The following is a 115,343-nucleotide window of genomic DNA, read 5'->3' as shown; positions in this document are numbered from 1 at the left end:
GAGGACGGGCGGATCGTCACGGACGCGGCGATCATCGTCGCGCGCGGGGACCGGCCCCATTTCCTCAGCGCGAGCGACCTCGTCGAGGTCGAGGACGAGGACGACCTGCGGGCCCGCCCGCGGCTCGAGCAGGCGCTGACCGGCGCGATCCGGAGCGTCCTCCGCAGCGACCGGCCGAGGGTCTGCTTCGCGAGCGGCCACGGCGAGAAGTCGATCGACGTCGGCGGCGCCGACGGGCTCGCGGCGCTCAAGGACCGGCTCAACAAGAACAACTACGAGGTCGTGGAGCTCGGCGGCGGCCGCGGCGGCCACGACCACGGCGACCACGACCACGGCGACGAGCCCGGCGCCGCGCCGGAGGAGCCGGCGCCCGAGGCCGATCTCGGCCGCTGCCGCGTGCTCGTCCTCGCCGGGCCGAGCCAGCCGGTGCCCCCCGGCGACGTGGCCCGCTACCGCGCGTTCATCGAGAAGGGCGGCAGCGCGCTGCTCGCGATCGGCCCGGTGCCGGACGAGAGCGAGCAGCGGTACGTGGACCTCCGGCTCGCGGGCCTGCTCGCCGTGGCGGGCGTCGAGCTCCGGTCCGACTTCGTGTTCGAGCTCGACCCGAAGCTCCGCTCGACGCAGGGCTTCGGCGAGACCTTCTCGCCCGTCGTGAGGCCGCACCCGATCACCGAGGGGCTCGTCAAGGCAGCCGACCAGGGGCTCGGCCCGGTGCTCACGGTGGCCAGCTCGCTCGGGCCCGCGGCGAGCGGGCCCGTGGCGCCGGCGCCGCTGCTCGTCACGAGCGACAAGGCCTTCGGCATGGTCGACTTCTTCGGCTGGGCCCGCGACCCGTCCGAGCCGAAGCCGCGCGACGGCGATCACCCGGGGCCGCTCACGGTCGCCTACGCCGCGGAGCTGCCGAAGCCCGCGGGGTCCAGCGCCGCGCACGGGCCGCGCGTCGTGGTGGTCAGCTCGCCCAGCGCGCTCTACAGCGCGAACTGGCAGAGCCCCGAGCTCCGCGGGACGGCCGTGTTCGTCGAGAGCGCGCTCTCCTGGCTCGCCGCGAGCCCGCCCATGCTCGACATCCCCGACAAGCCCGCGGTCACCGCGGGCCTCCGGCTCAGCGAGGACGCGCTCGCCGGCGTCTTCCGCTACGTCGTCGTCTACATGCCGCTCGCCGCGGCCCTCCTGGGCCTCGCCGTGCACCTCTCGCGGCGCGGCTCCGAGCGCCGCCCCGGCGGCCCCGACGACAAGCGCGGCCCCGGCTCGCCGGCCGGGCGCGGCGCGCCGGGCGGGGCCGAGCGCGAAGGGGCGCCGTGATGCGGCGCCTCCGCCGGCACGCGACGACGCTGATCCTCGTCGCGCTCGCCGCCGCGGCGGCCGTCGCGCTCTTCGTGCTCGACCGGGGCGCGGTGTCGACCGACGAGGCCGAGCGCCGCAAGAAGCACCTGTTCGAGGCGTGGCGCCCCGACGAGATCACCGAGCTCACCGTGACGGTGGCGCCGCCCGGCGCGCCGCCCGCCGCGCAGCAGACCGCGCGGCTCACCCGCGGCGACGTTGACGACGCCGGCCAGCGCCCGTGGCGCGTCGAGATCGACGGCCAGCGCTACCCCGCCGACGAGCCCACGGTCGATCGGCTCCTCGGCACGCTCGAGTTCGCGACGGCGGAGCGCCGCGTCTCCGCGGAGGCGAGCGACCGCGCCGCCCTCGGCCTCACCGCGCCCCGGCTCACGATCGCGCTCGCGATGGGCCCGCGCCGCGAGCGGCTCCTGCTCGGCGGCGGCGCCCCGACGCCGCCCGGCGCGGTCTACGCCGAGGTCGCCGGCCGCGGCGTCTTCGTCATCACGAAGCAGCTCGCCGCCGCCCTCGACGTGCCGCCGGATCGCTTTCGCACCCGGAGCTTCGTCCCCTACCTCCCGTCGGAGCTCTCGGGGCTCACGCTCGAGGGCGCGGGCGGCTCGCGGCGGTTCTCGCGCGCCCCGTGGGGCGGCGGCCGCGGCGCCGGCTTCCGCTTCGCCGAGGGCTCGCCCGAGGGCAGCGGCGTCCGGGTCAGCGCGCCGGCGCTCGAGCTCGTGCTCTCGGCGCTCGGCCGCATGCAGGCCGAGGCGTTCCTCTCCGACGAGGAGGCCGAGCAGGCCGCGGCCTCCGGCGGCCCCCGGGTCACGCTGACGCTCCTGCCGAGCGATCCCTCGGCGAAGCCCGGCGTGATCGACGTCGGCGGCGCCTGCCCCGACAGGCCCGACCACGTCGTCGCGGTGCGGCGCGAGCCCACGCGCGCGGCCGCGTGCGTGCCCGCGAGCGCGCTCGATCCGCTCACCGAGGAGGCGTCGCGCTTCGTCGACCTCGCCCTCGTCGCCGCGCCGCTCGACGAGGTCGCCGAGGTGAAGCTCTCGGCCGGCGAGCCCGGCGCGCCCTCGCTGGAGCTCGCGCGCGCCGGCAGCGAGTGGCACCTGCGCGCCCCCGAGGACCGCCCCGTCCCGACCGAGACGGGCCGCGCCGTCGTGCAGGCGATCCTCGACGTGCGCGCGGCGCGCCTCCTCCCCGCGGCGGGCGACCCGAAGGCGCTCGGCCTTGAGCCGCCGCGGGCCACCCTCCGCGTCGTGTCGACGCCCGCGGCGGCCGGCGAGGGCGAGCCGCAGGAGCGGATCGAGACGCTCGAGATCGGCGCCGAGCAGGCCGGCGTGGTGCGCGTCCGGCGGCTCGAGGACGGCGCGATCGCCGAGCTCCCGGCCGCGGCCGCCGGCGCGCTCCTCCCCTCCGCGGTCTCGCTGCGCTCGATGGAGGTGTTCGATTTCGCGCCGGATCAGGTCAGCGCGTTGCGGATCGAGCGCGCCGGCCTGGTCCAGCGGCTCCGCCGGACGGGCGAGGGCGAGTGGCAGCTCGTCGACCCGACCGGCGCGGGCCTGGCCGCCGACGGCGGGCTCGCGGACGAGCTCGCCGCGCAGCTCGCCGGCCTCAAGGCCGAGCGCTGGGTCGCCTCGGACGCCGCCCAGGGCTACGGGCTCGCCGCGCCCCGGCTCGTGATCGAGGCCGAGCTCACCGCGGCGCCGGAGGACGGCGGCGCGGCGTCGCGCGCCGCGCGGGTGGAGCTCGGCGCGCACGCCGGGGCGGGCTCGTTCGCGCGCGCCGGCGGCGGCGCCGCCGTGTTCGTCGCGCCGCCGTCGCTCGAGGCCGCGGCCGGGCGCCTGCTGCTCCGCCGCGACGTCTTCCTCGTCGCGCCCGAGGATGTCGCGCGGGTGACGCTGACCCCGCGGGACGGCAAGCCGGTCGTGCTCGAGGGCTCTCCGCACGGCTTCACCGTCGCGGGGGCGGCCGATCCGGCGAGCGCCACCGCGACCGCCGCGCGCGTCCGGGACGCGCTCGCCGATCTGCGCGCCGAGGGCGCCGTGGCCCTGGGCTCGCCGGAGCGGCACCACGGCCTCGACCCGCCGCGGCTCCGGGTCGCCATCGAGCTGGCCCGGCCGCAGCCCGCGCCGGCGGGCGCAGGCGGCGCGGGCGCGCCGCGCTCGTCCGAGGGGTCGTTCACGATCGCGATCGGCGCGGGCGACGCTTTCCGCGGCACGAACGTCTTCTATGCCCGCCGCGACGGCGTGAGCGCGGTCTACGCCATCGCGCGGTCCCGGGTGAGGCCGCTGCTCGAGGCGGCGGGCGTCGCGGGCGCGGACTGAGCGGCCCTGCTCGGCGGAGCGGACTGTTTCGTACTATTTCGTTCTGGCGACCCAGCTGTGCTAGGCGACGTGGTGGACATGGCGAAGGCGGACATGGCGAAGCGGCAGCGCCCGCTGACGGTCGACATCCCCCGTCCCGGCGACGAGCAGCCGGTCTGGTCGCGGGTCGGGGTGATCGCGCTCGTGGGGTTCGTCGTGGGCGTCGCCTGGCCCAAGCTCGCCGGGGTCCGCATCGGCCCGAGCGTCCCCGGCGACCTCAAGCCGACCGCCGAGACGGCGGCCGCGGCGGCCGCGCCCCCTCCCGCGGCGGCCGCGCCCGGGACCGCGGAGCCCGAGGCCAAGCCGCCGGAGCCCGCGCAGAACCAGCAGCAGGTCGTGGTCGGCCCCGGCAGGATCACGCGCTGCTCCGACAAGAAGAACAAGAAGATCGAGGACTGCGGAGAGCTCCAGTTCGACCCGATCGCGCTGCCCCGGCTGAAGGAGCTGGCCCAGTGTCCGGCGGCGCTCGGCGCCGACGGCAAGCTCCCGATCGGCTTCGAGCTGAACTTCGAGAAAAAAGAGGTCCAGGTCGTCAAGGGGAAGAAGACGAGCCTGTCCGCCTCGACGGTCAGCGGCATTCTCCAGTGCGCCGCGCGCGAGTTCTCGAACGTCTCGCTCGAGGAGGTCCCGCACAAGTACCGCCGCTACTCCCTCGTGTACACCGCCACGTTCCACCCCCCCGGCGCGGCCGCGGAGGCCGCGAAGACGGAAGCCGGCGGCGAGGAGCAGGAGCGGGCCGCCGGCACGACCACGAGCGAGACCGCCGTGAGCGGCCTGGCCACGGTGAGCTGGGATACCGCGCTCGTCCGCGGGGCGCCCAAGGAGGGCGATGTGGTCATGCGCCTCGTGCGCGGCACGCGCGTCAAGCTCATTGGCCGGCAGAACGACTGGTACAAGGTCGAGCACCGGGGCAAGACTGGCTGGATGTACCGCGGCGCCATCGGCCTTTAGCCGTCCGGCGCGGGCGCTGCCCCGTGCGGGCGGCGTCGTCAGGCGCGGATTCCAGACCCACGACCGGGCGAGCGCGCGTCGGTTCGCGTAGAATGGCGGCGTCCGATGACGCGCAAGCTGTCGCTCCCGGTGATTTCCCTGGGCCGCCCCGATCGCGCCGCGTCCGCCGCCGCGAAGCCCACGGTCGACGCGGTGCGCGAGCGCCTCGGCGGGCGCGCGTCGAGCGAGCCCGGCGTGGGCGAGCTGGTCCTGCTGACCACCGCCGCGGGCAAGGCGCTGCCCGGGGTGGTCCTCTTCCGGCGCGGCGCCGTGGTCGATGTGTGGATCGACGCTGCCGAGGCAATAGTTTCCGTCCAGGACACAAGAAAGCGCACCGTTCCTGGGCGTTCCGCGGCCCACCGGGGGCTGGTTCGCCGGGCCCGTCCTTCGGACCTCGCGCCGTTGCGCGTCCCTTCCCCGGAGTCGCTCGTCGCCGTCGCCGCGGACGCGCGCGTCTTTGCAGCCCTGAGCGAGGGTCAACACATCCGGTTTCAGGACGGCGGCGATCTGGCCGAAGGCATACTTGTCGAGAAATGCCGCTTCGGCGGGCTGGTGCAGCGCGACGACGGGGTCATCGTCGGCGTCGGTTTCCGCCGTCTCTGGCCGGCGCAGGCCGAAGGTGCCCCGCGGAACTGACATGCTCATGCGGGCGCGCCGGCCCCTGGCGCGCCCGCGCGCAACCCACGTCCGGCTTGTACCTCCTCCGCGAACGCGATAAGAGGGGCGGCGTCATCGTAGCTCGCGCGCCGCGCGGCCAGGTTGGAGGAAACCGCCCTTGAAGCTCGCCCTCTCGTTCACGGTCGCCCTCGCGCTCGCCATGCTCGCGGGCTGTGGGGCCTCTCCCTCGGGTCTGTGCGAAGACAAGTGCGATTGCACCGGATCGTGCAGCGAGAGAGACGAGGTGGAGTGTATCGACGCCCTCGAGGACGCCGAGCGGACTTCCGAGTACGAAGGCTGCGAGGACCAGTTCGACGAGGCGATCTCCTGCATCGACGACGAGTTCGTGTGCGACGGACGTGACGTCGATATCTCCGGATGCAACCGGCCGCTGGAGAACCTCGGTCGGTGCGCCGGACCGCTCGTATCCCTCGCGGTTTACGCTCAGTTCGAGTGATCGAGCACGGGCTACGCGTGCCATGCGCGGCCCGCGTAGCCCCTTCAGCCCACCACGACGCGCCCCCCTCGCCGGCGGTGGACCGTCCTGCCGGGCGCGCCCCTGCCGGCTGAGCCGTGCGCGTCGCTCGGCATCCGTCGATGCGCCCTCGCGTCGACTGCGACGCTGCCTGTAGAGCCCCAGCGGGCAAGAGGTGTGCTGTGGAGGTCCTCTCGGAGAGAGGGAACGCCGGAGCGCCCGGCCGCGCGCCGGGGACGCGAGAGGGGCTATTCGCCGAGGTGGGTGCGGACCTTCATGAGCAGCGTATCGCTGTCAAAAGGCTTGATGAGGTAGTCGGTGCATCCGTTGGCGAAGCCGATCTTGATGCTCGTCTGATCGCTCCTCGTCGTCATCATGATGATCGGCACGGTCTTGGTCGCGTCGAACGCGCGAAGCCACCTGCAGGCCTGAAAGCCGTCCATCGCAGGCATGACGACGTCCATCAGGATGAGGTCGGGGCGCTCCGACACGGCCTTCGCGATGGCCTCCTTGCCGTTGCGCGCAATGACGATGTCGTAGTCGTCCTCACCGAGCGTCAGCTGCTGTGACAGCAGCGAGGTCAGCGAGTCGTCGACGACGAGGATCTTCTTCTTTCGAGCGGTCGCGCTGGGTTCGCTACTTGGCGCGGACGGCCGGCTCCGCGGCGCCGAGTCGGAAGCGGAGGCCGTTTCCGGAGAGCTCTTTCGCGAGGAGTCGACACGACGATCGGCCATGAGGGAGCCTCCATGAGGAGGCGCCGTTCCCTAGGGCGCCTCCGGAGTGTTCAGGTTGCAACGAGTGGTCCCCCCGTCACCTTACCAGGATCGCTACCGCACAGGAACCAAGTTCCACTGTCACCTGATGTGGCCAAACCCGCGAAAGCACTCCTGAACCGTCCGCCGGGCCTCGCGCGGCGGATGCGCGGCGCGCCAACCGTTGAGACCGCCTGGCTCCCTGAACCAAAGGCCGAGTCGTCCAGGTGTCCACGGCAACATCAACGCCGGACGGCGCAGAGGCGCACACAGGGGTGCGACGAAGGGGCAGCGAGCGCCTGCTCGCCGAGACAAGAAAGAAAGGGTAGTGCCCAGGGACGGAATCGAACCGCCCACACGAGGATTTTCAATCCTCTGCTCTACCAACTGAGCTACCTGGGCTTGCTGCGGGCCCCGCGCTTGCGCCGGGGCGTCGGTCACGGGCGGGCTACGTTACGCGGATGTGGGCGTATGTCAAGGAATTCTTTGGCCCGTCCTGCTCGTGCCCTTCGTCGGAGGCCGAGGGAGCGCCGGCAAGCTGCCGGTGCGGCGCGCGGCGCGCGGCGCGCGGCGCGCTCACCCCTCGGGGTCTTCCGCTTCCGCCGCCGAGCTCGGCGCGAGCTCCTGCGCGGGCGCGGAGCGATCGACCAGGCGGAGGGCGGCCGCGAGCCAGGAGGCGCGCAGATACGCGGCGGCCGCGAGCGCCGCGAGCTGCGCGGCGAACGCGGCGGCGACGCGCGGGCCGGTGCCGGCGCCGGCGAGGTGCACGCCCCACGCCCCGCCGGCGAGCGCCACGACGGCGAGCGCGCCCCGGGACGCGCAGGCCCAGGCGGCCGCGAGCGGCGCGGCGCGCAGCGCGTCGAGGCCCCGGGCGACGGCGGTGTAGAACCCCCGCTGCTCGGCGACGAGGGCGGCCCGCGCGAGGTCGTGGAGCAGGCCGATCGCCGCGACGTGCGCCAGCGCGACCGCGGCGACGGCCCCCGCCGCGAGGTCGCGGCTGCGCGGCACGGAGAAGAGCGCGGCGCAGAGCTTCGTCCCGGGGAGCAGGACGAGCGCGGCGGCCGTGACCTGCGCCGCGAGCGCGACGCCCCAGAGCAGCGCGAGCGGCCCGAGGGCGCGCGCGGCGCGGCCGCCCACGGCCTGCGCGGAGAGCGGCCCCGGCTGGCTGAGCGCGGCCAGGAGCAGCGCGAGCGGGACCAGCCCGAGCGCGGCGGCGAGCAGGGCGCCCCCGCCGAGCTGCGCGGCGAAGGCCCCGGCGGCGCGCGCCCCGAGGCGCGCGAGCTCGCTGAGCATGAGCCCGCCGGGATCGAACAGGATCGCGTCGCCGCGCGGGTGGTCGCCGACCACCTGGGCCGCGAAGACGGACAGCGGCGCGGCGACGACCAGCGAGGCCAGCGCCCGGTAGCCGAAGTAGAGCCCGACCGCGCCGAGCCGCTCGTGCGCGGCGGGGCGCCGCGCGGCGGGCCGGGCGGGCGGCGGATCGGCGCCTGCGGCCGCCGCCCCGCCCGGAACCGTCGCTCCCTCCTCCGCCGGCTCGCTCATGGCCCGAGGAGCGTGAGCGCGATCCCCACGGCGAAGCTCGCGCGCGCGAGCACGCTGGGCGCGAGGAGGTCCGGGTCCACCCGGAGCGCGTTGTTCGCGAGGTCCTCGTCGAGCAGCACCCGACGATCGGGGTCGATCACCACGGCGACGAGCGGCGAGGCGCCGGCGTAGGGGATCCTGGCGGCGCTCTCGTGCGCCGGCCAGGGGACCCGCTGCACGACGCCGTCCGCGCCGTGAAGGGCGACGTCGACGGGGAGCGCGAGCGGGCCGCGGCGCCGCACCACGGCGTGGCCGCGGTAGGCCGCTCTCTCGTGGCCGCCCTCGCCCGGAGCGGGCTCCGCGGCGTCGGCGGGCCACGAGTGGAACGTCGCGACCGCGTAGTCGACCCACGCGCGGTCGAAGAGCCCGGCGCGGAGCGCCTCGGCCGCCGGGTCGCCCACCTCCCGCCGCACGGCGTCGAGCAGCGCCTCGGGGCCGGGGTGACCGAACCGGTTCTCGCGCGCGTAGCGGCCCACGGCCCGTCGAACGAGGTCCTCGCCGTACACGCCGGCGAGGGTCGCGAGGAGGATCGCGGGCCTCCCGTACACGAGCCCGGCGTAGTCCGCCCCGTCGACGAAGCTCGTCGCCGGCTGCGCGACGGCGCCGCTCTGGCCCGACGCGAGCGCGTCGGCGCGGTACTGCGTCCGGAGGTCGATCTCGAGCCCCGGCAGCCGCGCCGCCGACCCGTCGCCGTAGCGCGCGCGGAGCGCGTCGATCTCGGCGTAGGTGGTGAGGCCTTCGTCGAGGAACGGGGAGCGGTGCTCGTCCGTGGCGACGAGGCCGTAGAACCACTGGTGCGCGAGCTCGTGGATCGTGACCGCCTCGACGAAGCGCACGCCCGCCGCGGGCCAGAGCCAGCTGCCGCCGGTCGTGATGAGCGTCGGGTACTCCATCCCGCCGGCCTCTTCGGCGCCCTCCGGCGGGTGCACGATCGTGAGCGTGCCGTACGGGTAGCGGCCGAACGCCGCGCCGAGGTGCGCGAGGCCGAACCGGGCCAGGTCGATCTCGAGCGCCGCCTCGCGCTCGCTCCCCTCGGGGAAGAGGCACCGGATGGCGACGCCCTCGTCGGTCGTCGCGCGCACCTCGCGGAAGCGGTCCCACGCGGCGAAGGCGAAGTCGTGTACGTCCTCCTGCACGAACCTCCGGATCGCGCGGCCGTCCCGCCGCTGCTCCTCGACGAGCCGGCCGGTGGCGCCGACCGTGAACCCCTCCGGGACGTCGACGGTCACATCGTAGGCCCCGAAGTCGGCGTAGAACTCCGAGAGCCGGTGGAAGGCGAAGTGCGCCCAGGTCCCGTCGGGCTCGAGGCGCGCGATCTTCGGGAACCACTGCCCCACCATGTGAAAGCTCCCGTAGTGGCCCGTCCTGAGCGCGAGCGACGGCAGGCGCGCGTCCCAGGCGAGATCGATCGTGATCGCATCGCCCGGAGCGACGGGCCGCGGCAGCTCGACGCGGATGTCGGTCTCGTCGTCGGGATCGCCGGGCGTCGTGGGTTTCCCCTGGGGCCAGACGTCCGCGCCGTCCATCTCGCGGACCGCGAACCGTGTCACCTGGATATGCCCGTAATCGCTGAGGATCTCGTTGCCTCGAAAGCCCCCGATGGCCGACCTCAGGAACACGGTGCGCTGGTCCTTGAAGCCGTTCAGGTAGAGGTGGACGAACAGCTCGCGCTGCGGCTCGCGCGACGCGTTCCGCCAGACCAGCGTGCCCTCGCCGCGCATCGTGTGCTGCGCCGGATCGAGGGTCGCGCGCAGCGTGTAGCTCGCGATCGGATCGGCGCGCGGCGCGAGCTCGGCGTCGGCGGGAGGCGCCGGCACCGGCGGCGGCGTCGCGCGGGCGGCGTCCGCGGCGCCGGCGTGGCCGGCGACGAGGGCGCCCGCGGCGCCGGCGGTGCCTGCGCCGGCGGCGGTCGGCGGCTGCGCCGGAGCGTCGAGCGCGATCGCGGCGAGGAGGGGCGCGCCCGCGCGGCCCGCGAGCAGCGCGAGGAGGAGACCGACAGCGGCCTGGAGAGCCGTGCGCACCGGTGCACCCTAGCGAGCCAGCGTCATCGCGGAAAGGCGCGTCGGCGGACGCGGCGGCCCGCTCGGCGCGGTTCGAGGCGAGACAGGGACCTCAGGCGACGCCGGCGCCTACACGCCGCAGACGATCCCCTCCTGCACGAGCTCGTACAGGAGCCGCAAGGCCTCGAGCGTCTGCATGCCCGACACGTCGAGGATCTCGTCGATCGAGCTGTACCCGTCGATGCACGACAGCAAGAAGCCCGCGCGGTGATCGAGGTTCAGCGAGCGGAGCTGGTCCGGCGGCACCGCGAGGCGGAGCACGCGCGAGCCGTCGCCGAGGCGCGACTGGTACATCTGGCGCAGCATCTCGACGCAGCTGTCGGCGTACTGCCGCGCCATCCAGTCCTTCGGGTTCTCCTCTAGCAGCCCCTCCGCGAGGACGAGCGCGCCGCCGAAGTCGCCCTGATCGAAGCGGTGCTGCATCTGCTCCCGCGGCCCCGGCGCGCTCATCTGGGGCTCGGTCGTCCGGGAATGAACCCCCTTGTCCACCCGCGCGATCACCGCCGGCGCGCGATCCGTCTCGGTCCGGCGCGGCGGGCGCGCCCCGCCCTGCGCGTCGCCGGAGACCCGGTACGAGGTGGAGCCGGCGAGCGCGCCCGTCCCGCCGCGGAAGGCGGGCTCGTCGTCCTCCACGATCAGGCCGTAGCGGAGCGTGCCGGGCGGCGGCGTGACCGGCTGCTCGTCCGCGGCGGGGATCGGCTCCTCGAAGCCGAGATCGAGCCGGAAATCGATGCCCAGCGGGCCGCCCTCGTCCGAGCCGTACCCGCGGCCCCGCGCGCTCGATGGGAGGTGGACGTCGCGCGCGTCGACCGGAGGGCCGCCGAAGACGTCGATCTCGCCGAAGCTGTGCGGGTACGGCTGGCTCGGCTCGCGCAGGAGATCGTCGTCGAGGTCCCGCCCGAACTCGTGGTCGCCCTCGAGCGACCCGAAGCCCATCCGGCCGCCGGGCCGCGACGGGACCCCGGGCTCGTCGCACTCCAGCCCGAGCCGCCCGGCCTCCAGGCCGGGCGCGCCGTGCCTGCTCGAGAAGCTGCTGCCGGGCGGCGGCTCCCAGGGGATCGTCCTGCGCGGCGGCACCGGCGGGTACTCCTCCGGCGGGGGCTCGGGCGGGCGCGGCCGCTGCGCGGTGATCTCGGAGCTCGAATGAGAGCGGCGGGTCATCATCTTTGCCACGTACTCGCTGACCGGGATCGGCGGCGGAAGGGTGATCTTGCCCTCGGAGTCCGGCGGCAGGGGCGAGCCGGAGGGCGGGGTCGCCCCCAGCCGGGACGAGCCCGGCTCCCCGCGCGCGAGCGCGGTGAGCGCGAGGATCTCCTCCGAGGCGACCGGCTGGGTGTCCTCGAGCTCGTCCACCTCATCGTGCCCCCAGGAGGAGTCCAGGGTCTTGGAGTCAGGCGGCACCGACCGCATCGTCTTCCCTCATCGCGGCCACCGTTCACCCCTGTGGCCTGGCTACGACACCCTTGAACATCCGGTGGGTGCGCGAGAGCGCCTCCATCTGCTCCTTGACCGCGGCCGCGTCGCGCCGGCCGATGGCCTGGCGCGAGCGGTCGACGATCCCGCGCGCCTTGCCGATGGCGTCGCGGCCGAAATCGCTGGACGCCACGATCTGCTCGACCTGCGGGAACATCCGCTCGATCTCGGCGATGAGCTTCTCGGCCTCCTGCCGGACGCCCTCGAACTGGTCGCTCGCGCGGCGATCGACGAGGTACTCCTTCGCGGCCTCCATCATCTCGCCGACCTCCTCCTTCGTGAGGCCGCTCGACGCGGTGACCTGGATCGACTGCTGCTGGCCGGTCTCGAGATCCTTCGCGCTCACGGAGACGATGCCGTCGCTGTTGATCTCGAACGTCACCTCGATCTCGACCTGGCCCTTCGGGGCGCGGCGCAGGCCCGTGAGGATGAACTCGCCGAGCAGCTCGTTGTCCGTCGCCTTCTGGTGCTCGCCCTGCATGACCAGGATCTTCACCGCGGTCTGGTTGTCGCGGCTCGTCGTGAAGATCTTCGACCGGCTCGTGGGGACGGTCGTGTTCTGGGGGATGAGCTCCTCGAAGTTCGACCCGAAGGTCATGATGCCGAGCGCGTGCGGCGTGACGTCGAGCAGGATCATCTGCTTCGTCTCGTCCACGAGGGCGGCGCCCTGCACCGCCGCGCCGAGCGCGACCACCTCGTCGGGGTGCACCCCCTTGCACGGCTCGCGCTCGAAGAAGTCGCGCACGGCCTCCTGCACCCGCGGCATGCGCGTCATGCCGCCGACGAGCACGACGTCCTCGATCTCGTCGCGATCGAGCCGCGCGTCCTCGAGCGTCTGGCTGCAGATCTCGATGCACCGCTCGACGAGGTCCTCGCACAGGTCCTGGAGCATGGCCCGCGAGAGCGTGCGCTGGAGGTGGAGCGCCTCGTTCCGCGCGCTCGAGATGATGAACGGCAGGTTGATCTCGGTCTCGAGCACGCTGGACAGCTCGCACTTCGCCTTCTCGGCCGCGTCCTTGAGCCGCTGGAGCGCCATCCTGTCCTGCCGCAGGTCGACGTCGTGCTGCTCCTTGAAGCCCTGCACGAGCCAGTCGATGACCCGCGCGTCGAAATCCTCGCCGCCGAGGAACGTGTCGCCCGCGGTGGCGATGACCTTGAAGACGCCGCCCGCGCCGATCTCGAGCACGGAGATGTCGAACGTGCCGCCGCCGAGGTCGAAGACGGCGATCGTCTTCTCGACGTTCTTGCCGAACCCGTACGCGAGCGCCGCCGCCGTCGGCTCGTTGACGATGCGGATGACGTCGAGCCCCGCGATCTGACCCGCGTCCTTCGTCGCCTGCCGCTGGTTGTCGTTGAAGTAGGCGGGGACGGTGATCACCGCCTTCGAGACCGGCTCGTTGAGGTAGTCCTCGGCGAACAGCTTCATCTCCTGGAGGACCATCGCGCTGATCTCGGGGACCGAGTACGTCTTGTCGCGCAGCTGGATGCGGACGTCGCCGTGCGGGCCCTCGACGATCTTGTACGAGGCTGTCAGGATCGCGTTCTTCACCTGCGGGGACGACCACTTCCGACCGATCAGCCGCTTCGCGGCGTAGACCGTGTTCTCGGCGTTGGTGATCGCCTGCCGCTTCGCGATGTGCCCGCAGAGCCGCTTGCCGGCCTCGGTGATCGCGACCATGGACGGCGTCGTCTTGTACCCACCGCGATTCGGGATGACGGTCGGGACGCCCTCCTCGACGATGGCAACGCACGAGTTCGTGGTGCCAAGGTCAATGCCGATGACACGCTCCATCGATGCCGCTGCTCCTCTTGTGATCTTCGGCTTGTGATCTTCGGCCCGAACGGCCGCCGAGGTCACGATGCTAGACCGTTTCGCGGTGCCGAGCGGGCCAATCGTGCGCGGCCCGCTCCGGAAGGCGCCGCCGCCGGCCCGACCCGGCTGCGCCCCGCGGCGCTAGACTTGCTTCCCGTGCCTCTTGGCCTGGTCGCGCGTCTGGGCGATGAGGCCGCGCAGCCTGGCGTCGCTCCCCGCGAGCTCGGCAGCTCGGTCGAACTCGCCGTTCGCGCTCTTCGTGAGCCCCGCGGCCGCGTACGAGAGCGCGAGCGTCAGCCGGTATTCCACCGAGGAGGGCACGAGCTCCACCGCCCGACGCGCGAACTCCACCGCCCGACGCGTGTTCTCCCCGGCCTGGAGCGTCGCATAGGCGACCCGCTCGTGCGCGCTGGCGTCGTCGGGGCGACCGTTGCACACCTTCGCATAGCTCAGCGCCGCCTCGACCCAGCGCCCGTTCTGTGCCTCGTACTGGGCCTGCTTGAGGTAACCGTCCGCCAGCGCCACCGCCGCGAGGCGCTGCACGTCGGCCGACGCCTTCTGGAGCGCGGCGTCCTCTGGCGCGAGCGACGCGGCGATCCGGTACGCGTTGGCCGCGCTCGCGTAGTCGTTCCGCTCGAGCGCGCCCCGGGCCGCCTCGGAGTACCGCGCGATCTGGTTGCGGACGGCCTCGTTCCGGGCGGAATCGTAGCGCGCCTTGAGCACCTCGACCGCCCGCATCGACTCGGGCGAGCGTACGCCGCCCGCGGGCCTCGACACCGCCGCCCCCGCGACAGGCGCCGTCGCCACCGACGCGGCCGGCGCCGTCGCCACCGACGCGGCCGGCGCCGTCGCCACCGACGCGGCCGGCGCCGTCGCCGCCGCCGCAGACGCCGCAGCGGGCGCGCCCGCCGGACCGCGCCGCAGGCCTCCAGTGAGCTTGCGCGCGAACATCTCGCGCCGATCCTTCGCGCTGGGGGCGGACGCGACGGGCATGGTCGCCGCCGCGCTCCGCGCCGGCGCGCCCCCCGGGTCCGGCGCGATCGCCGCCGCGCTCCGCGCCGGCTTACCCGCGCCGTCCGGCGAGCTCGCCTCAGGGGACGGCTGCGCCGGCGCCGCTGCCCGGGCGAACGCCGCGGCGGGGGCCTGCTCCGCGGGGGTCCGCTCGGAGGAGTAACGCCCGGGCGACCCGACCACGTCGCGCGGATCGGCGAACGCGGCGCGCACCGAGGCGTCGACGGCGGTGGTGATCGTGGCGATGTCGCGGGGCGTCTGCTCGATCAGCGCCGCCATCGCCCGGTTCTTGTGGGTCTGCTCGAGGTACGCGTCGTACTCGGCGCGCCGCTGCTTCGACGTCAGCGTGTCGTGCGCCAGCGTGATGCGCGTGAAGATGGCCTCGATCTTCTGCTTGTACGAGCCTAGCTGCTTGCGGAAGTAGGTGTCCGGATGGAACTCCGGCGCGAGCTGGTAATAGGCGCTCTTGATCTGCTTCTTGTCCGCCTGATCCGCGACGCCGAGCAGCGCGTAATAGCTGAGATCCTCGAGCCGGTAGTAGAGGTCGAGGATCCGCCGCTTCCGGTCCGGGGCGAGCTCGACCGGCTCGTCGAGCTCGGCAGGATCGTAGAGCGGCGGGGACTCCGCCTGCTGGAGCGCGTCGCGGCCGAGCGGGAAGGGCTCGCCGCCGGACGCCATCGGCCGCTCCGTGTCCACCCCGCGCCGCGCAGCGTCGGCCACGCCCCGCTGCGGAGGCGGGCCCGAGGGCTCGCCGTCCAGGAGGATCGCGCCGAACTCGCGCAGGCGGCGCAGCGCCTCGACGGTGTCGCCGTGCGACATGCCCGTGATCAAGGACAGATCCCGATCGGTCAGGACGCCGTCGATCCGGGACAGGAGGAACGCGTCCGCGGGTTTCAGCGGGAGCGATTTGACATCGTACCCGGGTTTCGGCCTTGGCACACGGAGCGTCATCGCGTCGGGCAGCGGCCCCCTCCGGCCGAGTCTAGCGAGGAACGCTCGCCCGTCGCAATTGGAGACCACGGCGGTCGCGCGCTTCAGCGCGGGTTTTCCTGGGCGCCCTTCAGAGCCTCGGTAATAACGTGATCCTGGATCGAGATCGCCCGCTCCAGCAGGCCGACCGCGCGCGCGCGGGCCTGCGCCGCCGCCTCGCGATCCCCCTTCTCGTCGAGCGCCTTCGCGCGGCGCTCCTCGACCACGCCCGCGACCTCGTAGAGGTGGCCCTCGTAATGAGAGGGCGCCGGCGCCAGCTTGAGGCCCGCGTCGACGTCGCGCGCCGCGGCGTCGAAGTCGCCGGCCTCGCTCCGGAGCTCCGCCAGCCGGGCGTAGGTGTCCGCGGTCACCTCGGCGGCCTCCGGCGGCGCGCCGGGCGGCCTCGGCGCGGCGATGAGCCCCTCGAGGGCGCGGATCGCAGCGACGGGATCGCCCGCGCCGAGCGACACGTCGGCGGCGTGGTGCGCCGCGCGCGCCCTGGACAGGAAGGCGAGGAGCGTGGGATCGACGATCTGCGCCGGGGCGCACGCGCACGCCGGATCGCCCGGGGCCGCGCCGGCGCGCGCCGGCTCGTCGTCTCGGGCGCACCCGAGGTGCGCCGCCGTGAGGAGCCCCAGGAAGGCGGCGAGGAGGCGCGCGCTCCACATCAGCGCACTCCCCACGCCGCATAGCGGTTCTGGCGCAGATCCGACGCGCGCGCGGCGGCGATGCGATCGATCCGCTCGGTCTGGCCGCCCTCCCTCGGAAACGGCGCGGCCGGATCGAAGAGCGCGGTGGTCGATCGCGCCTCGATGAGCGGGAGCCGAGGCGCGGCCGCCCCGACCGGCGCGGCCGCCGCCCCGGGCGCGCGCGCGACCGAGGCGCGCTCTTCCCGGAGCTGGCCGAAGATCAGCGCGGCGGCGGCCGCCGCCGCGGCGAGGGTCGAGAGCGCCGCCATCGTGACCGGCGCGATGCGCCGGGCGCGCGGCGCGGGCGCGGTGCGGAGGGCCCCCTCGACGAGCGCGCGGTTCCGGAGCTCCGCGAGGGGCGCCGGGCGCCACGCGGCCCGGAGCGCGGCGGCGAGCTCCGCGAGCTCGTCGCGCGCGCCGGGCGAGGCGAGCTCGCCGGAGCTGCCGCCCCGCCCGGACCCGGCCCCGCCGGCGGCGCCGGGATCGAGCGCCTCGCGCAGGCGCTCGGCGGCGCGCAGCTCGGCCTTGGTCGGCGGCGCGCCCTCGTCGCCGAGCGCGCGCGCGAGCAGCGCTTCGTGGTCCGCCCGGTCGAGCCCTCCGGGCCGGGCCGCGGCCCGGAGGGCCGCCGCGAGCGGGACCTCGCCGCGATCGAGCGCCTCCGCGAGCTCCCGCGCGGCGCGGCGCTCGCCCTCGGACGCGGGCGCGAGCGGCTCCGCCTCGGGCGCGCGCGGCGCCGCCCCGGGCGCGACGAGCGCGAGCCGACGGCCGCGATCCGGGCCGCCGCGGCGCTCCACGGGCCCGTCTCCGGTCGGCGGGGGGCGCGGATCCGAGGGCCGCCGCGGCTTCATCGCGCCCCTTCCTTAAGCTCCGCGCGCGGCGCGGCAACCCCCGCGGCGAGCACCTTCTTCAGCGCGGTCATGGCGCGGTGCAGGACGACGTCGAACGTGGCCACGCTGACGCCGAGCGCGAGGGCCACCTCGTCGCGGGGCCGCTCCTCGAGCACCCGGAGCCGGATCGCCTCGGCGTAGCGCGGGTTGAGGCGCGCGAGCGCGTCCTCGACCCGCGCCCGCGCGTCGGCGAGGTCGCGCTTCTCGCAGAGCTCGACCTCGCCGCGGGCGGTGAGATCGGTCTCGGCGGCGTCGATCTCGCGCTGCAGATCCTCCGGCTCGAAGAGCGCCTCGCGGCGGCGCGCGCGGAGCATGTCGAGCGCGATGCGCAGCGCGATCACGCGGAGCCAAGGGTAGATGCCGCAGCTCTGCCATTGGAACTGGGAGAACCGCTCGACCACGCGCGCGTACGTCTCGGCCAGCGCGTCTTGCGCGGCCGCGTCGGAGCCGAGGCGGGGCAGGAGCACCGCGCGGTAGAGCGAGGGACCGTACTTGCGGAGCAGCTGGCCGAGCGCGGCGCGATCGCCCTGCGCCGCGCGCTCGCACTGCAGGCGCTCCGCCTCGAGATCGGGCCTCGCTGCTGCCGCCGCGGTCACGACGGCGACGATACCCGGACGTGGCGCGGTCCGCACCGGTGTCCACCTTGCGCCCGCGGCGGGGCGGCGCGCCCCCCGGCCGTGGAGGAACGCGGGCGCGCCGCCCGGCCGGCGCCCCGCGCCGCCGCGCGGGCGCCACGCGGCGGCGGGGGCCGAGCGCGGGAGGGGTGCCGCATTCACACCTCGACAACGGCCCAAAGCCGTGGACCTTACGGCCCGAAGACTCCACATTGTGCCGGCCTCGGCGCGGAGCGCTCGATCGTGCCGGCCTTGGCGCGGAGCGTCCGCCGTGAAAGGAGCCCTCGTGACCCTCGATACAACGTTCAGGTCTCGCGCACGCCTCCGGGTCGGGCGGCGGGTCGGGACCGGCCTGTGACGGCGGGGCCGTCCGGCGAGCGGCGGCGCTCGCTGAACTGCGCGCGCTGCGGCGCCCTCAACGGGAGCGACTTCAGCCGCTGCATCCGCTGCGGCGCGCCGCTGCTCGCGCCCGCCGTCCACGCCCCGCCGGCGCGGGGGCTCCTCGACGGGCGGAGCCTGCTGGCGACAAAGATCCTCGGCGCGCTCACGTCGTTCGTCTTCGTCGGGCAGCTCGTCGCCGCGCATTCCCGGGATCTCGGCCTGCTCTCGGCGTGGGACGCGTCGAACTATCTCCGCTTCGGCGCGCTCCTCATCGTGCCCGGCGCCCCGTTCGAGCCGTTCCGCCTGCTCTCCGCGGTGTTCGTCCACATGGGCGTCCTCCACTTCGGCATGAACATGATGACGCTCGTCATGCTCGCCCGCGCCGCGGAGCCCGCCGTCGGCTCGGCGCGGTTCGCGATCGCCTACGTGCTCACGGGCCTGGTCGGCTTCGCCGCGAGCGCAGCCTGGAACGTCTTCGTGCAGCCCGAGGTCGTGTGCACGGCGGGCGCGAGCGGCGCGGTGTTCGGCGTGATGGGCCTCTTGCTCGGCTGGCTGCTCCGCCGCCGCGACCCGCGCTGGAAGGACCTCGCGCTCCAGGCCGTGTTCTACATCGTCCTCTTCGGCTTCGTCGTGAACGCGTCGAACACGGGCATCCGCATCAACAACGCGGCGCACATCGGGGGCCTGGTCAGCGGCGCGCTGCTCGGGCTGAGCTACGCGGGCCCGGCGCGGCGGAGGCTCGAGGGCGTGATGAACGTCGGCGCGCTCGCCGGCGTGCTCGCCTGCGTCGCCGCGCTCGGGCTCGCCCAGCGCTCGCCGCTCTGGCGTGCCGCGGCGTCGATCGACGGGCTCTCGCGGCTCGAGGCGCTAGGGCGCGAGGGGCGCGACGCGCCCGGGGGCGCCGCCGCGGGGAGCGCTCCGGGCCCCGCGGCCGGCGGGGCCGCCCGCGCCGGGCGCCCCTGACGAGGCGTGACGCTGATTGCCGCGCCCTGCCCGACCGTCTAAGCGCCATCGTCGCATTCACGTGGGGGCGGGCGGGACCGTCCGTTCCCTCTCAGGAGACGTCATGGTCCGAACCTCATCGCGCATCGCCTCGTGCGTGCTCGCCGCGTCCCTCCTCTGCGGCTGCCATGTCACCATCCAGAGCGGCAGCAAGCCGGCAGAGACGTCGCCGCCGCCCCCCCCTCCCCCCGCCAAGACGGCCTCCCGGTCGCGCAAGCCGGCCAAGCCCGATCCGGAGCCGGCGCGCCGCAAGACCGCGAAGTGGCGCCTGCCCACGCAAGGCGCCCCGCGCATCACCGCCCCGATCGCGTTCGGCAACGGGGAGGGCGGCGCCTTCCGGGGGCTCGCGTACGTGATCCCCGAGAACAGCCAGAAGCTCCCGAGCTTCGACGGGCTCGTGCCGTTCGCGGTGCTGTACACCGACAAGTTCGAGGTGAAGTCGCAGGACTTCTCCGGCGGCTTCCCGGGCGCGCTCGCGCAGAACGAGTGGTTCGCGATCCGCTTCGAGGGCGAGTTCAAGGCGCCCGAGGAGGGCGTGTACCAGCTCCGGCTCACCTCGGACGACGGCGCGATCCTCTACATCGACGACAAGCGCGTGCTCGCGAACGACGGGGTCCACAGCGCGAAGACCACGGACGGCGAGGCGCGGCTCACCGAGGGGACGCACCGGCTGCGGCTCGACTACTTCCAGGCGCAGCGGGGCCAGGTCGCGCTCATGCTGCAGGTGGGCCAGAAGGACAAGCTCGAGCCGCTCGTCGGGGTCCGATGACGCTGGGCCGCGCCGGGCCGGCCTGCCGGAGCCCGGCTGGGCCGCCCTGACGCGTGCCCGCGCACGCCCCGGCGCCCTCGATCCCCTTTTCGTGTATCGTCGCCGCCGCCCATGGCGTCGGTGAACCCACTGTCGCGCGAGCTCGTCTTCAAGATCGTCTATTACGGGCCCGGCCTGGGCGGCAAGACGACCACCCTGGAGTACCTGCACGCCACGGCGAAGCCCGAGTACCGCGGCAAGCTCGTCTCGCTCGCGACCCCGGTCGACCGGACGCTCTACTTCGACTTCCTGCCGGTCCGGCTCCCCCAGCTGCGCGGGATGAACGTGCGGCTCCAGCTCTTCACGGTGCCCGGGCAGGTCTACTTCAACGCGACCCGCAAGCTGGTGCTCACGGGCGCCGACGGCATCGTGTTCGTCAGCGACTCGCAGGCCGTCCGCGCCGACGCGAACGTGGAGAGTCTGGAGAACCTGCGCGAGAACCTGGCCGAGCAGGGGCGGGAGCTGCAGCATGTCCCGCTCGTCTTCCAGCACAACAAGCGCGATCTGCCGGACCTCCTCCCCCTGGAGGAGCTCGACGCGATGTTGAACCCGTTCCGCGCCGTCTCGCTGGCCACCTCGGCGAAGACGGGGCTCGGGCTCTACGAGGGGCTCGAGGAGATCAGCGCCACGGTGCTGCGCGCCTTCGAGAGCCGCCTGCCCGACGCGATGGGGAGCGGGCTCGGCGGGTTCGACGCGATCGAGGGCGGGCTCGTCACCGCCCTGCGCGACGCGTCGCCGCCGCCGTCGGCGCCGCTCGACGCGGTGATCTCGCGGCTCGCTCCGCCCAGCAGGCCGTGGTCGACGATGCCCCCGAACTCGACGATCGGCGACCCGAGCGAGGGCGAGGCCGCGCCCGGCGCGGCCGCCCCGCCGAGCGCCGGCGCCGCGCCGCGCAGCGCGGGCGTCAGGGATCCGGTGAGCCGCGGGATACCGTCGTCGCTGCGGCTCGCCGCCCGGCGGCTCGCCGCGTCGGCGGAGGCGCCGGCGACGGCCCGCGCGGACGGCCCGTCCGCGGCGACGAGGCACCTCGCCCAGCCGGGCCTCTCGTTCGTCGCGCTGTGGCCGACCGCCGAGCGCGAGGCGGTCGCGGAGATCGAGGCGGCCATCGCCGCCGAGCGGTACGCGGTGGCGCTCGAGCGCTGCGGCGCGCTCGTCTCGGGGATCCTCGCCAAGGCGGCGGAGCTCGCGGGCGCGACCGACGCGCCGCGCGACCCGGCGACGGTGCCGGCGCTGCTCGGCCTGGACGGGCGCCGCTACCTCGGCTTCCGCGCCGCGGTGCGGAGGGCGCACGCCGGCGGCGAGGTCACCGAGCGCGACGCGCTCAAGGCGTTCGCGTTCGTGATCGAGGCGCGGCTCGCAGAGAGCGCGATCTGACGCGGCAGCGGCGCGCGGGCGGCCCCGCCGCCGTCACAGCCGATCGAGCGAGGCGACGCCGGAGTAGCGGCGCATCGACACGCTCATGAGCAGCGCGATCGCGACCATCACCGTGGTCACGCTCGAGCCGCCGTACGAAAACAGGGGCAGCCCGACGCCGACGACCGGCACCACGCCCGAGGTCATGCCGATGTTGATGATCGCGTGCCAGAAGATGATCGCCGCGCAGCCGACGCCGAGCACCGCGCCGAAGCGGTCCTTCGCCATCGACGCGATGCGGATCCCCCACACGACCAGGAACGCGTAGAGGCACACGAGCACCACGCCCCCGACGAACCCCCACTCCTCTGCGAAGACCGGGAACGGGAAGTCGGAGAACTGATCCGGCAGGAAGAGGAACTGGTTCTGGGTGCCCCGGAGGTACCCGTTGCCGAACAGCCCGCCGTTGCCGATCGCGACCCGCGAGTGGTGGGCGTGCCAGCCGCGGTGCAGGAGGTCCTCCTCGGGGTGGAGGAACACGAGGACGCGGGCACGCTGGTAGTCGAGCAGCACGTACTCCCAGACGATCGGGAGCGCCACGAGGATGGACACGACGAACAGCGCGGCGCTCCGCCACCGCACGCGCGTGAGCGCCGCGATCGTCAGGAAGACGAACACGAGGATGAGCGCCGTCCCGAGATCGGGCTGCTTCAGCACGAGCAGCGCCGGGACCGCGGTCAGCGCCGCCGGGATCGCCAGATCGCGCAGGGTGCGTCCCTCGTTGCGCGGGTCGTCGTGCAGGAACTTCGCCAGCGCGATGACCAGGAACACCTTCATGAACTCGCTGGGCTGGAAGCGGAACGCGCCGAACTCGATCCACCGCGCGGAGCCGCGCACGTCGCGCGCGAGCACGAACACGAGCGCCAGCGAGAAGACGCCGAACGTGTAGAGCACGTAGCCGAGGCGCTCCAGGTGCCGGTAGTCGATCGCGATCAGGACGCCGCCGATGATGCCGCCCATGAACAGCCAGTAGACCTGGCTGATGTAGAGCTCCGCGCGCGCCCCGGAGTAGACGCTCGTGGCGCTGTAGAGGTTGACGACGCCGAGCACCGCGATGGAGACCGCGGCGATGAAGAGCGGCCAGTCGAAGTGGTCGCGATCGCGAGAGGAGAGAGAGTCGCCCCGGATCATGGCGTGCGCCCCGACGCGGCGGGCGCGCGGCCCGCGCTGCTCTTGCCCGCGCGCGGCCCCTCGTTCGGGCCGCCGCGCCGCTCCTTCGCAAGCTCCTGGTACGCGCGGACGACCTCGAAGGCGACCGGCGCCGCGTGCTTGCCGCCCGTGCCGCCGTGCTCGACCAGAACGACCACGGCCACCTCGGGCGCGCGCGCCGGCGCGTAGCCGGCGAACCAGGCGTGCTCGCGGTTGAAATACCAGACCCGCTCGGCCTCGACGCCGCGCGTGAGCCGGTGCGAGACCTGCGCGGTCCCGGTCTTGCCTGCCATCTCGACGCCGGCGACGCGCGCCTTGAAGGCCGTGCCGCCCTCCTCGTTCACGCCGGCGACCATCGCCCGGTGCACGAGGGTGAGGTTCTCCGGCCGGATGTCGATCTGGCGGCGCACGCGCGGCGTGAACTCCTGCACGACCGTGCCGGCGCTCGTCTCGACGGCGCGCACGATCTGCGGCTGGTAGAGCGTGCCGCCGTTCGCGAGCGCCGCGTACGCGAGCGCGAGCTGGAGCACGGTGACCGTCGTCGCGCCCTGGCCGATCGCCGCGTTCAGGCCGAACCCGAGGCGGAACTGGCCCTTGTTCCGGAGCGTCATCCACGCCCGGGTCGGCATCCTGCCGCCCGCCTCGGCGTTGATGCCGAGCCCCGTCCGCGCGCCGAGCCCGTAGCGCTGGCCCATCTCGGCGATGACGTCCATGCCGACGCCGTACTCCGCGGCGAGCTTGTAGAAGTAGACGTTGCACGACTCGGCGATCGCCTTCTGCATCGCGACCGGCCCGTGCACGTGCGTGCACCGGAAGGTGCGCTTGCCGAACGTCAGCGCGCCCCGGCACCGCGTCGACTGCCGGGGATCGATGAGCCCCTTCTCGAGCGCCGCCAGCGCGGTGAACGGCTTGAAGGTAGAGCCGGGCGGGTACGCGCCGGAGAGCGTCTTGTCGAGGGCGGGCTTCAGCGGATCGGAGTAGAGCCGCCGGAAGGCGTCGCGGATGACCTGCTTGCCCGAGCCGCCCGAGAGCGCGTTCGGGTTGTAGCCGGGCTTCGAGTAGAGCCCGAGGATCCTCCCGGTGCGCACGTCGACGACCGCGACGCCGCCGGCGAGCTCCCCGCGCATCGCCTTGTCGATCGCCTTCTGGATGTCTGCGTCGAGCGTCAGCCGGAGGTCGCGCCCGGGGATGGGATCGACCCGCCGCGGCTCCTCGATGATGCCGTCGCCGCCCGTCCGGCGCCGCCCCTTGGCGTCGACGAGCACCTTCTCCCAGCCGCGCGTGCCGCGGAGGTAGCTCTCCCAGGCGCGCTCGATCCCGGTGACGCCGATGCGGTCGCCCTCGATGTAGCCGACGCTCCGGAGCGACGCGAGCCGCTCGGCGTCCACCTCGGCCATGTAGCCGAGCACGTGCGAGCCGACCTCCTCGTAGGGGTAGTAGCGCACCGGGACCGGCACCACGTCGACCCCCGGCAGCTCGGCGTCGTGCGTGGCCAGGGTCGCCACGGCGTCGCGCGAGATGTCCTCCTTCAGCAGGATCTGCTGGTTCTTGCGCGGGCCGTCGTCGGCGCGGATCGAGGTGATGAGCGCCTCGAGCCGCGCCCGCTCCTCGATGCCGACGCCGAGGTACTCGACGACCTTCGGCCAGGTCGTCTCCATGTCGAGGCGCCGCGGAACGACGTACACGTTGTACGCGGGCCGGCTCGCAGCGAGCACCTTGCCGTTCTTGTCCCGGATGATGCCGCGCGTGGTCGCGAGCGTCACCCGCCGCACGATGTTCTCGCGGGCGATCGCCTTGTTCTCGTCGACCTCGAGGATCTGGAGGTAGAAGAGGCGCCCGACGAGCACCATGAAGCCGACGACCATGCCGAGCGCGATCCACCGGAAGCGCCGGCGGAACTCGCTCACGTCGGAGCGCTGGACGAGGAGGCTCACCGCGGGCTCTCCCCCGGCCGCGGGACGTTGATCGTCGCCTGGTGCACGCGCTCGGCCAGCCGGAAGACGAACGGCGCGAAGAGCGCGGTCGAGACCGCGTGCGGCGCGACGAGCAAGGCGAGCGCGCGGGGGCGCGCCGCGTCGCCCCCGAAGATGGCGGTGAGGATCACGATGAGCACCCCCTCGACGAGGCCGAAGACGAAGGCCAGGGCGATCTTCGTGAGCAGCGTCTGCGCGGCGAGCCGCACGCCGGCCGCCCGCGACACGACGAAGGTCGCCACGGTGATGAAGGTGAACAGACCGACGGGCGCGCCGGTGAAGAGATCGAGCAGGTAGCCGAGCAGGAACGCGAGCGCCGCGCCGCGCGCGATCGAGTACTCGTGCACCCCCATGAACACGACGAGCGGCAGAAGCAGGCTCGGCGTCGAGCCCGGGATGTTCAGCTTGCCGATGAGCCGGAAGAGGTTCGACTGAACGATCAGCAGGGCGGCCCCCATCGCCAGGAACGCGGAGTTTCTCATCGCGTCACCTCCGCTGCGCCTGCGGCGGGGCCTCCTCCGGAGGCGTCGTCGTCACGATGAGCACCTCCTCCAGCCGGGAGAAATCGACGGCCGGGGCGACGTAGACCTGCTGGTAGATGCCGAAATCGCGGCGGATCACCTGCGTGACGGTCCCGACCGGGATCCCCTTCGGGAAGCGCCGGCCGACGCCGCTCGTCACGAGGAGATCGCCGACCTCGATCTCGTCGGTGCGCTGCACGTACTCCACGCTGCAGGAGTACTTGCTCTCGTCGCCGGTGCCGCGGACGAAGCCGCGCGCGCCGGTGCGCTCGACGACCACGTCGACGCCGCTGCCCCCGTCGACGACGAGCCGCACGTCGACGGTGTCGCCGGCGCTCTTCAGCGTCGTGCCGACCACGCCGTCCGCGGACAGGACCGGCAGGTTGGAGCCGATGTCCCGCGCCTCGCGATCGAGCGTGACCCGCACCACGCGGAAGAAATCGTTGGTGCTCTTGCCGACGACCTGGGCGCTCACCACGTCGGTGCGGAGGCTCTGGCGCAGATCGAGCAGCCGGCGCAGGCGCCGGTTCTCCTCCTCGAGCGCCTCAAGCTTCCGCACCCGCTCGCGGAGGCGGGCGATCTGCGAGGCCTGCCTGGCGTTGTCCTCCTTGACGTCGACCAGGTAGATGTAGTCGCCCCAGAGGTTCGAGATGCCGCGCGCCAGGGTCGCGGCCGCGTACTGGATCGGCGCCGCGATGCTGATGATGATCCGGTCGGCCCCCGTGTTCTGCTTGGGGTCGCGCATGCTCGCGCGCAGGAACCAGAACGGCACCGCGAGCGCCAGCAGCACGATCACGAAGTCGCGGTAGCGTTTCAGGTTCACCGTGGCTCCCGGACCCAGGTAGTACGGGGCGCCCCGCGAGGCCACCCCTGTCGTCGCCGCGCGCGGCGCGCGCCGCCTCGGGGCGCGCGCCGCAAGAGAGCCCCGCCGGCAAGCTCACGGGCAGGGCGTGAAACCAACCTTCAGCTGATCGTGACCTCTTTCAACAGCTCGAGGTGATCCAGCGCTTTGCCGCTGCCGAGCACCACGGCGCTGATGGGGTCGTCGCACACCATCACGGGCAGCCCCGTCTCCTCGCGGAGGAGCACGTCGAGGTTCTTGAGGAGCGAGCCGCCGCCGGTGAGCACGATGCCCTTGTCGACGATGTCGGCCGCGAGCTCCGGCGGCGTGCGCTCCAGCGCGATGAGCACGGCGTCCACGATGGCGTTCGTCGGCTCGCTCAGCGAGTCGCGGATCTCGTCGGAGTTGACGACGACCGTCTTGGGGATGCCCGCGACCATGTCGCGCCCCTTGACCTCCATCGTGAGCTGCTGCTCGAGCGGGTACGCGTTGCCGATCGTGATCTTGATGCGCTCCGCGGTCTGCTCGCCGATGGCCATGTTGTACTTGCGCTTCATGTAGGCCATGATCGACTCGTCCATCTTGTCGCCGCCGACGCGCACGCTCTGCGAGTAGACGATGCCGGCGAGGGAGATGACGGCGACCTCGGTCGTGCCGCCGCCGATGTCGACGACCATGTTGCCGCTCGGCTCGGTGATCGGCAGCCCGGCGCCGATCGCCGCCGCCATCGGCTCCTCGATCAGGAAGACCTCGCGCGCGCCCGCGCCCTCGGCGCTCTCCTTCACCGCGCGCTTCTCGACCTCGGTGATGCCGAACGGGACGCAGATGATGATGCGCGGCTTGACCAGCGTGCGGCGGTTGTGCGCGCGCGCGATGAAATACCGGAGCATCGCCTCGGTGATCTCGAAGTCGGCGATGACGCCGTCGCGCAGCGGCCGCACCGCCTGGATGTTGCCGGGGGTGCGACCGAGCATCTCCTTCGCCTCGCGGCCGACGGCGAGCACCTTCTTGCCGCCGCGAGCATCGCGCTGGACGGCGACCACCGAGGGCTCGCAGGACACGATCCCCTTGCCCTTCACGTAGATGAGGGTGGTGGCGGTGCCGAGGTCGATCGCGAGATCGTTCGAGAACAGGCCGTAGAGCCAGTCGAAGATCATCGCTTCGCCCTAACAATGGACAAGGTTAAGCCGAGCACCGCGAGGGCGCAGAGCCTGACCCGAGGCCCGCATGCGCGGGCCCCGGGCGGCAACGGCCAGCTGCGCAGCGTGCAGCCTGGCCTAGCCCTTCGAGATCTTGCCTTCTTTGTGCTCGGTGTGCTTGCGCTCGGTCGGGCAGAACTTCTTGATGACGAACTTGTCCGTCATCGTCCGCTTGTTCTTCGTCGTGTGGTAGTTCGCGCGGCCGCAGTTGCCGCACGTCAGCTTGATGATGTCGCGCATCGGAGGTCTCCGAAGACAGGGCCGACCTGTTTCACAGGCGGCCCTGGTTGAACCTAGGCACGGGCAGCACGGGAGCGCTGACACCGCAACCGGCAGGGCACCAGGGGTGCGTGAGCGGGGTCAGCGACGCCCGACCGCCCGTCTGGAGGGCGCCTACCCTACGGGAAACGGTGCAGTTGTCAACCGGGAGAGCTCATTCGTCGTCCCAGTCGTCCCCACTGCGGCCGCGATCCCAGTTCTTGTTGTTGGCGCGACGGCCGCCACCGCCGCCGCCGCCGCCACCGCCGCCTCCGGGAGGACCGTCGCCGTCGTGACCGCCGCGCCGCCGGCGATCGTCGAACGTCTTGCGCGCGGGCGGCGGAGGCCCGCCGCCGAAGCCGCCACCACCGCCACCGCCGCCGCCGCCGCCGCCGAAGCCGCCGCCGCCGAAGCCGCCACCACCGCCGCCGAAGCCGCCGCCGCCGCCGCCGAAGCCGCCGGGGCGCTCCTCGCGCGCGGGCCGCTCGCCCTTCGGGTGAGCGAGGTTGACGACGAGCCGCCGGCCGCGGACGTCCACGCCGCGCAGCGCATCGATCGCAGCGCGCGCCGCCTCGGCGCTGGCCATCGTCACGAAGCCGAACCCGCGCTTGCGACCGTCGGGATCCATGGGCAGGTGGACCCGCACCACCGGCCCCGCGCCCGTCGAGCCGATCAGCCCCTCGACCTCCTCGACGCTCGCGTCATAGGGGAGATTGCCGACGTAGAGGGTCCGATCGGGCGCCGCGGCCGGGCCGCCGCCCATACCGCCGCCACCACCGCCTGGGCCAGCACCGGGGCCGCCGCCGGGGCCGCCCATCGGGCGCCCCTCGCGGCGCGGCGGCTCGGCCTGGAAGGGGCGGACCGAGATGGACTTGCCGCCCTGAAAGGACCCGTCGAGCGACTCGCGCGCGGCGTTGGCTTCGCCGGTCGTCGAGAGCGTGACGAAGCCGAACCCGCGCGGACGACCTGTCGCGCGATCTTTCGGAAGACTGACCTCGACGACGTTGCCGCCGGTGGCCTCGAAGAGCTGCCGCAAAACGTCTTCGGTGATGGAGTCGGGCAAGCCCGCCACGAACAACTTACGCGAATCTTCAGCCATTGTAGAAAAACCTGGGGTTGGCCCCTGCGTTCCCTCTTATTTGGTCCACTCGCTCCGTGATCGATGTCGATGATGCGGAGCCTTTCGCGAGCGCGCCTCGATCGACCCCCCCTTTCGGCGGAAGGGGCAACCGAGCTCAATCGAGCGAAGGTCGGCGGGCCGACCCTCTGGTGCAAACTCCACCCCACGATATCTAGCGCCCCAGGCGCGTCAAGGGACCCGCCACGGGCGAGCGAGCCAAAAGAGGCCCGTACGAGCCGTCCTGACCCCCCGACGCGAAACGCGCAGCTCCGGCGGACCTGGAAGGCCGCTTCGCCCGCGCTCCGTCAGAGGCAGGCGGCGCCGGCGCAGGCAGGCGGCGCCGGACCGGCGTCAGGAAGCGCAGCGCCCGGGAGGCCGCCGCGTCCGGCGCCGGCCGGATCACGAGGGCATCGCGCGGCGCGGATCTGTCCGATACGACGCGGAGACGGTGCGCAAGCCCCCGGAAATACCGAGGATCCACGCGGGCGCCGCGCCGGCCCGCCCGGACGATTACCGGCCCGCCCGAGCGCGGGAGGAACGGGGCTCCTCGGTTTCATCGCCCTCGTCGTCTTCGTCGTCGTCGGACGCGTCGTCGTCCGCGACGCGCGGAGCGCCGTCGAGCGGGCCCACCCCGGCGCTCGACGGCTCGCCGCGCGCCGCCATGCGCAGGAAGTAAAGGCCCAGCGCGAACAGACCGAAGCACGCCCACTGCGCGGGGGTGAGGCCGCCGTAGCGCGGATCGCCGCCGACGAGCGTCCCCTCCCGCTCGCGCAGGAAGTCGAGGCCGAACCGCACCGGCGCATACGCGGTGCACATGACCCCGGTGTAGAACCCGAGCGGGCGATGAGGGTTCCGGCGCCAGAGCACCGCGAACGCGATCGCGAGCGGGATCGTGAGCACGCACTCGTAGAGGCCGAGATCGAACCGGCCGACGATACCGTTCCCGAGCGGGTACTTGACCGCGTACCACGCGTCGGAGAGGCGGCCCGGATGATCGTGGACCGACGCGCAGCCGGCGCGCCCGAAGACCCACGCGAGCGGAAACGCGCTGTTGACCACCTCGCAGTAGGGCAGGATCCTCTCGCGGCGGTAAAAGCGCCACGAGGCGGCGCCGAGCAGCGCGCCGGTGAAGCCGCCGAAGCTCGACAGGCCGTCCCAGAGCGCGAAGAGGTAGAGAGGATCGCGGGCGACGCGCTGCGGGTGGTAGAAGATCGCGTCGAAGACGTGGCCACCGATGAAGCCGGCCGCCACGACCCAGAAGATGAACTCGCTCATCTTCTTCTCGTCCAGCTTCCGCTCGCGCGCGTGCCGCGTGGCGACCACGGCGCCGATGTAGACGCCGAGCGCCACCAGCGTGCCGAACGGCTTGATCGAGGGCGGCTTCGCCGGATCGATCAGCTGGCCCACGAGCGGGATGTGCTCGAGGAACGAGAGCGGGATCTCGGGGAGCTCGATGTAAGGGATCAGAGGGCCGGACACGCCGCTCCCCTAGCGCAGCGGCGATGCGAAAGCCATCCAACGTCAACGACATCACCGTGACGCCGGGCGACGGAGCGCTCGCCCCTGATGCTCGCCCCTGATGGCCGAGGGCCGATGGACGGCGGCCGGCGGCGCGCACTCCGCGGCGCGGGCGGACAGGAAGCGCGGCGCGGGCGGACAGGGGGCCCGAGGGCCGCCCGCGCCCGGACGGCCGCGGCCTTCGCGGGGAGGCCCCGCGACGTCGCGCCGGCGTCACCAAGAGGTCGCCATTCGCCGGCGAGAGGCGTAGATCTGCCGCATGAGCCGCTCCCCCGTGCGCGTCGCCACGCTGACGCTCAGTGACACCCGCACCCTCGACGACGACGAGGGCGGACATCTCCTCGGCGAGCTCCTCAAGAACGCCGGCTTCACCGTGACGTCACACGCCGTCGTGCGCGAGGAGCCCGAGCTCCTGCGCGCGGCGATCGAGCAGATCGCGGGCGCGGGCTCCGCCGACGCGATCGTCACGACGGGCGGGACCGGGATCGCGCCGCGCGACAGGACCGTCGAGGCGCTCGCGCCGCTCTTCGAGAAGACGCTCGACGGCTTCGGCGAGGCGTTCCGGCGGCTGAGCTGGGACGCCATCGGGCCGAACGCGATCCTCTCGCGCGCCGCCGCGGGCGTCGTGCGCGGGCTCGTGGTGATCGCGCTGCCCGGCAGCCCGAAGGCGGTGGAGCTCGCCGTCACGCAGCTCATCGGCCCCGTCCTCGCGCACGCGGTCGCGCTCGCGTCCGGCAAGGGAGGCCACCACCACCGGCACGCGCAGCCGGCGAAGGACGGCGCGCGCGACGAGGGGCAGCGCGGATGATCCCCTTCGAAGAAGCGCTCGCGCGGCTGCTCTCGGCCGCGGTCCCGGTCGGCCCGGAGCGGGTGTCGCTCGACGACGCGGCCGGGCGCGTGCTCGCCGAGGACGTCGCCGCGGCCGACGCGATGCCCGCGTTCGATTACAGCTCGATGGACGGCTACGCGGTCGCCTCGGGCGAGCTCGCGGGCAGCGGGCCCTGGACGCTCCCCGTGCGCGGCGAGAGCGCGGCGGGCCGCCCGCTGCCGACGCTCACGCCGGGCGCCGCGTGCCGGATCTTCACCGGCGCGCGGCTGCCGCCCGGCTCCGACGCGATCGTGCCGCAGGAGGACGCGGCGCGGAGCGGCGACGAGATCACCCTGAACGAGGCGCCGCGCGCCGGCGCCTGGGTGCGGCGCCGGGGCGCGGATCTCGCGGAGGGCGCCGTCGCCCTGCGGAGGGGCGCGCGCCTCACGCCGGGGAAGGTGGCGCTCGCGGCGGCGCTCGACCGCCCGAGCGTCCTCGTCGCGCGCCGCCCGGTGGTCACGGTGCTGTGCTCCGGCGACGAGCTGCGCGGGCCCGGCTCGCCCGGCCCCGCCGGCACCGTCGCGGAGTCGAACAGCTACTTCATCGCCGCGACCGCGCGCGCCGCGGGCGCCGCGGTCCGCGTCGCGCCGTTCGTCCCCGACGACGCGGCCCGCGCCGCCGAGGCCGTCTCCACGGCGCTGCGCGGCTCGGATCTGGTGGTGACCGTCGGGGGCGTGAGCGTCGGCGACCACGACGTGGTCCGCCCCGCCCTCGAGGCCGCGGGCGTGACGCTCGACTTCTGGCGCGTCGCCATCAAGCCGGGCAAGCCGCTCGCCGTGGGGCGCGCCGAGCTCTCGCGCGGCGGCGCCGTGCACGTGATCGGGCTGCCGGGCAACCCGGCCTCCGCCTCGCTCACGTTCGTCCTCTTCGGCGTGCCGCTCATGCGCGCGCTGCAGGGCGACGCCGCGCCGCTGCCGCCGCGCGTGCTCGTCCGCGCGGCCGGCGCGCTGCGGCGCCAGACCGGGCGCGCCGAGTTCCTCCGCGCGCGCCTCGAGATCTCGAGCGGCGAGCTCGTCGCGCGCATCGCCGCGAACCAGGCCTCGGGCGCGGTCACGAGCTTCGCCGAGGCCGAGGCGCTCGTCTTCGTCCCGGCCGATCGGGAGCGCATCGACGACGGCGATCGCTTCGAGGCCATCCGCCTCGCCGAGATCTGACCGCGCGCCGGGCGCGCCTTGACCCTCGCGCGCCCGCGCGCCGGGCGCGCCTTGACCCTCGCGCGGGGGCGCCCGAAGATGGCCGAAACATGCTCATCCTCGGGATCAACGCCTATCACGGCGACGCGTCGGCCGCGCTGCTCGTCGACGGACAGCTCGTCGCCGCGGCGGAGGAGGAGCGGTTCAGCAGGATCAAGCACTGCGCCGGCTTCCCGCGGCTCGCGGTCGAGTACTGCCTCGGCGCCGCCGGCGCGCGGGTCGAGGACATCGATCACATCGCGATCGGGCGCGACACGCGCGCGCACCTCGGCGACAAGCTCCTCTACGCGCTGACGCGGCGCTCGCCGGCGGGGCTCCTCAAGGGCGCGCTCGGCGCGAGCGCCCCGAAGGTGCACCTCGGCGCCGCGCTCGGCGTCGACCCGAAGCGCATCCGCGCCGAGTCGCACAACGTCGAGCACCACCGCGCGCACCTCGCCTCCGCGTTCTTCCCCTCGGGCTACGACGAGGCGGCGGTCGTCTCGATCGACGGCTTCGGCGACTTCGTGAGCACGATGTGGGCGCGCGGCCGCGGGAGCAAGCTGGAGATCCTCCGGCGCGTCGCCTTCCCCCACTCGCTCGGGCTGTTCTACTCGGCCATGACGCAGTACCTCGGCTTCCCCAAGTTCGGCGACGAGTACAAGGTCATGGGGCTGGCGGCCTACGGCCAGCCCGAGCTGCTCGACAAGCTCCGGCAGGTGGTGCGCGTCAAGGACGGGGCCTTCGAGCTCGGGCTCGAGTACTTCCAGCACCACACGAAGGGCATCTCCATGACCTGGGAGGGCGAGCCCCGCTACGGCACCATCCACTCCGAGCGCCTCGTCGAGCTGCTCGGCCCCGCGCGCAGCCCGAAGAGCCGGATGGAGGACCGCTTCAAGGCGGTCGCCGCCTCGGCGCAGGCGGCGTTCGAGGAGGTCTACTTCGAGCTGCTCGCGACCGCGAAGCACCTCACCGGCTCGCCGCGCCTCGCCCTCGCGGGCGGCTGCGCGTACAACAGCGTGGCCGCCGGGAAGATCCGGCCGAAGGGGCTGTTCGAGGACGTCTTCGTCCAGCCCGCGGCCGGCGACGCGGGCACGGCGCTCGGGGCGGCGCTCTACGTCCACCACCACAAGCTCGGCAACCCGCGCGCCTTCCACCAGACCCACAGCTACTTCGGCCCGGCGTTCTCGCAGGACGCCATCGACGAGCTGCTCCGGAAGGAGCAGGTCGCGTTCGAGACGCTCCCCGACGAGGACCTCATCCCGCGCGTCGCCAGGGCGATCAGCGAGGGCAAGGTGGTCGGCTGGTTCCAGGGCCGGATGGAGTACGGCCCCCGCGCGCTCGGCAACCGCAGCATCCTCTGCGACCCGCGGCGGCCGGACATGAAGGACGCCATGAACGAGCGGATCAAGCGCCGCGAGATCTTCCGCCCGTTCGCGCCGGCGCTCCCGCTCGAGCGCGTGGGCGACTACTTCGAGCAGACCTCGCCGGACCCGTTCATGGTCATGGTCTACAAGGTCAAGCCGGAGCGCCGCGACGAGATCCCCGCCGTGACCCACGTCGACGGCACGGGCCGCCCCCAGACGGTCACCGCCAAGGACAACCCGCGCTACCACGCGCTCCTCCTCGAGTTCGGCCGGCTGACCGGCACGCCGGTCCTCCTGAACACCTCGTTCAACGCGAGCGAGCCGGTCGTTTGCACCCCCAAGGAGGCGCTCGACTGCTTCCTCCGGACGAAGATGGACGTGCTCGTCCTCGAGCACGCCTACGTCGAGCGCGCGCAGACCCCCTAGCCGCGCTGCACAGCCCGGCGGCCCGCCAAAAGCGCGCAGGAAGCGGCCTGGAAATCTCAGGCGAAAGTTCCTGGTTGACGTGGAGCGTGGGGACGGCAAATGGGCGTCTCCGGCATGTGGAAGAACGGGACGGCGGGCGCGATGCCCACCTCGACGGAATGCCGGAGCAGGCGGCTCCAGCGACCGGAGGTGCTTGGACGCCCAGCCTCGATCATGATGCCGGCCCGCCGCGCAGCGCGCGCGCGGACCGGGTACCCCACGGGCCCACGGCGCAGCACGCGCTCGCGGCCCCTCCTGCGTAAGGGTCCGCGCCGCGGCGGCCCAGGCGGTCAAAGAGGATGGATGCGAATCGGATGAAGCTCGTACTCGAAGACGGCACGACCATGACGGGCCGGTGCTTCGGCGCCCCGCGCGCGGTGAGCGGCGAGGTCGTGTTCAACACCGGCATGACGGGGTACGTCGAGACGCTCACGGATCCCTCGTACAGAGGCCAGATCCTGACGATGACGTACCCGCTCGTGGGCAGCTACGGCGTGCCCGCGCCGCGGCAGGCAGGCAGCGTCGACGGGCCCTACGAGGCCGACCGCATCCAGGTGCAGGGGCTCGTCGTCCAGAACTACATCGAGCGCTACAGCCACCACGCCGCGGTCCGCTCGCTCGGCGCCTGGCTCGCGAGCGAGGGCATCCCGGCGATCACCGGGATCGACACGCGCACGCTGACGCGGCGGCTCCGGGAGGTCGGCACCATGAAGGGCTGGCTGTTCCCGGCCGAGATGGACCTGGATCGGGTGAAGCGCTCGGCCGAGGCCGTGGACATGCGCGAGGAGGTGTTCCGCCTCGTGTCGCCCCGCGAGCCGATCACGTACGAGGGCGGCCCCCTGAAGGTGCTCCTCATCGACGCGGGCGCGAAGGACAACATCGTCCGCTCGCTCCTCCGGCGCGGGGTCACCGTCGTCCGAGCGCCCTACCACGCGCCCATCGCCGAGCTCGCCGAGGCCGCGGACGGCGTCCTCATCGGCAACGGCCCCGGCGACCCGAAGGACCTCGGCCAGCTGGTCGCCGCGGTGCGCGGCCTGCTCGGCACGTACACGAAGCCGATCTTCGGGATCTGTCTCGGCAACCAGATCCTCGCGCTCGCCGCCGGCGGCGACACCTTCAAGCTGCCGTACGGCCACCGCGGCGTGAACCAGCCGGTGCAGGACCTCCTGAGCCGCCGCTGCTACGTCACGAGCCAGAACCACGGCTACGCGGTGAAGCACGAGTCGCTCCCCGCCGAGTGGGAGCCCTGGTTCGTCAACATCAACGACGGCACGAACGAGGGCATCCGCTCGCGGCTGCGCCCGTTCTTCAGCGTCCAGTTCCACCCCGAAGCGACGCCCGGGCCCGAGGACGCCGGCTACCTGTTCGACGACTTCCTCCGCCTCTGCGGCGCGATGAAGGGGTCGGCCGATTCGCGACTCAAATCCGCAGGGACCGCCGGCGCGGATCCCCGCCCCACCTCCACCGCAGGAAGGAGCTGAGCCATGTACGGCGCCTATCTCCCCAAGAAACCCCGGCGCGTGCTCGTGCTCGGCTCCGGCGCGCTCCAGATCGGTCAGGCCGGCGAGTTCGACTACTCGGGATCGCAGGCGATCAAGGCCCTCAAGGAAGAGGGGATCGCCACCGTCCTCGTGAACCCCAACATCGCCACCATCCAGACGAGCGAGGGGCTCGCCGACCGCATCCACCTCTGCGCGGTCACCCCGGAGTTCGTCGAGCGGATCATCGTCAAGGAGGAGGTCGACGCGATCGCCCTCTCCTTCGGCGGGCAGACCGCGCTCAACTGTGGGCTCGAGCTCCACGACGCCGGGATCCTCGACAAGTACGGCGTGCGGGTGCTCGGCACGCCGATCAAGGCCATCCGCGACACCGAGGATCGGCGGCTCTTCATCGATCGCCTCGACGAGATCGGCGTGAAGACGGCCCGGAGCCGCGCCTGCCGCACGCCGGCCGAGGCCATGGCCGCGGCGCGCGAGATCGGGTTCCCCGTGATGCTCCGCGGCGGCTACGCGCTCGGCGGCAAGGGCAGCGGCATCGTCGAGAGCGAGCGCGACCTCGACGACGCCGTGCGGCGCGGCTTCGCCGGCGGCGTGCCCCAGGTGCTCGTCGAGGAGTGCCTCCGCGGCTGGAAGGAGATCGAGTACGAGGTCGTCCGGGACGGTCGCGACAACTGCATCACCGTCTGCAACATGGAGAACCTCGATCCGATGGGGATCCATACCGGGGAGTCGATCGTCGTCGCCCCGTCGCAGACGCTGAACGACGAGGAGTACCAGCTCCTCCGCTCGGTCGCGCTGAAGACGATCCGCCACCTCGGCATCGTGGGCGAGTGCAACATCCAGTACGCGCTCGACCCGAACAGGGTCGATTACCGGGTCATCGAGGTGAACGCGCGCCTCTCCCGGTCGAGCGCGCTCGCCAGCAAGGCGACGGGCTACCCGCTCGCGTACGTAGCGGCGAAGATCGCCGTCGGCTACACGATGCCGGAGATCGCCAACGCGATCACCCGCAGGACGACCGCGTTCTTCGAGCCGGCGCTCGACTACCTCGTCTGCAAGGTCCCGCGCTGGGACCTCGGCAAGTTCCGCGGCGCCTCGATGCGGATCGGCAGCGAGATGAAGAGCGTCGGCGAGGTCATGGCCATCGGCAGGACGTTCCCCGAGGTCATCCAGAAGGCGCTCCGGATGCTCGACATCGGGGTGAAGGGGCTCGACCCGGACGCGTTCACCTTCAAGGACCTGCCCGACGAGCTGAAGAACGCCACGCCGCTCCGGATCTTCGCCGTCGCCCGCGCGCTGCAGGAGGGGATGTCGGTCGACGAGATCCACGATCTCACCAAGATCGACCGGTGGTTTTTGCACCAGATCGAGCCGATCGTGCGGATGCACCGGGACCTCAAGACGCTCCGGGTGGCCGCCCCGGCGCAGGCCGACAAGCCCGCGGCGGCGCAGGAGCCCGCGCTCGACGAGGCGACGCTCCGGGAGGCCAAGCTGCTCGGCTTCAGCGATCGGATGATCGGCACGCTGACGGGCGCGCCGCGGGGCTCGCTCCGGGAGCTCAGGAAGCGGCACGGGATCGTGCCGCACCTCGCGCAGATCGACACGCTCGCGGCCGAGTTCCCCGCGGAGACGAACTACCTCTATTCGAGCTACCACGCGTCGGCCACGGACGTCGCGCCGTCCTGGCGGAAGAAGATCATGGTGCTCGGGTCCGGCGCCTACCGCATCGGCTCGAGCGTCGAGTTCGACTGGTGCTGCGTCAACGCGATCCGCGCGGCCTCGGAGCTCGGCTACGAGACCATGATGCTGAACTACAACCCGGAGACGGTCAGCACCGATTACGACACGTGCGACAAGCTGGTCTTCGACGAGATCAGCCTCGAGACGGTGCTTGACATCTACGAGCGGGAGCAGCCGTACGGCATCGTGGTCAGCATGGGCGGGCAGGTCCCGAACAACCTGGCGCTCCGGCTGCACCAGGCCGGGGCGCGCATCCTCGGCACGAGCGCGGGGAGCATCGACGCGGCCGAGGACCGGAAGAAGTTCAGCGATCTGCTCGACCGGCTGGAGATCGATCAGCCGCGCTGGGCGCACGTCGTCGACGCGGCCGAGGCGGGCGAGATCGTGAACAAGCTCGGCGGCTTCCCCGTCCTCGTGCGCCCGAGCTACGTGCTGAGCGGCGCGGCCATGAGCGTGGCGCACGAGCCCAACGAGCTCGATCGCATCCTCGCCAGGGCCAAGGCGGTGTCCCCGGCCTACCCCGTGGTCGTCTCGAAGTTCGAGACCCACGCCCGCGAGGTCGAGATCGACGCGGTCGCCGACCGTGGGGAGATCGTCCTCTGGGCGATCAGCGAGCACGTCGAGAACGCTGGCGTCCACAGCGGCGACGCGACGCTCGTCCTGCCCCCGCAGTCGCTCTACATCGCGACGATCCGCAGGATCAAGCAGATCGCCCAGCAGCTGGCGCGGTCGCTCTCGATCACCGGGCCGTTCAACATGCAGTTCTTGGCCAAGCACAACACGGTGAAGGTCATCGAGTGCAACCTGCGCGCGTCGCGGAGCTTCCCGTTCGTGTCCAAGGTGACGGGGAACAACTTCGTCCGGGAGGCGATGCGCCGGATGCTCGGCGTGTCGCAGCCGGTCGAGAACCGCGGGCTCGATCTCGATTACGTCGGCGTGAAGGCGCCGATGTTCTCGTTCTCGCGCCTCGTGGGGGCCGACCCGATGCTCGGCGTGGAGATGGCGAGCACCGGCGAGGTCGGCTGCTTCGGGGACGACGTGCACGAGGCGCTGCTGCACGCGCTGCTCGCGACCGGGTTCCGGTTCCCGAAGAAGGGCGTCCTCCTGTCGCTCGGGCCGCTCGAGGACAAGTACTGGTTCGCGGACGAGGCGCGCATCATCGCCGAGCACCTGAAGCTGCCCATCTACGCGACGCCGGGCACGGCCGAGGCGCTCCGGGCGCTCGGGCTCGAGTGCACGAGCCTCGCGAAGCAGCTGGAGGAGGGGGAGACGGCGATGAGCGCGATCGAGCAGGGGAAGGTGGATCTCGTGATCAACATCCCCCGCGAGTACGACCAGCTCGGGCGTCCGGACGGGTACCTGATCCGGCGGCGGGCGGTCGACGCGAACATCCCGCTCATCACCGATCTCCAGCTCGCGCGGGCGGTCATCGAGGCGATGCGCGCGAAGCGGATCGAGGATCTGCGGACGCTCGCCTACGACGAGTACATCGCGCGGAGCCCGGTGGCGCTGCGCTGACGGGCAGGCCCGCGCGCCCTCGGAGGGGGCGCGCGGGCACGTCCCCTTTCCGAAGCACCACGAGACGGCTGCCGCGGCTCATCGAGCTCACCACTTCGGGAGCTACGCGAGCCAGCTGCGTTGAGCGAGCTTATCGCCCTCGCGGACTCGAATGCGAGGGGCTCACCCTCAGTCGTTCGTGACGATGAACCAGCCGTTCACCATGCTGCCGGCGGTCGTCGAGCTCGCTCCCTGGATCGCGCTGCCCCCCTCATTGCGGAGGCACATGCCGACATTCCAGTTGCCCTCTGTCAACGAGGTCGTGCCAGAGACAGAGTAGGTGGTGCGCGTCGGCGTGAAATAGTGGTTCGCAAAGGCGCCTCCGAAGAAGTTGACGAGATCGCCCCCGACGCCCGCCTCGTCGACCGGCTGGTAACAGAGGCCGACCACGGCGAGGAGCGGTGCGCTGGACGGCGCCAGACCGAGGACCGCAGAGGCCGATCCGGTCACGCGCTTTCTTCCGGTGATGCCCACCGACCCCGGAGGACCGACGAAGACGTATTCGGGGCTGTTGCCAGAAAAAGAGGTGGCAATATTGCCCGCAATCGCGATCGTCGCGAGCACCCCCGACGGGCCGACCGGCCCCTGAGGGCCCTCGGGACCTGGCGGCCCAGGAGGACCCGGGGGACCCTCAGGGCCCACCTCGCCAGGCAGCCCCTGAGGCCCCTGAGGCCCCTGAGGCCCCTCGGGCCCAGGAGGACCCGGAGGACCCTCAGGACCCACCTCGCCAGGCAGCCCCTGAGGCCCCTCCGGCCCAGGAGGACCCTGCGGCCCCGCGACCCCGGTCGGGTTCCCGACCCAGTTGCCGTTCTCGTCGATGACGACCTTGTCGCCGATCTTCACCAGCTTCGGCGTGATCTCACCAACGGCGTTGTTCGCGACCATCGCGTACGGAACGCTCCCGATCGCCGCGCGAGGCTCCATCTCCGGATCGTTCGCGACCTTGATTCCAAGGTAACGGACCGAGCCGTTGAAGACCTTCGCGGCCTGCTCCTCCGTGAAGTCGAGCACCGTTGAGAAATATCCGTCGTCGAACGAGATCGAGATCGTCTCGCTCCAGAGCGGCGCCTCGCCATCCTCGGGCGCCTCGGCGGCGTACACCGAGAACGTCACCTGGAGCGCGTCGTTGACCGGCTCTCCGTTCGCCGTGAAGAGCCGACCCTGGTGCGTGATCTGCGTCGGCACCGCGGCAGACGCGCCGCGCACGAGACCGACCGAGGCGGCGAGGAGGACACAGATCGCGAGGACACGCCGTCCCATCCCGTTCATGGCAAGCTCCCATTCGCCCCGACCAGCCCGCCCTGCATGCGGTAGCTCGGCGAGGTCGTCTTTCCCTGATTCTGCGTCGGCTGACCGAGGGTGAAGACCATGCGGTAGCTCGGGCTGCTCACGACCTCGCCCGCGCTGACCACATCGCTCGCGGCGACACCCCGGTCCGCAACCTCAGCCTTACCCCCCTCCCCGCCCCCGCCATTCGACGCCACCGAAGGGCCAGCCCCCGCACCGCCAGCACCACCGACCCCGCCACCGCCCGACCCGGCCCCGGTCACCGTCACCTCGTCACCGGCGCAGCTGCAGCCAGGAGACACGACGAGCGATGCAATAAACAGGCCAAACCAGGTAAAAAATTGCGGTCGCGCCATCAACGTGTTCCCCTCTGCTTCTGGGGCTTACGATCGGGAACAACAAGGTACGCGCGCCGCCACCAAGGTTCAATCGAATCCCGAACCCGCGTGAAGCATCGCCGCTTTACGTCGCGGTCGACGGGAGGCGCAACGAGCACGACAGCACGCCGGAACGCTCACGCCTCAAGAAGATGTCCAAGCGAGGTGCGTTACGAGAAACATCCGCTCTCCGGTGGAATGCTCTCGCTGCCTCTCTCCACCTCTGCGCCTGCGCGCGGCGTGGAGCCGGTCCAGCCATGAGCGCCAGAGCCGCCCATCGGTGTTCATCGACGCGTCCGCCGCCCTAATTGCTGAGCACGCTGATCGCCGTCGCGCTCGCCGAGGCGGTCGACTCGCGCATCGACCCGCGCTGGACTCGAGGGCTCGCCGGCGCCCTGCTCATCGTCATGGGCGCCATCGACCTGCGCGGCGCGATCCGCCCGGCCGCGGGAGAGCCCGCGCCGACGCGGCGATGCCGCGCCGCTACAGCGCGCGACCGGGCGGGCCCACGCCGCCGATCCCGTCGACCGCGTCCGCCGGCGGGCCCGGCGCCCCGCCGGCGGCGGCGCGCAGCTCCTCCGAGACCGCCGCGGGGTTGAACGTCACGAACCACCGGAGCGACCACCAGAGCAGGTTGAACCAGGCCGGCGCAGGCAGCCGGCGCGTCACGCCGACCTCGGCGATCCCGGCCGCCGCGAAGAAGACCGGCAAGAGGGTGCCGAGATCCGCGCGGTAGTCCATCGCCTCGCGCACGTCCGCGTTGATCCCGGCGACGGCGTGCGCGACGGCGCGCGCGACGCGCGTCGGGCCAGGGTGGCCCTCGGGCCGCGGGGCGGCGAGCGGGCGGCCGTCGTCGTCGCGCGCCGCGCCGACCAGCTCGGCGAGCCGGGCGCGCAGCCGCTCCGCGTCGAGGCCGCCGTCGAGGCGCTCGACGATCACCGAGCCCGTGATCGGTCGGACCTTCACGACCTCGCAGCCGGGATCGGCCGCGAGCTGCTCCGCGACGCGCTCGCACGCGCGACGATGGCCGGCCAGCGCCGGGGCGCGCAGGCGGACGCGCCGCTCCAGGGCGTGGACCAGGAGCACCGGCGGCAGCCTCATGACGACGGCTCCCCGTGGAGCTCGGAGGCGCCGTTGCTCCGGCGCGCGGCGCGCGCGCCCCGCTCCGCGCCGCCGGCCTTGTGCCGCACGCGCTCCGCGATCTCGGCCCAGAGATCCTCGGCGTGCTCCCGCTGGCGCTCGACCAAGGCGAGGCCGAGCCGGCCCAGGTGGAGCCCGAGCGCCGCGATCTCGACGACCACCGGCCGGAGGTGCTGCTTCTTGCCCATCAGGAGGACGGCGCTGCCGACCCCGAGGGCGAACGACGGTGGATGAAACCTCATGATGCCGTATCCCCCTTCCGCGAACAGGCGGCGCGCGCGGCGCGCGCACCGTCGTCCGAGGGCTCGACGTTGACGAGGCCGACGGTGTCGACCGGGTGGACGATGACGATCTCGCGGCCGGCGCCGGCGGCGCGCCCCAGGGAGCCGCGCGAGAGCGAGGGCAGCGCGCCCGCGAGCACCGCGAGCGCGAGCTCGCCGGCGCGGAGGCGCCGCGCCCCGAGAAGGCGGCCGAGGGAGCGGGAGCCGAGCGCGAGCGCCTGGAGCGCCGAGGTCGCGGCGAGCGCGCGCGCGACGTGCGGGTTGTCCCGGCGCGCGAGGGGCCCCGGAGCGCCCTCCGCGGCGCCGGCGCGGCAGGCGAGGATGTGGAGCAGCTGCGCGGTCACGAGCGCGGTGAACGCCCTCGACCCCGCGGTCGCGCGGCCGCCGAGCGCGTACGCCGCGAGCGAGGCCCCGGACATCATGGCCGCGTCGACCCCCAGCGCGCGGAGGTCGCGGCGGCCGAGCAGCGGCGCGGCCGGGTCGCGCGGGGGGCGCCGCATGACGCCGGGCTCGGCCGGCTCCAGCGCGAGGGCGAGCGCGGGCGCGATGTCGGTGAGCAGGTTGATCCAGAGGAGCTGAAGCGGCGTGAGCGGCGAGGCGCCGGCCAGGGCGCCGGCCAGCATCGCGAGCACCTCGCTCGCGTTCGTGGCGACGAAGTACGCGATCGCGCGGCGGACGTTGTCGTGCAGCCGCCGGCCCTCGCAGACCGCCTCGGCGAGGCTCGGCAGGTCGTCCTCGGCGAGGACCACGTCGGCCACCGCCCGCGCGATGTCCGTGCCGCGCTTGCCCATGGCCACGCCGACGTCCGCGGCCTTGAGCGCGGGGCCGTCGTTCACGCCGTCGCCCGTCATGGCGACGATCGCGCCGCGCTGCTGGAGCGCCCGCACGATGTCGAGCTTCGCCTCGGGCGTGACCCGGCTGTGCACGGCGTCGGCGGGGATGCCGAGCGCGGCGCCGATCGCGCGCGCGGTCCGCTCCTGATCGCCCGTGAGCATCAGGGTGCGGATGCCCGCGCCGGAGAGGGTCGCGAGCGCCTCCCGCGCGCCTTCGCGCGCCGGGTCGCGGAGCCCGACGAGGCCGGCGAGCTCGAGCGGGGCGTCGTCGTCCGGCCGGCCGTCCCGCCGCCACGCGAGGGCGAGCACGCGCAGGCCGCGCGAGGCCATCGCGTCGTTCTGCCGGAGCACCTCGTCGCGGCTTGCGCCGCGCGGGGCGTCGCAGCGCGCGACCACCTGCTCGGGCGCGCCCTTCACGAGCTCGATCTGCCCGAGCTCCGGGTGATCGTGGACCGTCACCATGAACGCGCGCTCGGCGGAGCGGCGCTCCTCGCTCACGCGCCGCGCCGCGAGGCGCCGCGCCGACACGGGATAGCCGGCCGCGAGCGCGAACTCGACGAGCGCGCGCTCCGTGCCGCTGCCCTGGACGACCTTGCCCACGTCGCTCAGCTCGACGTCGGCGTTGAGCGCGGCGATGCGCGCGAGCGCGTGCACGCGCGGGGCGCTCACGGCGACCTCGCGCCCGTCCTCGCCGACGAGCGCGATCTCGCGCGGCGGCCCCGCGCCGCCGCGATCGCCGCCGCCGCGCTCGTCGCGCGCGGCGCGGGCGACCCGCAGGACGCCCTCGCCGGGGAGGAAGATCTCCGCGACCCGCATGCGGTTCTCGGTGAGCGTGCCGGTCTTGTCGGCGCAGACGACGCTCACCGCGCCGAGCGTCTCGGCCGCGGCGAGGCGGCGGATGACGATGCCGCGGCCGCGCAGGCGGCGGCTCGCCAGCGCGAGCGCGGTGGTGCCCACGGCAGGGAACCCCTCGGGGATGGCGGCGACGCCGAGGGCGACGGCGCTCCGCGCGAGCGCGCGGAGCGGCCGCCGCCGCGCGAGGCCGACGACCACCACCGCCGACGAGCTCGCGAGCGCGAAGGCCGCGAGGCGCCGGCCGATCCAGGCGAGCTCCCGCTCGATCGGCGGGGCGCGCTCGCCCTCGCGGGAGAGCGCGCGCTGGATGTCCCCGAGCGCGGTCCGCCCGCCCGTCGCGACGACCACCGCCGCGCCCTCGCCCGAGGCGACCGTGGTGCCCGCGTACACCATGCCGCGGCGCTCGGCGAGCGGCGCGCCGGCGTCGACCTTCGCGGCGCCCTTCTCGACGGGCTCGCTCTCGCCGGTCAGCGTGCTCTCGTCGACGGCGAGGTCGCCCGCGGCGACGACGACGCGCGCGTCCGCCGCGACCGGCTCGCCCGCGCGGAGCGCGAGCACGTCGCCGGGCACGATCTCCGACGCGGCGAGCCGCAGCTCGCGCCCGTCGCGCACGGCGCGCGCCCACCCGACCCGGAGCGCGCCCCAGGCGTGCAGGAGCTCCTCGGCGCGCGACTCGGTGTACGTGCCGATCGCCGCGTTCGCGCCGACGACGACGAGGACGGCGCCCGCGTCGACCAGATCGCCGAGCGCGAGCGAGAGGCCCGCCGCGCCGAGGAGCAGCGCGGTGGGCACGGTGAAGAGCTGCGCGGCGAGGATCTCGAGCGACGAGCGGCTCGCGACGCCGGCGAGCTCGTTGGGGCCGACCTCGCGGAGGCGGCGCAGCGCCTCGGCGGCGGTGAGGCCCGCGGCCGGGTCGACGCCGAGCGCGCGGGCGACCTCGCTCGCGTCCTCCGCGTGGGCCCGGTCGACGGCGGCGGCGCGCCCGTACAGATCACGCTCGACGGCCGGCGCGCGCTCGCCCCGCGCGGCCCCCGGCGCCCCGCCGCCGCGCTCGCGCTCGGCCGCGCCCTCGCGGCGCAGGCGGCGGCACGCGCCGCGGACGAGCGCGCCCACGCCCTCGGCCAGGGCCAGCGCGGCGCGCCGCGCGGACGGCGGCGGCGGGGCGCCGGGCACGGCGTGGGCGGCGAGCACGACGGCGGCCAGATGGGCCGCGTCCTCCCGCACGCGCACGAGCACCCGCCCGGTCCGCGCGCTCGCCCGCGCGGACGCGACGCCGGGGACCGCGGCGAGGTCGCGCTCGATGCGCGCGGCGCGCGCACCATCGCCGAAGAGGCCGGCCACCTCCGCGCGCAGCCGCGCGATCCCGGCGCGCCCGTGCAGATCGCGCCCAGGCGAGCGGCGGAGCCGCCGCGCGCTGGCGCCGCCGCGGCTCCTCCCCGCGCCGGCGAGACCGATCCAGCCCGTCCCCGAACGCCCCATGATCCTCCGCGCTGGGCTCTGGGCCTTTTCAAAGGTCGAGCCAGCGCCGGTGTGCGGGCGGGCCACATCGCTCGGCCGGGCCGGCGCGGCGGCCCCGAGCCCGGCGAGGCGCCGCCGAGGTGGTCGGCTTGTTGCGGTCAGGGCGCGGGGTTAGCGGGCCTGGCCGGGGTCGGGTCGCTCCCGGCCTACGTGGCCTCCAAGCACGGCCTGGTCGGGCTCAGCCGCGTTCCTCCTCTCCGACCGCGCGACGTACATCAACGGGCGCGCGATGGCCGTGGACGGCGGGTGGACCGCCTGGAGATCGATCGTCGAGGCGGCCCGCTCCCGCCTCCGCTCACCCCCGCGCCGCGATCGAGGCGAGGACGGTCTGCAGCGCGCTCGGCTCGATCGGCTTGACGAGGTGCATGGCGAAGCCGGCCTCCTGGGCCCGGCGTCGATCTTCCTCCCGGCCATAGCCGGTCAGCGCGATCATGAGCGAGGGGGAGGTGCCCGGGCTCCCCATCAGGGCGCGCGCCACGCCGTACCCATCCATCCCGCCGGGGAGGCCGATGTCGCACAGGACGACCTCCGGCAGGAACGCGCGGGCCGCATCGACGCCGGCGGGCCCGGACAGGGCCACCTCGACCCGGTGGCCCTCCATGGCGAGCAGCGCTTGCAAGGTCTCCGCGGCGTCGACGTTGTCCTCGATGATCAGGATGCGCAGCGATCGCGCCGCGAGGTCCGAGGCCGGCGCGGCGCCCCCGGAGGGCAGCGCGACCTCGCGCGAGAGCGGCAGGCGGAGGACCACCTCCGTCCCGCGGCCGATCCCCGCGCTCTCGGCCGAGACCGCGCCGCCGTGCAGCTCGACGAGCCCCTTGACCAGCGCGAGGCCCAGCCCGAGCCCGCCCCGGCTGCGGTCCAGGCTGCAGTCGGCCTGGCTGAACGGCTCGAAGGCGCGCGCCAGCATCGCCACATCCATGCCGATGCCGGTGTCGCGGACGCGGATCGCGGCCGAGCTCTCCGGCGCCGCCGACAGGGCGACCGTCACCCGTCCGCCGGCCTCGGTGAACTTGCTCGCGTTGTGCAGCACGTTGCCGATGGCCTGCGACAGGCGGGTCGGGTCGCCGTGGATCCACAGCGGCTCGGCCGGGATCTCCAGCGCGAGCTCGAGGCCGCTCGCCTCCAGCGTGCTGCGGCAGTCCTCGGCGGTCTGCCGGAGCAGGTGCGCGAGGTCGCAGCGCTGCTTGCGCAGCTCGATCCGGCCGCGGGCCACGCGCGAGACGTCGAGGAGATCGTCGACCAGCCGGGCCATGTGCGAGACCTGCCGCTCGAGCACGCCGCACGCCCACGCGGTCGACGGCTGCTGGGGCCCGGACCGCCGCAGGAGCTCGGCGGCGTTGCGCAGGGGCCCGAGCGGGTTGCGCAGCTCGTGGGCGAGCATCGCCAGGAACTGGTTCTTGCGCTGGTCCGCTTCCCTCAGCGTGGCCTCGGCGCACTTCCGATCGTGGATGTCCGTGCAGGTGCCATACCACTTCACGATCTCGCCCGACGGCCCATGCACGGGCACCGCGCGGCCCAGGTACCAGCGGTGCTCGCGGGCAGCGAGGACCCAGAAGCGGTATTCGAGCTCGTACGGCTCGCCGGACAGGACCGAACGGCGCCAGCTGTCCGTGCACCTCGGGCGATCGTCCGGGTGCACGAAGGAGATCCAGCTGTCGCCGGTCACCTCGCCCTCGCTCAGGCCGCAGATCTCGTACCACCTGCGGTTGTAGTAATCGACGCTGCCGTCCGGGCGCGCCGTCCAGGCGATCTGCGGCATGGCGTCGGCGAGCGTCCGGAACTTCGCCTCGCTCTTCCGGAGCATGTCGTCGACCAGCTTCCTCTCGGTGATGTCGTGGGCGATGCTGATGACGAGCCGCCTGCCTGCCGCGTCCTTGCCCAGCGGCGCCCCGCGGAAGAGCCACGTGCGCTGCTCGCCGTGCGCCGTGGTGATCGCGGCCTCGAGCTCGCCGGTGGAGCCGGCATCCAGCGCGTACAGGGCCTTGACCCTGGAGCGGACGGCGTCCTTCTGCGCCGGATGCGCCCTGTCGATCCACGCCTCGATGGTGGGGATCTCCTGGCTGGCGTAGCCGGCGATGTCGGTCCAGGCGGGGTTGACGCTGACGACCTGGCCGTCGTCGGCGTGAATCATGATGGGAAACGGGATCGCCATCACGGCGCGACGGAATCGCTCCTCGCTCTCCTGGAGCAGGAGCTCGGCCTGCTTGCGCTCGGTGATGTCGATGACCGAGCCGACGTAGCCGAGGAACTCGCCGTCCGGGCCGAGCCGCGGCGAGCCCGACGCGATGCACCAGCGGTACTCGCCGTCGCGCCGGCGCAGGCGGTAATCCAGCCGGAAGGGCTCGCGCCGCGCCTCGGCCCGCCGGAAGACCTCCATCGTGGCCTGGCGATCCTCGGGGTGGATCGCGTCGAGCCAGCCGAAGCCGAGGTAGGTCGCTGCGCCCTGATCCGTGAACTCGGACCACCACCGGTTGCCGTAAGTGGCGCGGCCGTCGGAGTCCGTGATCCAGATCATCACGGGCGATCGATCGGCCATGTTGCGGAAGCGCTCCTCGCTCTCCCGGAGGGCCAGCTCCGAGAGCTTCCGGGGAGTGATGTCCCCGACCACGCCCACCATCCGCAGCGGGCGACCGCCGTGATCCCGCTGCACCAGCGCGCGGCTGTAAACCCAGCGCACGCGCCCGTCGGCATGGAGGAAGCGGAACTCGACGGAGTAGTCCGTCTCGCCGCGAAACGCGCTCTCGACGCGCCCCCAGACCGCGTTCCGGTCGTCGGGGTGGAGGCGCCGCGCGAAATCGTCCACGGTGCCGCCGAACTCTGCCTCGTCGGCGCCCGCGCACTCGAGCGCCTCCTCCGACCAGAAGAGGCGCCCGCTCGGCACATCCCACTCCCAGATGCCGAGATGGCCGCCCGCGAGGGCCAGCCGCAGGCGCTCATCGCTCTCGCGCAGGCGCTCCTCGCCGGCCTGAGCCAGGAGGGCCGCCCTGGGATGCAGCTCGGCCTCGCTCGGGCCGCGCGGCGCGCCCTCTCCTCGCGCCCGCTCGTCGATGTCGGTCGCCGTGCCGAGCCAGCGGCCCGCCCGGCCGCCCGCATCCTCGATGATGGGCTCGGCTCGACCGCGGAACCAGCGGTAGGCGCCGTCATGCCGCCGCAGGCGGACCTCCAGCTCGAGGGCCGCGCCCCGCTCGACGGCCGTCCGCCACGCCGCGATGCAGCGCACCGCATCCTCCGGATGGATGACGGCGGCCAGACCGAGGCGCATCACCTGGTCCGCGGCCGGGCCGGTGTACTCGCGAAAGCGGCCGTTGACGTAATCGCACGAGCCATCGCTGCCGGCGACCCAGACCAGCTGCGGGATGCTGTCGGCGAGCAGACGGAACTGCGGATCCACCCGGCGCGGCTCGGCCCCCCGCGGCTCGGCCCCCCTCGGCTCGGCCCTGCGACCCTGCTTCGTGGAGATCACACTCATTCGATTCGCGTCGCGCGAGTCCGCCCGGCGTGACGGGCGAGACGCCGTGGACGCTTTGTCTGCGCTCAGCTCCTTCCGCAAGGGCCGGAGGCGCACCGCTGATGCGGAGTTGCCGGCATGCCATCCGGAGAGAGCTCAACGCAAAGGCGCAAAAGAACAGATATTATATATTTTTCGTCTTTGCGCCTTTGCGCCTTTGCGCCTTTGCGCCTTTGCATCGAACTTTCTCTTCGCTCGCGAGGCAGATCCGTGGCGGGATTTCTGACGCACGGAACTAGCCGCGTCCGAACCGCTCCACGAACTGCCGGTGCGCCTCGAGCTCGGGCGCGTCTCCGCTCCAGAGCTCCTTTTCGCGGTAGCCGGTCGCCACGGACAGCACCTCGATCCGCCGCCCCTCGGCCCTGAACCGCACCCGCCACGAGGTCACGGCGAGCCGCATCGCGTCCCCGTCGGCGCGGATCCTCCGGTAAGGGTGCGGCTGCGGGCCGAGCGCGAGCGCGCGGTCCACCCGCTCGCGCAGCGCGACCCCGTGCGTCGCGTCGAGCCAGGCGGCCTGCTCGGCCGCGCGCTCGCCCCAGACCACCTCGAAGCCCGGCTCCGGATCCGCCGGCGCCTCGCCCGGCGCGAGCGGCGCGACCCAGCCGGTGCGCGCGTGCGGGTAGGCGTCGGCGTAGGGCACGTACGGCTTCAGATCGAGCACCGGGGTGCCGTCGATCATGTCCACGCCGCTCACGCGCAAGGTGAGGCCGTCCACCCCGAGGAGCTTGACCACGCTGAGGCCGATCGGGTTCGGGCGGTGCGGCGAGCGCGTCGACAGCACGCCGCGCCGCTTGCCGGCGCTCCGCGGCGGCAGGACCTTCGGGCGCCAGCCCTCGTTGAGGTGGAACCAGAAGACCACCCAGAGGTAGTCCCACCCCTCGATGTCGCAGAGCGCGTGCTCCAGGCCGCGGCCGGGCACGAGCTCGATCGTGCCCTCCGCCCCGGCCGCGGCGTGCGGCTGCCGCGGCGCGCTCACGCGGTCGGGGAACGGGGTGCGCACCACGCCGATGGGCGTGAACGTGACGGGCTTCAGCATCGCGCCGGAGCCTAGGGGATCGACGGGGTGGATGCGATCGGCGCCGTCGGTGGGCTCGACGTGATCGGGGCGCTCGGCGCGACCGGCGTGCTCGACGCGCTCGGCGCCGGCGGCCCGATCGCCGCCGCCGGCGTCACCGGAGCGGCACCTCGACGATCAGGGCCGCCGGGCCCTCGAACGCCGCCCGGCCGCGCTCGATCGGCGACCGCTGCGCCGCGCCGCCGAACCGCGGCTCCTCGCTGAACGCGAGCACCCGCGCCTCCGGGCGGCCGAGGTCCAGGGCGAGCGCGCCGCGGAGCGCGACGAGCGCGACCACCGCGGTCTCGCCGCCGCGGCGCTCGATCCGGACCGCGTCCGGGGAGAGCGCCTCGGCCGAGAACGCGTCGCGCGCGCGGCTCCGCAGCGCGGGGTGCGACGCGCGCAGGCCGAGGAGCTCGCGGTACCAGGCGAGCACGCCGGCGTGCTCCGGCCGCTGCCGCTCGCTCCAGTCGAGCTTCGAGCGCTGGAACGTCCGCGGATCCTGCGGATCCGGCACCTCCGCGCCGCCGAACGACGTGAAGTACTGGAACTCGCGCCGGCGGCCCTCGGTGACGAGCCGGCCGAGCTCGTCGTGGTGATCGGTGAAGTACTGGAACGGCGTCCGCGCGTTCCACTCCTGGCCCATGAACAGGAGCGGCGTGTACGGCGTGAGCAGGAGCAGCGCCGACATCGTCCGGAAGGCCGCCGGGCTCACCTTGTCCCCGAGCCGGTCGCCGAGCGCGCGGTTGCCGATCTGATCGTGGTTCTGGATGCAGTGCACGAACCGCGGCGGCGGCACCGGCTCGGCGGGCGTCCCGCGCGGCTTGCCCGAGTGCTTCGAGACCTGCCCCTCGTAGAGCCACCCCTTGCGGATCGTCGCGGCGATGTCCTCGGCCGTGCCCCGGTGATCCTCGAAGTAACCGTCGCGATCCCCGGCGAAGAGCACGCGGAGCTCGTGGTGGAAGTCGTCGGCCCACACGCCGTCGAGGCCGTAACCGCCCTGCTCGACGGGCGTCACGAGGCGCGCGTCGTTCATGCTGTCCTCGGCGATCACCACGACGCGCCGCCCCTCGCCGGCCGCCCGCGCGCGCTCGGCGATCTCCCGGAGGATGTGGGGCTCGGTGTCGTCGAGGATCGCGTGCGTCGCGTCGAGGCGGAGGCCGTCGATGTGGAAGTCGCGGATCCACATCTCGGCGTTCGCGATGGCGAGCGCGCGCACCTGCTCGGCGCCCTCGCCGTCGTAGTTCACCGCGTCGCCCCAGGGCGTCATGTGGCGATGGGTGAAGTAGCGCTTCGCGTAGGCGCGGAGGTAGTTCCCGTCGGGGCCGAAGTGGTTGTAGACGCAGTCGAGGATCACCCCGAGCCCGGCCGCGTGGGCCGCGTCGACCAGGCGGCGGAGGCCCTCCGGGCCGCCGTAGGCCGCGGCCGGGGCGAAGAGATCGACCCCGTCGTACCCCCACCCGCGCTCGCCCGGGAAGCTCGCGACAGGCATGAGCTCGATGGCGGTGATCCCGAGCTCCCGCAGGTCGGCGAGCCGCCCGATGAGCGCGTCGAACGTGCCCTCCGGCGTCGCCGTGCCGACGTGCACCTCGTAGAGGACGAGCTCCTCGAGCGCGACGCCCTTCCACCCCGCGTCGGTCCACGCGAACGAGGGGTCGTCGACCGCCGACGGGCCGTGCACGCCGAACGGCTGCGCGCGCGAGTAGGGGTCCGGGAACGGCCCCTCCCCGTCGATCCGCACCTTGTAGAGCGCGCCCGCCCCGAGGCCCGGCGCCGTCGCCTCGAAGTAGCCGCCGCCGGCGGGGGTCGCGGGCAGCGCGCCCGTGATCTCCTCGCCGTCCTCGGCGTAGGTGACGATCTCGATCCGATCGTGGTCGGGCGCCCAGACCCGGAAGCGGACCGCGCCGCCCTCGAGCCATGCGCCCATCGTGCGAATCGCCTTCATGTCACTGACCTCGCTGGGTCGCCCGCACGAGCAGGGCGACGGGAAAATCGGAGAGCACGCGGTCGAGCGGGAGCACCGCGCCGTCCTTGGGCTCGGACGTCGCGACGGCATCGCGCGGCAAGGAAGCGGAAGGCGACGCCTCGATCTCGGCGCCGGTGAAGAGATCCGTGTAGAGGCCGGGCTCCACGTCGACGAAGGTCCCCGCCCACGCCTTCCCCGTCGGCGGGGCGCAGGCGCCGCCGAGCAGCCGCGCGCTGAACCGGGGCGCGATCACGACGGCCGAGCGCCCGTCCTTCGGGTCGCGACGCGCGAAGGCGACGACGTGCGTCTCGCGCTCGCCGATCACGGCGCGCGGGGCGTAGGCCCCGTCGGCGCCGAAGAGCGCCGGGTGCCGCCGGCGCAGCTCGAGCGCCACGTGCGTGACGAAGAGCTTGATGCGGCCGTCGCGCGCCGCGGCGCAGAGCTCGCGCGCGAGCGCGAGGTCGCCGCCGTTCCACCGCGCGCGGATCTCCGCGAGCGCCTCCTCGCGCGACGCGTAGTCGACCGCGCGGCGGTTGTCGGGGTCGACCAGGCTGAAGTCCCACACCTCGTTGCCCTGGTAGATGTCCGGCACGCCCGGCGCCGTGAGCTTCAGGAGCGTCTGCGAGAGCGAGCCCCACATGCCGTGGTAGGCGACCACGCGCGCGAGCGGCAGGAGCGCGCCCAGGACGTCCGCGGACGCGATCGCCTTGCGCACGAACGCCTCGACGGCGGCGTCGTACTCGGGCTGCGCGTCGATCCAGGACGTGTTGACCTTCGCCTCCTTCGTGGCCTTGCGCATGTAGTCCACGAGGCGATCCGTGTAGGCCGAGAGCGCGTCGCCCTCGGGCGCCCGCGGGCCGCTGGAGGCGCCGAGCAGCGGCTCGATCGGCAGGCTCCCGAGGAGCGTCTGGTAGAAGAGGTACTCCTCGTTGCTGTCCGGCGCGAGGCGGCCCTCGATCTCGGCCTTGAGCGGCGCCGCGGCGGCGGCCGCGCGGTGGAGCGTCTCCTCCCACGCCGACGGGATCTCCGAGAGCACGCTGATCCGCGCGCGCACGTCCTCGCTCCGCTTCGTGTCGTGCGTCGACGTCGCGAGCATCGAATAGGGCCACGTCTTCTGCCGCTGCACGTTGGCGCGGTGGAACGCGAGCACGCTCGCGCCGTAGCGCTCGGGCTCGCCGCCGACCTCGTTGAGCGACACGAGCCGGTTGTAGATGTAGAACGACGTGTCCTCGAGCCCCTTGGCCATCACCGGGCCGGTGAGCTGCTGGAACTTCATCACGAACTCGCAGAAGGGGCGCCGGTCCCCGTCGCGGGACAGATCCGGGTCGAGCATCAGGACCGAGCGGAGGAACGTGAAGATCGTCGCCTCCATCGTCGGGTTGCGCCGGCGCGCGAGGGCGACCGCGCGGCCGATCGCGACCCGGTCGTGATCGGAGATCGTCGGCGTCCGCTCGTTCACGTACGTGCGGTAGACCGGGAAGCACGCGATCACCTCGCGAAGGGCGTCGTTGAGCGAGCCCAGGGTGAAGTCGCGGAAGCGGCGGTCGCGCTCGGTGAGCCGGTTCAGCGCGTGCGTGAGCACGTTGAGCTCGCTCGCCAGCGCCGTCCGCAGGATCACCTTCTTCTTCTCGTAGACGAGCGTGTCGAACTCCAGCTGATCGCCGATGAACCGCTCGTAGATCGCGGTCATCGACGCCTCGCTCGAGGAGTCGACGAAGAGCTCGCCCACCGCCGCCGTGAAGTCGTAGCCGCTCGTCCCGTGGATGGGCCACGCCTCGGGCAGCGTCTCGCCGCGGGCGAGGATCTTCTCGACGACGACGTACATCGGCCGCTCGATCGACGGGCCGCGCGCGCCGTGCGCCGCCGCGACGCCCACGCGCTCCTCGATGGCCGCGCGGATCGCCGGCTCCAGCTTGGCGAAGCGGGCGGCGGCCGGCGGCCTCCGGCGCCCTTCGTCGAGGCTGCGCGGCTCCGGCTCGCCCGCGGCCTCGGCGAGGAAGCGGCGGCGGCAGCGCTCGACCAGGTAGCCCCGCTGCAGGTCCTCGAAGTAGCCGATGGGGTCCCAGAGGCCGTCGGGGTGATCGATGCGCAGGCCCGTGACCTGGCCGCGCTCGCAGAGCTCGAAGACGAGCCGGTGCGCCTCGGTGAAGACCGGCCGGTGCTCCATCCTGATCGCCGCGAGCTCGTTGATGTCGAAGAACCGGCGGTAATTGATCTCCTCGGCGGCGGTGCGCCAGAAGCTCAGCCGGTAGGCCTGCTCCTCGAGCAGCGCCTCGAGCGCGTCGAAGCTCCGCGGATCGCCCGCCTTGCCGTTGATGCGCTCGACGCCCTCCGCCACCGCCGCCGCGACCTCGGGCGAGTCCGCGACGAGCGTCGCGAGCCGCCGCTTGAGGACCTGCTTCTCGCGCCGCCGCTCGATCACCTTGGCCCGCTGCGTCTCCGTCCGCGGCGGCAGGTTGCGGAGCCCGGTCAGGATGCTCTGCAGCTCGAGGAGCGCGTCGTGCTCCTCGCCGAGCGCGGCGGCCAGGTTGGGCACGAGCGGCCCGATGACCATCCCGTACGTCCGCGGGTTCACCGGGAAGACGTGATCGAAGTACCGGAGGACGCACGCGCCGTTCTCGAACTCGATCTTGAGCTCGCCGCGCTCGAGCAAGGGCCCGTAGTGGTCGCCCAGCACGGGGAGCAGCACCTTCTGCTTGAGCTCCGTCTTGAGCGGCGCCCAGTCGATGTCGAAGAACGGCGCGTAGAGCGAGCTCGGGCCGTTCTCGAGGACGTCGTTCCACCAGGCGTTGTCGGACGTGCCGACGCCCATGTGGTTGGGCACGAAGTCGAGCACGAGGCCCATGCCGTGCGCCGCGAGCTCGCCCGTGAGCCGGTCGAGGTCGTCGCGGCCGCCGATCGCGGGGTTCAGCGCGTTGTGATCGACGAGGTCGTAGCCGTGCAGGCTCTCCGGGCGCGCCTTGAAGAAGGGCGACGAGTAGAGATCGCTGACGCCGAGCGCGTCGAGGTAGGCGACCACGCGCCGCGCCTGCTCGAAGGTGAAGTCCTTGTTGAGCTGCACGCGGTACGTGGCGCGCGGCAGCCGCGGCGCCACGCCGTCGCACGCCGCCTCGACGAGCCGCGCCGCCTCTCGTGCGGCGCCGTCTGCTTGGCTGCTCATCTTCTGTTCGTCCGACGCTTCCGTCATTCGTCGTGTGCCTCCGGCGCAGAATCTACTTCGAACAAGGCTTCGTGCAGGCAGCGATCTGCCACGGTCGCCGCGCGATCCCGCGGCGCCGGATCGGCCGATGAAGGAATAACCTGAGGCTCATAGGGAATCGCAGCAGAGGCGCGCCCGTAGCCGCCCGGACCTGCGCTGAGCCCAAAGCACCATTCCCTGGCGCGCCGTCGCGGCACCCGGGCGGCGGCGCCCGCGCCGGGCCGTCCTCGATCTCGATTCGCGTCCGCTCCTCTGCGTCATGACAGGTCTTCACTCCGGTGTGCCGGCGCGGAGCGCTCCGGCCGATGTGTGGCTTTTCGTCTCAGTGACGTTTTGCCTCAATGGACGCCCTCACCGGCCACCGCAGCGCCGCGCCGAGCGGCAATCGAGGGCGCGCGAGCATGGCGCGCCCTGCGCGAGCGCGCCATGCTCGCGCGAATGGGACAACAGCGTGGCGCGCCGAGCTGGCAGGAGATCCGGCACATGGCGCGCGAGCGGTTCGGCGTGAAGACCTTCCGGCCGGGCCAGCGTGAGCTCATCGAGGCGGTGCTCGCCGGGCGAGACGCCCTGGGGCTGCTGCCGACGGGGGCGGGCAAATCGCTCTGCTATCAGCTGCCGGCGCTCCTCCTGCCGCGCCCGGCCGTGGTCGTCTCGCCGCTCATCTCGCTGATGCAGGATCAGCAGGAGAAGCTGGCGCAGGTGGATATCCCTGCTGCAAAGCTCAACTCCACGCTGACCACGGCCGAGGAGCGGGAGGCCGCCCAGGGGATCCAGAGCGGCGACCTCCCGCTCGTCTACGTGACGCCGGAGCGGCTCGAGAACCCGGAGTACATCGACCTGCTCCGGCGCTCGGGCGTGTCGCTCTTCGTGGTCGACGAGGCGCACTGCGTCTCGCAGTGGGGCCACGACTTCCGGCCTGCGTACCTCGGGCTCCGCGACGCGATCGCCGCGCTCGGGCGGCCGCCGGTGCTGGCCCTCACGGCGACGGCGACGCCCGAGGTGGCGAGCGACATCGTGGAGCAGCTCGACATGCGCGCCGCGGCGGTCGTGAACACCGGCATCGACCGCCCGCAGCTGTCGCTCGAGGTGATCCGCACGCCGAACGAGGAGAAGAAGCGCGAGCGGCTCCTGCGCGTCCTCGAGGAGGAGCGCGGCGTCGGGATCGCGTACACGGCGACGGTCCGGACCGCGAACGATCTCCACCGGTGGCTCGCGGATCAAGGGATCTCGGTGGGCCGCTATCACGGGCAGATGCGCCCGAGGGAGCGGGAGGAGGCCCAGCAGCGGTTCATGAGCGACGAGTACCGCCTCATCGTCGCCACGAAGGCGTTCGGCCTCGGCATCGACAAGCCCGATATCCGCTACGTCGTCCACTACCACTTCCCCGACTCGCTGGAGAGCTATTATCAGGAGGCCGGGCGCGCCGGGCGCGACGGCCGCCCGGCCCGCGGCGTCCTGCTGTACCGCGTGGAGGACCGGCGAATCCAGGCGTTCTTCCTCGGGGGCAAGTACCCGCGCTCCGACGAGAGCTACCGAGTCTACGAGACCCTCGGTCGCCTCGAGGCGCAGCGGGCCGAGGGCAAGAGGCGGGCGGGGGTGCCGGTGAAGGCGCTGGCGGAGGTCGCCGACCTGCCGGAGCGCAAGGTGAAGGTCGTGGTGGCGCTGCTCGAGGCCGCCGGCATCGTCGACCGGAGCCGCGGCGTGCGCCGGCTGCGCGACTTCGCCGACGAGGCGGAGCTCGACGCGTTCCTCAAGGCCTATGAGGAGCGGCGCGCGGGCGACCGCGAGCGGCTCGAGGCGGTGATGCGCTACGCCGAGAGCCCGGCGTGCCGGATGGCGGCCCTGAAGACGTATTTCGAGGAGCCCGGCGAGGCCGCGGCCGGAGAGGGCGCGCCCGACTGCGGCCGCTGCGACAACTGCCGGCACACGGCCGACTCGAACCGCGCCGTGGTCGACCGCCTGACGGCCTCCGCGACGCCCTGAGCCCTCCGCCGCCGCGGCGCTCCTCGCGGCGCCGCGCGCGGGCCCTCGCCTCCGCTCTCCCCTCCTCGCAGATGCGGTGACGGGCCGCTCGGCGCCCCGGCGCCGGCGCCCGCGACTTCCGTGTCGAGAAGTTTCCTGGTTCGGTGCCCGGCCGCGCCCCCTCGCCCGGTGAGAGGCCGAAGGCGCTAGGCGAGCTGCGATATGTTCGCATATGGCGCCGCCCGTGCGGGCGGCGCCATACAGACAGCGCTCGTACTACAGAATCAGGAGATGCATTGATGACCAGCTCTTGGCGATTCGTCGCGCACTCAGACGCACGGCGCAGGGCCCTTCAGTACGCGAAACAGGCCGCGTCCGCGGACTGCTCGGTCCTCATCGTCGGGCCGACCGGAGCGGGGAAGGACATCCTCGCGCGCGACATCCACCATCACAGCAGGCGCTCGAAGCACCGGCTCATCACGGTCAACTGCGCAGCGCTGACGCAGACGCTCTTCGAGAGCGAGCTGTTCGGCCACGTGCGCGGCGCCTACACGGGGGCGACGGCCTCCAAGCGCGGCGTCGTGGAGCTCGCCTCCGGGGGCAGCCTGTTCCTCGACGAGATCGGCGAGCTGCCGACGGAGGCGCAGGCGAAGCTCCTCCGCTTCCTCGCGGACGGCTCGTTCTGGCCCGTGGGCGGCTGCGAGGAGAAGAGCGTGGACGTCCGCATCCTCGCCGCCACGAACCGCGATCTCGCCGCCGGGCTCGACACGACGTTCCGGTCCGACCTGTTCTTCCGGCTCAGCGTGTTCACGATCGTCGTGCCGCCGCCGAGCAGGGACGACTTGCGCGGCCTCACGCGGGTGCTCGCCGTGGAGCTGAGCGAGCGCTACCGCACGACCGCCTCCGCGCGCGAGGTGAGCGCCCTGGGCGAGCTCGCGAGCAGCGGTGTTTACAGGGGCAATGTCCGCGAGCTCCGCAACGCCGTCGAGCGGTACTTCCTCGTGCGAGACCCGGAGCGGAGCGTCGAGGAGAACTGGCGGGCCGCGTGCGCGCTCGACCTCCTGGCCCAGCAGAGCGAGCTCGCAGACGATGCCGCCGCGGCCCCGCAGATTCAACCGCAAGAGATCGAGAAGCTCGACGATCTCCTGTTCTTGAAGTGCGCGCGGGAGACGGGGAGCGCGCGCGAGCTGTCGCGCAGGATGAACCGCTCGTTACCGTACGTTTACAGCCGCCTGGCAAAGCTCGGCATCAAGCCGAAGGACCTCCAGAGCGCCGAGAGCCTCGAGCGCACCTCGGCGAAGATCCGCGCTTCGCTCGCCCCCTATCGCTCCACGTTTCTGCGTCTTCTTAAAGAGTTCTAACAAAACGATCGCGCTCGCTCGATGCCACCCGCCGGAATGCCCGCACGGCTCGCTGGTACAGCCTTTGCCGTAGGGACGAAAACGACGAACAGGACGGCGAACGTCCCAACCGAAGGATGGAGGAGCGCATGCTGACTCTGGGCCTCGCCGGAGGCTTGGATCCCGTCTACGACTGCCGTTACGACGCGCCGCAATACTTCACGTACGACGCGGCGGCCGTGCTGGTCGAGGACGGGCAGGTGGTGGCCGCGATCGAGGAAGAGCGGCTGAACCGCGTCCGCCGGACGAACAAGTTCCCGTTCGACGCGCTGCGGGCCTGCCTGCGGCAGCGGGGCGTCTCCCTCCAGGACGTGGACCGGATCGCGTATTACTCGAGCGAGGAGACGGCCAATTTCCTCGTCGGGCGCCTGCGCGCGGCGTTCCCCGAGCTCGCCGGCGTCCCCGACGCGCGCGGCCTGCTCCAGGCGGCCATCCAGCGAGAGATGAAGTGCGCGATCGATCCGGAGCGGATCGTCTTCGTGCCGCACAGGCTGACGCACGCGGTGAGCGCGGCGGCGATGTCGGGCTTCGAGCGGTCGCTCGTCTACGTCATCGACAACGAGGGCGGGGTCTTCACCGGGACATCGACCCGCGGCGCCCGATCGTGCCTCACGGAGCTCGCGGCCTTCCCGCCGCAGAAGTCGCTCGGCGAGCTGTGCCACCGCACGATCCGAGCGCTCGGGTACAGCCCCTTCGAGGAGGCCGAGGCGATGGAGCTCGCCCCGCACGGCGACCCGGCCGTGCACCGCGCCGCGATGCGCGAGGTGTACAGGCTCCTGCCGGACGGCGACTACGACCTCGCGTTCCAGCACCTCGCGGCCGTGGTCTCGAAGGCGCCGGGCAGGCTGCGCGGCGAGCCGGTCGAGCAGGCGCACAAGGACGTGATCGCCGCGCTCGAAGAGGCGATCTCCGAGATCGTGCTCCACGTGCTGCGCCACCACCGCACCGCGAGCGGCGTCCGGCGGCTGTGCCTGGCCGGAGGGGGCGCGCAGATCTGCGCCGTCAACTCCCGGGTCCTCGCGAGCGGCCTGTTCGACGAGGTGTTCGTCCAGCCCGCCGCGCACGACGCCGGCTGCGCCCTCGGGGCCGCGCTCTACGCGGCCGACGCGGCGCCGCGCGGCGCCGCGCTCGATCACGTGGCCTGGGGGACGGACCTCGGCACCGCCGACGCGGTGCTCCCCGCGCTGCGCCGCTGGGGCGCCTTCGTGACGGCGGAGCGCAGCGCCGCGCCGGCCCGCGAGGCCGCCGCGCTCATCGAGGGCGGCGCCGCCGTCGGGTGGGCGAACGGCCGCTCGGAGATGGGGCTCATGGCGCTCGGGCGCCGCGTGATCGCCGCGGATCCGCGGGACGAGCGGCGGCGGGCCGCGCTGAACGAGATGAAGCGGCGCGCGCCGCACCGGCCGATCTCGGTCGCGATGCTCGCCGAGGACGCGGCCGAGTGCCTGATGCTGCCGTGCCCGGCCGAGCAGCTGCGCTGGAAGAGCTTCGCCCTCCGCGTCCGGCGCGAGCGCAAGGCGGCGCTCGCCGCGGCGCTGCACGCGGACGGCACGGTCCGCGCGCAGGTGGTGCCCGAGGAGGCGGATCCCCGGCTGTTCGCGCTGCTCGGCGCGTTCAAGGAGCGCTCCGGGGTCGGCGCGCTGCTCGTGACGTCGCTCGACGATGGGGCGGAGCCGCCGGCCGAGACGGTCGACGACGTTGTCGCGCTGCTCCTCACGAGCGGCCTGGAGGCCGCCTTCGTGGACGACGTGCTCGTCCGCAAGAAGAGCGCGTCGGTCGAGGACAGGCTCCGCATGGCCGTGGCGCTCCCGCGCTCGACCCAGGTGGTCCGCACGCACGGGTGGCACGACGGCGCGCGCCCGGGGGACGCGTGGGAGCTGCGGACGAGCTACGATCGCGGGCTCCGCCGCAAGATCTCCGGAGCTGCGTACGACGTGCTGGCGAAGGCCGACGGGAGCCGGCCCGTCGCGGCGCTGCACGGCGGCGCGGGGGCCGAGGTCATGCGCGAGCTCTGGGCCCTCTGGACAGAGCGGCTCATCCAGCTCGCGCCGGCCGAGCGCGCGTGAGGCGCACATGAAGCGCACGCGTGAGGCGCGCGCGCCGGGCCGGGATCGCGGAGTTGAAACACGACGGATGCAAGGAGAAGAGCGGTGAGCTCGGATGACATGACCATGGGCGCCGGGCGCAGGGCGCGCCCGCGGATCGACCTCGAGCGGCAAACGGAGCTCGCGGAGGAGGCGCTGAAGAAGGCGCTCGCCGAGCGGGATCTGCCGGCCTTCTACCGGGTGTTCCGGTCGACGGATCTGCCGTTCTTGGGGCTCGTCTACGAGGGGGACGCCCCGGGCCTGTTCCGCGCGTGCGCGCACGTGCTGCACCGGCTCGGGGGCGTCTCCCCGGCGGTCGCGCTCGCGGTGGAGAACCACTTTTACGTGAGCTCCGCGATAGCCACCTTCCCCATCGGCGACGACGAGCGGCTCGACGCGCGGCGGCGCGCGCTGCTCGCCGAGATCGTCGAGAAGCGCCGGCTCGTCGCCAACACGAACTCGCGGGTGCACGGAGACCGCGTGGGCGCGGTGGGGACGCGGGCCCGGAAGGTCGCCGGCGGATACGTGGTGAGCGGCGCCGCGTCGTACACGTCGCTCGCGACCGAGGGGGATCTTCTCATCTTCACGACCGCGCTCGAGGAGGGCTTCCCCGCGGTCCTGATGACGCGGCCGCGCGGCAACGCGGCGGTGGAGATCGGCCCTTACCTGTTCCCGGACGCGATGATCGACTCCGATACGCGCCGGATCGTCTTCCACGACCTCTTCGTGCCAGAGGAGGACTTCCTGCTCGGCGGCCAGGCGCCGGAGGTGATTCAGCTCCTCCTGTTCGAGATGGTCTGGCACCAGGCGCTGATTCCATCGCTGTACCTCGGCGCCGCGGCCCGGGCGATCGAGGAGTCGCGCCGGTTCCTCCGGACAGTCCGCGCCCGGGAGGGCGGGCCGCTCGCCGAGCTGGACGGCATGGTCGTCGACGTCGGGCGCCTCGTGATCCGCTACCGCGCCGCGTGCGCGGCGGTCCGCGAGGCGGGCGAGGCGATGGGCGCGATCCGCGGCGCGCGGGACCGCGCCGAGCGGCTCCCGCGGCTCTACGAGCTCGCCGGGGCGGCGAAGTACGTCGGGACGAGGTGCGCCGAGGAGATCGTCGCGGCGGCGCGCGGCATCGTCGGCGCGCGCGCGTACGCCGGCGACAGCGTCCTCGAGCGGCTGAGCAAGGAGGTCGTCTTCGGCCCGCTCGGACCGGAGGTGAACGCCGTCACCGAGCGCGCCCACGGGCGGCGCGCGCTCGGAGAGGGCGAGTTCGACGGCGCGGCGTCGTCGCCGTGGCTCGATGGCGCGATGAGCGCGAGCGGCAAGGAGGAAACATGCTGACGCTGGGGCTCTCTGGCGGGCTGAGCTTCGCCCACGAGGAGATGTACGACATCCCGCAGAGCTTCACGCACGACGGCGCGGCCGTGCTCGTGGAGGGCGGAGAGATCGTCGCGGGGATCGAGGAGGAGCGGCTCAACCGCATCAAGCACTCCAACAAGTTCCCGATCGAGGCGATCCGCTTCTGCCTCGCCCGGCGCGGCGTCGACATCGACCGGGTGGACCGGATCGCGTTCTACGCGAGCGAGGAGTACTGCAACGCGCTCCTCGGGCGGGTGCGCCTCCTGACCGGCGGCGCGCTGCCGCGCATCGACGCGCGCACGCTGCTCGCGGCGAAGCTGGGCCAGGGGTTCGGGCGCCCGATCGACCGGGACAAGATCGTCTTCGTCCCGCACCACCAGGCGCACGCGGCGAGCACCTACCTCCTGTCGGGCTTCGACGACAGCCTGATCGTGGCGATCGACGGATCGGGAGACTTCCTGTCCGGGCTCGTGGCCGTGGGCTCGGGCGACCGGATCGACGTGCTGTCGACGATGCCGGAGTCGAAGTCGCTCGGGAACTTCTACGTCGCGGTCATCAACCTCCTCGGTTACGGCGTGTTCGACGAGTACAAGGTGATGGGCCTCGCGCCGTACGGCGATCCCGCGCGGTACCGCGCGCAGATGAGCGCGCTCTACACGCTCTTGCCGGGCGGCGATTACGAGGTGTACCGCGACCGCGTGGGCGCGCTCGCGCAGGTGATCGAGGTGCGCCGCAAGGGCGGCCCGTTCACGCAGCAGCACCGCGACGTCGCGGCGTCGCTCCAGGAGGCGCTGGAGGCGATCGCGCTGCACGTGCTCCGCCACCAGCGCGAGGCGACGGGCAAGACGCGTCTCTGCCTGGCCGGCGGCGTCGCGCACAACTGCACGATGAACGGGAAGATCCTGTATTCGGGCCTGTTCGAGCGCGTCTTCGTGCAGCCGGCGGCGCACGACGCGGGCTGCGCGCTCGGGGCCGCGCTGTACACGAACCTCGCCGCGGGCGCCCTCACGTCGCGGCGGCGGCTCGAGCACGTGTTCTGGGGCAGCGACGTCGGCGGAGAGGCGGAGATCGGGCGCGAGCTCGCCGGGTGGTCCCGCTTCGTCCGGAGCGAGCGCGTCGCGGACCTGCCGGGGCGCGTCGCCGACGTCATCGCGGCCGGGGCCGCCGTGGGCTGGGCGCAGGGCGGGTCCGAGTTCGGGCCCCGGGCGCTCGGACACCGCAGCATCCTGGCCGACCCGAGGCCGGCCGCGAACAAGGACCTCGTGAACGCGATGGTCAAGAAGCGCGAGGCCTACCGCCCGTTCGCGCCCGCCGTGCTCGCGGAGGACGCGCGCGAGTTCTTCGAGCTCCCGCCCGGAGATGGCGAGTTCCCCTTCATGATCTTCGTGCTCAAGGTCCGGGAGGACAAGCGGAGCGTCCTCGGGGCGACGACGCACGTGGACGGCACGGCCCGCGTCCAGACGGTGTCGCAGCGGTCGAACCCGCGGTTTTACGCCCTCCTCAAGGCGTTCAAGGACCGGACCGGCGTGCCGGTGCTGCTCAACACCTCGTTCAACAACAACGTGGAGCCGATCGTCGACTCCGCGCACGACGTGGTGACGAGCTTCTTGACGACCGGGCTCCATTACCTCGCGATCGGCGACTACTTCGTCGAGAAGCGGCCGTGGACGTGGGAGGACCTCGCGACGCTCGCGCTCGAGATCCCGAGGCACGTCCGCGTGGACCAGATCCGCAGGTTCGTCGCGATGGATCGCGCGGCCTCGGTCTTCGAGCTGCGCAACACGTACGACGCCGGCGCGCGGGTGAGCGTGTCGCCCGACGTGGGCGAGGCGCTGATGCGCGCGGACGGCGCGCGCTCGATCGGCGAGCTGCTCGCGGAGGCCGGCGCCGGCGAGCCCGCGCGCATGCAGAAGGCGGTCCTGGAGCTCGAGGGGCTCTGGTCGCAGCGGCTCGTGTCGCTCCGCCCGCGAGAGGCCTAGTTCGTGAGTGCCTGTCCAGCGCCCCGAGGGTGGTAAAGCCTGCATGCTTCATCAAGAACAACTCCTGACGCGGGCCGCCACGCTCGTCAGCATGCTCCGCGAGACGCCGGTCGTGCGGCTCGACCACGAGCGCCTCGAGCTCTTCGTCAAGCTCGAGTACTGCAACGCGGTCGGGAGCATCAAGGATCGCCCCGCGCTCTGGATCCTGAAGTCGGCGATCGATCGCGGCGAGATCGACCCGCGGACGACGGTGGTGGAGTCGTCGTCCGGCAACTTCGCCATCGCGCTCGCCGCGTACGCGCAGCTCCTCGGGCTCGACTACATCCCCGTGATCGATCCCCACATCTCCGCGGTGAACGAGCACGTGCTCCGCTCGCTCTGCGCGCGGGTCGAGAAGGTCGAGGAGCGGGACGACACGGGGGGGTTCCTCAAGACGAGGCTCGCCCGCGTGCAGTCGCTCTGCGCCTCGCTCCCGCGGGCGTACTGGCCCAACCAGTACAAGAACCCCGACGGGATGATGGCCCATTTCCACACGACGGGCCGGGAGATCTGCGAGGCGTTCACGGAGCTCGATTTCGTGTTCGTCGCCGTGAGCTCGGCGGGGACGATCGCCGGGCTGTCGCGGCGGCTGAAGGAGCACTTCCGCGGGGTGAAGATCGTCGCGGTGGACGCGGAAGGGTCGGTGATCTTCGGCGGCCCGCCGCGGCCGCGCCGTATCCCGGGGATCGGCGCGGGGGTCGTGCCCGACCTCCTGCGAGAGGCGCTGATCGACGACGTCGTGATCGTCCCAGAGGTGGAGTCGATCGACGCGTGCCGGACGATCCTCGACCGCCACCGGCTGCTCGTCGGCGGCTCGACGGGGACGGTCTACGCGGCGATCCAGCGCTATTTCGGCCGGGCGACCGGCCTCACGAGGCCGAGGGTCCTGTTCCTCTGCGCGGACCGCGGCGTGCCTTATCTCGACACCGTCTACAACCCTGCGTGGGCGTCGCGATACGCCGAGGGATGATCGATGCGCTTTGGTGTGGTCTCTGGCAATGTCATCCGTCGCCTCATCGAGGAGAGCCCCGAGGAGTGCGTCGAGGCGGTCGAGGGCGCGTACCTCGCCGGCCACCGCGGTGAGGTGGTCTGTCCGAACAGCTATTTCCTTCGCTTCCCCGACCGGCCGGACGCGCGGATCATCGCGCTCCCGGCCCACCTCGGCGGCGGAGAGCCCGTGTCGGGGATCAAGTGGATCGCCAGCTATCCGGCGAACATCCGGCAGGGCATCCCCCGGGCGTCGGCGGTGATCGTCCTGAACCGCGCGGACAACGGGTATCCGTTCGCGTGCCTCGAGGGCTCGATCATCTCGGCGGCGCGCACCGCGGCGTCCGCGGTCTCCGCGGCGGCGGCGCTGTCCGGGGGGCGGCGCGCGCGCGCGCTCGGCATCGTCGGGACGGGGCTCATCGCCCGGTACGTGGTCTCGTTCCTGTCGCGCCTCGGCTGGGAGATCCCCGAGGTGCTCCTGTTCGACACGAACCCCGCCGAGCCCGAGCGGTTCCGCGCGACCGCCTTCGACCCGGAAGATCGCCGCGAGATCCGCGTCGCGAAGGACCTGGAGACCGTGGTGCGGCGGAGCGATCTCCTCGTCTTCACGACCTCGGCGGCGACGCCGCACGTCCACGACGGGGGCTGGTTCTCCCACAACCCGGTCGTGCTGCACCTGTCGCTGCGCGACCTGTCGCCGAGCATCGTCCTCTCCTCGTTCAACGTGGTCGACAGCGTCGAGCACGTGCTGAGCGCCGGCACCTCGCTCCACCTCGCAGAGCAGGAGTCCGGCCGGCGCGACTTCGTCACGGGGACGATCGCCGAGGTGCTCCTCGGGCGGTGCGCGGCGCCGCGGACGAGGCCGATCGTGTTCTCGCCGTTCGGGATGGGGATCCTCGATCTCGCGGTGGCGCGGTGGGCCTACGCGCGCGCCGAGGCCGCGGGCGACGTGACGTGGATCGACGACTTCTTCGACATGACGCGCTGACGCCGGGCGGGCTTCGCAGAGGGCGAGAGAGCGCGGGAGCTTTTCGATGAGCGGTGTTTTGCTGGGTGATCTGGATCGCTGCGCGACCCTGGTTGATCTCCTTCGGCTGCGCGCCGAGGCCCAGGGCGATGCCCTGGTCTTCCGGTTCCTGACGACCGGAGACGTGGACGGCGGCTCCGAGGAGTGGACGTACCGCGATCTCCACGTCCGCGCGATGGGCATCGCGGCGTCGCTCCAGGCCGCCGGGGGCGCCGGAGAGCGCGCGCTGCTCCTCTATGCGCCGGGGCTCGATTTCATCGCGGCGTTCATGGGCTGCGTCTACGCCGGCGTCATCGCCGTCCCCACGTACCCGCCGAACCCCGCGCAGATGGATCGCACCCTGCCGCGGCTCCGCGCCATCGCCCGCGACGCGGGCGCGAGGTTCGTCCTCTCGACCGCGATGATCGCCTCCATGGCGGAGGCCCTCGGGCAGCAGGCGCCGGAGCTCGGACAGCTCCGCTGGATCGCCACCGACGCGCTCGAGCCCGGCGCGGCCTCGGCGTGGCGGCCGCCGGCGATCTCCGGGGAGACGCTCGCATTTCTCCAGTACACGTCCGGCTCCACCGGGCACCCCAAGGGCGTGATGGTGAGCCACGCGAACGTGATGGCCAACGAGCGCGCCATCCTCGCCGGCTTCGAGCACGACGCGGGCTCGTCGGGCGTCGGGTGGCTGCCGCTCTTCCACGACATGGGGCTGATCGGCAAGGTGCTGCAGCCGATCTTCGTCGGCTTCCCGTGCACGCTGATGTCGCCGCTCGCGTTCCTGGAGCGGCCGATGCGGTGGCTCAAGGCGATCTCGCGCTTCCGCGCCACGACGAGCGGCGGGCCGAACTTCGCCTACGACCTCTGCGCGCGTAAGGCGACGCCCGAGGATCTGGCGGCGCTCGACCTCCGCTCCTGGACGGTGGCGTTCAACGGCGCGGAGCCGGTCCGCGCCGAGACCCTGGACCGGTTCGCGGCCACGTTCGCCCCCTGCGGCTTCCGCCGGGAGGCGTTCTACCCGTGCTACGGGCTCGCCGAGGCGACGCTGTTCGTCTCGGGGGGCCTCCGCGCCGCGCCGCCCGCGTGCGTGAGCGTCGACGCCGGCGCGCTCGCGCGCGGGGTCTCGCTCGAGGTGGACCCGGCGTCGGCGGGCGCGGGCGCGCGGCGGCTCGTGTCGTCGGGGGCGCCCCGGGCGCGCGTGGCCGTCGTGTCGCCGGAGGGCGGCGAGCGCCTCGCGGACGGGCAGATCGGCGAGATCTGGGTCGCCGGCCCGAGCGTCGCCGGCGGGTACTGGGGCCGCGCCGAGGAGACGGCGCGCACGTTCGGCGCGCGCCTCGCGGGCGACGGCGCGACGCCGTACCTGCGCACCGGGGATCTCGGCTTCCTCTCGGGCGGAGAGCTGTTCGTCACCGGGCGCATCAAGGACCTCATCGTCATCCGCGGGCGGAACCTGTACCCCGACGACATCGAGCGCACGGTGGAGGCCGCGCACCCGCGCGTTCGACCCGGCTGCTGCGCGGCGTTCTCGATCGAGGTCGGCGGCGAGGAGCGGCTCGGGATCGCGGCCGAGATCGACGCGCGGGGCGGGGGCGAGCCGCCGCCCGACGCGGTGGAGGCGGTGCGGTCCGCGGTCGCCAGGGAGCACGACGTGCAGCCGCACGCGGTGCTGCTGCTCCGGCCGCGCACGATCCCGAAGACGTCGAGCGGCAAGATCCAGCGGCACGCGTGCGCCCAGGGGTTCCGCGACGGGACGCTCGAGGCGCTCGTCGCGTCGCTGTCCCCGGCGGCGCCGGCCGGCGCGGCGGCGGAGCCGGCGCGGCCGGCGGCCGATCCGGCGCGGATGCTGCGGCTCGCGCTGCGCGCAGTGCCCGCCGCGGGGAGGGCGGCCCTGCTCGTCGAGGCGGCGCGCGAGGAGCTCGCCCGGCTCGCGCGGGTGGACGCCGGGAGCATCGCCCCGACCTCGAAGCTCATGGCGCTCGGGCTCGACTCGCTGGCGAGCATCGAGCTGCAGGCGCGCTTCGAGGAGCTGCTCGGCGTCCCGGTGCCGGCGCAGCTGCTCTGGCAGGCGGCCACGGTCGAGGATCTCGCGGGGGCGCTCGCGGGGGCGCTCGAGGCGCCGGCGCGGGCGGAGGCGCCCGCCGCGCCGCCCACGGCGGCGGGGGAGCCGGTCGAGCTCTCGTCCCACCAGCTCCGCCTCTGGTTCTTCTGCAAATTCGCGCCGGAGAGCCCGATCTATCACGTGGTGTTCGGCGCGCGGATCGTCGGCGCGCTCGACGAGGCGAAGCTCGAGGAGAGCCTCGCGGCCGTGGTCCGCCGGCACCCGGCGCTGCGCACGGTGTTCCGCGAGATCGCCGGGGAGCCGCGGCAGATCGTGCTCCCGGAGGCGGCGGTCCCCCTCGCCCGCGCGCGCGTCGAGGCGGCGGAGGCCGAGGAGCGCGAGGAGCGCCTGCGCGCGCTGGCCGCCGAATGGGGGCAGCGGCCGTTCGCGCTCGACGAGGGGCCGCTGCTCCGCGTGTGCCTGGTCTCGCTCGGCGAGCGCCACCACGTCCTCCTCTTCGCGCAGCACCACCTCGTGACCGACGGCCGATCGATCGAGGTGCTCGTGCGCGACCTCGCGGCGGCCTACGCGGCGCGCGCGGCCGGCCGCGCCGGAGCGGCGCTGGGGCCGGCCCCCGGGTACGACGGCTATGCGCGCGCGCAGCGGGCCGCGCTCGCGCGCATGGACGCGGAGCGGGCGTACTGGAAGGCGCAACTCGAGGGGCTGCCGCGGCTCGACCTCGGCGCCGAGCGGCGGCGCCCGGCGGCGTCGCCCTTCGCCGGCGGGACGGTGCGGTTCTCGCTGCCCGCGCCGCACGTCGAGGCGGCGCTCGCCGCCGCGCGGGCGGAGAACGCGACGCTCTTCGTCGCCCTCGCCGCCGTGTACGCGGCGCTGCTCCACCGCACGACCGGGCAGGAGGACCTCGGGATCGGCGTCGTCGTCGCCAACCGGAGCCGCCCGGAGCACCAGGAGATCGTCGGCTTCTTCGCGAACACGGTCGTCCTGCGCGTCGATCTCTCCGGCAGGCCGACGTACCGCGAGCTCGTCCGCCGCGTGCGCCGGACCATGGCCGAGGCGATGGAGCACGCCGAGCTGCCGTTCGACGAGGTCGCGCGCGCCGCCGGCGCCGGGCGCCCGGGCGAGCGGGACGCGCTGGTCCAGGCGAGCTTCGTGCTGGAGAGCGTCTCGGAGCCGCCCGCGGGCGCCGAGGGGGCGCTGTGGCGGCCCGTGCTCTGGTCCCCGGACGGGGCCGTGGAGGGCACCGCGAAGTTCGACCTGGGGCTCAGCGTGGCCCGCCAGGGCGGCGAGCTCGCGGCCGCGCTCGAGTACCGCGAGGACCGCTTCGCGCGCGACGAGGTCGAGCGAATGGCCGGCCACCTGGCGGTGCTCCTCCGCTCCGCCGCCGAGGATCCGGACCGGCCGGTCGACGAGCTCGCGCTGCTCCCGCCGGACGAGGAGCGCGCCCTGATCGCGGGCTGCAACGACACCGCGGCGCCCGTCCCGGAAGGCGTCTGCTTCCACGACCTCTTCCGGCAGCAGGCCGCGCGGACGCCCGACCGGATCGCCGCCGCCTGCGGCGACCTCCGGCTCTCCTACGCGGAGCTCGACCGCCTCTCCGATCAGGTCGCGCGCGCGCTCACGGCGCGCGGCGTCGGCCCGGATCGCCTGGTCGCCCTGCTGACGCGGCGCGACCTCGATTTCATGGTGCTCGCGCTCGGGGCCTTCAAGGCGGCGGGCGCGTACGTGCCGCTCGACCCGGCGCACCCGGTGCGGCGCAACGCCGACATCCTCACGCGCGCGGGCGGCCCTCCCCTCCTCGTGGGCGACGCGATCCCGCTCGCGCTGCGCGACGAGATCGTCGCCGCGTGCGCCGCCGCGCCGGAGGCGCTCTCGGCGGGCGAGCTGCTCGCCGAAGGCGCGGCCGCGCCCGGCGCCGCGCCTGCCCGCGCGCGGCCGGAGCACCTCGCCTACGTCATCTTCACGTCGGGATCGACCGGCGCGCCCAAGGGGGCGATGGTCGAGCACCGGGGGATGCTGAACCACCTCTTCGCGAAGGTGCGCTCCCTCGGGCTCGGGCCGTCGGACGTCGTCGCGCAGACCGCGCCGGTCAGCTTCGACATCTCGGTGTGGCAGCTGCTCTGCGCCCTGCTCGCGGGCGGGACGTGCCAGCTGGTGCCGGACGAGATCGCGACCGACCCGGCGCGGCTCCTCGAGGCGGTGGGCGACCTCGGCATCACCGTCCTGGAGATCGTGCCGTCGCTCCTGCGCGGGGCGCTCGACGAGCTGGAGTCGCGCCCGAGCTTCCGGCCGCGCCTCGACGGCCTGCGGTGGCTCGTCCTCACCGGCGAGGCGCTCCCGCCCGATCTCGCGCGGCGGTGGCTCGCGCTCTACCCGCGGATCCCGCTGATGAACGCCTACGGCCCGACCGAGTGCTCGGACGACGTCGCCCAGCACGTCCTCGTCGAGCCCCCGCCCGAGGACGCGGCGTACGTGCCGATCGGCCGCCCGATCCAGAACACGCAGCTCTACGTGCTCGATCGGCGGCGGCGGCCCGTGCCGCTCGGCGTCGCCGGCGAGCTGTACGTCGGCGGCGACGGCGTCGGCCGGGGCTACCTCCACGACCCCGAGCGCACCGCGGCGGCGTTCCTGCCGGATCCGTTCGCGCCCGGCGCGGGCGCGCGCCTGTACCGGACCGGCGACCTGGTGCGGCGCCTGCCGGGCGGCGAGCTCGTGTTCCTCGGGCGGATCGACCACCAGATCAAGCTCCGCGGCTTCCGCATCGAGCTCGGCGAGATCGAGGCGGCGATCGCGCGGTGCGCGGGGGTCCGCGATGTCGTCGTTGTCGCCCGCGAGGACGCGCCGGGCGATCCGCGGCTCGTCGCGTACGTGGTCCCGGAGGCCCCGTCCTTCGAGCCCGGCGCCCTCAAGGAGCAGCTCTCGTCGCGCCTGCCGGCGTACATGATCCCGGCGGCGATCGTCCCGCTCGACGCGCTCCCGCTGAGCGCGAACGGCAAGGTCGACCGCAAGGCGCTGCCCGCACCCGCGTGGGGCGCCGCGGGGGAGCTCGCGGCGCGGACGGCGCCGCGCACCGGCCTCGAGCAGGCGATCGCCGAGGTGTGGCGCGCCGTCCTCGGGGTCGAGCGCGTCGGCGCGCACGACGACTTCTTCGCGATCGGCGGGCACTCGCTCTCGGCCACCCGCGCGGCGGCCCGCCTGCGCGACGTGCTCGGCGTCGACGTCGCCGTCCGGTGGATCTTCGAGGCGCCGACCGTCGCCCGGCTCGCCGCGCTCGTCGAGCGGCAGGCCCGGGGGGGCGCGCGCCCTGCGCCCCGGCCGCTCTCGCCGGCGCCGCGCGAGGGCGAGGCGCCGCTCTCGTTCGCGCAGCAGCGGCTCTGGTTCCTCGATCAGCTCGAGCCGGCGAGCGCCACGTACAACATGCCCGCGGCGCTCCGCCTGCGCGGCGCGCTCGACCCCCAGGCGCTCGGCCGCGCGATCGCGGAGGTGGTCCGGCGGCACGAGGTCCTGCGCGCCGCGCTGCACGCCGTCGACGGCCGCCCGGTCCAGCGCTTCCACGGCGCGCCGGAGGCGTGGCCCCTCCCCCTCGTCGACCTCTCGGGGCTCCCCGCGCCCGAGCGGGAGGCGTCCGCGCGGCGCCGCGCGTCGGAGGAGGCCGCGCGGCCGTTCGATCTCTCGCAGGGGCCGCTCCTGCGCGCGTCGCTCTTCCGGCTCGCGCCCGACGACCACGTGCTGCTCGTCACGCTCCACCACATCGCCTCGGACGGGTGGTCGCTCGGCGTGCTCGCGGACGAGCTCACCGCGGCCTACGAGGCGTTCGCGCGCAAGGAGGAGCCGCGGCTCCGCCCGCTGCCGATCCAGTACGCCGACTACGCCGCCTGGCAGCGGCAGGAGCTCACCCAGGACGTGCTGGAGGCCGAGCGGGAGGTCTGGCGCCGCCGGCTCGACGGCGCGCCGCCGCTGGAGTTGCCCACCGACCGCCCCCGCCCCGCCGCGCGCTCGTCCCGCGGACGCACGCACAGGTTCGAGCTGCCGCGCGACCTCACCGCCGCGCTCCGGCGCCGGAGCCAGGAGCTCGGGGCCACGCTGTTCATGACGCTCCTCGCCGCCTTCGAGGCGCTGCTCCACCGCTACAGCGGCCAGGAGGACTTCTGCGTCGGCACGCCGGTGGCGGGCCGCGGGCGGACCGAGCTCGAGCCGCTCATCGGGCTGTTCGTCAACACGCTCGTCCTGCGCGCGCGGCTCGACGGCGACCCGAGCTTCGAGGAGCTCGTCCGCCGCGTGAAGGCGGACGCGCTCGAGGCGTACGCCCACCAGGATCTCCCCTTCGAGATCGTCGTCGACGCGCTCGCCGTCGAGCGGGATCTCAGCCGGAACCCGCTGTTCCAGGTGATGTTCGCGCTGCAGAACGTCCCCCCGCCCGCGCTCGCGCTGCCGGGCGTCGAGGTGTCGCCGGTCGAGCTCGACGTCGAGCAGGCGCGGTTCGACCTGACGCTCTTCCTCACCGAGTCCGGCGACGTCATCGAGGGCGCCCTCGAGTTCGATCTCGACCTGTTCGACCCCGCGACCGTCGCGCGGCTCGCGGGGCACTACGAGACGATCCTGCGCGCCACCGCCGAGGCGCCGTCGGCGCGCGTTGGCGAGCTCCCGCTCCTCACGCCGGCCGAGCGGAACGAGGTGCTCGTCTCGTGGAACGCCACGAGCGCGCCGCCGCCGCCCGCCGCGTGCCTGCACGAGCTCTTCGACGCGCAGGCCGAGCGGTCGCCCGACGCCGTGGCCGTGGTCTCCGACGACGGCGAGCTCACGTACGGCGAGCTCCGCCGCCGCGCCGACGCGCTCGCGCGCCGCCTGCGCGCGCTCGGCGTGCGGCCCGAGGTCCGCGTGGGCCTGTGCGTGCGGCGGACGCTCGACATGGTCGTGGCCCTCTGGGCCATCTTCAAGGCCGGCGGCGTCCACGTGCCGCTCGACCCGGGTTACCCGCGCCAGCGGCTCGCGGTCATCCTGGAGGACGCGGCGGCGCACCTGCTCGTGACCGAGCGCGCGCTCTCGGGGCTCGTGCCGGCGGGGTCGTCCGAGGTCCTGCTGCTCGACAAGATCGCCGCCGGCGCAGGGGACGAGGCCGGCGCCCTGATCGACGCCGGGCGGCCGGAGCAGGCGGCGTACCTCATCTACACCTCCGGCTCGACCGGCCGGCCCAAGGCCGTCGTGATCGAGCACCGCCAAGCCGTCGCGCTCGCGTGGTGGGCGCGGCGGGCGTTCTCGGACGAGGAGCTCGCCGGCGTGCTCGCGTCCACGTCCACGTGCTTCGACCTCTCGGTCTTCGAGCTCATCGTGCCGCTCTGCTGGGGCGGCAAGGTCGTCCTCGCCGACAGCGCGCTCGAGCTGCCCGCGCTCCAGCACGGCCGCGAGGTCACGCTCCTCAACACGGTGCCGTCCGCGGCGGCGGCGCTCCTCGCGGCCTCCGGCATCCCCGCGTCCGTGCGGACCGTGTGCCTCGCCGGCGAGCCGCTCCGCGCCTCGCTCGCGCGCGACGTGCTCGCGCTGCCGCACGTCGAGCGGCTCCTCAACCTCTACGGACCCAGCGAGACCACCACGTACTCGACCGGCGCGACCGTGACCGCCGAGGCGCGCCCGACGATCGGCCGGCCGATCGACCACACCCAGGTCTACGTGCTCGACGCTCGGAGGCAGCCGGTGCCCGTCGGCGTCGCCGGGGAGATCTACATCGCCGGCGCCGGCGTCGCGCGCGGCTACCTCGGGCGCGACGAGCTCACGGCCGAGCGGTTCGTCCCCTGCCCGCTCGACGAGGCCCGCGGCGCGCGCATGTACCGCACCGGCGACCGCGCGCGCTGGCTCGCGAGCGGCGAGCTCGAGTACCTCGGCCGTCTGGATCACCAGGTGAAGATCCGCGGCTTCCGCATCGAGCCGGCGGAGACCGAGGCTGCGCTCGCCGCGCACCCGGACGTCCGCGAGGCGCTCGTGCTCGCGCGGGACGACGGCCCCTCCGGCCGCTGGCTCGTCGCCTACGTCCTCGCCCGGCGGCCGATCGACGCGGAGGCGCTGCGGGCGTTCGTCGCCGAGCGGCTCCCGGAGCCGTTCGTCCCGTCCGCCTTCGTCGAGCTCGACGCCTGGCCGCTCAACGCCAACGGCAAGGTCGACCGCAAGGCGCTCCCGGCGCCCAGCCGGCCCGGCCCCGCGGCCCCGGCGCAGCGCGCGCCGGCGACGCCGACCGAGCAGGCCCTCGCCGGCGTGTGGAGCGAGGTCCTCGGCAGAGACGGCATCGGGACGACCGACGATTTCTTCGCGCTCGGCGGCCACTCGCTCCTCGCCGTCCAGGTCGTCGCGCGCGCGCGGCGCCTGTTCGGCGTCGACCTCCCGCTGCGCGCCGCCTTCGACGCGCCGACGATCGCCGCCCTCGCCGAGCGCGTCGATCGGGCGAAGCAGGACGGGCGCCGCGCCGCGCCCCGGCCGCTCTGCCCGGCGCACCGGGGCGCGGACGCGCCGCTCTCCCACGCCCAGCAGCGCCTCTGGTTCGTCGAGGAGCTCCAGCCGGGCACGGCGGTCTACAACATGCCGATCGGGGTCCTACTCCGCGGCCCGCTCGATCGCGCCGCGCTCGAGCGGAGCCTCGAGCAGCTCGTCGCGCGGCACGAGGTGCTGCGCACCCGGTTCGAGGTGCGCGGCGGCCAGCCGCTCCAGGTCGTGCTCCCCGAGGCGCGGATCGAGCTGCAGCACGTCGACCTGTCCCGCGTCCCCCGGCAGGATCGCGATCGGGCCGCGCGGCGCGCGGCGGAGGAGGAGGCGCGCCGGCCGTTCGATCTCGCCTCGGGCCCGCCGATCCGCGCGGCGCTGATCCGCCTCGCCGACGAGGAGCACGTCCTCCTCGTCACCGCGCACCACATCGCCTGCGACGGCGGCTCGATCCCCGTCCTGTTCCGCGACCTGTCCGCCTTCTACGAGGCGGCGCGCGCGGGCCGCGCGCCGGATCTGCCGCCGCTCCCCATGCAGTACGCCGACGTCGCGATCTGGCAGCGCGCCCAGGCCGACGCGTGGCGCGGCCAGCTCGAGTACTGGAAGCGCGCGCTGGCCGACCTCGAGCCGCTGGAGCTGCCCACCGACCGGCCGCGCGGCGGCGCCCTCTCCCACCGCGGCGACACCGTCCCCGTGCGCCTGCCCGCGCCGCTCGTCGAGGCGCTCCGCGCGCTCGGCCGGCGCGAGGGGGCGACCATGTTCATGGTGCTCCTCGCCGGCTACGTCGCCCTCCTGCACCGGTACACGGGCCGCGCCGGCGTGGCCGTCGGCTCGCCGACCGGCGGCCGCACGCAGGTCGAGATGGAGCCGCTCATCGGCTTCTTCGTGAACATGCTCGTCCTGCGCGTGCGCGTCGACGACGACCCCACCTTCGCCGAGCTCGTGCGGCGGGTCCGGCAGGTGACGCTCGAGGCCCAGGAGCACCAGGACGTCCCGTTCGAGCAGGTGGTGGACGCGCTCCAGGTGAAGCGCGACCTCGGCCGCACGCCGCTCTTCCAGGCCGCCTTCGCGTTCCAGGGCGCGCCGGAGCGGCCGCGGGCGCTCGGAGGGCTCGAGGCCTCGCCGTTCGAGGTCGACACCGCGACCGCGAAGTTCGACCTCCTGCTCGCGCTGGAGGAGGGCGAAAAGGACATCTCCGGCGGGATCGAGTTCAGCGCCGAGCTGTTCGACCGGTCCACGATCGAGCGCTGGCGAGGCCACCTCGAGACCCTGCTCGCGGCGAGCGCCGCGCACCCCGAGCTGCGCGTCAGCGACCTGCCGCTGCTCGGGCGCGAGGAGCGCGATCTCGTCGTGCGAACGTTCAGCGACGGCGGCTCGGCGCAGCCCGCCCCTCAGGCCGCGTGCGCGCACCGCCTGTTCGAGGCGCAGGCCAGCGCGGCCCCCGAGCGGACGGCGCTCCTCTTCGAGGGCGCGCCGGTGAGCTACGGCGAGCTGAACCGCCGGGCCAACCAGCTCGCGCACCACCTCCGCGCCCGCGGCGTCCGGCGCGGCGCGCTGGTCGGCGTGTGCATGCCGCGCTCGCCCAACATGATCGTGGCGCTCCTCGCGGTGCTGAAGGCCGGCGGCGCGTACGTGCCGCTCGACCCGACCTACCCGCGCGACCGGCTCGCCCTCATGATCGAGGACGCGCGCCCCGCGCTGCTCATCGCCCAGCCGGAGCTCCTCGAGGCGCTGCCCGCGGCGCTCCCGCCGGTCGTGCGGCTCGGCGAGAGCGAGCCCGCCTTCCCGCACGAGCGGGCCGACGATCCCGACGCCGGCGCGCTCCCCGAGGACCTCGCCTACGTCATCTACACCTCCGGCTCGACGGGGCGCCCCAAGGGCGTCCTCATCGAGCACCGCTCGCTCTCCGCCTTCGCCGAGGCGCAGCGCAAGCAGCTCGGCGTCGAGCCGGGGACGCGCGTCCTCCAGTTCACCCGGCTCAGCTTCGACGTCTCCGTGATGGAGATCTTCGTCCCGCTCTCCGCCGGCGGCGTCGTCTGCCTCGCGCGCGCCGAGGCGCTCATGCCCGGGCCCGGGCTCATCGATCTCCTGCGGCAGGAGCGCATCCAGATCGCGATGCTGACGCCCTCGGCGCTCATGGCGGTCGGCTTCGACACGCTCCCCGACCTGCGCGTCCTGTGCGTGGCGGGCGAGGTGTGCCCGGTGGAGCTGCCGCGGCGGTGGGCGCGGGGCCGGCGGTTCCTCAACGGCTACGGCCCCACCGAGGCCACGGTGCTCGCGACGTCGGCCGAGTACACCGCCGACGTCGCGCGGCCCACGATCGGCCGCCCGCTGCCGAACACGCAGGTCTACGTGCTCGACGGCCGCGGCCAGCCGGCGCCCGTCGGCATCCCCGGCGAGCTCCACATCGGCGGCGTCGGCCTCGCGCGCGGCTACCTGAACCGCGACGACCTGACCGCCGCCCGCTTCGTGCGCGCGGCGTTCCCCGAGGCCGGGGGCGCGCGGCTCTACCGCACGGGCGACCTCGTGCGGTGGCTGCCGAACGGCGAGATCGACTTCCTCGGCCGGCTCGACGAGCAGGTCAAGATCCGCGGCTTCCGGATCGAGCTCGGCGAGATCGAGGCCGTGCTCGCGTCCCACCCGGACGTGGCCGAGGCGGCGGTGGTCACCCGGGAGCACGCGCCCGGCGACGTGCGGCTCGCGGGCTTCTTCATCCCGCGCGGCGGGCGCGCCGACGCCGACGCGCTGCGCCGGTACCTCGCCGCTCGGCTGCCCGACTACATGGTCCCGCCGGCGCTCGTGCCGGTAGAGCGGTGGCCGCAGACGCCGAGCGGCAAGATCGATCGCCGCGCGCTCGCCGCGTCCGCGCCCGCGGCGCTCGCGGCGCTCGCGGAGGGCGCGCGCGTCCCGCCGCGGACCCGGCTCGAGCTCGAGCTCTGCGCGCTGTTCGAGGAGCTCCTCGGCGCGCCCGGCGTCGGCGTGACCGACGACTTCTTCTCGCTCGGCGGGCACTCGCTGCTCGCCGTGCGGCTCATGACCGAGATCCGCGGCCGCTTCGGCCGCGATCTGCCGCTCACCAGCCTGTTCCGCGCGCCGACGGTCGAGGGCCTCGCGGCGCTCCTGCGCGACGGGGGCGGCGCCCCGCGGGGCCGCGCCTCGGTCGTGGTCCCGCTCCACACGCGGGGCGCGCGCCCGCCGCTCTTCTTCGTGCACCCCGTGGGCGGCAACGTCCTCTGCTACGCCGACCTCGCGGCCGCGCTCGGGGACGATCGCCCCTTCTACGGCATCCAGTCGTACGGGCTGGAGACCCCCCCGCGGCCGCTCGGCAGCGTCGGCGAGATGGCCGAGGCGTACTGCGAGGAGCTCCGCCGCGTCCAGCCCGAGGGGCCGTACCTCCTCGGCGGCTGGTCGATGGGCGGCGTCGTGGCCTTCGAGATGGCCCGCGTCCTCGAGCGCGGCGGGCGCCGCGTGGCCGCCGTCGTCCTCCTCGACGCGTACCTGCCGCCGTTCGACGAGCCCGGCGACGAGCTCCCGCCGATCGCTCAATTCGCCGCGGATCTCGCGGGGATCTCGGGCGCGTCGGCCGCCGCGGCGCTCGCCGAGCTGGGCGGCGGCGCGCCCCACGCCGCGTGGCTGCTCGAGCGCGCGCAGGAGCTCGGCGCCCTGCCCCGCGGCACCACGCTCGCCGAGCTCGAGGCGCTGCTCGACGTCTTCCAGCGGAACGCGGCGCTGCTCGCGCGCTACGCCCCCGGCGGGGTGTCGGCCCGGGTGGAGCTCTTCCGCGCCGAGGCCTCGCCGCGCCGCGACCCGCGGCCCGCCTGGTCCAGGTGGGCCCCCGGCCTGAGGGGCCACGTCGCGGCCGGCGACCACTACACGCTGCTCCGCAAGCCGCACGTCGGCGCGCTCGCCGAGCGCCTCCGGGCGGCGCTGCTCGAGGCCGACGCCGGCGCGACCAGCGAGGGCGCCGCCCGGCCGCCCGGGTGATCGGCGCTCGCGCCGCCGCGCTTCACCGCCCTGCCGCGCCCGTCGCCGGCAAGGGCCTTTGACCGACTCGTCTCGAATCCATCAACCGAATCGAAGAGGACCATCATGCCCAACATCGCCGTGCTCACCAACGACCTTCAGTACGAGTTCATCGACAAGATGCCTGGAGGTCGCGAGCTCCTCTCCCGGGTGGCGCCGCAATTCAACATGTTCCTCGGCGCCATCCGCGCCCTGGGGCACGTCGTCGTCCACCTCCAGCTCATCAACGATCCGAACGATCCGCAGATCCAGCGGCGCTTCCGCGGCAAGGAGATCCCCGCGATCAAGGGGACGCCGAACGCCGAGCTGATCAAGGACTTCGTCCATCCGTCCGACCTCGTGATGGTCAAGGGCCGCGACAGCGGCTTCTACGAGACGCCCCTCGACGACAAGCTGAAGGAGCTCGGCGTCAAGACGGTGCTCGTCACGGGCATCCAGACCCAGATCTGCGTGCAGACCACGGCGGCGGACGCGTTCTTCCGCGGGTACAAGGTGTGGGTCCCGGAGGACTGCGTGTTCTCGCTCAAGGAGGAGGACAAGAAGCGCTCCCTCGAGTGGATGGCGTCGTACTGCGCCGCGATCGCGCCCGGCGCGGAGATCATCAAGCGCCTGCGCCAGAGCGACGACCTGCCGAGCCGGGAAGAGCTGCTCGGCTGACGGCGCGCGACGGGGCCGAGGGGCGGGCGGCCTCGTCTCTTTTACGCACGTTTACGCACCCCCACCGCACACCTGCGGAATCAACGCTGGAGCCTCACATGACGAAAGAACACGCGAGAGAGAACGAAGAGGTCGTCCTCGACCACGGGACCGGCGCACGCCTGAGCCGGGAGCTCGTCGAGCGGATCGCCGCGACGCTCGGCGACACGTACATCGGCGCGATGGAGGACAGCGCGATCCTCGACGTGCCCGCGGGCCGGATCGCCATGACCACGGACTCGTTCGTGGTCACGCCGCTGTTCTTCGGCAACGGCGATATCGGCAAGGTCGCCGTCTGCGGCACGGTCAACGATCTCGCGGTCAGCGGCGCGAGGCCGCTCTACCTGACCCTGGGCCTCATCATCGAGACCGGCTTCCCGATCGCCTCGCTGATCCGCGCCCTCGCGTCGGCGCGCGACGCGGCGAGGGAGGCCGGCGTGAAGATCGTCGCCGGCGACACGAAGGTCGTCGGCAAGGGCGAGGCCGACCGGCTCTTCATGAACACGACCGGCGTCGGCGTCTTCGAGCGCCCGCCGCTCGTGAGCCGCGCCGTGCGGCCCGGCAACAAGATCATCGTGAGCGGGCAGCTCGGCAACCACTCGATCCACCTGCTCTCGGTGCGCGAGGGGCTCGGCTTCGAGAAGCGGGTGCAGAGCGACTGCGCGCCGCTGAACGGGCTCATCGACGCCGTCCTCCGGGGCGTGCCCCAGGGCGCCGTCACGGCGATCCGCGACGTGACCCGCGGCGGCCTGTGCGCCGTCCTGCACGAGTTCGCCCGCGCCTCGGGCGCGGAGCTCTCGTTCGCGCGCGCGGCGCTGCCCGTGCTGCCGGAGGCCGTCATGGCCGCGGACATGCTCGGCATCAACCTCATCCACCTCGCCAACGAGGGGTGCCTCTGCCTCTTCGTGGAGGCGGACAAGGCGGGTGACGTGCTCGGGATCCTCCGCGCGCACCCGTACGGCCGCAACGCGGCGGTCATCGGAGAGGTCAAGAGCGCCCCGGCGCCGGCCGTCTCCATGATCGAGCCCGATGGGACCCAAACCCTGCTCGAGGAGCTCTATGGAGCCGAACTCCCGCGACTCTGCTGAGCCGCAGCCGGCGCTCGTGACCCGCCGCTTCCGGGTCTCGGGCATCGTCCAGGGCGTCGGCTTCCGGCCGTTCGTGCACCGGCTCGCGCGCGCCGTCGGCGCGCGCGGCTGGGTCCTCAACGACTCTCAGGGCGTGCAGCTCGAGCTGCAGGCCCAAGACGCGGAGATCCAGGCGTTCCTGCGCGCCCTCGTCGAGTCGCCGCCGCCGCTCGCGCGGATCACGGCCGTCCGCGAGGAGGCGCTGGCCGAGCCCGCCCCGCGGTACGACGACTTCCAGATCCGCGGCAGCGTCGATCTGCGCTACACGGACACGCTCATCCCGCCCGACTCGGACGTCTGCGCCGACTGCCTGCGGGAGCTGCGCGACCCCGCGGACCGCCGGTATCGCTACCCGTTCATCAACTGCACCCACTGCGGGCCGCGCTACTCGATCATCTGCGACATGCCGTACGACCGGTCGCAGACCACGATGCGCAGCTTCCCGATGTGCCCCGCCTGCGCCCGGGAGTACGAGGACATCGAGGATCGGCGCTACCACGCCCAGCCGAACGCGTGCCCCGCGTGCGGCCCCCGGCTCACGCTCACCGATCGGCTCGGCGCCCCGATCGCCGCCGAGGATCCGGTCCGCTTCACGATCGCCCGGCTGCGCGAGGGCGCGCTCTTCGCGGTCAAGAGCCTCGGCGGGTTCCACCTCGTCGCGGACGCGCGCAACGAGGCGGCCGTGCGGGAGCTGCGCCGGCGCAAGCGCCGCGACGCCAAGCCGTTCGCGATCATGGTGGCCGACGCCGAGGCGGCGAGCCGCTATGTCGTGCTCAGCCCGCCCGAGCGGGCGCTGCTCGAGAGCCGGCAGCGCCCGATCGTGCTCCTGCGCCGGCGGCCCGGCTCCCTCCCCGACGCGGTCGCCCCCAGGAACCCGAGCTTCGGCGTCATGCTCCCCTCGACGCCGCTGCACTACCTCCTGCTCGAGGACCCGGCGCTCGACGTCCTCGTCATGACGAGCGGCAACCTGTCCGGGCACCCGATCGCGTTCGACAACGACACGGCGCTCGCGCAGCTGCGCGACATCGCGGACTACTTCGTCCTGCACGACCGCGACATCCGCACCCGCGTCGACGACTCGGTCGTCCGGCTCACCGAGGCGGAGGGCCTCGACGGCCCGCTGCTCTCCTTCATCCGGCGCTCGCGCGGCTACGCCCCGTACCCGATCCACCTGTCCCAGGGCGTCGGCGCCGTCGTCGCCCTCGGCGGCGAGCTCAAGACCACGGTCGCCGTCGGCAAGGACAACCAGGTCTTCATCAGTCAGCATATCGGCGATCTGAAGAACGACTCGACGTTCGGCGCCCACGTCGACTGCTCGTCGCACGTCCAGCGGCTCCTGTCCGTGCAGGCGGACACGGTCGCCTGCGACATGCACCCGGCGTTCCGCTCCACCCGGGCGGCGAAGGACCGGAGCGGCATGCAGGTCGCGTCGGTGCAGCACCACCACGCCCACATGGCGGCGTGCATGGCGGAGAACGGGCTGAACGAGCGGGTGATCGGCGTCATCTTCGACGGGTCGGGCTACGGCCTCGACAACACGATCTGGGGCGGCGAGTTCCTGGTCGGCGACTACCGCGATTTCGTGCGCGCCGGGCACCTCCGGCCGATGTATCTCCTCGGCGGCGACAAGGCGGTCAAGGAGCCCATCCGCGTCGCCATCTCGCTGCTCGTGGAGACGTTCGGGGACGAGCTCGGCGGGCTCCGCGTCCCCGCGCTCGCGGACATCGCCGAGGAGCGCCGCGACGTCTTCGTGAAGATGGCGCAGCGGCGGCTGAACGCGACCGCAACGACGAGCATGGGCCGGCTGTTCGACGGCGTCTCGTCGCTGCTCCGCGTCTGCCACGAGGTCGAGTACGAGGCGCAGGCCGCCATCGAGCTGGAGGCGCTGCTCGAGCGGGACTTCGGGACCGCGCCCCCGCTCGAGTACGGGATCGAGGAGCGGGACGGCCGGCTCGTGGTCGACTACCGGCCGCTCGTACGGGATCTTTTGCGCGCGATCGAGGAGCCGGGCGCCACGCCTGCGCACCTCAGCCGCCGGTTCCACTCGACGGTTGTGGATGTGATCGCTAACGTGTGCCTGCGCTTGGCCGCACGGTACGACGTGCGCCGCGTGGTCATGAGCGGCGGGGTCTTCATGAACGAGTTCGTCGTGATCAACGCGCTCCGCCGCCTTTCGCGGGAGGGGCTCGCGCCGCACTGCCACCGGCTGGTCCCGCCGAACGACGGCGGCATCTCGCTCGGGCAGATCCTCGTCGCGGCCGCCCGCGCGCGCGACGCCGCGCCGGCGCGGGGAGAGCGCCCCGCCACCCCCGATCGTCCATGAAGCTCGTCGCCTTCATCGCCGGCTACTCCCGGCGGATCCTCGTCCTCGCGGTCATCGCGGGGGTGCTCTGCGGCGCCTGCAACACGGCGCTGCTCGTGCTGATCAACCGGGCGCTCCAGGGCGAGCGCGGCGCGGTGATGTGGGGCTTCGCCGCCGTGTGCCTCTTGCTCCCGTTCGCCCGGTACCACTCGGAGATCCTGCTCACGCGCCTCAGCCAGGGGGCGCTCTTCGACCTCCGGGTGAAGATCTGCCGCAAGATCCTCGGCGCCCCGCTCCGCCAGCTCGAGGAGATCGGCCCGCCGCGGGTGCTCACGGTGCTCACGGACGACGTCCCGGTGATCACCGCGGCGCTGCAGCACATCCCGATCATCTGCATCAACCTGGTCGTCGTCGTCGGCGGCCTCCTCTACATGGGGTGGCTGTCGCCGATGATGCTGGCCTCGGTGATCGCGCTCATCGTCCTCGGCGTCGTCGGGTACCAGCTCCCGATGAGCCGGGCGACGCGCCACTTCCGCCGCGCGCGCGAGGCGACCGACGAGCTGATGAAGACGTTCCGCGCGCTCACGCGCGGCGTGAAGGAGCTGAAGCTCCACGCGCGGCGCCGCGAGGCGTTCCTCGCGACGTCGCTCGACGAGGAGGCGGGGGCGGTCCATGCGAGCAACCTGCGCGGCATGGTCGCGCTCACCGCCGCGAACGGGTGGGGCCAGGGGATGGTGTTCGCCATCGTCGGCGTGACGCTCTTCGTCCTGCCGCTCTTCCAGGTGGCGAGCGCGGAGACGCTCGTCGGATATGCGATCATCCTCCTCTACCTGATGACGCCGATGCAGGTCCTCATCGGCTCGCTCCCGGCGCTGAGCCGCGCGGGCATCGCCGTGCAGAAGGTCGAGGATCTCGGCGCGGGCCTCGCGGTCGACGCGGGCGAGGCCGAGGCGCCGGCCCCGCTCCCCGAGAAGTGGAAGCGGCTGGAGCTCGCCGGGGTCACCCACGCCTACCGGTCCGAGGGCAAGGACGACACCTTCACGCTCGGCCCCATCCACCTCACCGTGCGGCGCGGCGAGCTGATCTTCCTCGTCGGCGGCAATGGCAGCGGCAAGACGACCCTGGCGAAGCTGATCACCGGCCTGTACACGCCCGAGGCGGGCGAGATCCGGCTCGACGGCGAGGCGATCACGGACGAGAACCGGCAGGCCTACCGGCAGCTCTTCTCGGTGGTGTTCTTCGATTTCTACCTGTTCGAGCGCCTGATCGGGCTCGACTCTCCGGAGCTCACCCGGCGCGCGCGGGGGTATCTCTCTCGCCTGCAGCTCGATCACAAGGTGTCTGTCGAGGGGGGCGCGCTCTCGACGACATCGCTGTCGCAGGGGCAGAGAAAGCGCCTCGCGCTGCTCACGGCGTACCTCGAGGACCGGCCGGTCTACCTGTTCGACGAGTGGGCGGCGGACCAGGATCCGGTGTTCAAGGACGTCTTTTACCGCCAGATCCTCGCGGAGCTCCGGTCGAGCGGCAAGACGATCATCGTCATCAGCCACGATGAGAAGTATTTCGGGCTGGCGGATCGCGTGATCAAGATGGACTTCGGCCAGCTCGTGGGCGAGGCGCCGGCGGCGCGTTCGGACGAGACGCGCGCCAGCGCATGAGATAAAACCCGCCGTGTTCGTCGCGGGGCGGCGAGCCGACGGGAGGTGTCATGGAACCGCTGGTCCTGTATCTTGGTACGAAGACGTACTCGACATGGTCGCTCCGCGCCTGGCTCGCGCTGAAGCACACGGGCGCACCGTTCTCGGAGGAGGTCATCGCGCTTTACCAGCCGGGCTCGCGCGAGGCGCTCCTCCGGCGCTCGCCGTCGGGGCGCGTCCCGGCGCTGCGGCACGGCGATCTCGTCCTCTGGGACTCCCTCGCGATCTGCGAGTACGTCGCCGAGCTCTTCCCCGAGGCGCGGCTCTGGCCGGCCGATCGCGCGGCGCGCGCGCTGGCCCGGTCGGTGTCGAGCGAGATGCACTCCGGGTTCGTGGCGCTGCGCAGCGCCATGTCCATGGACCTGCGCCGGGAGATCGCCCCGATCGCGCACGACGCGGCGGCGGACGCCGACATCAGCCGCGTGACGTCGATCTGGAACGAGTGCCGGGGGGCGCACCGCGACAAGGGTGAATATCTGTTCGGGCATTTCACGATCGCCGACGCCATGTTCGCGCCGGTGGTCACGCGGTTCCGCACGTACGCGGTCCCGCTCACGGGCGCCGCGGCGGAGTACGCCGAGACGATGTGGCGGCACCCGGGGCTCGCGGAGTGGGTGGCCGCCGCGCAGGCGGAGTCGCTGACGGGGTAGCGTCTCGCCGGCCGACGAGTGGACAGCGCTACTTGCGGAGCTCTTCGATGGCCGCGGCGAGCTCCGCGGGGGGCAGATCGTCGGCGGCGCGCCAGGGCGGCATGCGCAGCGGCGAGGTCGCGGGCTCCTGCAAACGAAGGATGGCCGCGTCCTTCGTCTCCCGCGACATGCCGTCCAGGTTCTTCACGTTGAAGTTGGCGCGGCTCAGCGCCGGGTTCACGCGACCATCGTGGCAGCGCGAGCAGAGCTGCGTGAGCACGGCGCGCCCGCTCGCCCCCGGCGGCGGCACCAGGCCCAGCTTCACCTTCGCGTCTGCGGAGAAGAGGTCGCGCGCGTCGAGCAGGGATTGTCGCGGGGCCGCGCCCGTCACAACGTCGAGGTAAGACCGGGTCCGCTCCGCGCGGAGCGCGGGATCCGTCACGTCCACGAGCGGGTAAGGCACCGAGATCGAATCGCCCGCCAGCGACACGGCGAACTGCTTCTCCCAGGTCGGGCTCGACGAGCCGGCCTTGATCTCGGCCTCGATGCGCGGGTCGAACGCGTTCGGCTGCGCCGACTGCCCCTCGGCGACGAGCAACGCCTCGAGGTGCGCGCCGCTGCCCTCGTCGATGGCATTCTGGATGGTCGCGATGGGGATGCCACCGTACTGCGCGTCGTGCGCGTGGGCTTCCACGAACTGCGCCGTGAGCACCCGATCGGACTCCGTGCGCTGCACGAAGCGCTGCGGGAACCAGTGCATCCAGGGGAACTCCAGCTCCTGCATGCGCAAGATCTTCTTCGTGCCGTGGCCGTCGGGCTGGTGGCACGAGCGACAGTCGAACGACGTATTCTCGACGTCCTCCTCGCTGTAAACGCTGAACGCGGTCCAGCCGTGCTCTACCTCTTCGGTGAGCAGGCTCGCGAGATCGCAGCCGCCGTCGTAGTCACACTGCCGCTCGAACGTGAACAGGTAGAAGTTGTAGTCGCCGGTCGAAACATCGCGGCTCGCGATCTCGACGAAGGGCTCGCCGCGGACGAAGCCGATCGCGGTCATTTCAGCCGGCTTCTCGCGCATCTCGGACACGCGCGGAAAGATGATGATGCGCGGATTGACGGCCGAGACGGCCCTCTTCACGAGCGAGGTGGAGTTGCCGGTGAGCGCGAAGGCGCGATTTTCGTCGAGCTTCGCGACCCTGAGCAAGCTGGCGAAGTCGGTGATGTTCGGCCGCGGCGTGGCGCACACCGCCCGGAAGAAGCTGTCGCCGCGCGGCGTGGCGCAGAACGCGCGGTACTGCGCCTCGCGCGTGGGCAGCATCCACAGCTCCGGGTCGGGGGCGCTCACGGGCGGCAGCGTGTCCCAGTCGATCGTCGCCTGGTCCGTGGCGAGCTCCTCGCCGATGTCGCCGACGACACACGCGGTCAGCAGCAGCGAAGCCAGGCACAGGCTCGGAAGGTGCTTCATGACGGCCTCCTGCGGCGGGCGCCGAACGTCATCAAACCGGCCGCGAGCGCGAAGGCCAGGAGCGGCGCGCGGCCATCGGAAGGCCCGCCCGTCGCGCTGCAGCCCAGGCCCAAGAAGCCGCCGGCCTCGCTCGGCGCCGGCGGGTCCTCGCTCGGCCCCGCGTCGACGGTGCCGTCCAGCTGCAGCACGTAGGCGATGAGCTGCCCGAGCTCGGCTTCGCTGAGCCCGCTGATGAAGGCGTGGCGATCCTCGGGGTTGGCCGTGACGAGGACGTCGCGCAGCGTCGGCGCGGAGCCGTCGTGCAAGTACGGCGCCGACTCCCACACGCCGTTCAGCGTCGGCGTGTCGATGCCGAGCAGCGGCTCACCCGCGCGCATCCCGGAAGACGGCTTCACGGTGCCCACGTCGTGCAGCTTGCCGCGCGCGCTGTCGGTCCCGTCGGGACCCGTGTGGCAGAAGTCGCAGCCCAGGCGCTTGAAGATGGCGCGCCCCGCGACGCCGTCCTCGGTGAGCGAGCCGTCGGGGTTGCGAAAGGGGCTCGGGCGGTACGTGTCGAGCGAGCCGAGGAACGCCGCCAGCGCGTCGAGCTCGGGGCTCAGGCCGGCCTTCTTGTCCCCGCGCGGCGTACCGACGGTCCCCACGGCGAGCTGCTCGGCGGTCAGGAAGCCCTTTCCGCCGAACAGGTGGCGGATGTTGTCGTCCGAGTCCTGGATCTCGTCGAAGCTGCCGCTCCAGTTCACGTTGCCGTGGCCCGAGCCGCGCCGCCCCAGCAGCGAGACGGTGTTGCGAAGCCCCTCCCCCGCGCTGCCGAAGTCCCAGACTCGCCCGTCCTCCGCGCCGTCGAAGTGACACGACGCGCAGCTGATGTAGCCCTGATCGCTCATGCGAATGTCGGCCGAGTTGAAGAACAGCTGCTTGCCGCGCAAGACCTGCGGGTCGAGCTTCTCCGCGGCGACGGTCGGGATCTCGGCCAGCTTCTTGGTGATGAGGTCGTGCGAGCTGACGATATCGGCGACGTCGTAGACCGTCACCGTGCGGCTGAGCGACGCGTGCACGAACAGCTTGTCGGTCTCGGTCAGCGCCAGGCCCCGCGGAGCGAAGCCCGTCTCTTTCAGCGCGGTCACGAACTCGCCCGTGTAGGCGTCGCGGACCTCCACCAGGGCCGAGCCGGCCACGCTGACGAACGCATAGTCGCCGAGCGGCGTGAACACGACCTGGTTGGGCAGGTTGCGATCGTCCAGATCGATGCGCCGCGCCACGTCCTCGACGCCCTCCGCGAGGTTCAGCAGCGCCACGAGCGGCCGCACCGTGTTGTCGTCGGTGAGATCGAGCTGATCGCGAAAAGGACCACGAAAGATGTTGTCCTTCTTGCCCGGCACCCACGCGAACGCGCCGTCGGGCGAGAGCCCCACCGAGAACAGGTAGTTCGGCAGGCCGCGCCCTTGTTGATCCGTGTCCTCCGTCGTGGTGTCCGCCGCGAGCGCGAAGCGCGTGCTCACCTGGAAGGTCGCCGCGTCGATGCGCGCCACCTCGCCGTGGCTGTCCTCGGAGATGAAGCGCGTGACGTAGATCTGCGAGCCGTCGTGCGACACCGAGACGCCCCGCGGCGTGCCGCCGAGCGCGAGCTCGGCCACGACGGCGCCGCTCGCCACGTCCAGCTTCAGCACCTTGCCGACCGCCATCAGCGTCACGTACGCGGCGTCCCCGATCGGGCTCATCGCGAGGCCCATCGGCTGCGACGCGTACGGCAGCGTGATCTCGCGCTCCACCGAGAGCGACGCGGTGTCGATGATGGAGACCGCGTGCGCGTCCCGGTGCAGCACCCACAGCTTGCCTTGCGCGGTGAGCGCGAGCCCGACCGGGCCGCGCGCCACCGGCACCTCCGCGAGCTTGGTCAGCGCGCTCGCGTCGAGCACGCTCACGCTGTCGTTCTCGTAATTGGCCGTGTAGACCTTCCCGCTCGGCGGGTCGTAGACGAGATCGGTCGAGCCTGCCGCGCTGCCCGGGACGAGCGGCCGGTGCGCCGTGTGCACGAACGAGACGCTGGTGAACCCGACATCGTCTTTGACCGTCGCCAGCACCGGATAATGGCCGGGAGCGGCGTAGGTGTGCACCTGCTGCACGTCGTCGACCGTGAACTCGGTGCGCGTCTCGTCTCCCATGTCCCAGCGCACCTGCACTGGGCCGACCGCGTCGGCGATCGTCAGATCGAAGGTGACGGCCTCGCCGGCGAGCGAGGGCGCGCGCTCGGCGACGCTGGCCGTGATGGCCAGCGCCTCGGCCGGCCAGGCCGCGACCGAGCAGATGCCTCCGAGCAGGCCGAGGAGCTTCGGGAGCGAGCGCATGACTCAGGGACCGGTCGTGAACGTCGACTTGAACTCGGCCGCGATCCCGTTCCCGACGAGATCTCTCATGCCGCCCTTCGGCAGGACGATCTCGTAAGTCGTGTTCGGCATCAGGTCCTCGTCGGGGTCGAAGTTGACGATGCCCATGTACAGGCCGAACTTGCCCTTCACCTGCTGCCCGCCGACCGGCCGGACGATGAAGCTGCCGTGGTGAACCGTGGCGATCTCGACGTTGTCGGTGAGGCTGAGGCCGATGCGCGACTTCCTGGACAGGCCCGTCGCGCCGTTCTTCGGCAGCACCGTGTCGACCGTCGGGGGCGTGGTGTCCGGCTCGGTGGAGTGCGCGGCGATGACCATACCGCGGTAGGGCAGCTCGTCGTCGGCCAGCACCAGCAGGCTGCCGACCGGGATCGAGAACTGATCGTCCCCGTTCGTGAACTCGAGCCGGCCCCAGACGCGGCTCTCGATCGACATCTGCTTGACGTTGCGCACGTCGATCTTGGAGACGCCGGCATCCGGCCGCAGGTGACCCAGGAACATATAGCCGTCGGAGAAGCTCATGTACTCGGACCCGGCGGGGTAGCCCTTGGCCCTGAACGCCGAGTCGGGCAGCGTGGCGAGGGGTGCATTGGCCGCGCCGATGTCGGTGGGATCGGTCAGCACGTCCCACACGCGCAGCGGCGACTGCACGTAGATGTGCTTGCCGTACAGGCCGCAGATGTAGCTCTTGCTCGGGGCGATGAAGTCGAGCGCGACCGGGTTCATCGGATCGCTGATGTCCATCGTCGCGATGCCGCCGTTGTCCTTCGGCGTCGTGATGACGAGCGTATTGCCCACGGCCCACAGCGGACCGGCGCTCACGCCGCCGAACTGTGAGATCGGGATCTTCCTAACGAACTTCACGTCCTCGGGATCCGCGGCGTCCAGGATGTGCAGACCCGTGTTGGTGCCGCCGACGTAGATGACGCTGCCCTGCCAGTACATGCCCCAGACGGCGTCGGTGAAGTCTCCGTAGTTGATGCCCTCGAGCTTGACGAGCTTCACGTGACGAGGCGCGCGGGCGTCGGTGACGTCCCAGATATCGACGCCCGTGCCCGAGGTGGTGACCTGGTAGAATTTGTCACCATAGCGGCCGAGCGACGTCTGGTGCGACTCCGCCTCGCCGACGCCCTTGGGCCCTCCCCTGGGATCGAAGCCAGGGCTCAGCATGCGCGAGAGCAACTTCGGATTGGCCGGATCGGCGATGTCGTAGAAGACGATCTCGGCGTTGCCGGCGCCTTGAACGTAGCCGTTGATGACGATCGGCTGGTTCTGGTGGTGGCCCGCCTCGACCGTCGGCGAGATCAGGCCGTCTCGCCATTTGTCGCGCGGCAGATTGACCTTGTTCGCCGGCATCGGGACGTTCGGTAGCTTGCCTTCCGGGGCGGTGATCATGTCCGGCTCGATGCCGTCCGGGCCGCCGCCGGTACCAGCCGCCGTGGTGCCTCCACCCGAGCCGCTCGTGGAGCTGCTGCTCGTGGAGCTGCCGCTCGTGGAGCTGCTGCTCGTGGCTCCCACCGTGGACATCGGCGCCCCGCCGCCAGCGCCCGTCACCACGGAGGTGGTGTCGCCGGTGCCGCCGCCGTCTCCTTCCGGCGTCGGGCCGAGGTCGGCGCCGCCGGAGCACGCCGCGAGCAGGGCGGCGAACGAAGGAAAGCCGAGCCAACGCATTCGTATCGTCTTCGAACGCATCCCTATCCTCTTCTGTAGGCGTAAGTAATGATGGATGGCCAGCCTGCGAAAGCTTGGCGCCGGCGGTATCCACCGCTGTCGCAGCGGACACGCCGGGCCCGCGGACACGCGAGGCGACCCGTTGAGAGCCAATGTTAACGTTAACATGGCCGATGTCAACCGCGAACGCTTGTTCTACGTTTCAAGGAGAAAATTATTGTTAACGTTAACATTCACGCACAGCAGCGCGCCCTCGCGCCGCGAGGGATGCCATGCACCTCATCGCGTTCGCCATGCCTTCCTTCGGGCTGGCGCGCGTCGCCAGACGCAGACGACGGAGTCCAACGTTGGCAGGCGTGCTCGCGGGTTGGCGTGGGCGGGGCGTGGCGCGGGGGGGCGCGGCGCGCCCGGCACCCGGTCGTCGAAGGTCGCCCCGGCGGCCGCATGACAGGGCCGCGCGGGGCGCGGGGGCGTGCTGGCCAGTCGGCTACGTCCGCGCCTTCACGCGCTTGACCTTCTTCTTCTCCTTGCGCTCCAGGAGCCGCAGCACCGCCACGGACCTGTCGACGAGCAGGTAGCGCTCGCCCCCTGCCCTCGCCGGCACCGTGCGCGCCGGCTCCTCGGCGGTGCGGGTGTCGACGAGCACCTCCCACCGCTCGCCGAACTCGATCGCGGGCAGCACGAACTCCAGCGGCGAGTGGTTCGCGTTGATGAGCACGAGCAGCGTGTCGCCCGTGATCGGCTCGCCGCGCGGGCCGCACGACCAGAGGGCGTCGCCGCCGAGCAGGTAGCCGATCGCGCGCGCGTTCGGGTGGGTCCAGTCCTCCGGCGTCATCTCGGCGCCGTCGGGGCGGAACCACACGATGTCCTTGAGCCCGCTCCCGTGCACGTAGCCGCCCGAGAAGAACGTCCGCCGGCGCAGCACCGGCTGGCTGCGCCGGAGGGCGATCAGCCGGCAGGTGAACTCGAAGAGCTGCCGCCGCCGCTCGTCGAGATCCCAGTCGTGCCACGAGAGCTCGTTGTCCTGGCAGTAGGCGTTGTTGTTGCCGAGCTGCGTCCTGCCGATCTCGTCGCCGGCGTTGATCATCGGCACCCCCTGCGACAGGAGCAGCGTCGCGAGGAGGTTGCGCTTCTGGCGCTCGCGCAGCTCGACGACCGCCGGGTCGCTCGAGGGGCCCTCGACCCCGTGGTTGTAGCTGTGGTTGTTGTTCGTGCCGTCCCGGTTGCCCTCGCCGTTCGCCTCGTTGTGCTTCTCGTTGTACGAGACGAGATCGTTCAGCGTGAAGCCGTCGTGCGCCGTCACGAAGTTGACGCTCGCGTACGGCCGGCGCCCGCTCGACGCGTACAGGTCGCTCGACCCGGTGAGCCGGTAGCCGAGGTCGGCCGCGAGCAGATCCCCCTTCCAGAAGCGGCGGACCGAGTCGCGGTAGCGATCGTTCCACTCCGTCCAGAGGACGGGGAAATTGGCGACCTGATACCCGCCCTCGCCCACGTCCCACGGCTCGGCGATGAGCTTGACCCGCGAGAGGACCGGGTCCTGGTGGATGATGTCGAAGAACGAGCTCAGGCGGTCGAAGTCGTGGTGGCCGCGGGCCAGGGCCGACGCGAGGTCGAAGCGGAAGCCGTCGACGTGCATCTCGGTCACCCAGTACCGCAGGCTGTCCATCACCAGCTTCAGCGTCTGGTAGTGGCGCGTGTTCACCGTGTTCCCGCAGCCCGTGAAGTCCATGTAGTAGCGCGGGTTGTGCGGCACGAGCCGGTAGTAGGCCCAGTTGTCGATCCCCTTCAGGGAGAGCGTCGGGCCGAGGTGGTTGCCCTCGGCGGTGTGGTTGTAGACGACGTCGAGGATCACCTCGATGCCGGCGGCGTGGAGCGCCTTCACCATCGCCTTGAACTCGGCCACCTGCTGGCCGAGCCGCCCGCTCGACGAGTAGCGGCCCGCGGGCGCGAAGTACGAGAGCGTGTTGTAGCCCCAGTAGTTGATGTGCCCGCGCTCCCAGATCTCGCGCTCGCTCGCCATCTCGTGCACGGGGAGCAGCTCGAGCGCGGTGACGCCGAGCTTCTTGAAGTGGGCGATCGACGCCTCGGAGGCGAGCCCCGCGTAGGTGCCGCGCAGGTGCGCGGGGACGCCGGGGTGCCGCTGGGTGAACCCCTTGACGTGCACCTCGTAGATGATCGTGTCCTGCCAGCGGGTCGCCGGCGGCCGGTCGCCGTCCCACGCGAAGCGGTGGTCGACGACCACGGACTTCGGCGCGCCCCAGGCGCTGTCGCGGTGGCAGATCTCGTGGTCGTCGAGCGCGGTCGGCGGCGGCGGCGGCGTCGACGCGCCCTGCTTCACGCGCGGCTCGGCGGCGCGGCGATCGCTCGCCTTGCCCGCGCGACCGCCCTCGCCCTTGTCGGCCGCCGCGCCGTCGCGCCCCGCCTCCTTGGGCCGGCCGGCGCCGCCGCCGTCGCCGCGCTCGGGGGGCCCGCCGCGGTCGTAGGCGTAGAGCGGCGCCTTCCAGTTCGGCTCGCCGGAGAGCGCGTACGCGTACGGATCGACGAGGAGCTTCGCCGGGTTGAAGCGTTGCCCGGAGCGCGGATCGTACGGCCCGTGCACCCGGTAGCCGTAGAGCTGGCCGGGCTTGAGCCCCGGCACGTACCCGTGGAAGACGTGGGCCGTTCGCTCGGGGAGCTCGATGCGCTCGCGCTCCACGACGTCGTCGACGGCCTCGAAGAGGCAGAGCTCGACCTTCGTGGCGGACTGAGAGAACAGCGTGAAGTTGACCCCCTCGCCGTCATAGACGGCGCCGAGGGGGGTCGGCGTGCCGGGCCATATGCGTCTGGTCATCGGAAAAACCTGTGGAGCCGCCCTATTCGCGAAATCGGCGCCGCTGTCGAGACACAAGCGCGGCCGGCTCGATTTTTCGCCCCCGGAGCCCGGATCGCCCGCCGGGATCAGGCGCCGCCCGCCGCCGGGATCGGGCGCCGCCTGCGCGCCTGCCCGGTCCCGCGCCGACGCGCGCAGGCAGGGCGATGACGCGGCGGCGCCGGGGCGGCCCGACGAGCAGATGGAGCATCGCCAAGCGCGCGAGCCGGGATAGACTCCGCCCCGAACGCCTGGAGCCAAGCGAAAAACGCCCATGTCTTCCCCCTCTGCCGAAAATCAGTCCCAGGGCTCGTCCCAGAGCTCGCCTCCTCCGTCCGGCGCGCGCCGTCGCATCTCCGGCGTGACGGTGCCGCTGTTCTCGCTCCGCAGCGATCGCTCGTGGGGCATCGGCGAGATCGGAGATCTCCCCGAGTTCGCCGCGTGGATGCGCGGCGCGGGGCTCCGCCTCGTGCAGCTCCTGCCGCTCGGCGAGGTGTCGGGCGGCGAGACGTCGCCGTACATGGCGCTCTCCGCGTTCGGCATCGACCCGATGTACATCTCGCTCTCGGCCGTGCCCGAGCTCCCGGCGGAGCTCTACGGCGAGGCGCTCGGCGACGACATGGCGGCGCTCGATCGCGCGAAGCAGAGCGCGCGCGTCGACTACGATCTCGTGCGCCGCGTGAAGGGGCGGGCGCTGCGCTTCGCCTTCGACAGGTTCGAGCGGGAGCACCACGCGAAGCAGACGCCGCGCGCGGCCGAGCTGGCCGAGTTCGTGAAGCGGCAGTCGGACTGGCTGCCCGACTACGCGCAGTTCCGCGCGTTCAAGGACGGCTTCGGCGGCGTCGCGTGGTGGGACTGGCCCGAGGAGATCCGCGAGCGGAGGCCGGAGGCGCTCGAGAGGCTGCGGCAGGAGCGCGCGCGGGACATCCTCTACTACGAGTACGTCCAGTGGCTCGCGCACGCGCAGTGGGAGGCGGCGCGCGCGGATCTCCGGGAGAAGGGGGTCGAGATCATGGGCGACCTCCCGTTCATGGTGTCGCGCGACAGCGCCGACGTGTGGGCGCACCAGGGCGAGTTCCGGCACGACATGTCGGTCGGCGCCCCGCCCGATCAGTTCGACACGGAGGGGCAGAACTGGGGGCTCCCGCCGTACTACTGGGCCCGGATGCGCGAGAACGGCTTCGCGTGGCTCAGGCGGCGCTGCCGCTACACCGGGCTGCTCTGCGACCGGTTCCGGATCGATCACCTGGTCGGCTTCTACCGGACGTACATCTTCCCGGAGCGCAAGAGCCAGGGGCAGGGCGGCGAGCGGCCCAGGGCGACGTTCGATCCGGCGGAGGAGCCGGAGCAGCGCGAGCACGGCGAGCGCGTGGTGCGGGCGATGATCGAGGGGGCGGCGGAGACCGGGGCGCAGCTCGTGGCGGAGGATCTCGGCGCGGTGCCGCCGTGGGTGCGGGCGTCGCTGACGGCGCTCGGGGTGCCCGGGTACAAGGTGCTGATCTGGGAGAAGGACGACGTGGTGTTCCGCAATCCGGCGGAATACCCGCCGCTGTCGGTCGCGTGCTTCGGGACGCACGACACCGACTCGGTGGTGGCGTGGTGGGAGTCGCGGGACGACCGGGAGCGCGCGGGGGTGCTCGATCTGCCGCAGCTCGCGCCGCGGCGGCACGAGTTCGGGCGGGAGTTCACGAAGGAGACGCACCGGGCGCTGCTCGACCTGATCCACGGGTCGAAGAGCGAGCTCGTGCTGCTGCTCGTGCAGGACGTGCTCGCGACGCGGGACCGGATCAACACGCCGGGGACCGTGGGGCCGGAGAACTGGTCGCTGCGGCTTCCGGCGCCGCCGGCGGAGATGGACCGGGATCCCGAGGTGCGGGGGGCGCTCGAGCGGGTGCGGGAGAGCGTCCAGGCGAGCGGGCGCGGCTAGGTAGCGCCGGGGCCGGGTGAGCTGAAACGCCCGGCCCGAGGGGGGTGAGCTCGTGGGGGCGCGGTGCGGGGGCCCCGCCGAACTCGCCTGAGATGTGAGCCATCCGGCAAGCCGGATGGCTCACATCTCAGGCTCAAACATCGGCCCATCCCCCGCACCGCGCCCCCACGAGCTCACCCCCCTCGGGCCTACCGATGTGCAGAGGGGTGGCGGACATCGGGCCCCTCGAGAGCACAGCCCCTCGGCCGTCGCGCGGAGCGATCGCGGACTTGCTTGACAGGCAACCGGTTGGTTGCATATTGACAGGCAACCGATTGGTTGCATGATGGGGCCGGTGAGCGGCTCGATGGACAAGGTCTTCAAGGCGCTCGCGGATCGGAGCCGCAGGAAGCTGCTCGATCGGCTGCACGCCGAGAACGGGCAGACGCTGGGGCAGCTCTGCGAAGGGCTGGACATGACACGGCAGGCGGTCAGCAAACACCTGGCCGTGCTCGAGGACGCGAACCTCGTCGTCGTCGTCTGGCAGGGGCGGGAGAAGCTCCACTACCTGAACCCGGCGCCGATCGGCGAGATCTACGAGCGATGGATAGGCAAATACGAGCGCCAGCGCGTGCGGGCGCTCGACGCGCTCAAGCGCGCGCTGGAGGGAGAGAGCAACGATGAGTAAGCCCGAGTTCGTCTACGTCACGTACATCGCCTCGACCCTGGACAAGGTGTGGGAGGCGCTGACCACCGGAGAGTTCACCCGGCAATACTGGGGCGGCAGGACCATCCAGTCCGAGTGGAAGCCCGGGTCCGCCGTGAAGCACGTCAAGGAAGACGGCTCCTCCGACTGGGAAGGCGAGGTCCTCAAGGCCGAGCCGCCGAAGGTCCTCTCCTACACATGGAGCAACGCGCACGGGGAACGCTCGTCGCGCGTCACCTTCGAGCTCGCCCAGTTCGGCGCGCACGTGAAGCTCACCCTCACCCACGACCAGTTCGAGGAGAACAGCAAGGTGCTCCCCGCCATCAGCAACGGCTGGCCCGCGATCCTCTCGAGCATGAAGAGCCTCCTCGAGACCGGGAAGGCCCTCTACCCAGAGTGGCGGTGACCCCACCGGCATGTGGCCGCACTGCAAATCCATCGACCCGCTGGAAACGCCGGTCCGCCCCGCGCGCCGGCGGTTGGGGAGCCCACGCGGCCTGACTCGCTGCGTCGTGGTGGCATGATTCACGAGGTCGTGAAGTACATACCGGCGAAACATTCCGGAAAACTGCCTCCTCTTACCTTCGCCGTCGAGGAGGCCACCAGTGAACGAAATCAACGCCTCGGACACCACCTGGCTCCTGGTCTCGTCGGCAATGGTCCTGCTGATGACGCCAGCGCTGGCCCTGTTTTACGGGGGCATGGTCCGAACCAAGAACACGCTCAGCACCTTCATGCATAGTTTCTTCGCCATGGGCATCGTGACCGTGGCGTGGGTGACCATCGGGTATTCGATGGCGTTCGCCGAATCCAAGGGCGGGCTGATTGGCGGCCTCGATCACGCGTTCCTGAACGGCGTCGGCACCGAGCCGCGCGCCGGGATGACCGTGCCTCACCTCCTGTTCATGGCGTTCCAGATGATGTTCGCCATCATCACGCCGGCGCTGATCTCGGGCGCCTATGCCGAGCGCATCAAGTTCTCGTCGTATGTGGTGTTCACGCTGCTCTGGTCGCTCGCGGTCTACAGCCCCATCTGCCACTGGGTCTGGAACCCGGGCGGCTGGCTCCTCGCGCGCGGCGCGCTCGACTTCGCCGGCGGCACCGTGGTGCACCTCGCCTCGGGCGCGAGCGCGCTCGTGATGGCGATCGTGATCGGCAAGCGCAAGGGGTACCCGACGCGCAAGATCGTGCCGCACAACCTCACGATGACGCTGCTCGGCGCCGGCCTGCTGTGGTTCGGCTGGTTCGGCTTCAACGGCGGCTCCTCGCTGGCCGCGAACGGGCTCGCCTCCGTCGCGTTCGTGAACACGCACATCGCGGCCGCCATCGGCGCGCTCGCCTGGGCGCTCATCGAGGCCGTGCGCTTCGGCAAGCCGTCGCTCCTCGGCGTGGCGTCGGGCCTCGTGGCGGGCCTCGTCGCCATCACGCCGGCCGCGGGCTTCGTCGGGCCGATGGCGTCCGTCGCGATCGGGCTCGCGGCGGGCGCGGTGTGCTACGGCGCGGTGATGCTGAAGGGCAAGCTGGGCTATGACGACAGCCTGGACGCGTTCGGCATCCACGGCGTGGGCGGCCTGCTCGGCGCCCTGCTCACCGGCGTGTTCGCCTCGAAGGTGTGGAACTCGGCCGGCCAGGACGGCCTCATCAAGGGCAACTCGGCGCTGCTCACCGAGCAGGCGATCGCCGCCGTGGTCGCGGCCGCCTACGCGGCGCTGGTCACCTTCGTGCTCGTGAAGGGCATCAACGCGGTGATGGGCTTCCGGGTCGATACCGAGACGGAAGACGAGGGCCTCGACGGCGTCCTCCATGGCGAGGAGGCCTACGCGCTCGGCGAGGGCAGCGCTCACGCCGTCGAGTCGATCCCCCCGACCTCCTCCGCGCCCGCCCCGTCGCCGGTCCTGGCGCGCGAAGGCGCCTGATCCAGCGCAGCGGACGCGCCCGCGAGGGCCGCCTGGCACCTGCCGGGCGGCCTTCGCCGCTTTGTCCCCCCGCCCCTCGCCAACGGCGGCGCTAGTCGCCGGAAGCGCGAGCCGCCCGGCGCGCCGCCTCAGCTCGCGGCGCGCAGCCACTGCCGCGAGAGCTCGAGCACGCGCGCGTTCTCGGGGATCTCCCCGAGGAAGCTCCGGCGGTGCGCGGCGGGCAGCCGCTCTGCCCGCGCGCGCAGCCGCTCGCCCACGCCGGCGACCACCGCGCACGCGGCCTCCCGCTCGCCCGCCGCGTGGAGCGCCTCCGCGTGGACGAGGTGCGCGAACGTGCCCTTGTAGCCGGGCGCGCCCCAGCGATCGTGCGCCGACACCACCTCCGTCGCCGTGGCGAGCGCGTCCTCGACGCGGCCCGCGGCGAGCTGGATCGAGGAGAGCAGCGCCCGCGCGCCCGCCTGCTCCAGCGGCAGGAACGCGAGCAGATCGATCGCCGTCAGCGCCTCGCGCTCCGCCGCCTCGAGATCGCCCTCGCGGCGGAGCAGGCTCGCGAGCGCCCAGCGCGCGAACCCCTGCTGCAGCGGGTTGCGCCGCTCCAGCCCCATCCCCAGCATCGCCCCCGTCTCGGCCCGCGCCCCGTCGAGCGCGCCGCGATCGATCAGCATCTCGATGCGCAGGAACGTCCGCAGCCACGACACCGGGCCGAGCTCCTCGCCCGCGGACATCGTCTCGAACAGCTCGCGCTCCGCCCGGTGGAGATCGCCGAGCAGCCGGGCGTTCATCCCGATCGCCACCTGCGACACGATCGACCCGCGCCAGTAGCCCGCCTGCACGAAGCTCGCGCGCGCCGCCTCGGCCTGGCACAGCCCCGCCCACAGATCCCCGTCCCGCCACGCCTCGTGGAACGCCTGCGCGATCTGCAGCCACCCGCGCGCCACGGGCTCGCGATCGGCGACCGGCTCCGCCACCGCGCGCACCCGCCGCGTCAGCGCCTCGGCGAGCCGGAACTCGCCCAGCTGGGCCGCGTAGTAGCTCCCCACCCCGAGCGCGAACGCCGCCACCCCCGTCGCCTCCGGCGCGAGCTCCACCGCCTGCAGCGCGCGCACCGTCGCCGTGAACTCGTCCATCCGACCGAGGTGGATGTCCGCGGTGATCTTCGCCGGCACCGTCCGCACCCACGGCATGCTCCCGGGCGTCAGGAAGCGCTGCGCCTGCTCGAGGTAGAGCAGCGCGTAGTCCCACTCGCTGCGCCACGCGTGCACCTCCGAGAGCACGCCGAGCAGGCTCAGCTGCACCGCGTCCGGCACGCCGCACTCGAGCCCGCGCCGGGCGCGCGCGATCGCCGCGTCCGCGTCGCTCCCCCGCAGCGCCTGCTCGGCCGCGCGCAGGTAGAAGCTCCCCGCGCGCAAGAGGTCGAGCCCCCGCTCGTAGTGCTCGGCGAGCGTCGTCGGCTCGCCCGCGCCGTTCTGCTCCAGGAACGCCGCGGCGAGCCGGTGCCCGAGGACGCGATCGGTGTCCGTGAGCATCTCGTAGGCCCCCTCCCGCAGGAGCGCGTGCCGGAACATGAACTCCTCGTCCCCGGGAAACCGGCTCTCCGCGCGGCGGACGAGCACCTCCCCGTCGCAGAGCTCCGAGAGCACGTCGTGCGGAGCGGCCCACGGCTCCGCGCTCCCGAGCAGCGCCTCGACGCCGCCCCGCCAGAAGACGTCGCCGAAGACGCTCGCCGCGCGCAGCACCTTGCGCGCCTCGCCGTCGAGCGCGGCGAGCCGCGCCTGGACCATCGCCAGCACCGTCTCCGGCAGCGCGTCGCCCTTGCCCTCGGCCACGGCCCGGATCAGCTCCTCCAGGTAGAACGCGTGGCCGTCCGCGTGCGCCACGAGGCGCGCCACCGTCGCCGCGTCCAGGTCCTCGCCGAGCGCGTGGCGCACCAGGCGCTCGCACGCCTTCTTCGGCAGCTTCGCGAGGTGGATCACGCTGAGCGCGCGCCCGCTCCAGAGCGACGGGAACAGCTCGTGGACCTCGGGGCGCGCCAGCCCGAGCACCATGAACGGCTGCTCGCCGAGCGCGCCGAGCACCGCGTCGACGAAGCGCACGGTCGGCAGATCGCCCCAGTGCAGGTCCTCGAGCACGAGCAGGACGGGGTGCGCCGACGTCTCGGCGGTGAGGAAGTCCTCCCACGCGCGGCGCATCTGCTTGCTCATGGTCTCCGCGTCGTCGCGGGCCGCCCGCAGGAGCGCGCCCTCGGCGCCCGGGAACGGGACGCCGGCGATCTCCCCGAGGAACACGGCCACGCGCTCGCGGTCGGGGCCGGGGACGTGCCGCGCGACCCGCGCGAGGATCTTCTGCTGGCGGGCAGCGGCCGCCTCGCCGCCATGGATGCCGCACGCGCCGCGGATCGCCTGCCCGAGCAGGCCGAACGCCGAGCCCACGCGCAGCGCGTCGCCGCAGCCGGTCCAGATCTCGACCGGGCCGCCCTCGGCGCGGAGCGCGCGCGTGAACTCGTGGGCGATCCGGGACTTGCCGATGCCGGGGGGCGCCGTCACGAGCACGGCGCGGGCGACCGGCATCTCGACGCACTCGGCGAAGATCGTCTGCAGCGTGAGCAGCTCGCGATCCCGGCCGACGCACGCGCTCGCCCTGCCGAGCAGCGTCTGCCCGCCGCCGCCCGCGCGGTCGCGCTCGCCGTGGAGCTCCCGCCGCTCGCCCTCGCCCGACACCTCGAACCGCGCGCCGAGGAGCCGGGCCGTCACGTCGTCGATCGCGATCGGCGGCGCGCGCGTGTCGGGGTGCCGCTGGGCCGCCCGCCGCGCCGCGCAGGCGCCGAGCAGCCGCGCGGCCCGGTCGATCGCCTCCCCCATCGGCAGCTGCCGCGCCATGTGCGCCCGGCCCGTGGAGAGCGCCATCGGCCGGGTCGGGGCGAGCTTCCGCAGCGCCAGCGCGCAGCGCGCCGCGTGCGCCGCCTGATCGGTCGCGTCCCGGCTCGCGACGATGGCGATCACCGCGGAGCCGTCGGCGAGCGCCTCCATGTGCCCGCCGTGCGCCACCACGACCTGCCGCAGCTGCGCGTCCACGGTCACCTGCAGCGTCTGATCGGGCGGCGTTGTGTCGGCCTCGGGCAGCGCGGGCTCCTTCCCCACGAGCAGCACGGAGAGCAGCCGCAGCTCGCTCGAGGTGAGCGCCTCGGGGCGCTCCGACGCGGCCCCGCGCGGAGGCCCGCAGCCGGCGGACCGCAGGGTGCTCAGGATCACGGCGACGGTCGCCCCGTCGCTGAGGCGCTCTTCCGGCTCCTTCGCGAGCATCAGGTGGATCACCGCGTCGAGCTGCGGGGGGACCTCGGGGCGGAGCGAGCGGACCGAGGGGACCTCGCCGAACAGGATCTTCGCGAGGATCGCGGGGATGTTCTCGCCGACGAACACGGGGCTGCCCGTGAGGCACTCGAAGAGCACGCAGCCGAGGGCGAACACGTCGGCGCGCGGCGTGAGCGCGTTGTACCCGACGCGCGCCTGCTCCGGGGCCATGTAGGCCGGCGTCCCGAGGGCGACCCCCGTCAGGGTCATCGGCGTCGCGTCGAGCCGGCGCGCGATCCCGAAGTCGAGGATCTTCACCTGGTCTATCTGCCCGTCGACGAGGAACAGGTTGCTCGGCTTGAGATCGCGGTGGACGACGTCGTGGGCGTGCGCGGCCGCGAGCGCCTCGCCGGCCTTTACCCCGAGCGTCAGCGTCTCTTCGACGCTGAGCCGGCCGCGCAGGAGGCGCCGCGCGAGATCCTCGCCTTCGAGCCACTCCATGGCGAGATAGGACCTGCCCGACGAGGCCCTCCCGTGGGCCACGTGCCGCACGATGCCCGGGTGGGAGAGCTCCGACAGGAGCCTTGCCTCCCGCTCGAACCGCGCCTCGTGCGCGCCCTCGCCGAGCACCACCTTGAGGGCGACCGTCTCGCCGGTCGCCCGATCGCGGGCCCGGAACACCTCCCCCATGCCGCCGGAGCCAGCGAGCGTGAGGAGCTCGAACCGCTGCCCGACGACGTCGCCGACACGCATGAAAGAAGTATTGCCCGGTCGCCGATGCGCTGTCCAGCGCGCGAGAAGGAGAGTCGGCTCCTCGCGTGGTTCGCGTGGTTCGCGTGGTTCGCGCGGCTCGCGTGGCTATGCTTGCGATCCTCGTATGATTTCTCGCTCTACGTCTCTCGTGCTCGACAATCACGCTGGCAGCCGACATGCACGTTCATGACGTGCTTATGTCCAGGCGTGTCCACGCCGAGCCGCGCGCGAGCGTGGGAGTCCACAGCGCTGCGCGCGCGCTCAGCGCGGGCCGCGGAGGGTCACTCCGATCCTCGGCGACGGCCCGGATCCGGCCGCGCGCCGCGCGGCGGCGCCTCGTCATTACGTCTCGTGCGGAGCGCGCGGAGCTCCTCGGACGCGAGGCCCTCGAGCGCGGACGACAGCGACTGATGCGTGGACAGATCGCCGAGATCGATATCGAGGGCGACCAGGCTCATCGCGATCTCCGGGCGCACGCCGACCAGGATCACACGGGCGCCGAGCAGGGCAGCCGCGCGGTGGATCTGCTCCAGCGCGTGGGCGGCCGGGGCGTCGAGGCGCGGGACGCCGGTGATGTCGAGCAGCACGCAGCGCGCCCGGTGCCGGTTCACGCCCTCGACCACGCGCTCGAGCACCTCCCGGGCGCGGCCGGTGTCGAGCTCGCCGATGAGCGGGACGAGCAGCACGCCGCGCAGGAGCGGGATGAGCGGGCAGCCGAGCTCGCGCACGGCCGCCGAGAGCGCGCGCTCGCGCAGATAGGCCTCCTCCAGGCTCGCGTGCTGATCCGAGAGCGACTGCATCAGCGCGTCGCGCTCGAGGGCGGCGCTGAGGAGCGCGCCCCAGATCGCGACGGTGCCCTCGTCGCCGGCGCTCTCGATCGAGCCCGGGCCGACGATCGCGAGGACCCCCCAGTCGCGGTGGAGCGTGCGAATCGGCAGGAGGGTCACCATGAATGGCCCGCCGGCGGTCGAGGGCGGCAGCAGCTCGGCGGGCGGGAAGGCCTCTCGCGCGTAGACGTCGCCGAGGGCGGGAGTCGGGGTGCCATCGCGGCTGTAGGCGCCGGTGACGACGAGGCGCTCGCGGGTCATCGGGTCTTCCCAGAGCCCGAGGCACCCCCAGACCGCGGTGGTCGAGTCGAGCCACGAGAGCGAGCGGGACTCTTCCTGGGTGCCGCCGAGCAGCGCGAGGCTCACCTCGTGATCGGACCGCACGACCACGCCGAGCTCCTCGACGAACTGCCGCTCGGCGTCGATCCGGGCCAGGGTGAGCGAGAGGCGCAGTCGCTCCAGGAACTCCTCGACGCGGGCCTCGGCCGACTCCGCAGCTTCGGTGGTCCGCCCCGCGCGCGGGCGGCGGTGCCGGCCGAGGAGGCGGGCGATCCCCATCAGGCTCTCCACGTCGGGCGTGAGGCGGACGGCCTGCTGGCAGGCCTCGTCGATCGCGTCCGACGGAGGGGGGCTCGTGCCCTCGAGCGCCGCGAGGTGCCCCTCGATCACCGCGGCGACGCCGGGCCACACGGCGGCGGGCGGCGTATCGGACGGGAGCGGATGGCCGATGAGCAGCTCGACCATCTGCCGGGCGAGGACGCCGCCGGCGACCTCGTCGGGCGCGCCGCCCCGCCGGTGCAGGAAGCCCTGGAGCATGTTGCACCCGCAGGTCCGCCGCGGGACGAACGAGGTCGGCGCGAGCACGCGCCCGGGCGGGACGGCCTCGCCGGCGAGCTGCGCCAGCACGAGATCGCACGCGATCTTCCCGAGGCCGTCGAACCGCTGGCGCACGGTGGTCAGGGGCGGGGTGGACCACTGGGCCTCGGTGATGTCGTCGAAGCCGACGATCGCGAGATCGTCGGGGATGCGGCACCCCGCGGCCTGGAGGACGGACATCATGCCGAGCGCGTTCTTGTCCGTGGCGACGACCGCGGCGGTGAATTCGCCCCGGCGCGCGAGGATGGCCTCTGCGGCCCTGGCGCCGCCGGATTGCCAGTTGTTCTCGGCCTCGAAGACGAGCCCGGGGTCGAAGGGGATCCCGCTCTCGGCGAGCGTCTCCTTGTAGCTCTCGAAGCGCTCGCGGATGTCGTCCTGGTCCATGAAGCCGACGTAGGCGATGCGCCGGTGCCCGTGCTCGACGAGGTGGCGCACCGCGGCGTGCATGCCCTTGCGGTTGTCCGGCATCACGGTCGGGCAGCCCGCCTCCGGGGCGCAGGTGCTGATCGTGGCGAGCGGGACGCGCGTCGCCGCGAGCCGCTCGATGCCGTCGGTGGCGAGCACGACGATCCACCCATCCACCTGGTCCCGGGCGAGCGAGGGAGCCTGGATGAAGTCGGGGGTGCCGCATATCACCACGACGCGGTGGCCGCGCTGCTGCGCTGCTTGGTGGACGCCTTTGAGGATGGCGCTGAAGTAGAAGCCGTCGAGGAATGGCGTGAGGACGCCGATGGTGGTCGGGCGGGAGGGCATGGGGGGTGCGGACGCGCCTGGCGTCCGCATCGTCGCGGTCCGGGCGTGGGCCTCGTCGGTGCTCATCCTACCGGACATCGCACCACCGGAGGAACGCCCGCGGCGGCGAGATCGCCTCGCGCGCCGAGCGCAAATCGTGCTCCCCGCCCGCGGCGCGAAGCGCGCAGCGCCGCGCGGAACCGCCGGGGCACTCGCCGCCTCGCCGGCGTCGGCGCGCGGCCCGCGAGCCTTCCCCATCCGAGTCTCCTCGTGTACACGCGATGGAAGCGAACCAGCATCGGCGCCCGTAAATCCTGTGTGACTTGTGATCCACCCGCGTGTACACAGGCCCCCTACAATTTGGCGACTGAGCTAACATTTCTCTCCGTGATGACGCGCCGCACCCCACGAAATCGCCCCCTCCCCCGCCGCGAGCCCGGTCCGCCGGCGCGAAGGGGGCGGCGGTGAGCGATCCGGCCGTACGTACGCTGATGTCGGTCCTCGGCGCCTGCGTCGCGCTCGCCCCGGCCGGGGCGCGGGCCGAGGAGTGCGACCGCGGGGCCGCCGACGTGTCGTGGGTGCGCCTCGCGGGCGCGGAGGCGCAGTGCCCCACCGCGGCCCAGTTCCGCGCCGAGATCTCGCGGCGGCTCGGGCGCGATCTCGTCACCACGGGCAAGGTCGCCTCGATCGAGGCCGTGGTGCAGGGGCAGCCCGGCGCCTGGTCGGCCACGATCCGGACCCAGCTGTGCGACGGCGCCCCGCCGACCGTCCGCGAGTTCTCCGACCACGGCCAGAGCTGCGGCGGGATCGTGGCCGCGGCGGCGGTGCACATCATGCTCACCACCGATCCCGAGGCCGCCCTCTCCCCCCCGGCCGAGGCCCCCCGCCGCCGGCCGCCGCGCCAGCGCCGCCGCCGGCCGCCGCGCCAGCGCCGCCGCCTCCGCCGGCCGCCGTGCGGCCGCCGAGCGCGCCGGCCGCCACGCGGTCGCCGGAGCCGCCGTTCCCCTGGCCGGCCGAGACCCGGGCCGCGCCGCCGCCGGCCGAAGATCCGCCGTCCGCCGGGCTCTCGGTCGCCTGGCGCGGGTTCGCCTCGGTGGGCCTGGTCCCCTCGCCCGGCGCCGGCGTCGCCCTCTCGGGCGAGTGGGCGGTCCTGCCGCGGTGGAGCCTCGAGACCGGGGCCCTCTGGCTCCCGGAGCAGCACGCGACCCAGCGGACGTTCGCCTTCGGCCTCACGGCGGGCTGGCTCGGCGGCTGCCTGGAGGCGGTCCGGAGCCGATCGCTCGCCCTCGGGCTCTGCGGCCGCGTGGTGGCGGGCGCCATCTACGCGGTCGTCTACGGGGACGAGCAGATCACCCCGACGATCCTGCCGACCGACGTCGGCTCGCGGGCCTGGGTCAGCCTCGGGGCCGGCACCCGGCTCGGCGTCCGCATCGTCGGGCCGCTCCGGCTCGAGACCGGGATCGATCTCTTCGTTCCAATGACGCGGTACAGCTTCCAGCTGCAGGACGGGCAGCCGGCGGGCTTCGAGCAGCCCGCCGTCGGGGGCGCGGCGTTCGCGGGGATCGGGGTCACGTTTTGATGAAGGATCCCACGGCTGGCGGCATTCACCGGACCGTGGAGCAAGCCTTACGAGCAGAGGTCCTGGGCGGCGCCAAGCCGTCGCCGCGGAGCCTCGTCGCCCTACACGCCGAGCACGGCGGATTCGTCTGGGCCACCCTGCAGCGGTTCGGCATCCAGCATCCGGATCTGGAAGATGCCTTCCAGGACGTCTTCATCGTCGTCCAGCGGCGGCTCCCGTCCTTCGACTGGGCCTGCCCCATCACGACCTGGCTCTTCGCCATCTGCCGCCGCGTCGCCGCGTCGCACCGCCGCCGCGCGCACACGCGGCGGGAGCGCCTCGGCGAGGTGGTGGACGACGTGCCGGACTCCGCGCGCGGCCCCGAAGAGATCACCTCCCAACATCAGGCGAGATTGCAGCTCGATGGCATCCTCGAGGCCATGGATCTCGACCGAAGAGCCGTGTTCGTCATGTTCGAGATCGAAGAGATGCCCTGCAACGAGATCGCGAGCCTGGTCGGCGTTCCGGTCGGCACCGTATACTCGCGCCTCCACGCGGCACGAAAAGAGTTCGCGACGCTGTTGAAGAAGAGCGAGGCCGAGCGCGCCCGCAGGGGGGTCCAATGAGCGATCCGAAGCGATGGAAGCAGGAAGGTGGCGGCGCCCCGCTGGGAGCCCGTGAGCTCCTCCTCGCCGCCTCGCGCCCGCGCCCGATGACCTCCGCCGAGCTCGCGCGCACCGCGGCCCGCGTGGCGCCGCTCGCGACGAGCGCGGGCGCCGGGGCGACGGTGCCGATGTGGATCAAGGGGATCTTCCTCGCGGTGGGCCTCGGCGCCGGCGGTGCCGGGCTCTACGCCTCCCTCGACGACGGCCGGAGCGCCGCCGCGCCGGTCGCGCCGCTGACCGACCTGCCGCTGGAGCAGCTGTTCTCGAGCGCGCGGGGCGGCCTGCCCACCGCCGCGCCGCCGCCCGCGCCCGAGCCGGCGCCCGCCCCCGCGCCGGCGGCGGAGCCGGCGCCCGTCGCCCGCCGGGAGGCGCCGCGGAACACCCGGCCGGCCGCGCCGGCGCCCGACGCGATCGCCGCGGCGGACAACGACGACCTGGTCCGGGAGTCGAACCTCGTCGACCAGTCGCGGGCCGCGCTCGCGCAGGACCCGGCGGCCGCCCTCGCCGCGCTGGCCCGGCACGAGGCCGATTTCCCCAGGGGGCGGCTCGCGGAGGAGCGGGAGTTCATCGCGATCCGCGCCCTGATGCGCCTCGGGCGCGCCGACGAGGCGCGGGCGCGCGCGGCGGCGTTCATGGCGCGCTACCCGTCCAGCTCCTTCGCCGAGCCGGTGCGCCGGATCGTCAGCGCGGCGCCGTGACGGGCCGAGGGCCGCGAGGCCGCGGCGCCATGGCGGGCTGAGAAGAGCGAAGCGCCCCTCACGATTTCGTGAAGGGCCACCGAGCTCGGCAGCATTCACGGGGCATGCGGCGATCGTCGACGAGGTTGGGCCGGCGCGCCGGGCCTGGCGGCCAGGTTGGCCCACCCGGGGCGGCCGTCGTCCGCCCGGCGGCCTCCGCGCCCCCGCCCGCCGCGTGCACGGCCGACGCCGCCGTCGTCGACCGTGAAGCTGAACCCCGCCGACGACGGCCATGGCGGCGAGATCCGTACACCGCCCCATGAACGTGGGCGATCGCGGGACAGGCATCTTCCTGGACGCGGAGCTCTTCCCTATCGACGACCGCGGCTCGGGCAGCGAGGGTCGCGCGCTACTACGGCTTCACGTACGAGCTCCCTACGACGTTCGAGCACATGAGCGGCGATCCACTCGTCTACGCGAGCGATGATGGTCTGTTCATCGACGGCCGACAGGGGCCGCGCGCGCCGCGCCTGGCATGTCACGAACACGACATCGGATAAGGCTTGATCGGGACGTAAATACCACTAATATTCAGCCCGCGTTCACGGGCAGCCGCTCCGGGAGATGACGGCGTCTTTTCGCCTCATCGCAGAGCCGTAGGCTCGACGCTATCCATGCACGTCGTGCCCCGCTCGGGCGCGCGCTCGATTCGTGTCTTCGCAGGCCGACGCGCGCGCTCGCCCGCGGTCGTCGGGCTCCGTCCGCACGTTCATCCATCACCCGGGAGCGCGCGCGCTGCAGCGCGGGCTCCATCGTTTGTCGTCGTCGTTCTCAGGAGGTTTCATGTTCTCTAAGCCGTCGAGTTCGAGCAGTCCGGTGCGCTCTCACGTTGGCTCTGCCCCCGCCGGAGCGCTCCGGCGGGCGCGGCGCGCCGCGCTGGTCTCGCTCGCGATGCTGCCGGTCTCCTGCGCGGATCTCTCGCCGACGGGCGGCGTTCCGGCCGATCTCGCGGAGGGCGACACTGCGTCCGCCGCACAGGAGCTCTCCCTGGCGTTCCCGATCGAGGGGCGCAAGTCGCTCGTCGTCACGAACGCCGATATCCTCAGCGCGTTCACGCTGAAGGACGTGCTCCAGCAGCTCATCGATCAGGCGGGCGTCAGCCTGACGCCCCTCCAGCTGTTCCAGCAGCTCATGGACACGAACCGGAAGGCCGCGGACGGGCTCGGGCTCGGCCCGAACTGCGATGACGTGGTGATCTCCGGCTCGGACGGGTCCATCAACGGCTGGCCGATCGACTGCCCCCGCGCCGTGGGCTTCGAGGCCGACCGGGATCCCTTCGCCGACGAGACCGCCGACAACGCGTACGTCGCCACGACCCTGTCGAACCGCTTCGACCTCGCCCCGCCGGACGGCGCCAACTGCGGTGAGTACCGCGTGATCTTCGCGAGGCGCTCGGGCATGACCCCGGGGGCGTTCCAGCTGCGCAACTTCATCATCTTCGAGGCCCGGCTGCCCAACCCGACGCCGAGCCTGGGCCGGGAGGGCTGCCGCCCGATCGTCGATTTCTGGTACGGCCTGTCCGACCCGTCGAAGAGCCTCGCGACCCGGAAGGACGCGCTGCACGACTTCTACTTCGACGGGCTGCCCGGGTTCGAGCCCGTCATCCACATCGATCACTACGGTCAGAACACAGGGCCGTTCGGCGGCCAGATCCGGACCAACGAGTTCCTCTTCGCCCCCGAGGTCGTCGGGGATCCGCCCGTGCCCTTCACGACGTGGAACCTGCGGGAGTTCAGGCTCCTGCACAGCGGCTCCGGGACGAGCGCCACGCTGGTCGCGACCCCGTCGTTCGTGAAGGACACCCCGGCCGCGCCGCTCTTCGATCCCGCGTCGACCGACGCGCGCGCCGTCACCTTCCAGAGCACGTCGTTCCCGAGCCTGGTGGAGCGGCTCGCCGCGGCGGACGACATCAACCGCTTCGCGTTCGAGCCGGGCTACCCGACGACCATGAACGCCGGGGAGAGCCAGATGATCGGGCTCCAGAACAACTACTTCGCCACGTTCGGCAGCGGGACCTCGGCGCTCAGGACCAGCATCCAGAACAAGCTCACCGCGATGGGCAGCACGCTCACGCCGGACCAGATCGTCGGGCGCGCGTTCTCGCTGTCGTGCAGCGGGTGCCATGAGCCCATCGGCGACGCCACGGGCTCGCCCACCGTCGATCTGGATCTCGGCACGACGGCGACGCTGGCCAAGGCGAGCCCGTTCGTCCAGACGACCGAGCAGCTGGAGAGCGACCCCATCGAGGGCGGGCAGCGCTTCCACATCGCGGAGGCGCTCACCGACGTGTTCATCCCGTTCCGGAAGAACGTGATGGCGGACTTCCTCCTCAACAACCCGATCCTCGGGTTCGAGAAGCCGGGCGCGTGGACGTCGACGCAGGCCCTGCTGTCGGTCCACACGGGCCGCGCGGTGGAGGGCATCTCCTCGCTCCAGGTCCTGACGCCGGGCAGCTTCCACGCGATCGTCAGCCCGAACTTCAGCACGGCGGGGCTCACGATCGGCAACAAGATCACGGTCGACCTCTTCGTGTCCCCCGCGCAGCCGAACCCGAGCTGGGTCGGGAACCTCGAGGTGCTGATCTCGATCCCGTCGGCCGGCATCAACAACCAGTGGGCGGGCAACGTCGCGCTCACGCCGCTCACGCGGGGGTCGTTCCAGACGATCCAGTTCGCCTCGCTGTCGACGGCGACAAAGAACGCGCTGAGCGCAACGCCGGCGCCCACCGACGTGAAGCTGCAGTTCAACTTCAACGTGACCAGCGACTCGGGGCCGTACTACCTGGATAACGTCAGGTTCGAGAACTAACGGGAGCGCGCGCTCGCGAGAGCGAGCGCACGTTCAGGAAGAGGCGCCGGCGCTCTCCCCCCCGGTCGGCGTCCTCTTCTTTTTTTGTTTCGCGCCTCGGACATCGACCCTCCCCACGCGCGCCCGCGCCCGGCCATGCCGCGAGGCGCTCGCTCACCAAGGAAGCTTCGCGCAGGATTTCGCTTCCCGGTGAACAGGGCCGGCCAGATCCGTGCTCTCTGCCGATCGGATGAAGGATAGCCGCGGTCGCCACATCCAGGGATCAGGTGGCATGATCGACGACCGGGACGGCGCGGCAGGCCAAAGCAGAAGCGGTGCCAAGGCCCGATGGGGCGCCGTGCAGGTGCATGTAGGCGCCAGGGAACGCCATGACAGCCACCGTTTCCGCAGGCTCACGCGCAGGAGGGCCGCAGCAGCGATCCGTCGGGCACAATCCGTCAAGACGGACAAATCATCCGTTATAGTAGACAAGCGCCGTGGGCTTTGTTATGACGCGCTCATGTCAGGCATTGCCATCATCACTGGAAGTGTTTCCGCCCGTTCGAAGACCGCCGCGCTGGCCGCCCGGATCGCGGCGCGGCTCGGGCGCGAGGGGTTCCGCGTCACCACCGTCAACGTCCGCGATCTCCCCGCCGAGGACGTCCTCTTCGGCCGCGTCGATTCGCCCGCCGTCGCGGACGCGGCGAGGATCGTCGCCGAGGCGTCCGGGGTCGTCATCGCGACGCCCATTTACAAGGCCTCGTACACGGGCGCGCTCAAGGCGTTCCTCGACCTCCTGCCGCAGTTCGGGCTCGCGGGGAAGGCCGTGCTGCCGCTCGCCACGGGGGGGACGCTCGCGCACGTGCTCGCCATCGATTACGGGCTGCGCCCGGTCCTCCAGTCGCTCGGCGCTCGGCACGTGCTCCCCGGGCTCTTCCTCCTCGACAAGGCGCTCCGGCTCGGCGAGGACGGGGCGCTCGAGATCGATGACGAGCTCGGAAGCAAGCTGGAAGAGGTCGTGAGGCCCTTCATCGACAGCGTGCTCCGCGAAGGCCTCCCGCTCCCGGCGCGCGACGTGGCCGCCTGAGGTCCGGCCGGGGAGGAGGGCGGCGCGCGGCGCCCTCCGGTTCGATCGCACGGAATCGCAAGACACCTGCCAACAATTCCCGGTGCTTCGAGGTAAACCATGCGCTTGCTCACCCTCCCCACCCCGGAATCGACCACGGCCCCGACCGAGCGCGCCACGGCGCTCGCCTTCGAGGATCGCCGATCGCACCAGCTGCTCCAGCGCGTGAAGCAGGCGGCCGCGGGCGACGCGGCCGTGCTCCTCGCCGGCGAGACCGGGACGGGAAAGGAGATCCTCGCGCGCTACGTGCACGAGCTCGGCGCGCGCCGCAGCCGGCCGTTCATCGCCGTGAGCTGCGCGGCGCTGTCGCCCGCGCTCGCGGAGAGCGCGATCTTCGGCGTCGAGCAAGGGAGCGGCGCGAGAGGCCCCGCCCCGAAGCGCAGCCTCGTCGAGGCCGCCGAGGGCGGCACGCTCTACCTCGACGAGATCGGGTATCTGCCGCTCGGCGCGCAGGCCGGGCTGCTGCGCTTGGTGCAGGATCGCGAGGTCGTCCGGCTCGGCGCGCGGCAGCCGGCGCCCGCCGACGTGCGCGTCATCGCCGCAACGAGCGTCCCGCTCGAGGACATGGTCGCCGTCGGCAGGTTCCGTGAGGACCTGCTCTCCCGGTGGAGCGGCGCGGCGATCGCGGTCCCGGCCCTGCGCGAGCGGCCGGGCGACATCCTCCCGCTCGCCCGGCATTTCGTCGCCGTGTACGGGCGCCGCCTCGGCCCCGCGCCGTGCGTGCTCGCGTCGTCGGCGATGGAGCGCCTGCTCGCGCACCCGTGGCCGGGCAACATCCGCGAGCTGGAGCACGTCATTCAAAAGGCGCTCCTCGTCTGCCGCGCCGGCCGCGTGACAGGCAACGATCTGCGGCTCGCGAGCCTCCCCCCGAAGGCACCTCCGCCCGCGCTCCCCGGCGTATCGAGCGGAGTCGACGCCTGGATGGCCACGCTCGAGAGCGCCATCACCGCCCTGTTCGAGGGCGACCTTCCCAACGTGCACGAGCGCGTCGAGGAGATCGTGATCCGCGCCGCCTACCGCCGCTGCGAGCGCAACCTGGGGCACACGGCGAACCGGCTCGGCGTCAGCCGCGACCTCGTGCGCGCGCGCCTGCTGCAATCCGGCGAGCTCGCGGCGCCCCCCGCGTCGGAGTCCCCGGCCACGCCGTCGAGGGCCGGGGAGGCGCGCGCGGCGGTGCGAGAGCTCCTGGCCCCCGAGCCCTGACCGCGCGCCGCGCGCGCGCACGGTCGGCGCCGCCCGGAGCAGCCCGGCGGCGCGCGCGACGCGGCGCTCTGGCCGGCTCAGCTCTGCGACCGCTGGGGGAGGATGTCGTTGGCGATCACCTCGCCGAACGGCCCCGTGAGGTTGGTGCGGACGTCAGGCCCCTTCCGCGCGATGGAGAGCCGCGGGAAGAGCAGCTCGGCGACGCGATAGGCCTCCTCGAGGTGCGGATAGCCCGACAGGATGAAGGTGTCGATCCCGAGCTCGGCGTACTCCCGCATGCGGAGCGCGACCGTCTCCGGGTCGCCCACGAGCGCGGTGCCGGCGCCGCCGCGCACGAGCCCGACCCCGGCCCAGAGGTTCGGGCTGATCTCGAGCGCCTCGCGCCGCCCGTCGTGCAGCGCCGCCATGCGCCGCTGGCCCTCGGAGTCGAAGCGCGCGAACGCCTGCTGCGCCGCGGCGATGGCGCGGTCGTCGAGGTGCCGGATGAGATCGTTCGCCGCGGCCCACGCGGCCTCGGCCGTCTCGCGCACGATGACGTGCAGGCGGATCCCGAAGCGCACCTCGCGCCCCTCCGCGGCCGCGCGGCGGCGCACGTCCGCGATCTTCTCGGCCACGGCGGCCGGGGGCTCGCCCCAGGTCAGGTAGACGTCGTGGTGGCGCGCGGCCAGCGCGTGCCCCGCGGGCGACGATCCGCCGATGTAAAGCGGCGGGTGCGGCGCCTGGATCGGAGGATACAGCAGCTTCGCCCCCTTGACGCGCAGGTGCTTGCCCTCGAAGTCGACCGTCTCGCCGGCCATGACGCGGCGCCAGATGGTGAGGAACTCGTCGGTCACGGCATACCGCTCGTCGTGTCCGAGGAAGACGCCGTCGCCCTCGGCCTCCGCGGGATCGCCGCCGGTCACCACGTTGAGGATCAGGCGGCCGTCGGAGAGCCGGTCGACCGTGGACGCCATGCGGGCAGCCCACGTGGGCGAGACGATGCCCGGCCGCAGCGCGACGAGGAACCGCAGCCGCTGCGTGAGCGGGATCATCGCCGACGCGACCGCCCACGCATCCTCGCAAGACCTCCCGGTGGGGAGCAGCACGCCGTAATAGCCGAGGTCGTCGGCGGCCTGCGCGATCTGGCGAAGATAGGAGAGCGAGACGGGGCGCGCCCCCTCGGCGGTGCCGAGATAGCGGCCATCGCCGTGCGTCGGGAGAAACCAGAAGATGTTCATGAAATCGTGGGCTCCTCGCCCGTGGATCACCGGGCCGGCGGCCCGCGGGCACGTTTCGCGCCGCAGCCGCGATGTCATGGGATTCCGGCCGAGCGCCGGCCGCCGTCCGGGGGCGCCTGCGCGCACCGCGCCCCTGCCGCTGCTGCTGGAGCAGCAGTTGCTGCTGGAGCAGCAGCGCGCGCGCAGCGCCTGCTGCTGGAGCAGCAACGCCGGACAGGCTTCATGGCGCAACGACCGAGTCCGGGCGGGCTTCACGGTGGCACGGCTCGTGCCTAGTTGTAAGGCCATTTCCGACTTTAGCCAGTGATGTGCCCATGGCGCGCGACGTCGCGACATCGCATGTCCACTGAGGCCGAGGCATGCAGGGCGAAGTGGCTCACGCAAGCAATGGACAGGCGCCTCCGGCGCCGGGCGGCGCGCTCGAGGTCGCCGACGATCTCGCGCGCGCCTTCGCCGAGACGGCCGTCGAGCGGGACAAGCGCGGCGGGACGCCCAAGGAGGAGCGCGATCGGCTGCGGCGGAGCGGGCTCTTGTCGCTCTCGGTGCTGGCGTCCCTGGGCGGCTGGGGAGCGCCCTGGACCGTCGTGCTCGAGGCGGTCCGGCGCATCGCCCGCGCCGACAGCGCGGTCGCTCATGTGTTCGGCTTTCATCACCTGATGCTCGCGACGCTGCGGCTGTTCGGGAGCGCGGACCAGGCGAGCCGGCTCCAGGCCGCGACCGTCGCGGAGCGCTGGTTCTGGGGAAACGCGCTGAACCCGCTCGACACGCGCGCGCGCCTCGTGCGCCGCGGCGACGGCCTCGCCGTGCGCGGCGCGAAGAGCTTCTGCTCCGGGGCGAGCGACTCGGACATGCTCATCGTGTCGGCGCTCGACGACGCGACATCCAAGCTCGTCGTCGCCGCCATCCCCACCCGTCGGCCGGGGATCCGGGTGCTCGACGACTGGGACAACATGGGACAGCGGCAGACCGACAGCGGCACCGTCGAGCTCGACGACGTCGAGGTGCGGGCGGACGAGCTGCTCACGACGCCGGGGCCGCTCGGCTCGCCGTTCGCCTCGCTGCGCCCCTGCCTCGCCCAGCTCGTGCTCGTGAACGTGTACCTCGGCCTCGCCGAAGGGGCCTTCGAGGAGGCGCGGCGGTACACGAGCACGCGGCGGCGCCCGTGGATCGCCGCCAAGGGGACGCCCGCGACCGAGGACCCGTACGTCCTCCTCCGGTACGGCGACCTGTGGCTCGCCCTCGAGGGGGCGCGGCTGCTCGCCGATCGCGCCGCGGCGGCGTTCCAGGCGGCGTGGGAGCAAGGGGATCGGTTGAGCCCCGAGCAGCGCGGCGGGTGCGCGATCGCCGTCGCCGCGGCGAAGGTGGCGACCTCGCGCGCGGGGCTCGAGATCACGAACGGCATGTTCGAGGTGATGGGGGCGAGCGCGACGGCCGCCAGCGCCGGGATGGACCGGTTCTGGCGGAACCTGCGCACCCACACGCTGCACGACCCGGTCGATTACAAGTCGCGCGAGCTCGGCGCCTATGCGCTGAACGGCGCGATCCCGGAGCCGAGCTTCTACTCGTAAGGGAGCGCGACACGACCGGTCCGGGCAGCGAGCCCTCCCGGGATGGCGACGTCGGTGCGCGGCGCGCGCGCCGCGGGGCGCGGCCGGGGCCGGCGCTCGCCGGACCGGATCTTGGCAAGAGCGATCGGCGCGCGTGCGCCGCCATGAGGAGAGAGAGAGATGGCGAGACGAGATGATGCAGCGATCCGCGAGCGCGTGGGGGCGATCGTCGCCGCCGTGATCGCGCCGAACGCGGAGCGGATCGATCGCGAGGGGATCTTCCCGCGCGAGAACCTCGACGCGCTCGCGCGCGAGGGGTGGAATGGGGTGCTCCTGCCCGAGGAGCTCGGCGGCCTCGGGCTGGGCCATACGGCGTTCGCCATCGCGGCCGAGGAGATCGGGCGCGCCTGCGCGTCGACCGCCCTCGTCTACGTCATGCACATCGGCGCGGCGCAGACGATCGCGCTCTACGGCAACGACGACCAGAAGGAGCGGTGGCTCAAGCCCGCCCGGCAAGGGCTCGTCGGCACCTACTCGACGAGCGAGAAGGCGTCGGGCGGCCACTGGTGGTTCAACTTCAGCGAGGCGGCGCGCGACGGGACCGATTACCTGATCTCCGCCGAGAAGTCGTTCACGACCAGCGCCGGGAAGGCCGACTATTACGTCCTCCAGACGCGCACGCCGGGCGCGAAGGGGCCGACCGACATCACCTTCTTCATCGTCGACGGGAAGCGGCCCGGCATCGAGGCGGGCCGCTGGGACGCCCTCGGGGTGCACGGCAACCACAGCGGGCCGCTCCGCTACACG

Annotated in this window: 71 protein-coding genes and 1 tRNA gene (2 of these 72 running past the window's edge); 39 read left to right on the top strand and 33 right to left on the bottom strand. The window is 72.9% G+C overall.

Translation table 11 applies throughout. From position 1 onward, the window contains the following. The 5 genes from NQZ70_RS15120 to NQZ70_RS15100 form a co-directional block, all read left to right on the top strand. Positions 1-1,302, top strand: the 3' portion of a protein-coding gene (locus NQZ70_RS15120; RefSeq protein ID WP_129574836.1) for a GldG family protein. 420 nt of this gene lie to the left of the window's left edge; 1,302 of the gene's 1,722 nt are visible here — the last part of the coding sequence; its start codon lies beyond the left edge, outside the window; its stop codon occupies positions 1,300-1,302. Continuing rightward, the gene (locus NQZ70_RS15115) at positions 1,302-3,650 is read left to right on the top strand and encodes a DUF4340 domain-containing protein (protein WP_129574835.1); all 2,349 of its coding nucleotides are present in this window, start codon (positions 1,302-1,304) and stop codon (positions 3,648-3,650) included. Before NQZ70_RS15120 ends, NQZ70_RS15115 begins: the two co-directional genes overlap by 1 nt. Before the next feature lie 78 nt (positions 3,651-3,728). Then, positions 3,729-4,640, top strand: a complete 912-nt coding sequence (locus NQZ70_RS15110) for an SH3 domain-containing protein (protein WP_129574834.1) — start codon at positions 3,729-3,731, stop codon at positions 4,638-4,640. Positions 4,641-4,745: 105 nt separating this feature from the next. Further along, positions 4,746-5,315, top strand: a complete 570-nt coding sequence (locus NQZ70_RS15105; RefSeq protein ID WP_129574833.1) for a hypothetical protein — start codon at positions 4,746-4,748, stop codon at positions 5,313-5,315. A gap of 139 nt (positions 5,316-5,454) precedes the next feature. After that, complete coding sequence (locus NQZ70_RS15100) at positions 5,455-5,793, top strand: hypothetical protein (RefSeq protein WP_129574832.1); 339 nt, start codon at positions 5,455-5,457, stop codon at positions 5,791-5,793. Positions 5,794-6,059: 266 nt separating this feature from the next. On the opposite strand, the gene NQZ70_RS15095 is transcribed toward NQZ70_RS15100, so the two are convergent. The 10 genes from NQZ70_RS15095 to NQZ70_RS15050 all read right to left on the bottom strand — a co-directional run bounded on the left by NQZ70_RS15095 (position 6,060) and on the right by NQZ70_RS15050 (position 17,678). Next, positions 6,060-6,545 (bottom strand): PleD family two-component system response regulator, encoded by a 486-nt coding sequence (locus NQZ70_RS15095; protein WP_129574831.1) that lies wholly within the window; start codon positions 6,543-6,545, stop codon positions 6,060-6,062. Positions 6,546-6,892: 347 nt separating this feature from the next. Continuing rightward, positions 6,893-6,965 (bottom strand) — tRNA-Phe (locus tag NQZ70_RS15090). A 174-nt stretch (positions 6,966-7,139) separates the two neighbouring features. Continuing rightward, positions 7,140-8,105 (bottom strand): hypothetical protein, encoded by a 966-nt coding sequence (locus NQZ70_RS15085; RefSeq protein WP_129574830.1) that lies wholly within the window; start codon positions 8,103-8,105, stop codon positions 7,140-7,142. Then, complete coding sequence (locus NQZ70_RS15080; RefSeq protein WP_129574829.1) at positions 8,102-10,165, bottom strand: M1 family metallopeptidase; 2,064 nt, start codon at positions 10,163-10,165, stop codon at positions 8,102-8,104. The genes NQZ70_RS15085 and NQZ70_RS15080 overlap by 4 nt, the downstream gene beginning before the upstream one ends. A 108-nt stretch (positions 10,166-10,273) precedes the next feature. Then, positions 10,274-11,605, bottom strand: a complete 1,332-nt coding sequence (locus NQZ70_RS15075) for a hypothetical protein (RefSeq protein ID WP_129574828.1) — start codon at positions 11,603-11,605, stop codon at positions 10,274-10,276. A 34-nt stretch (positions 11,606-11,639) separates the two neighbouring features. After that, a complete protein-coding gene (dnaK, locus tag NQZ70_RS15070) occupies positions 11,640-13,469 on the bottom strand; it encodes a molecular chaperone DnaK (RefSeq protein WP_129574827.1) in 1,830 nt (609 codons plus the stop codon). Between the two features lie 162 nt (positions 13,470-13,631). Beyond that, positions 13,632-15,440 carry a DnaJ domain-containing protein gene (locus NQZ70_RS15065; protein WP_272828408.1) on the bottom strand — a complete coding sequence of 603 codons (1,809 nt, stop codon included), beginning with the start codon at positions 15,438-15,440 and terminating at the stop codon, positions 13,632-13,634. Between the two features lie 95 nt (positions 15,441-15,535). Further along, on the bottom strand, positions 15,536-16,138 hold the full coding sequence (locus NQZ70_RS15060) for a hypothetical protein (protein WP_129574826.1): 603 nt from the start codon (positions 16,136-16,138) through the stop codon (positions 15,536-15,538). Next, a complete protein-coding gene (locus NQZ70_RS15055) occupies positions 16,138-17,007 on the bottom strand; it encodes a hypothetical protein (protein WP_129574825.1) in 870 nt (289 codons plus the stop codon). The genes NQZ70_RS15060 and NQZ70_RS15055 overlap by 1 nt, the downstream gene beginning before the upstream one ends. Continuing rightward, positions 17,004-17,678 (bottom strand): RNA polymerase sigma factor, encoded by a 675-nt coding sequence (locus tag NQZ70_RS15050; protein WP_237245320.1) that lies wholly within the window; start codon positions 17,676-17,678, stop codon positions 17,004-17,006. Before NQZ70_RS15050 ends, NQZ70_RS15055 begins: the two co-directional genes overlap by 4 nt. A gap of 336 nt (positions 17,679-18,014) precedes the next feature. Between NQZ70_RS15050 and NQZ70_RS15045 the strand changes: the two genes are divergently transcribed. From NQZ70_RS15045 to NQZ70_RS15035, 3 genes are all read left to right on the top strand, one after another. After that, positions 18,015-19,004, top strand: coding sequence for a rhomboid family intramembrane serine protease (locus tag NQZ70_RS15045; protein ID WP_129574823.1), 990 nt, complete (start codon positions 18,015-18,017; stop codon positions 19,002-19,004). A gap of 103 nt (positions 19,005-19,107) precedes the next feature. Next, positions 19,108-19,812 (top strand): PA14 domain-containing protein, encoded by a 705-nt coding sequence (locus tag NQZ70_RS15040; RefSeq protein WP_129574822.1) that lies wholly within the window; start codon positions 19,108-19,110, stop codon positions 19,810-19,812. 111 nt (positions 19,813-19,923) lie between these two features. Next, the gene (locus NQZ70_RS15035) at positions 19,924-21,225 is read left to right on the top strand and encodes an ATP/GTP-binding protein (protein WP_129574821.1); all 1,302 of its coding nucleotides are present in this window, start codon (positions 19,924-19,926) and stop codon (positions 21,223-21,225) included. Positions 21,226-21,258: 33 nt separating this feature from the next. Here NQZ70_RS15035 and rodA read toward each other — a convergent pair whose 3' ends face one another. The 8 genes from rodA to NQZ70_RS14995 form a co-directional block, all read right to left on the bottom strand. Next, positions 21,259-22,395, bottom strand: a complete 1,137-nt coding sequence (gene rodA / locus NQZ70_RS15030) for a rod shape-determining protein RodA (RefSeq protein WP_129574820.1) — start codon at positions 22,393-22,395, stop codon at positions 21,259-21,261. After that, positions 22,392-24,347, bottom strand: a complete 1,956-nt coding sequence (gene mrdA / locus NQZ70_RS15025) for a penicillin-binding protein 2 (RefSeq protein ID WP_129574819.1) — start codon at positions 24,345-24,347, stop codon at positions 22,392-22,394. Before mrdA ends, rodA begins: the two co-directional genes overlap by 4 nt. Next, positions 24,344-24,868, bottom strand: a complete 525-nt coding sequence (locus tag NQZ70_RS15020) for a hypothetical protein (RefSeq protein WP_020734874.1) — start codon at positions 24,866-24,868, stop codon at positions 24,344-24,346. The genes mrdA and NQZ70_RS15020 overlap by 4 nt, the downstream gene beginning before the upstream one ends. A gap of 4 nt (positions 24,869-24,872) precedes the next feature. Further along, positions 24,873-25,730 carry a rod shape-determining protein MreC gene (mreC, locus tag NQZ70_RS15015; protein WP_148313566.1) on the bottom strand — a complete coding sequence of 286 codons (858 nt, stop codon included), beginning with the start codon at positions 25,728-25,730 and terminating at the stop codon, positions 24,873-24,875. Positions 25,731-25,870: 140 nt separating this feature from the next. Further along, a complete protein-coding gene (locus NQZ70_RS15010) occupies positions 25,871-26,905 on the bottom strand; it encodes a rod shape-determining protein (protein ID WP_020734872.1) in 1,035 nt (344 codons plus the stop codon). 120 nt (positions 26,906-27,025) lie between these two features. After that, on the bottom strand, positions 27,026-27,187 hold the full coding sequence (rpmG, locus tag NQZ70_RS15005; RefSeq protein WP_012235039.1) for a 50S ribosomal protein L33: 162 nt from the start codon (positions 27,185-27,187) through the stop codon (positions 27,026-27,028). Between the two features lie 193 nt (positions 27,188-27,380). After that, positions 27,381-28,304, bottom strand: a complete 924-nt coding sequence (locus NQZ70_RS15000) for an RNA-binding protein (protein ID WP_129574818.1) — start codon at positions 28,302-28,304, stop codon at positions 27,381-27,383. Positions 28,305-28,835: 531 nt separating this feature from the next. Beyond that, a complete protein-coding gene (locus NQZ70_RS14995) occupies positions 28,836-29,804 on the bottom strand; it encodes a prolipoprotein diacylglyceryl transferase (RefSeq protein ID WP_129574817.1) in 969 nt (322 codons plus the stop codon). Between the two features lie 298 nt (positions 29,805-30,102). Between NQZ70_RS14995 and NQZ70_RS14990 the strand changes: the two genes are divergently transcribed. The 5 genes from NQZ70_RS14990 (at position 30,103) to carB (ending at position 38,469) form a co-directional block, all read left to right on the top strand. Then, positions 30,103-30,651, top strand: coding sequence for a molybdenum cofactor biosynthesis protein B (locus tag NQZ70_RS14990; RefSeq protein ID WP_129574816.1), 549 nt, complete (start codon positions 30,103-30,105; stop codon positions 30,649-30,651). Then, positions 30,648-31,865, top strand: coding sequence for a gephyrin-like molybdotransferase Glp (gene glp, locus NQZ70_RS14985; RefSeq protein ID WP_129574815.1), 1,218 nt, complete (start codon positions 30,648-30,650; stop codon positions 31,863-31,865). The genes NQZ70_RS14990 and glp overlap by 4 nt, the downstream gene beginning before the upstream one ends. A gap of 89 nt (positions 31,866-31,954) precedes the next feature. Further along, positions 31,955-33,673 carry a carbamoyltransferase C-terminal domain-containing protein gene (locus tag NQZ70_RS14980; protein WP_129574814.1) on the top strand — a complete coding sequence of 573 codons (1,719 nt, stop codon included), beginning with the start codon at positions 31,955-31,957 and terminating at the stop codon, positions 33,671-33,673. Positions 33,674-34,026: 353 nt separating this feature from the next. Beyond that, positions 34,027-35,193: a glutamine-hydrolyzing carbamoyl-phosphate synthase small subunit gene (gene carA, locus NQZ70_RS14975; RefSeq protein WP_237245319.1), complete on the top strand. Its 1,167-nt coding sequence runs from the start codon at positions 34,027-34,029 to the stop codon at positions 35,191-35,193. Positions 35,194-35,196: 3 nt separating this feature from the next. Next, complete coding sequence (carB, locus tag NQZ70_RS14970; RefSeq protein ID WP_129574812.1) at positions 35,197-38,469, top strand: carbamoyl-phosphate synthase (glutamine-hydrolyzing) large subunit; 3,273 nt, start codon at positions 35,197-35,199, stop codon at positions 38,467-38,469. 168 nt (positions 38,470-38,637) lie between these two features. On the opposite strand, the gene NQZ70_RS14965 is transcribed toward carB, so the two are convergent. The 8 genes from NQZ70_RS14965 to treY form a co-directional block, all read right to left on the bottom strand. Beyond that, the gene (locus tag NQZ70_RS14965) at positions 38,638-39,777 is read right to left on the bottom strand and encodes a collagen-like protein (protein ID WP_269467635.1); all 1,140 of its coding nucleotides are present in this window, start codon (positions 39,775-39,777) and stop codon (positions 38,638-38,640) included. An 878-nt stretch (positions 39,778-40,655) separates the two neighbouring features. Then, positions 40,656-41,273 carry an HMA2 domain-containing protein gene (locus NQZ70_RS14960; RefSeq protein WP_129574811.1) on the bottom strand — a complete coding sequence of 206 codons (618 nt, stop codon included), beginning with the start codon at positions 41,271-41,273 and terminating at the stop codon, positions 40,656-40,658. Further along, positions 41,270-41,554 carry a hypothetical protein gene (locus NQZ70_RS14955; protein WP_129574810.1) on the bottom strand — a complete coding sequence of 95 codons (285 nt, stop codon included), beginning with the start codon at positions 41,552-41,554 and terminating at the stop codon, positions 41,270-41,272. The genes NQZ70_RS14960 and NQZ70_RS14955 overlap by 4 nt, the downstream gene beginning before the upstream one ends. Then, the gene (locus NQZ70_RS14950; protein WP_272828393.1) at positions 41,551-44,760 is read right to left on the bottom strand and encodes a cation-transporting P-type ATPase; all 3,210 of its coding nucleotides are present in this window, start codon (positions 44,758-44,760) and stop codon (positions 41,551-41,553) included. The genes NQZ70_RS14955 and NQZ70_RS14950 overlap by 4 nt, the downstream gene beginning before the upstream one ends. Positions 44,761-45,094: 334 nt before the next feature. Continuing rightward, the gene (locus tag NQZ70_RS14945; protein ID WP_237245316.1) at positions 45,095-48,268 is read right to left on the bottom strand and encodes a PAS domain S-box protein; all 3,174 of its coding nucleotides are present in this window, start codon (positions 48,266-48,268) and stop codon (positions 45,095-45,097) included. Between the two features lie 274 nt (positions 48,269-48,542). Then, entirely contained in the window at positions 48,543-49,343 is an 801-nt protein-coding gene (gene tsaA, locus NQZ70_RS14940) for a tRNA (N6-threonylcarbamoyladenosine(37)-N6)-methyltransferase TrmO (RefSeq protein WP_129574809.1), read from the bottom strand. A 133-nt stretch (positions 49,344-49,476) separates the two neighbouring features. Then, a complete protein-coding gene (treZ, locus tag NQZ70_RS14935; protein WP_129574808.1) occupies positions 49,477-51,306 on the bottom strand; it encodes a malto-oligosyltrehalose trehalohydrolase in 1,830 nt (609 codons plus the stop codon). Between the two features lies 1 nt (position 51,307). Further along, positions 51,308-54,514, bottom strand: a complete 3,207-nt coding sequence (treY, locus tag NQZ70_RS14930) for a malto-oligosyltrehalose synthase (protein ID WP_129574807.1) — start codon at positions 54,512-54,514, stop codon at positions 51,308-51,310. A 450-nt stretch (positions 54,515-54,964) separates the two neighbouring features. On the opposite strand from treY, the gene NQZ70_RS14925 reads away from it, so the two are divergent. From NQZ70_RS14925 to NQZ70_RS14865, 13 genes are all read left to right on the top strand, one after another. Continuing rightward, positions 54,965-56,509: an ATP-dependent DNA helicase RecQ gene (locus NQZ70_RS14925; protein WP_237245314.1), complete on the top strand. Its 1,545-nt coding sequence runs from the start codon at positions 54,965-54,967 to the stop codon at positions 56,507-56,509. A gap of 278 nt (positions 56,510-56,787) precedes the next feature. Further along, on the top strand, positions 56,788-57,849 hold the full coding sequence (locus NQZ70_RS14920) for a sigma 54-interacting transcriptional regulator (protein ID WP_129574806.1): 1,062 nt from the start codon (positions 56,788-56,790) through the stop codon (positions 57,847-57,849). 128 nt (positions 57,850-57,977) lie between these two features. Next, entirely contained in the window at positions 57,978-59,951 is a 1,974-nt protein-coding gene (locus NQZ70_RS14915; protein ID WP_165373968.1) for a carbamoyltransferase C-terminal domain-containing protein, read from the top strand. A gap of 84 nt (positions 59,952-60,035) precedes the next feature. Beyond that, on the top strand, positions 60,036-61,298 hold the full coding sequence (locus NQZ70_RS14910; RefSeq protein WP_129574804.1) for an acyl-CoA dehydrogenase family protein: 1,263 nt from the start codon (positions 60,036-60,038) through the stop codon (positions 61,296-61,298). Continuing rightward, positions 61,292-63,295: a carbamoyltransferase C-terminal domain-containing protein gene (locus tag NQZ70_RS14905; RefSeq protein WP_129574803.1), complete on the top strand. Its 2,004-nt coding sequence runs from the start codon at positions 61,292-61,294 to the stop codon at positions 63,293-63,295. The genes NQZ70_RS14910 and NQZ70_RS14905 overlap by 7 nt, the downstream gene beginning before the upstream one ends. Positions 63,296-63,338: 43 nt before the next feature. Further along, a complete protein-coding gene (gene sbnA, locus NQZ70_RS14900; RefSeq protein ID WP_237245313.1) occupies positions 63,339-64,304 on the top strand; it encodes a 2,3-diaminopropionate biosynthesis protein SbnA in 966 nt (321 codons plus the stop codon). A gap of 15 nt (positions 64,305-64,319) precedes the next feature. Then, positions 64,320-65,309, top strand: a complete 990-nt coding sequence (sbnB, locus tag NQZ70_RS14895; RefSeq protein ID WP_207217858.1) for a 2,3-diaminopropionate biosynthesis protein SbnB — start codon at positions 64,320-64,322, stop codon at positions 65,307-65,309. A gap of 46 nt (positions 65,310-65,355) precedes the next feature. Beyond that, the gene (locus tag NQZ70_RS14890) at positions 65,356-77,838 is read left to right on the top strand and encodes an amino acid adenylation domain-containing protein (protein WP_129574801.1); all 12,483 of its coding nucleotides are present in this window, start codon (positions 65,356-65,358) and stop codon (positions 77,836-77,838) included. Between the two features lie 105 nt (positions 77,839-77,943). After that, positions 77,944-78,534, top strand: coding sequence for a cysteine hydrolase family protein (locus NQZ70_RS14885; protein WP_020734848.1), 591 nt, complete (start codon positions 77,944-77,946; stop codon positions 78,532-78,534). 98 nt (positions 78,535-78,632) lie between these two features. After that, positions 78,633-79,661 (top strand): hydrogenase expression/formation protein HypE, encoded by a 1,029-nt coding sequence (gene hypE / locus NQZ70_RS14880; RefSeq protein ID WP_129574800.1) that lies wholly within the window; start codon positions 78,633-78,635, stop codon positions 79,659-79,661. Continuing rightward, a complete protein-coding gene (gene hypF, locus NQZ70_RS14875) occupies positions 79,633-82,023 on the top strand; it encodes a carbamoyltransferase HypF (protein ID WP_129574799.1) in 2,391 nt (796 codons plus the stop codon). The genes hypE and hypF overlap by 29 nt, the downstream gene beginning before the upstream one ends. Continuing rightward, on the top strand, positions 82,020-83,660 hold the full coding sequence (locus tag NQZ70_RS14870) for a cyclic peptide export ABC transporter (RefSeq protein ID WP_129574798.1): 1,641 nt from the start codon (positions 82,020-82,022) through the stop codon (positions 83,658-83,660). Before hypF ends, NQZ70_RS14870 begins: the two co-directional genes overlap by 4 nt. Before the next feature lie 50 nt (positions 83,661-83,710). Further along, positions 83,711-84,349 carry a glutathione S-transferase family protein gene (locus tag NQZ70_RS14865; RefSeq protein WP_129574797.1) on the top strand — a complete coding sequence of 213 codons (639 nt, stop codon included), beginning with the start codon at positions 83,711-83,713 and terminating at the stop codon, positions 84,347-84,349. Positions 84,350-84,377: 28 nt separating this feature from the next. Here the strand turns inward: NQZ70_RS14865 and NQZ70_RS14860 are convergent, their stop codons facing one another. From NQZ70_RS14860 to glgX, 4 genes are all read right to left on the bottom strand, one after another. Beyond that, complete coding sequence (locus tag NQZ70_RS14860) at positions 84,378-85,790, bottom strand: cytochrome c (RefSeq protein WP_129574796.1); 1,413 nt, start codon at positions 85,788-85,790, stop codon at positions 84,378-84,380. Next, the gene (locus NQZ70_RS14855; protein ID WP_129574795.1) at positions 85,787-88,135 is read right to left on the bottom strand and encodes a PKD domain-containing protein; all 2,349 of its coding nucleotides are present in this window, start codon (positions 88,133-88,135) and stop codon (positions 85,787-85,789) included. The genes NQZ70_RS14860 and NQZ70_RS14855 overlap by 4 nt, the downstream gene beginning before the upstream one ends. Positions 88,136-88,138: 3 nt before the next feature. Then, positions 88,139-89,866 (bottom strand): Ig-like domain-containing protein, encoded by a 1,728-nt coding sequence (locus NQZ70_RS14850; RefSeq protein WP_237245312.1) that lies wholly within the window; start codon positions 89,864-89,866, stop codon positions 88,139-88,141. 466 nt (positions 89,867-90,332) lie between these two features. Beyond that, on the bottom strand, positions 90,333-92,675 hold the full coding sequence (gene glgX / locus NQZ70_RS14845; protein ID WP_129574794.1) for a glycogen debranching protein GlgX: 2,343 nt from the start codon (positions 92,673-92,675) through the stop codon (positions 90,333-90,335). A gap of 292 nt (positions 92,676-92,967) precedes the next feature. Here glgX and NQZ70_RS14840 point away from each other — a divergent pair, with 292 nt between their 5' ends. The 4 genes from NQZ70_RS14840 (at position 92,968) to NQZ70_RS14825 (ending at position 97,221) form a co-directional block, all read left to right on the top strand. Further along, complete coding sequence (locus NQZ70_RS14840) at positions 92,968-94,620, top strand: 4-alpha-glucanotransferase (protein ID WP_129574793.1); 1,653 nt, start codon at positions 92,968-92,970, stop codon at positions 94,618-94,620. Positions 94,621-94,966: 346 nt separating this feature from the next. Beyond that, a complete protein-coding gene (locus NQZ70_RS14835; protein WP_129581359.1) occupies positions 94,967-95,287 on the top strand; it encodes a helix-turn-helix domain-containing protein in 321 nt (106 codons plus the stop codon). Next, positions 95,280-95,711, top strand: a complete 432-nt coding sequence (locus NQZ70_RS14830) for an SRPBCC family protein (RefSeq protein ID WP_129574792.1) — start codon at positions 95,280-95,282, stop codon at positions 95,709-95,711. Before NQZ70_RS14835 ends, NQZ70_RS14830 begins: the two co-directional genes overlap by 8 nt. Before the next feature lie 199 nt (positions 95,712-95,910). After that, positions 95,911-97,221, top strand: coding sequence for an ammonium transporter (locus tag NQZ70_RS14825; protein WP_129574791.1), 1,311 nt, complete (start codon positions 95,911-95,913; stop codon positions 97,219-97,221). A gap of 128 nt (positions 97,222-97,349) precedes the next feature. Here NQZ70_RS14825 and NQZ70_RS14820 read toward each other — a convergent pair whose 3' ends face one another. Further along, positions 97,350-101,261, bottom strand: a complete 3,912-nt coding sequence (locus tag NQZ70_RS14820) for a protein kinase domain-containing protein (RefSeq protein ID WP_129574790.1) — start codon at positions 101,259-101,261, stop codon at positions 97,350-97,352. 281 nt (positions 101,262-101,542) lie between these two features. Beyond that, positions 101,543-103,717, bottom strand: a complete 2,175-nt coding sequence (locus NQZ70_RS14815) for a substrate-binding domain-containing protein (protein ID WP_237245311.1) — start codon at positions 103,715-103,717, stop codon at positions 101,543-101,545. Positions 103,718-104,648: 931 nt separating this feature from the next. Between NQZ70_RS14815 and NQZ70_RS14810 the strand changes: the two genes are divergently transcribed. From NQZ70_RS14810 to NQZ70_RS14785, 6 genes are all read left to right on the top strand, one after another. After that, on the top strand, positions 104,649-105,275 hold the full coding sequence (locus NQZ70_RS14810) for a hypothetical protein (protein WP_207217856.1): 627 nt from the start codon (positions 104,649-104,651) through the stop codon (positions 105,273-105,275). Then, a complete protein-coding gene (locus NQZ70_RS14805; RefSeq protein WP_129574788.1) occupies positions 105,275-105,880 on the top strand; it encodes an RNA polymerase sigma factor in 606 nt (201 codons plus the stop codon). Before NQZ70_RS14810 ends, NQZ70_RS14805 begins: the two co-directional genes overlap by 1 nt. Continuing rightward, the gene (locus NQZ70_RS14800) at positions 105,877-106,617 is read left to right on the top strand and encodes a hypothetical protein (RefSeq protein WP_129574787.1); all 741 of its coding nucleotides are present in this window, start codon (positions 105,877-105,879) and stop codon (positions 106,615-106,617) included. The genes NQZ70_RS14805 and NQZ70_RS14800 overlap by 4 nt, the downstream gene beginning before the upstream one ends. A gap of 855 nt (positions 106,618-107,472) precedes the next feature. Then, entirely contained in the window at positions 107,473-109,464 is a 1,992-nt protein-coding gene (locus NQZ70_RS14795; RefSeq protein WP_237245310.1) for a hypothetical protein, read from the top strand. 499 nt (positions 109,465-109,963) lie between these two features. Next, a complete protein-coding gene (gene ssuE / locus NQZ70_RS14790) occupies positions 109,964-110,530 on the top strand; it encodes an NADPH-dependent FMN reductase (protein WP_129574785.1) in 567 nt (188 codons plus the stop codon). Between the two features lie 99 nt (positions 110,531-110,629). Further along, positions 110,630-111,772 (top strand): sigma 54-interacting transcriptional regulator, encoded by a 1,143-nt coding sequence (locus NQZ70_RS14785; RefSeq protein WP_129574784.1) that lies wholly within the window; start codon positions 110,630-110,632, stop codon positions 111,770-111,772. Between the two features lie 77 nt (positions 111,773-111,849). Here the strand turns inward: NQZ70_RS14785 and ssuD are convergent, their stop codons facing one another. Then, entirely contained in the window at positions 111,850-112,989 is a 1,140-nt protein-coding gene (gene ssuD / locus NQZ70_RS14780; RefSeq protein ID WP_129574783.1) for an FMNH2-dependent alkanesulfonate monooxygenase, read from the bottom strand. Here ssuD and NQZ70_RS14775 point away from each other — a divergent pair. The 3 genes from NQZ70_RS14775 to NQZ70_RS14765 all read left to right on the top strand — a co-directional run. Continuing rightward, entirely contained in the window at positions 112,982-113,296 is a 315-nt protein-coding gene (locus NQZ70_RS14775) for a hypothetical protein (RefSeq protein WP_129574782.1), read from the top strand. The two genes, ssuD and NQZ70_RS14775, sit on opposite strands and share 8 nt — an antisense overlap. Positions 113,297-113,348: 52 nt before the next feature. Beyond that, complete coding sequence (locus tag NQZ70_RS14770) at positions 113,349-114,557, top strand: acyl-CoA dehydrogenase family protein (protein WP_129574781.1); 1,209 nt, start codon at positions 113,349-113,351, stop codon at positions 114,555-114,557. 159 nt (positions 114,558-114,716) lie between these two features. Beyond that, positions 114,717-115,343, top strand: partial view of an acyl-CoA dehydrogenase family protein gene (locus NQZ70_RS14765; RefSeq protein WP_129574780.1) — the 5' portion only. Its footprint extends 555 nt past the window's final position; 627 of the gene's 1,182 nt are visible here — the first part of the coding sequence; it begins with the start codon at positions 114,717-114,719; its stop codon lies off the right edge, out of view.

It is taken from the genome of Sorangium sp. So ce836, assembly GCF_028553905.1.
GTDB lineage: Bacteria > Myxococcota_A > Polyangia > Polyangiales > Polyangiaceae > Sorangium > Sorangium cellulosum_D.
Note: the sequence above shows the minus strand (reverse complement) of the source record. Positions and strands in the feature narration are given on the sequence as shown.

Excerpts from the sequence above, each read along its gene's own strand:
- NQZ70_RS15115 (WP_129574835.1), top strand. The coding sequence starts at position 1,302 with ATGCGGCGCCTCCGCCGGCACGCGACGACGCTGATCCTCGTCGCGCTC.
- NQZ70_RS15110 (WP_129574834.1), top strand. The coding sequence starts at position 3,729 with ATGGCGAAGGCGGACATGGCGAAGCGGCAGCGCCCGCTGACGGTCGAC.
- NQZ70_RS15105 (WP_129574833.1), top strand. The coding sequence starts at position 4,746 with ATGACGCGCAAGCTGTCGCTCCCGGTGATTTCCCTGGGCCGCCCCGAT.
- NQZ70_RS15095 (WP_129574831.1), bottom strand. The coding sequence starts at position 6,545 with ATGGCCGATCGTCGTGTCGACTCCTCGCGAAAGAGCTCTCCGGAAACG.
- NQZ70_RS15085 (WP_129574830.1), bottom strand. The coding sequence starts at position 8,105 with ATGAGCGAGCCGGCGGAGGAGGGAGCGACGGTTCCGGGCGGGGCGGCG.
- dnaK (WP_129574827.1), bottom strand. The coding sequence starts at position 13,469 with ATGGAGCGTGTCATCGGCATTGACCTTGGCACCACGAACTCGTGCGTT.
- NQZ70_RS15060 (WP_129574826.1), bottom strand. The coding sequence starts at position 16,138 with ATGTGGAGCGCGCGCCTCCTCGCCGCCTTCCTGGGGCTCCTCACGGCG.
- NQZ70_RS15055 (WP_129574825.1), bottom strand. The coding sequence starts at position 17,007 with ATGAAGCCGCGGCGGCCCTCGGATCCGCGCCCCCCGCCGACCGGAGAC.
- NQZ70_RS15040 (WP_129574822.1), top strand. The coding sequence starts at position 19,108 with ATGGTCCGAACCTCATCGCGCATCGCCTCGTGCGTGCTCGCCGCGTCC.
- NQZ70_RS15035 (WP_129574821.1), top strand. The coding sequence starts at position 19,924 with ATGGCGTCGGTGAACCCACTGTCGCGCGAGCTCGTCTTCAAGATCGTC.
- rodA (WP_129574820.1), bottom strand. The coding sequence starts at position 22,395 with ATGATCCGGGGCGACTCTCTCTCCTCTCGCGATCGCGACCACTTCGAC.
- NQZ70_RS15020 (WP_020734874.1), bottom strand. The coding sequence starts at position 24,868 with ATGAGAAACTCCGCGTTCCTGGCGATGGGGGCCGCCCTGCTGATCGTT.
- NQZ70_RS15010 (WP_020734872.1), bottom strand. The coding sequence starts at position 26,905 with ATGATCTTCGACTGGCTCTACGGCCTGTTCTCGAACGATCTCGCGATC.
- rpmG (WP_012235039.1), bottom strand. The coding sequence starts at position 27,187 with ATGCGCGACATCATCAAGCTGACGTGCGGCAACTGCGGCCGCGCGAAC.
- NQZ70_RS15000 (WP_129574818.1), bottom strand. The coding sequence starts at position 28,304 with ATGGCTGAAGATTCGCGTAAGTTGTTCGTGGCGGGCTTGCCCGACTCC.
- NQZ70_RS14990 (WP_129574816.1), top strand. The coding sequence starts at position 30,103 with ATGAGCCGCTCCCCCGTGCGCGTCGCCACGCTGACGCTCAGTGACACC.
- glp (WP_129574815.1), top strand. The coding sequence starts at position 30,648 with ATGATCCCCTTCGAAGAAGCGCTCGCGCGGCTGCTCTCGGCCGCGGTC.
- NQZ70_RS14980 (WP_129574814.1), top strand. The coding sequence starts at position 31,955 with ATGCTCATCCTCGGGATCAACGCCTATCACGGCGACGCGTCGGCCGCG.
- carA (WP_237245319.1), top strand. The coding sequence starts at position 34,027 with ATGAAGCTCGTACTCGAAGACGGCACGACCATGACGGGCCGGTGCTTC.
- carB (WP_129574812.1), top strand. The coding sequence starts at position 35,197 with ATGTACGGCGCCTATCTCCCCAAGAAACCCCGGCGCGTGCTCGTGCTC.
- NQZ70_RS14965 (WP_269467635.1), bottom strand. The coding sequence starts at position 39,777 with ATGAACGGGATGGGACGGCGTGTCCTCGCGATCTGTGTCCTCCTCGCC.
- NQZ70_RS14960 (WP_129574811.1), bottom strand. The coding sequence starts at position 41,273 with ATGAGGCTGCCGCCGGTGCTCCTGGTCCACGCCCTGGAGCGGCGCGTC.
- NQZ70_RS14955 (WP_129574810.1), bottom strand. The coding sequence starts at position 41,554 with ATGAGGTTTCATCCACCGTCGTTCGCCCTCGGGGTCGGCAGCGCCGTC.
- NQZ70_RS14950 (WP_272828393.1), bottom strand. The coding sequence starts at position 44,760 with ATGGGGCGTTCGGGGACGGGCTGGATCGGTCTCGCCGGCGCGGGGAGG.
- NQZ70_RS14945 (WP_237245316.1), bottom strand. The coding sequence starts at position 48,268 with ATGAGTGTGATCTCCACGAAGCAGGGTCGCAGGGCCGAGCCGAGGGGG.
- tsaA (WP_129574809.1), bottom strand. The coding sequence starts at position 49,343 with ATGCTGAAGCCCGTCACGTTCACGCCCATCGGCGTGGTGCGCACCCCG.
- treZ (WP_129574808.1), bottom strand. The coding sequence starts at position 51,306 with ATGAAGGCGATTCGCACGATGGGCGCATGGCTCGAGGGCGGCGCGGTC.
- treY (WP_129574807.1), bottom strand. The coding sequence starts at position 54,514 with ATGACGGAAGCGTCGGACGAACAGAAGATGAGCAGCCAAGCAGACGGC.
- NQZ70_RS14925 (WP_237245314.1), top strand. The coding sequence starts at position 54,965 with ATGGGACAACAGCGTGGCGCGCCGAGCTGGCAGGAGATCCGGCACATG.
- NQZ70_RS14920 (WP_129574806.1), top strand. The coding sequence starts at position 56,788 with ATGACCAGCTCTTGGCGATTCGTCGCGCACTCAGACGCACGGCGCAGG.
- NQZ70_RS14915 (WP_165373968.1), top strand. The coding sequence starts at position 57,978 with ATGCTGACTCTGGGCCTCGCCGGAGGCTTGGATCCCGTCTACGACTGC.
- NQZ70_RS14905 (WP_129574803.1), top strand. The coding sequence starts at position 61,292 with ATGCTGACGCTGGGGCTCTCTGGCGGGCTGAGCTTCGCCCACGAGGAG.
- sbnA (WP_237245313.1), top strand. The coding sequence starts at position 63,339 with ATGCTTCATCAAGAACAACTCCTGACGCGGGCCGCCACGCTCGTCAGC.
- NQZ70_RS14890 (WP_129574801.1), top strand. The coding sequence starts at position 65,356 with ATGAGCGGTGTTTTGCTGGGTGATCTGGATCGCTGCGCGACCCTGGTT.
- NQZ70_RS14885 (WP_020734848.1), top strand. The coding sequence starts at position 77,944 with ATGCCCAACATCGCCGTGCTCACCAACGACCTTCAGTACGAGTTCATC.
- hypE (WP_129574800.1), top strand. The coding sequence starts at position 78,633 with ATGACGAAAGAACACGCGAGAGAGAACGAAGAGGTCGTCCTCGACCAC.
- hypF (WP_129574799.1), top strand. The coding sequence starts at position 79,633 with ATGGAGCCGAACTCCCGCGACTCTGCTGAGCCGCAGCCGGCGCTCGTG.
- NQZ70_RS14870 (WP_129574798.1), top strand. The coding sequence starts at position 82,020 with ATGAAGCTCGTCGCCTTCATCGCCGGCTACTCCCGGCGGATCCTCGTC.
- NQZ70_RS14865 (WP_129574797.1), top strand. The coding sequence starts at position 83,711 with ATGGAACCGCTGGTCCTGTATCTTGGTACGAAGACGTACTCGACATGG.
- NQZ70_RS14860 (WP_129574796.1), bottom strand. The coding sequence starts at position 85,790 with ATGAAGCACCTTCCGAGCCTGTGCCTGGCTTCGCTGCTGCTGACCGCG.
- NQZ70_RS14855 (WP_129574795.1), bottom strand. The coding sequence starts at position 88,135 with ATGCGCTCGCTCCCGAAGCTCCTCGGCCTGCTCGGAGGCATCTGCTCG.
- NQZ70_RS14850 (WP_237245312.1), bottom strand. The coding sequence starts at position 89,866 with ATGCGTTCGAAGACGATACGAATGCGTTGGCTCGGCTTTCCTTCGTTC.
- glgX (WP_129574794.1), bottom strand. The coding sequence starts at position 92,675 with ATGACCAGACGCATATGGCCCGGCACGCCGACCCCCCTCGGCGCCGTC.
- NQZ70_RS14840 (WP_129574793.1), top strand. The coding sequence starts at position 92,968 with ATGTCTTCCCCCTCTGCCGAAAATCAGTCCCAGGGCTCGTCCCAGAGC.
- NQZ70_RS14835 (WP_129581359.1), top strand. The coding sequence starts at position 94,967 with ATGGACAAGGTCTTCAAGGCGCTCGCGGATCGGAGCCGCAGGAAGCTG.
- NQZ70_RS14830 (WP_129574792.1), top strand. The coding sequence starts at position 95,280 with ATGAGTAAGCCCGAGTTCGTCTACGTCACGTACATCGCCTCGACCCTG.
- NQZ70_RS14820 (WP_129574790.1), bottom strand. The coding sequence starts at position 101,261 with ATGCGTGTCGGCGACGTCGTCGGGCAGCGGTTCGAGCTCCTCACGCTC.
- NQZ70_RS14815 (WP_237245311.1), bottom strand. The coding sequence starts at position 103,717 with ATGCCCTCCCGCCCGACCACCATCGGCGTCCTCACGCCATTCCTCGAC.
- NQZ70_RS14805 (WP_129574788.1), top strand. The coding sequence starts at position 105,275 with ATGAAGGATCCCACGGCTGGCGGCATTCACCGGACCGTGGAGCAAGCC.
- NQZ70_RS14800 (WP_129574787.1), top strand. The coding sequence starts at position 105,877 with ATGAGCGATCCGAAGCGATGGAAGCAGGAAGGTGGCGGCGCCCCGCTG.
- ssuE (WP_129574785.1), top strand. The coding sequence starts at position 109,964 with ATGTCAGGCATTGCCATCATCACTGGAAGTGTTTCCGCCCGTTCGAAG.
- NQZ70_RS14785 (WP_129574784.1), top strand. The coding sequence starts at position 110,630 with ATGCGCTTGCTCACCCTCCCCACCCCGGAATCGACCACGGCCCCGACC.
- NQZ70_RS14775 (WP_129574782.1), top strand. The coding sequence starts at position 112,982 with ATGTTCATGAAATCGTGGGCTCCTCGCCCGTGGATCACCGGGCCGGCG.
- ssuD (WP_129574783.1), bottom strand. The coding sequence starts at position 112,989 with ATGAACATCTTCTGGTTTCTCCCGACGCACGGCGATGGCCGCTATCTC.
- NQZ70_RS14770 (WP_129574781.1), top strand. The coding sequence starts at position 113,349 with ATGCAGGGCGAAGTGGCTCACGCAAGCAATGGACAGGCGCCTCCGGCG.